108 protein-coding genes, 1 tRNA gene, 1 other RNA gene and 2 pseudogenes (1 of these 112 cut by a window edge) are annotated in these 114208 nt (G+C 70.8%); 83 read left to right on the forward strand and 29 right to left on the reverse strand.

What is annotated here, in order from left to right:
- Positions 1 to 82 precede the first annotated feature (82 nt).
- Positions 83 to 1429 carry an aspartate aminotransferase family protein gene (locus AB0C19_RS13340; protein ID WP_357183950.1) on the reverse strand — a complete coding sequence of 449 codons (1347 nt, stop codon included), beginning with the start codon at positions 1427 to 1429 and terminating at the stop codon, positions 83 to 85.
- Positions 1430 to 2206: 777 nt separating this feature from the next.
- Between AB0C19_RS13340 and AB0C19_RS13345 the strand changes: the two are divergent.
- Positions 2207 to 2947 (forward strand): annotated as a pseudogene (locus AB0C19_RS13345) (DUF5753 domain-containing protein); the annotation flags it as partial.
- On the forward strand, positions 2941 to 3162 hold the full coding sequence (locus AB0C19_RS13350) for a DUF397 domain-containing protein (protein WP_357183953.1): 222 nt from the start codon (positions 2941 to 2943) through the stop codon (positions 3160 to 3162). The pseudogene AB0C19_RS13345 and the gene AB0C19_RS13350, both read left to right, overlap by 7 nt.
- On the opposite strand, the gene AB0C19_RS13355 is transcribed toward AB0C19_RS13350, so the two are convergent.
- Complete coding sequence (locus AB0C19_RS13355) at positions 3141 to 3653, reverse strand: Lrp/AsnC family transcriptional regulator (protein ID WP_091394101.1); 513 nt, start codon at positions 3651 to 3653, stop codon at positions 3141 to 3143. The two genes, AB0C19_RS13350 and AB0C19_RS13355, sit on opposite strands and share 22 nt — an antisense overlap.
- A 214-nt stretch (positions 3654 to 3867) precedes the next feature.
- On the opposite strand from AB0C19_RS13355, the gene AB0C19_RS13360 reads away from it, so the two are divergent.
- The 14 genes from AB0C19_RS13360 (at position 3868) to AB0C19_RS13425 (ending at position 18489) form a co-directional block, all read left to right on the forward strand.
- Entirely contained in the window at positions 3868 to 5052 is a 1185-nt protein-coding gene (locus tag AB0C19_RS13360) for a spermidine/putrescine ABC transporter substrate-binding protein (RefSeq protein WP_357183958.1), read from the forward strand.
- Entirely contained in the window at positions 5052 to 6209 is a 1158-nt protein-coding gene (locus AB0C19_RS13365; protein WP_357183961.1) for an ABC transporter ATP-binding protein, read from the forward strand. Before AB0C19_RS13360 ends, AB0C19_RS13365 begins: the two co-directional genes overlap by 1 nt.
- Positions 6206 to 7114 carry an ABC transporter permease gene (locus AB0C19_RS13370; protein ID WP_357183964.1) on the forward strand — a complete coding sequence of 303 codons (909 nt, stop codon included), beginning with the start codon at positions 6206 to 6208 and terminating at the stop codon, positions 7112 to 7114. Before AB0C19_RS13365 ends, AB0C19_RS13370 begins: the two co-directional genes overlap by 4 nt.
- Entirely contained in the window at positions 7114 to 7950 is an 837-nt protein-coding gene (locus AB0C19_RS13375) for an ABC transporter permease (RefSeq protein ID WP_357183967.1), read from the forward strand. Before AB0C19_RS13370 ends, AB0C19_RS13375 begins: the two co-directional genes overlap by 1 nt.
- Positions 7951 to 7987: 37 nt before the next feature.
- A complete protein-coding gene (locus AB0C19_RS13380; protein ID WP_357183970.1) occupies positions 7988 to 9448 on the forward strand; it encodes an FAD-dependent oxidoreductase in 1461 nt (486 codons plus the stop codon).
- Complete coding sequence (locus AB0C19_RS13385; protein ID WP_357183973.1) at positions 9448 to 10629, forward strand: saccharopine dehydrogenase C-terminal domain-containing protein; 1182 nt, start codon at positions 9448 to 9450, stop codon at positions 10627 to 10629. Before AB0C19_RS13380 ends, AB0C19_RS13385 begins: the two co-directional genes overlap by 1 nt.
- 271 nt (positions 10630 to 10900) lie before the next feature.
- Positions 10901 to 11677, forward strand: coding sequence for a G5 domain-containing protein (locus AB0C19_RS13390; RefSeq protein WP_357184696.1), 777 nt, complete (start codon positions 10901 to 10903; stop codon positions 11675 to 11677).
- A gap of 257 nt (positions 11678 to 11934) precedes the next feature.
- Complete coding sequence (locus AB0C19_RS13395) at positions 11935 to 12780, forward strand: DUF559 domain-containing protein (protein ID WP_357183977.1); 846 nt, start codon at positions 11935 to 11937, stop codon at positions 12778 to 12780.
- Positions 12781 to 13145: 365 nt separating this feature from the next.
- Positions 13146 to 13811, forward strand: a complete 666-nt coding sequence (locus AB0C19_RS13400; RefSeq protein WP_357183983.1) for a response regulator transcription factor — start codon at positions 13146 to 13148, stop codon at positions 13809 to 13811.
- Positions 13808 to 14872 carry a HAMP domain-containing sensor histidine kinase gene (locus AB0C19_RS13405; protein WP_357183986.1) on the forward strand — a complete coding sequence of 355 codons (1065 nt, stop codon included), beginning with the start codon at positions 13808 to 13810 and terminating at the stop codon, positions 14870 to 14872. Before AB0C19_RS13400 ends, AB0C19_RS13405 begins: the two co-directional genes overlap by 4 nt.
- Positions 14873 to 14945: 73 nt before the next feature.
- Positions 14946 to 15956, forward strand: coding sequence for a pyridoxal-phosphate dependent enzyme (locus tag AB0C19_RS13410; RefSeq protein ID WP_357183989.1), 1011 nt, complete (start codon positions 14946 to 14948; stop codon positions 15954 to 15956).
- Positions 15953 to 17083, forward strand: coding sequence for a D-alanine--D-alanine ligase family protein (locus AB0C19_RS13415; protein ID WP_357183992.1), 1131 nt, complete (start codon positions 15953 to 15955; stop codon positions 17081 to 17083). The genes AB0C19_RS13410 and AB0C19_RS13415 overlap by 4 nt, the downstream gene beginning before the upstream one ends.
- Positions 17080 to 17757: a M15 family metallopeptidase gene (locus tag AB0C19_RS13420; RefSeq protein WP_357183995.1), complete on the forward strand. Its 678-nt coding sequence runs from the start codon at positions 17080 to 17082 to the stop codon at positions 17755 to 17757. The genes AB0C19_RS13415 and AB0C19_RS13420 overlap by 4 nt, the downstream gene beginning before the upstream one ends.
- Before the next feature lie 57 nt (positions 17758 to 17814).
- Complete coding sequence (locus AB0C19_RS13425) at positions 17815 to 18489, forward strand: hypothetical protein (RefSeq protein ID WP_266303627.1); 675 nt, start codon at positions 17815 to 17817, stop codon at positions 18487 to 18489.
- A gap of 125 nt (positions 18490 to 18614) precedes the next feature.
- On the opposite strand, the gene gabT is transcribed toward AB0C19_RS13425, so the two are convergent.
- Complete coding sequence (gene gabT, locus AB0C19_RS13430) at positions 18615 to 19886, reverse strand: 4-aminobutyrate--2-oxoglutarate transaminase (protein ID WP_357183999.1); 1272 nt, start codon at positions 19884 to 19886, stop codon at positions 18615 to 18617.
- Between the two features lie 64 nt (positions 19887 to 19950).
- Positions 19951 to 21387, reverse strand: a complete 1437-nt coding sequence (locus tag AB0C19_RS13435; RefSeq protein WP_357184002.1) for a gamma-aminobutyraldehyde dehydrogenase — start codon at positions 21385 to 21387, stop codon at positions 19951 to 19953.
- A gap of 142 nt (positions 21388 to 21529) precedes the next feature.
- Between AB0C19_RS13435 and AB0C19_RS13440 the strand changes: the two are divergent.
- A pseudogene (locus AB0C19_RS13440) lies at positions 21530 to 21709 on the forward strand (aldehyde dehydrogenase); the annotation flags it as partial.
- 54 nt (positions 21710 to 21763) lie between these two features.
- Here AB0C19_RS13440 and AB0C19_RS13445 read toward each other — a convergent pair.
- The gene (locus tag AB0C19_RS13445; protein WP_357184005.1) at positions 21764 to 22225 is read right to left on the reverse strand and encodes a MarR family transcriptional regulator; all 462 of its coding nucleotides are present in this window, start codon (positions 22223 to 22225) and stop codon (positions 21764 to 21766) included.
- Positions 22226 to 22268: 43 nt separating this feature from the next.
- On the opposite strand from AB0C19_RS13445, the gene AB0C19_RS13450 reads away from it, so the two are divergent.
- Positions 22269 to 23000 carry a hypothetical protein gene (locus AB0C19_RS13450; RefSeq protein WP_357184008.1) on the forward strand — a complete coding sequence of 244 codons (732 nt, stop codon included), beginning with the start codon at positions 22269 to 22271 and terminating at the stop codon, positions 22998 to 23000.
- Here the strand turns inward: AB0C19_RS13450 and AB0C19_RS13455 are convergent.
- Positions 22997 to 24238 carry an SUKH-3 domain-containing protein gene (locus tag AB0C19_RS13455; RefSeq protein WP_357184011.1) on the reverse strand — a complete coding sequence of 414 codons (1242 nt, stop codon included), beginning with the start codon at positions 24236 to 24238 and terminating at the stop codon, positions 22997 to 22999. The two genes, AB0C19_RS13450 and AB0C19_RS13455, sit on opposite strands and share 4 nt — an antisense overlap.
- Positions 24239 to 24316: 78 nt before the next feature.
- Between AB0C19_RS13455 and AB0C19_RS13460 the strand changes: the two genes are divergently transcribed.
- The 15 genes from AB0C19_RS13460 to ahcY all read left to right on the forward strand — a co-directional run bounded on the left by AB0C19_RS13460 (position 24317) and on the right by ahcY (position 39397).
- On the forward strand, positions 24317 to 24739 hold the full coding sequence (locus AB0C19_RS13460) for a YbaB/EbfC family nucleoid-associated protein (RefSeq protein ID WP_357184015.1): 423 nt from the start codon (positions 24317 to 24319) through the stop codon (positions 24737 to 24739).
- The gene (locus AB0C19_RS13465; protein ID WP_357184018.1) at positions 24736 to 25068 is read left to right on the forward strand and encodes a hypothetical protein; all 333 of its coding nucleotides are present in this window, start codon (positions 24736 to 24738) and stop codon (positions 25066 to 25068) included. Before AB0C19_RS13460 ends, AB0C19_RS13465 begins: the two co-directional genes overlap by 4 nt.
- A 15-nt stretch (positions 25069 to 25083) precedes the next feature.
- The gene (locus tag AB0C19_RS13470; RefSeq protein WP_357184021.1) at positions 25084 to 29190 is read left to right on the forward strand and encodes a toxin glutamine deamidase domain-containing protein; all 4107 of its coding nucleotides are present in this window, start codon (positions 25084 to 25086) and stop codon (positions 29188 to 29190) included.
- Positions 29159 to 29449, forward strand: a complete 291-nt coding sequence (locus AB0C19_RS13475; protein ID WP_357184024.1) for a hypothetical protein — start codon at positions 29159 to 29161, stop codon at positions 29447 to 29449. Before AB0C19_RS13470 ends, AB0C19_RS13475 begins: the two co-directional genes overlap by 32 nt.
- 64 nt (positions 29450 to 29513) lie before the next feature.
- The gene (locus AB0C19_RS13480) at positions 29514 to 29897 is read left to right on the forward strand and encodes a hypothetical protein (protein ID WP_357184027.1); all 384 of its coding nucleotides are present in this window, start codon (positions 29514 to 29516) and stop codon (positions 29895 to 29897) included.
- A 123-nt stretch (positions 29898 to 30020) separates the two neighbouring features.
- Positions 30021 to 30185, forward strand: a complete 165-nt coding sequence (locus tag AB0C19_RS13485) for a hypothetical protein (RefSeq protein WP_357184030.1) — start codon at positions 30021 to 30023, stop codon at positions 30183 to 30185.
- A 55-nt stretch (positions 30186 to 30240) separates the two neighbouring features.
- Entirely contained in the window at positions 30241 to 30489 is a 249-nt protein-coding gene (locus tag AB0C19_RS13490; protein ID WP_357184033.1) for a hypothetical protein, read from the forward strand.
- 134 nt (positions 30490 to 30623) lie between these two features.
- Positions 30624 to 31265 carry a deoxyribonuclease V gene (gene nfi / locus AB0C19_RS13495; RefSeq protein ID WP_357184036.1) on the forward strand — a complete coding sequence of 214 codons (642 nt, stop codon included), beginning with the start codon at positions 30624 to 30626 and terminating at the stop codon, positions 31263 to 31265.
- Between the two features lie 151 nt (positions 31266 to 31416).
- A complete protein-coding gene (locus AB0C19_RS13500; RefSeq protein WP_357184039.1) occupies positions 31417 to 32478 on the forward strand; it encodes a hypothetical protein in 1062 nt (353 codons plus the stop codon).
- 69 nt (positions 32479 to 32547) lie between these two features.
- On the forward strand, positions 32548 to 33933 hold the full coding sequence (locus tag AB0C19_RS13505) for a phosphomannomutase/phosphoglucomutase (protein ID WP_357184042.1): 1386 nt from the start codon (positions 32548 to 32550) through the stop codon (positions 33931 to 33933).
- 61 nt (positions 33934 to 33994) lie between these two features.
- Positions 33995 to 34180, forward strand: coding sequence for a Trm112 family protein (locus tag AB0C19_RS13510; protein WP_091394023.1), 186 nt, complete (start codon positions 33995 to 33997; stop codon positions 34178 to 34180).
- Positions 34177 to 35376, forward strand: a complete 1200-nt coding sequence (locus AB0C19_RS13515) for an SIS domain-containing protein (protein ID WP_210817862.1) — start codon at positions 34177 to 34179, stop codon at positions 35374 to 35376. The genes AB0C19_RS13510 and AB0C19_RS13515 overlap by 4 nt, the downstream gene beginning before the upstream one ends.
- A gap of 67 nt (positions 35377 to 35443) precedes the next feature.
- Positions 35444 to 36451, forward strand: coding sequence for a cation diffusion facilitator family transporter (locus AB0C19_RS13520; protein ID WP_357184046.1), 1008 nt, complete (start codon positions 35444 to 35446; stop codon positions 36449 to 36451).
- 3 nt (positions 36452 to 36454) lie between these two features.
- Positions 36455 to 37618, forward strand: a complete 1164-nt coding sequence (gene manA, locus AB0C19_RS13525) for a mannose-6-phosphate isomerase, class I (protein WP_357184049.1) — start codon at positions 36455 to 36457, stop codon at positions 37616 to 37618.
- Between the two features lie 279 nt (positions 37619 to 37897).
- The gene (ahcY, locus tag AB0C19_RS13530; RefSeq protein WP_328650867.1) at positions 37898 to 39397 is read left to right on the forward strand and encodes an adenosylhomocysteinase; all 1500 of its coding nucleotides are present in this window, start codon (positions 37898 to 37900) and stop codon (positions 39395 to 39397) included.
- A 94-nt stretch (positions 39398 to 39491) separates the two neighbouring features.
- Here ahcY and AB0C19_RS13535 read toward each other — a convergent pair whose 3' ends face one another.
- Complete coding sequence (locus AB0C19_RS13535) at positions 39492 to 39650, reverse strand: hypothetical protein (protein ID WP_328650866.1); 159 nt, start codon at positions 39648 to 39650, stop codon at positions 39492 to 39494.
- Positions 39651 to 39822: 172 nt separating this feature from the next.
- Between AB0C19_RS13535 and efeU the strand changes: the two genes are divergently transcribed.
- From efeU to raiA, 8 genes are all read left to right on the forward strand, one after another.
- Positions 39823 to 40728 carry an iron uptake transporter permease EfeU gene (efeU, locus tag AB0C19_RS13540; RefSeq protein WP_357184054.1) on the forward strand — a complete coding sequence of 302 codons (906 nt, stop codon included), beginning with the start codon at positions 39823 to 39825 and terminating at the stop codon, positions 40726 to 40728.
- 22 nt (positions 40729 to 40750) lie between these two features.
- Positions 40751 to 41884, forward strand: a complete 1134-nt coding sequence (efeO, locus tag AB0C19_RS13545) for an iron uptake system protein EfeO (protein ID WP_357184057.1) — start codon at positions 40751 to 40753, stop codon at positions 41882 to 41884.
- 25 nt (positions 41885 to 41909) lie between these two features.
- Positions 41910 to 43187 (forward strand): iron uptake transporter deferrochelatase/peroxidase subunit, encoded by a 1278-nt coding sequence (gene efeB / locus AB0C19_RS13550; RefSeq protein ID WP_357184060.1) that lies wholly within the window; start codon positions 41910 to 41912, stop codon positions 43185 to 43187.
- A 223-nt stretch (positions 43188 to 43410) separates the two neighbouring features.
- A complete protein-coding gene (gene mtrA, locus AB0C19_RS13555; RefSeq protein ID WP_030331519.1) occupies positions 43411 to 44100 on the forward strand; it encodes an MtrAB system response regulator MtrA in 690 nt (229 codons plus the stop codon).
- A 12-nt stretch (positions 44101 to 44112) separates the two neighbouring features.
- Positions 44113 to 45870 carry an MtrAB system histidine kinase MtrB gene (gene mtrB, locus AB0C19_RS13560; RefSeq protein ID WP_357184063.1) on the forward strand — a complete coding sequence of 586 codons (1758 nt, stop codon included), beginning with the start codon at positions 44113 to 44115 and terminating at the stop codon, positions 45868 to 45870.
- Entirely contained in the window at positions 45867 to 47678 is a 1812-nt protein-coding gene (locus AB0C19_RS13565; protein ID WP_357184066.1) for an LpqB family beta-propeller domain-containing protein, read from the forward strand. Before mtrB ends, AB0C19_RS13565 begins: the two co-directional genes overlap by 4 nt.
- Positions 47679 to 47682: 4 nt before the next feature.
- Complete coding sequence (locus AB0C19_RS13570) at positions 47683 to 48390, forward strand: ComF family protein (protein WP_357184069.1); 708 nt, start codon at positions 47683 to 47685, stop codon at positions 48388 to 48390.
- Between the two features lie 245 nt (positions 48391 to 48635).
- Entirely contained in the window at positions 48636 to 49277 is a 642-nt protein-coding gene (gene raiA / locus AB0C19_RS13575; protein ID WP_328650859.1) for a ribosome-associated translation inhibitor RaiA, read from the forward strand.
- Between the two features lie 59 nt (positions 49278 to 49336).
- Here the strand turns inward: raiA and AB0C19_RS13580 are convergent, their stop codons facing one another.
- Both AB0C19_RS13580 and AB0C19_RS13585 read right to left on the reverse strand, forming a co-directional pair.
- On the reverse strand, positions 49337 to 50449 hold the full coding sequence (locus AB0C19_RS13580) for a GNAT family N-acetyltransferase (RefSeq protein WP_357184072.1): 1113 nt from the start codon (positions 50447 to 50449) through the stop codon (positions 49337 to 49339).
- Positions 50446 to 51597, reverse strand: a complete 1152-nt coding sequence (locus AB0C19_RS13585) for a GNAT family N-acetyltransferase (protein ID WP_357184075.1) — start codon at positions 51595 to 51597, stop codon at positions 50446 to 50448. Before AB0C19_RS13585 ends, AB0C19_RS13580 begins: the two co-directional genes overlap by 4 nt.
- 168 nt (positions 51598 to 51765) lie before the next feature.
- Between AB0C19_RS13585 and secA the strand changes: the two genes are divergently transcribed.
- Positions 51766 to 54693 (forward strand): preprotein translocase subunit SecA, encoded by a 2928-nt coding sequence (secA, locus tag AB0C19_RS13590; protein WP_357184079.1) that lies wholly within the window; start codon positions 51766 to 51768, stop codon positions 54691 to 54693.
- Between the two features lie 104 nt (positions 54694 to 54797).
- On the opposite strand, the gene AB0C19_RS13595 is transcribed toward secA, so the two are convergent.
- Both AB0C19_RS13595 and AB0C19_RS13600 read right to left on the reverse strand, forming a co-directional pair.
- Positions 54798 to 55394, reverse strand: a complete 597-nt coding sequence (locus AB0C19_RS13595) for an Rv3235 family protein (protein ID WP_357184082.1) — start codon at positions 55392 to 55394, stop codon at positions 54798 to 54800.
- A 299-nt stretch (positions 55395 to 55693) separates the two neighbouring features.
- Entirely contained in the window at positions 55694 to 55921 is a 228-nt protein-coding gene (locus AB0C19_RS13600) for a helix-turn-helix domain-containing protein (RefSeq protein ID WP_030490852.1), read from the reverse strand.
- Between the two features lie 215 nt (positions 55922 to 56136).
- Here AB0C19_RS13600 and AB0C19_RS13605 point away from each other — a divergent pair, with 215 nt between their 5' ends.
- Positions 56137 to 56646, forward strand: coding sequence for a hypothetical protein (locus tag AB0C19_RS13605; RefSeq protein ID WP_357184086.1), 510 nt, complete (start codon positions 56137 to 56139; stop codon positions 56644 to 56646).
- A 54-nt stretch (positions 56647 to 56700) separates the two neighbouring features.
- On the opposite strand, the gene AB0C19_RS13610 is transcribed toward AB0C19_RS13605, so the two are convergent.
- A complete protein-coding gene (locus AB0C19_RS13610) occupies positions 56701 to 57834 on the reverse strand; it encodes a hypothetical protein (protein ID WP_357184089.1) in 1134 nt (377 codons plus the stop codon).
- 291 nt (positions 57835 to 58125) lie between these two features.
- Here AB0C19_RS13610 and pruA point away from each other — a divergent pair, with 291 nt between their 5' ends.
- From pruA to AB0C19_RS13660, 10 genes are all read left to right on the forward strand, one after another.
- A complete protein-coding gene (pruA, locus tag AB0C19_RS13615) occupies positions 58126 to 59754 on the forward strand; it encodes an L-glutamate gamma-semialdehyde dehydrogenase (RefSeq protein ID WP_357184092.1) in 1629 nt (542 codons plus the stop codon).
- A 177-nt stretch (positions 59755 to 59931) separates the two neighbouring features.
- Positions 59932 to 60447, forward strand: a complete 516-nt coding sequence (locus AB0C19_RS13620) for a PadR family transcriptional regulator (RefSeq protein WP_238677722.1) — start codon at positions 59932 to 59934, stop codon at positions 60445 to 60447.
- Between the two features lie 64 nt (positions 60448 to 60511).
- Positions 60512 to 61633 (forward strand): peptide chain release factor 2, encoded by a 1122-nt coding sequence (gene prfB, locus AB0C19_RS13625; RefSeq protein WP_357184096.1) that lies wholly within the window; start codon positions 60512 to 60514, stop codon positions 61631 to 61633.
- Positions 61634 to 61751: 118 nt separating this feature from the next.
- Positions 61752 to 62432 (forward strand): cell division ATP-binding protein FtsE, encoded by a 681-nt coding sequence (ftsE, locus tag AB0C19_RS13630; RefSeq protein ID WP_030331491.1) that lies wholly within the window; start codon positions 61752 to 61754, stop codon positions 62430 to 62432.
- 67 nt (positions 62433 to 62499) lie between these two features.
- Positions 62500 to 63375 carry a permease-like cell division protein FtsX gene (ftsX, locus tag AB0C19_RS13635; protein WP_357184099.1) on the forward strand — a complete coding sequence of 292 codons (876 nt, stop codon included), beginning with the start codon at positions 62500 to 62502 and terminating at the stop codon, positions 63373 to 63375.
- 149 nt (positions 63376 to 63524) lie between these two features.
- Entirely contained in the window at positions 63525 to 64004 is a 480-nt protein-coding gene (smpB, locus tag AB0C19_RS13640) for an SsrA-binding protein SmpB (RefSeq protein WP_357184102.1), read from the forward strand.
- Between the two features lie 104 nt (positions 64005 to 64108).
- Positions 64109 to 64484, forward strand: a transfer-messenger RNA (tmRNA) gene (ssrA, locus tag AB0C19_RS13645).
- Positions 64485 to 64553: 69 nt separating this feature from the next.
- Positions 64554 to 65228, forward strand: coding sequence for a hypothetical protein (locus tag AB0C19_RS13650; protein ID WP_357184105.1), 675 nt, complete (start codon positions 64554 to 64556; stop codon positions 65226 to 65228).
- 171 nt (positions 65229 to 65399) lie between these two features.
- The gene (locus tag AB0C19_RS13655; RefSeq protein ID WP_357184108.1) at positions 65400 to 65909 is read left to right on the forward strand and encodes a hypothetical protein; all 510 of its coding nucleotides are present in this window, start codon (positions 65400 to 65402) and stop codon (positions 65907 to 65909) included.
- Between the two features lie 45 nt (positions 65910 to 65954).
- The gene (locus tag AB0C19_RS13660) at positions 65955 to 66908 is read left to right on the forward strand and encodes a hypothetical protein (RefSeq protein WP_357184112.1); all 954 of its coding nucleotides are present in this window, start codon (positions 65955 to 65957) and stop codon (positions 66906 to 66908) included.
- A 6-nt stretch (positions 66909 to 66914) separates the two neighbouring features.
- Here AB0C19_RS13660 and mdlC read toward each other — a convergent pair whose 3' ends face one another.
- Positions 66915 to 68510: a benzoylformate decarboxylase gene (mdlC, locus tag AB0C19_RS13665; RefSeq protein WP_357184115.1), complete on the reverse strand. Its 1596-nt coding sequence runs from the start codon at positions 68508 to 68510 to the stop codon at positions 66915 to 66917.
- Between the two features lie 321 nt (positions 68511 to 68831).
- On the opposite strand from mdlC, the gene AB0C19_RS13670 reads away from it, so the two are divergent.
- The 3 genes from AB0C19_RS13670 to AB0C19_RS13680 all read left to right on the forward strand — a co-directional run bounded on the left by AB0C19_RS13670 (position 68832) and on the right by AB0C19_RS13680 (position 70047).
- Positions 68832 to 69422: a YqgE/AlgH family protein gene (locus AB0C19_RS13670; protein ID WP_112582369.1), complete on the forward strand. Its 591-nt coding sequence runs from the start codon at positions 68832 to 68834 to the stop codon at positions 69420 to 69422.
- Between the two features lie 89 nt (positions 69423 to 69511).
- Positions 69512 to 69584: transfer RNA gene (locus AB0C19_RS13675), tRNA-Ala, on the forward strand.
- 193 nt (positions 69585 to 69777) lie between these two features.
- Entirely contained in the window at positions 69778 to 70047 is a 270-nt protein-coding gene (locus AB0C19_RS13680) for an SdpI family protein (protein ID WP_357184699.1), read from the forward strand.
- A gap of 49 nt (positions 70048 to 70096) precedes the next feature.
- Here AB0C19_RS13680 and AB0C19_RS13685 read toward each other — a convergent pair whose 3' ends face one another.
- The 7 genes from AB0C19_RS13685 to AB0C19_RS13715 all read right to left on the reverse strand — a co-directional run bounded on the left by AB0C19_RS13685 (position 70097) and on the right by AB0C19_RS13715 (position 77924).
- Positions 70097 to 70357 carry a YciI family protein gene (locus tag AB0C19_RS13685; RefSeq protein ID WP_124854055.1) on the reverse strand — a complete coding sequence of 87 codons (261 nt, stop codon included), beginning with the start codon at positions 70355 to 70357 and terminating at the stop codon, positions 70097 to 70099.
- 90 nt (positions 70358 to 70447) lie between these two features.
- Entirely contained in the window at positions 70448 to 71752 is a 1305-nt protein-coding gene (locus AB0C19_RS13690) for an ATP-grasp domain-containing protein (RefSeq protein WP_357184120.1), read from the reverse strand.
- Positions 71745 to 72710, reverse strand: coding sequence for a hypothetical protein (locus AB0C19_RS13695; RefSeq protein ID WP_357184123.1), 966 nt, complete (start codon positions 72708 to 72710; stop codon positions 71745 to 71747). Before AB0C19_RS13695 ends, AB0C19_RS13690 begins: the two co-directional genes overlap by 8 nt.
- A 49-nt stretch (positions 72711 to 72759) precedes the next feature.
- Positions 72760 to 73980, reverse strand: a complete 1221-nt coding sequence (locus AB0C19_RS13700) for a hypothetical protein (RefSeq protein WP_357184126.1) — start codon at positions 73978 to 73980, stop codon at positions 72760 to 72762.
- Positions 73970 to 75295 (reverse strand): MFS transporter, encoded by a 1326-nt coding sequence (locus AB0C19_RS13705; protein WP_357184129.1) that lies wholly within the window; start codon positions 75293 to 75295, stop codon positions 73970 to 73972. The genes AB0C19_RS13700 and AB0C19_RS13705 overlap by 11 nt, the downstream gene beginning before the upstream one ends.
- Positions 75285 to 77033, reverse strand: coding sequence for a carbamoyltransferase N-terminal domain-containing protein (locus AB0C19_RS13710; protein ID WP_357184133.1), 1749 nt, complete (start codon positions 77031 to 77033; stop codon positions 75285 to 75287). Before AB0C19_RS13710 ends, AB0C19_RS13705 begins: the two co-directional genes overlap by 11 nt.
- Before the next feature lie 768 nt (positions 77034 to 77801).
- The gene (locus AB0C19_RS13715) at positions 77802 to 77924 is read right to left on the reverse strand and encodes a 50S ribosomal protein L36 (RefSeq protein ID WP_030490864.1); all 123 of its coding nucleotides are present in this window, start codon (positions 77922 to 77924) and stop codon (positions 77802 to 77804) included.
- 124 nt (positions 77925 to 78048) lie between these two features.
- On the opposite strand from AB0C19_RS13715, the gene AB0C19_RS13720 reads away from it, so the two are divergent.
- Positions 78049 to 78978, forward strand: a complete 930-nt coding sequence (locus AB0C19_RS13720) for a lytic polysaccharide monooxygenase (protein ID WP_357184136.1) — start codon at positions 78049 to 78051, stop codon at positions 78976 to 78978.
- Between the two features lie 27 nt (positions 78979 to 79005).
- Here AB0C19_RS13720 and mgrA read toward each other — a convergent pair whose 3' ends face one another.
- The gene (gene mgrA, locus AB0C19_RS13725; RefSeq protein ID WP_357184139.1) at positions 79006 to 80001 is read right to left on the reverse strand and encodes an L-glyceraldehyde 3-phosphate reductase; all 996 of its coding nucleotides are present in this window, start codon (positions 79999 to 80001) and stop codon (positions 79006 to 79008) included.
- A 70-nt stretch (positions 80002 to 80071) separates the two neighbouring features.
- Between mgrA and AB0C19_RS13730 the strand changes: the two genes are divergently transcribed.
- The 8 genes from AB0C19_RS13730 (at position 80072) to AB0C19_RS13765 (ending at position 88619) form a co-directional block, all read left to right on the forward strand.
- The gene (locus AB0C19_RS13730) at positions 80072 to 81052 is read left to right on the forward strand and encodes an aldo/keto reductase (protein WP_357184142.1); all 981 of its coding nucleotides are present in this window, start codon (positions 80072 to 80074) and stop codon (positions 81050 to 81052) included.
- Positions 81049 to 81555, forward strand: coding sequence for a hemerythrin domain-containing protein (locus AB0C19_RS13735; protein ID WP_124854064.1), 507 nt, complete (start codon positions 81049 to 81051; stop codon positions 81553 to 81555). Before AB0C19_RS13730 ends, AB0C19_RS13735 begins: the two co-directional genes overlap by 4 nt.
- Before the next feature lie 55 nt (positions 81556 to 81610).
- Positions 81611 to 82855: a histidine kinase gene (locus AB0C19_RS13740; protein WP_357184146.1), complete on the forward strand. Its 1245-nt coding sequence runs from the start codon at positions 81611 to 81613 to the stop codon at positions 82853 to 82855.
- Entirely contained in the window at positions 82852 to 83502 is a 651-nt protein-coding gene (locus tag AB0C19_RS13745; RefSeq protein ID WP_238683505.1) for a response regulator transcription factor, read from the forward strand. Before AB0C19_RS13740 ends, AB0C19_RS13745 begins: the two co-directional genes overlap by 4 nt.
- A gap of 76 nt (positions 83503 to 83578) precedes the next feature.
- Positions 83579 to 84655 carry a hypothetical protein gene (locus AB0C19_RS13750; protein ID WP_357184151.1) on the forward strand — a complete coding sequence of 359 codons (1077 nt, stop codon included), beginning with the start codon at positions 83579 to 83581 and terminating at the stop codon, positions 84653 to 84655.
- A 55-nt stretch (positions 84656 to 84710) separates the two neighbouring features.
- Positions 84711 to 86171, forward strand: coding sequence for a sigma 54-interacting transcriptional regulator (locus AB0C19_RS13755; protein ID WP_357184154.1), 1461 nt, complete (start codon positions 84711 to 84713; stop codon positions 86169 to 86171).
- A 2-nt stretch (positions 86172 to 86173) separates the two neighbouring features.
- Positions 86174 to 88126, forward strand: coding sequence for a VWA domain-containing protein (locus tag AB0C19_RS13760; protein WP_238683502.1), 1953 nt, complete (start codon positions 86174 to 86176; stop codon positions 88124 to 88126).
- A gap of 28 nt (positions 88127 to 88154) precedes the next feature.
- Positions 88155 to 88619, forward strand: coding sequence for a hypothetical protein (locus tag AB0C19_RS13765; protein ID WP_357184157.1), 465 nt, complete (start codon positions 88155 to 88157; stop codon positions 88617 to 88619).
- A 217-nt stretch (positions 88620 to 88836) separates the two neighbouring features.
- On the opposite strand, the gene AB0C19_RS13770 is transcribed toward AB0C19_RS13765, so the two are convergent.
- Complete coding sequence (locus tag AB0C19_RS13770; RefSeq protein ID WP_357184160.1) at positions 88837 to 89844, reverse strand: helix-turn-helix domain-containing protein; 1008 nt, start codon at positions 89842 to 89844, stop codon at positions 88837 to 88839.
- A gap of 52 nt (positions 89845 to 89896) precedes the next feature.
- Here AB0C19_RS13770 and AB0C19_RS13775 point away from each other — a divergent pair, with 52 nt between their 5' ends.
- Entirely contained in the window at positions 89897 to 91201 is a 1305-nt protein-coding gene (locus AB0C19_RS13775; protein WP_357184164.1) for an MFS transporter, read from the forward strand.
- Between the two features lie 19 nt (positions 91202 to 91220).
- Here the strand turns inward: AB0C19_RS13775 and AB0C19_RS13780 are convergent, their stop codons facing one another.
- A complete protein-coding gene (locus AB0C19_RS13780) occupies positions 91221 to 91934 on the reverse strand; it encodes an RICIN domain-containing protein (protein WP_357184167.1) in 714 nt (237 codons plus the stop codon).
- Positions 91935 to 91998: 64 nt separating this feature from the next.
- Positions 91999 to 92469, reverse strand: coding sequence for a YbaK/EbsC family protein (locus tag AB0C19_RS13785; protein ID WP_357184170.1), 471 nt, complete (start codon positions 92467 to 92469; stop codon positions 91999 to 92001).
- A gap of 93 nt (positions 92470 to 92562) precedes the next feature.
- On the opposite strand from AB0C19_RS13785, the gene AB0C19_RS13790 reads away from it, so the two are divergent.
- The 12 genes from AB0C19_RS13790 to AB0C19_RS13845 all read left to right on the forward strand — a co-directional run bounded on the left by AB0C19_RS13790 (position 92563) and on the right by AB0C19_RS13845 (position 103491).
- Positions 92563 to 93960, forward strand: coding sequence for an FAD-binding oxidoreductase (locus AB0C19_RS13790; protein WP_357184174.1), 1398 nt, complete (start codon positions 92563 to 92565; stop codon positions 93958 to 93960).
- Positions 93957 to 95300, forward strand: coding sequence for a class I SAM-dependent methyltransferase (locus AB0C19_RS13795; protein WP_357184177.1), 1344 nt, complete (start codon positions 93957 to 93959; stop codon positions 95298 to 95300). Before AB0C19_RS13790 ends, AB0C19_RS13795 begins: the two co-directional genes overlap by 4 nt.
- A 101-nt stretch (positions 95301 to 95401) precedes the next feature.
- Positions 95402 to 95959 (forward strand): helix-turn-helix domain-containing protein, encoded by a 558-nt coding sequence (locus AB0C19_RS13800; RefSeq protein WP_357184179.1) that lies wholly within the window; start codon positions 95402 to 95404, stop codon positions 95957 to 95959.
- The gene (locus AB0C19_RS13805; RefSeq protein WP_357184182.1) at positions 95952 to 96821 is read left to right on the forward strand and encodes an SRPBCC family protein; all 870 of its coding nucleotides are present in this window, start codon (positions 95952 to 95954) and stop codon (positions 96819 to 96821) included. Before AB0C19_RS13800 ends, AB0C19_RS13805 begins: the two co-directional genes overlap by 8 nt.
- Positions 96822 to 97086: 265 nt before the next feature.
- Positions 97087 to 97323, forward strand: coding sequence for a YbaB/EbfC family nucleoid-associated protein (locus tag AB0C19_RS13810; protein WP_357184185.1), 237 nt, complete (start codon positions 97087 to 97089; stop codon positions 97321 to 97323).
- Positions 97262 to 97594, forward strand: a complete 333-nt coding sequence (locus AB0C19_RS13815) for a hypothetical protein (RefSeq protein ID WP_357184188.1) — start codon at positions 97262 to 97264, stop codon at positions 97592 to 97594. The genes AB0C19_RS13810 and AB0C19_RS13815 overlap by 62 nt, the downstream gene beginning before the upstream one ends.
- Positions 97572 to 98669, forward strand: a complete 1098-nt coding sequence (locus tag AB0C19_RS13820; RefSeq protein WP_357184190.1) for a hypothetical protein — start codon at positions 97572 to 97574, stop codon at positions 98667 to 98669. The genes AB0C19_RS13815 and AB0C19_RS13820 overlap by 23 nt, the downstream gene beginning before the upstream one ends.
- Positions 98670 to 98690: 21 nt before the next feature.
- Entirely contained in the window at positions 98691 to 98972 is a 282-nt protein-coding gene (locus tag AB0C19_RS13825) for a hypothetical protein (protein ID WP_357184193.1), read from the forward strand.
- 57 nt (positions 98973 to 99029) lie between these two features.
- Positions 99030 to 99263 carry a zinc-ribbon domain-containing protein gene (locus AB0C19_RS13830; protein ID WP_274525086.1) on the forward strand — a complete coding sequence of 78 codons (234 nt, stop codon included), beginning with the start codon at positions 99030 to 99032 and terminating at the stop codon, positions 99261 to 99263.
- A gap of 331 nt (positions 99264 to 99594) precedes the next feature.
- Complete coding sequence (locus AB0C19_RS13835) at positions 99595 to 101850, forward strand: EAL domain-containing protein (RefSeq protein ID WP_357184197.1); 2256 nt, start codon at positions 99595 to 99597, stop codon at positions 101848 to 101850.
- Between the two features lie 50 nt (positions 101851 to 101900).
- Entirely contained in the window at positions 101901 to 102659 is a 759-nt protein-coding gene (locus AB0C19_RS13840) for a MerR family transcriptional regulator (protein WP_357184200.1), read from the forward strand.
- Between the two features lie 55 nt (positions 102660 to 102714).
- Positions 102715 to 103491 carry a hypothetical protein gene (locus tag AB0C19_RS13845; protein WP_357184203.1) on the forward strand — a complete coding sequence of 259 codons (777 nt, stop codon included), beginning with the start codon at positions 102715 to 102717 and terminating at the stop codon, positions 103489 to 103491.
- A gap of 7 nt (positions 103492 to 103498) precedes the next feature.
- On the opposite strand, the gene AB0C19_RS13850 is transcribed toward AB0C19_RS13845, so the two are convergent.
- On the reverse strand, positions 103499 to 104866 hold the full coding sequence (locus AB0C19_RS13850; RefSeq protein WP_357184206.1) for a serine hydrolase: 1368 nt from the start codon (positions 104864 to 104866) through the stop codon (positions 103499 to 103501).
- A gap of 153 nt (positions 104867 to 105019) precedes the next feature.
- On the opposite strand from AB0C19_RS13850, the gene AB0C19_RS13855 reads away from it, so the two are divergent.
- Positions 105020 to 105304, forward strand: coding sequence for an antibiotic biosynthesis monooxygenase (locus AB0C19_RS13855; protein WP_091393855.1), 285 nt, complete (start codon positions 105020 to 105022; stop codon positions 105302 to 105304).
- 11 nt (positions 105305 to 105315) lie between these two features.
- Here AB0C19_RS13855 and AB0C19_RS13860 read toward each other — a convergent pair whose 3' ends face one another.
- Positions 105316 to 106857: a gluconokinase gene (locus tag AB0C19_RS13860; protein WP_357184209.1), complete on the reverse strand. Its 1542-nt coding sequence runs from the start codon at positions 106855 to 106857 to the stop codon at positions 105316 to 105318.
- A gap of 170 nt (positions 106858 to 107027) precedes the next feature.
- Between AB0C19_RS13860 and AB0C19_RS13865 the strand changes: the two genes are divergently transcribed.
- Both AB0C19_RS13865 and AB0C19_RS13870 read left to right on the forward strand, forming a co-directional pair.
- Positions 107028 to 108170 (forward strand): hypothetical protein, encoded by a 1143-nt coding sequence (locus tag AB0C19_RS13865; protein ID WP_357184212.1) that lies wholly within the window; start codon positions 107028 to 107030, stop codon positions 108168 to 108170.
- Positions 108171 to 108215: 45 nt separating this feature from the next.
- Complete coding sequence (locus tag AB0C19_RS13870) at positions 108216 to 108749, forward strand: hypothetical protein (protein ID WP_357184215.1); 534 nt, start codon at positions 108216 to 108218, stop codon at positions 108747 to 108749.
- Positions 108750 to 108758: 9 nt separating this feature from the next.
- On the opposite strand, the gene AB0C19_RS13875 is transcribed toward AB0C19_RS13870, so the two are convergent.
- Entirely contained in the window at positions 108759 to 109451 is a 693-nt protein-coding gene (locus AB0C19_RS13875) for a hypothetical protein (protein WP_357184218.1), read from the reverse strand.
- A gap of 153 nt (positions 109452 to 109604) precedes the next feature.
- On the opposite strand from AB0C19_RS13875, the gene AB0C19_RS13880 reads away from it, so the two are divergent.
- A complete protein-coding gene (locus AB0C19_RS13880) occupies positions 109605 to 110822 on the forward strand; it encodes a hypothetical protein (protein ID WP_357184221.1) in 1218 nt (405 codons plus the stop codon).
- A gap of 22 nt (positions 110823 to 110844) precedes the next feature.
- On the opposite strand, the gene AB0C19_RS13885 is transcribed toward AB0C19_RS13880, so the two are convergent.
- Positions 110845 to 111282: a VOC family protein gene (locus tag AB0C19_RS13885; protein ID WP_266303585.1), complete on the reverse strand. Its 438-nt coding sequence runs from the start codon at positions 111280 to 111282 to the stop codon at positions 110845 to 110847.
- A 248-nt stretch (positions 111283 to 111530) separates the two neighbouring features.
- Between AB0C19_RS13885 and AB0C19_RS13890 the strand changes: the two genes are divergently transcribed.
- Complete coding sequence (locus AB0C19_RS13890) at positions 111531 to 113657, forward strand: MMPL family transporter (RefSeq protein ID WP_357184225.1); 2127 nt, start codon at positions 111531 to 111533, stop codon at positions 113655 to 113657.
- Between the two features lie 26 nt (positions 113658 to 113683).
- Here AB0C19_RS13890 and AB0C19_RS13895 read toward each other — a convergent pair whose 3' ends face one another.
- A protein-coding gene (locus AB0C19_RS13895) for a DUF3427 domain-containing protein (protein ID WP_357184228.1) crosses the window boundary here: on the reverse strand, positions 113684 to 114208 show its final stretch. It continues 2559 nt past the right edge of the window; only the last 525 of its 3084 coding nucleotides appear in the window; its start codon lies beyond the right edge, outside the window; its stop codon occupies positions 113684 to 113686.

Below are 114208 nucleotides of genomic sequence, written 5' to 3' on the forward strand. Positions count from 1 at the left end.
GGGGGGGGGGGGGGGGGGGGGGGGGGGGGGGGGGGGGGGGGGGGGGGGGGGGCGGGCCGGGGGGGGGGGGGGGGGCCGGGCGTTAGAGCTTGGTCCAGGCTTGGGTTAGGACTGTGCGGAGGATCTGCTCGATCTCGTCGAAGTGCTGCTGCTCGGCGATCAGGGGTGGGGCCAGCTGGATGACCGGGTCGCCCCGGTCGTCGGCCCGGCAGTAGAGGCCCGCCTGGAACAGGGCGGTCGAGAGGAAGCCGCGCAACAGGCGCTCCGACTCGGCCTCGGTGAAGGTCTCCCGGGTGGTCTTGTCCTTGACCAGTTCGATCCCGTAGAAGTAGCCGTCGCCGCGGACGTCGCCGACGATCGGCAGGTCGTACAGCTTCTCCAGGGTGGCCCGGAAGTCGTCCTCGTTGGCGCGTACGTGCCCGACCAGGTCCTCCCGGGCAAACACCTCCAGGTTGGCCAGGGCCACCGCGCAGGAGACCGGGTGCCCGCCGAAGGTCACCCCGTGGGCGAACATGCCGGTCTCGGTGAGGAACGGTTCCATCAGCCGGTCGCTGGCGATCATCGCGCCAAGCGGGGCGTAGCCGGAGGTGATGCCCTTGGCAGTGGTGATGATGTCCGGCTGGTAGCCGTAGCGCACCGCGCCGAAGTACTCGCCCAACCGCCCCCACGAGCAGATCACCTCGTCCGAGACGAGCAGCACGTCGTACGCGTCGCAGATCTCCCGTACCCGCTCGAAGTAGCCGGGTGGTGGTGGGAAGCACCCGCCGGAGTTCTGCACCGGCTCAAGGAAGACTGCGGCGACAGTGTCCGGCCCTTCCCGTTCGATGGCCCTACCGATCTCGTCGGCGGCCCAGCGGCCGAACGCCTCGGCGTCGTCGCCATGCTCGGGCGCCCGGTAGAAGTTCGTGTTCGGCACCTTGATCGCGCCCGGCACCAGTGGCTCGAAGTCGCTCTTGATGCCGGGCAGGCCGGTGATCGACAGGGCACCCATGGAGGTGCCGTGGTAGGCGATGTACCGACTGATCACCTTGTACTTGTTGGGTTTCCCGGTGCGCTTGAAATACGCGCGGGCCAGCTTCCACGCCGCCTCGACGGCCTCGGAGCCGCCGGTGGTGAAGAAGATCCGGTTGAGGTCGCCGGGGGTGAGCGCGGCGATCCTCTCGGCAAGCTCGATGGCCTTCGGGTGCGCGTACGACCAGAGCGGGAAGTAGGCCAGCTCGCCGGCCTGCTTGGCGGCGGCCTCGGCCAGCTCGGTGCGACCGTGGCCGGCGTTGACCACGAAGAGCCCGGCGAGCCCGTCCAGGTAGCGGCGACCCTGCGCGTCCCACACGTACGCTCCCTCGCCGCGCACGATGGTCGGCACCTCACCGGCGGAGTAGCTCGCCATCCGGGTGAAGTGCATCCAGAGGTGGTCGGTGGCGTTGGCCATGTCAGCCCCATCGGTCGTCGGGCCGGTCAAAGGGTGAGGCCGGCCGCTCTGCCAACGGTTATCGCACAGTCTTAACCACGGAAGCAAGTGTTATCGGCGGTATCACGGTCAGTTGGCGACGGATTTAGCGTAGGGGCGTCACAGATGCAACGGAATCCGCATCACTTGTGGGCCGGTTGGTCGGCGGTCGGCAGGAGTCGTCGGCGGGAGGCGGAGGTGTGCTGGTGGCTGCCTTTGGAGCTGAATCGTTTGTGGCATCACGGCCGTCCTGTGGGGGCCGCGCCACGTGCCCTCCCGGATTCGCGCCCGTCGGCCAGGCAGGCCGGCCCGTCACCGGGTGCTGCCGTCCGCGACTCGTTTGCGACATCAGCTCCAAAGGGCCCGGCCGGTGGTAGCGCCTCCCTCGGCCGCCGGATCGATCCACTCTGTTTCGCCGAGATCGCGGTGTCCGGACGTGGTTGATACCGCGACATTGCTGAAGTCGAGTGGATCAAGCGCGGGAGCGGGCGCGCGGGGCCGAAAGCCGCGGACCGTGGGCCTTGGGACGCTGGTGGGGCACTTCGGGGACGGTCGGGGGCGTTCTGGCTGCGCGCCAACACGTCCCACCGCAACACGCCGTAGGTCGCAGACACGGACACGCAGCGTGGCTATCGTCCGCCGCAACGTGCATCGAGCGGCGTCGCAGCGCGCCTGCTGGGCGAACGACCCGGAGTCGTCCGTCACGGCACGGAGGAGCGGCGGGAGGGTGCGGTGGCGAACGAGGCGTTGCGGGTGGCGATGGCCGAGGCGGGGGAGACCGTCGAGTCGTTGGCCGAGAAGGTCCGCGTCGACCCGAAGACGGCGGGGCGGTGGCTCGCTTCGGGGCGCATCCCGCATCCACGTACCCGGGTGGCGGTGGCCGAGGTCCTGCGCCGGGACGCGGCCGATCTCTGGCCGGAGCCGTTCCGCCGCCGTGACCTGCCGTGGTTCCGGCCGTGGGCCGACCTGGAACAGGACGCCACGTCACTCCGGTCCTACCAGCCGCTGCTCGTGCCGGGTCTGCTCCAGACCGAGGGGTACGCCCGCGCGATCCTCGGCACCGGTGGGCTGGTCTCACCGTCCGAGGTGGACCTGATTGTGGCGGGCCGCCTCGAACGGCAGGCGGTCCTGTGTCGCGATGCTCCACCGCAGCTCGTGGTGGTGATCGACGAGGTGGTGCTGCGCCGGCCGGTCGGCGACCGCGCGGTGATGGCCGGCCAGTTGGCCCACCTCGCGAGAGTGGCCGAGTGGCAGCACGTGCAGGTCCGGGTCATTCCGGCCGAGAGCCCGTGGCACACCGGGCTGGCCGGCCCCTTCGTGCTGGGCCGGCTGCCCGACGGGACGGAATTGGCGTATCTCGACAACCAGCTCCGCGGTCAGGTCGTGACCGATCCCCTCGACGTCGCTAGCCTGGGACGCAGGTGGGAGAGCGTCACCGGCGAGGCGTTCCCCCGACGACGGTCGATCGAGCTGATCGGGGAAGTGGCCACGACATGGACATGGCCGACGCCCGCTGGCGCACCGCGACCCGCAGCAGCAACAACGGTGGTGACTGCGTCGAGGTGGCCGACAACCTGCCCGGCCGGGTGCTGGTGCGCGACAGCAAGGATCGCGACGGCGCCGCCCTGACCTTCGCGCCGACCGCCTGGGCGTCGTTCATCGGCGCGGTCAGCGCGGCGAGCGGCGGGCAGCGTCAGGCCGTACCCCAGGTGTAGGTCTGCTTGCGCAGCTTGAGATAGACGAACGCCTCGGTGGAGAGCACCCCGGGCACCGCGCGCAGTCGTTGCAGGATCTCCAGCAGGTGGTCGTCGTTGCGGCAGACCACCTCGGTGAGCAGGTCGAACGACCCGGCGGTGATCACGACGTAGTCGACCTCGTCCAACTCGGCCAGCCGGTCCGCGACAGCTTCCAGGTCGCCGTCGGTTCGGAGGCCGATCATCGCCTGCCGGTTGAAGCCGAGCTGGAGCGGATCGGTCACCGCCACGATCTGCATCACGCCGGAGTCGAGCAGTCGCTGCACCCGCTGGCGGACCGCCGCCTCGGACAGCCCCACCGCCTTGCCGATCGTTGCGTACGGGCGACGGCCGTCCTCCTGGAGCTGCTCGATGATCTGCTTTGCCACGTCATCCAGCAGAGCGTGATTGGCGCCGTCACGGACAGCGACGCGTCGACCGCCGTTGCTGTTCTCGTGCTGCCGGTTTGTCATTGCCCGCTCCCCATGTCCCGAATCGTGATGTCGCGCGTGTATCCCCGCGTAGTCTGGCGTATTTCGTCGTGCATCGCTATTCCCGCAACGGAATCCCTTGTAAGGGAGGTCACCTCATGTCAGGATCAGTCGTCAATGGCACTTGACCCTCCCGACATTCCCGCCGGCGTGCCTCCCCGTCCCGCCCGCCGACGATGACCCCCTAGGAGTCGTCATGCGTACTCCCCTCCGGCCCCTCTCCCGGCGTGGACTGCTCACCGGCACTCTCGGCTCGGCCGCCCTGCTCACCATGGGTGGCAGCCTCGCGGGCTGCGGCACCAAGGGCGCGCAGCAGACCGAAGCTGGCTGCGTCAGCGAGGACCTCTCCGGCACCGAGAAGAAGCTCGCCTTCGCCAACTGGCCGCAGTACATGGACGTGGACGACACTGACGAGTCCAAGCGGCCGAGCCTCGACGAGTTCATCACGAAGACCGGCATTCAGGTGACCTACACCGAGGACATCAACGACAACAACGAATTCTTCGGCAAGGTGCAGAACCAGCTCGCCGCGTGCCAGAGCACCGACCGGGACATCATCGTGCTTACCGACTGGATGGCGGCCCGGATGATCCGGCTCGGCTGGATCCAGAAGCTGGACCCGGCGAAGATCCCGAACGTGCAGGCCAACCTGCTTCCGTCGCTGCTCAACCGCCCCTTCGACGCCGAGAACCGGATCTCCATTCCGTGGCAGTCCGGCCTTGCCGGCCTTGCCTACAACGGCAACGTCACGAAGGAGCTGCGGACTGTCGACGAACTGCTCACCCGCCCCGACCTCAAGGGCAAGGTGACAGCGCTCAGCGAGATGCGCGACACCATGGGTCTGCTGCTCGGGTCCAACGGGCACGACCCGGCGAACTTCACCGCCGCCCAGTTCGACGACGCCCTCAACAAGCTCAAGAAGGCAGTCGACTCCGGGCAGATCCGCAAGTTCACCGGCAACGACTACGCGCCCGACCTGGCCAAGGGCGACATCGCCGCGTGCATCGGCTGGTCCGGCGACGTCATCCAACTGTCCGGTGAGGACGAGAAGGTGCGGTTCGTCGCACCGGACTCCGGCGTGATGCTCTACAGCGACAACATGATGGTCCCCAACAAGGCCACCCACAAAGGCAACGCCGAAGCCCTGATCAACTACTACTACGAGCCGGCTGTCGCGGCGAAGCTCGCCGCGTACGTCAACTACATCTGCCCGGTAAAGGGCGCTCAGGCCGAGATGGGGAAGATCGACCCCGAGCTGGCCGCCAACCCGCTGATCTTCCCGGATGAGGCGCTGCTGTCGAAGTCCAAGGTTTTCATGGCGCTGGACGAGAAGCAGGAGAAGGAGTACGAGGGCAAGTTCCAACAGGTCATCGGGGCGTGATGAGGATGGCGCGCGAGACACCCGCCGGCGACCTGCGCCTGGCCAACCTCACCAAACGGTTCGGCGTCTTCACCGCTGTCGACGACCTGAGCCTGACCATCGAGCGGGGCTCGTTCTTCGCGTTGCTCGGCGCGTCCGGCTGCGGCAAGACCACCACGTTGCGGATGATCGCCGGCCTGGATGAGCCGACCAGCGGCCAGGTGCTGCTCGCTGACCGGGACATCGCCCGGCTGCGGCCGTACAAGCGACCGGTCAACACCGTCTTCCAGAGCTACGCGCTCTTTCCGCACCTCACTATCTTCGAGAACGTCGCCTTCGGGCTGCGCCGACGCGGCATCCGCTCGGTCGACGACGAGGTCACCCGGATGCTGTCACTGGTGCAACTCGACGGGTACGGCAACCGCCGCCCCGCCCAGCTCTCCGGCGGCCAGCAGCAGCGGGTCGCACTGGCCCGCGCCCTGATCAACCGGCCGCAGGTGCTGTTACTCGACGAGCCGCTGGGCGCACTCGACCTCAAGCTGCGCCGGCAGATGCAGATCGAGCTGAAGCGCATCCAGACCGAGGTCGGCATCACCTTCGTGCACGTCACCCACGACCAGGAGGAGGCCATGACCATGGCCGACACCGTCGCGGTGATGAACGCCGGCCGGATCGAGCAACTCGGTCCTCCCGCCGACCTCTACGAGTTTCCCGCCACCGCCTTCGTGGCGAATTTCCTCGGCCAGTCCAACCTGCTCGCCGCCGAGGCCACCGGCGCCGGTGGCGGCGACGTCGCGGTGACAGCTCACGGCACGCGCTTCTCGGTGCCCGCCGGCCGGTCGCGGGTCGACCACGGCCCGGTGCACCTGGGGGTACGCCCCGAGAAGCTGATTCTGGTCGGCTCCGCCGACCAGGTGCCCGCCGGCCATCAGCACGTCACCGGAGTGGTCACCGACGCCTCCTACGTGGGAGTCAGCACGCAGTACCTGCTGCGCACCGGCTGGGGCACCGAGTTGTCGGTCTTCGCCGCCAACAGCGGGACGTCGACGCCGGTGGCGGTCGGCAGCGAGGCCGTGGCGTACTGGGATCCGCGGCACGCGTTCCTGCTGCCCCGCGACGCCGCCGACACCGACCGGACATCGCCGGTGCTGGACGAGCCGGTGGGTGCGTCGTCGTGACCCTGCTGGCCCCCACCAGGGCGGGGCAGCCGCCACCCGTGCCACCGGCAGCCCGGTCCGGGCGGCGCCGGCTCCTGCCGTACCTCCTGTTGTTGCCCGGTGCGGCCTGGCTGCTCATCTTCTTCGGTGTGCCGTTGGTGCAGTTGGCGGCGGCCAGCCTGTACGACCCCGGCGGCTCGCTCTCCACCGGGTACGCGATGACCTGGGCGGTCAGCAACTACCCCGACGTGCTGCAGGCGTACTGGCCGCAGTTCCTGCGCTCGTTCGGCTACGCCGGGATGGCCCTGGTGCTGGCGTTGCTGCTGGGCTACCCACTGGCGTACGCCATCGCGCAGAAGGCCGGCCGCTGGAAGAACCTGCTGCTGGTGTGCGTCGTCGCGCCGATGTTCACCAGCTTCCTGGTCCGCACACTGGCCTGGAAGACGATCCTGTCGGACAACGGCGCGCTCGTCGGTCTGCTGCGCGGCGTGCACCTGCTCGCCCCGGACGGTCGGCTGTTGGCCACCCCGTTCGCTGTGGTGCTCGGCCTGACGTACAACTTCCTGCCGTTCCTGGTGCTGCCGCTGTACGCGAGCCTGGAGCGGCTGGACCCCCGGTTGCTGGAGGCGGCCACCGACCTGTACGCGAGCCCGGTACAGGCGTTCCGTCGGGTGACGCTGCCGTTGTCAATGCCCGGTCTGGTCGCCGGCACGCTGCTGTTCTTCATCCCGGCCAGCGGCGACTACATCAACGCCGAACTGCTCGGCACCCCGAACGAATACATGATCGGCAACGTCATCGACTCGGCGTTCCTGGTCCGCCTGGACTACCCGCAGGGCGCCGCGTTGTCGTTCCTGCTGATGGCGGCGATCCTCGCTGTGGTCTTCGGCTACCTCCGTCGAGCCGGCACGGAGGAGGTCCTCTAATGCGACTTTCCCGTTGGTTGGCGGACCGCTGGGTGATGATCGTGGCGTTGCTGGTGCTCGGCTACCTGGCGCTGCCGATCCTGGTGGTGGCCGCGTTGTCGTTCAACCGGCCATCGAGCCGGCTGTCCTACGACTTCAACGAGTTCACACTGGACAACTGGCGGCAGCCCTGCGCCACCTCGGACATGTGCGACGCGGTGGTCCGCAGCGTGCGGATCGGCTTTATCGCCACTGTGGTCGCCACTGTGCTCGGCACCCTGATGGCGTTCGCGCTGGTCCGGCACCGCTTCCGTGGCCGATCCGGGATCAACGTGCTGATCTTCCTGCCGATGGCCACCCCGGAGCTGGTGATGGGCACGTCGTTGCTGGCCCTGTTCGTTTCGGCGGGCGTACCGCAGGGTTTCTGGACCATCGTGATAGCGCACGTGATGTTCTGCGTGTCGTTCGTGGTGGTGACAGTGAAGGCGCGGCTCGCCGGGATGGACCGGCGACTGGAGGAGGCCGCCATGGACCTCTACGCAAACGAGTGGCAGACCTTCCGACGGATCACCCTGCCGCTGGTACTGCCCGGCATCGTGGCCGCCGCGTTGCTGGCCTTCTCGCTGAGCTTCGACGACTTCATCATCACGAACTTCAACGCCGGCACCACAGTCACGTTCCCGATGTACGTCTGGGGCGCTGCCCAGCGTGGCATCCCACCGCAGGTCAACGTGATCGGCACCGCGATGTTCGCTGTCGCGCTGCTGCTCGTGGGGCTCAGCTCGCTGCGCGGTCGACGGGCCCGCCGCGCCAACCTGCTGGCCGGGCCGTCAGGTCACCTGCGTCGGTCGTCATGACCCTCCGGCATGCGGGTCTTCCGACCAGTGAACCGTCATGACGCTCCCGCACACCGGCCGGGCGCTTGCCGACGCGGCACCCGTGCCGTACTGGCTCGACCGCCCGGACCGCCCGGACCCGCTACCGCCACTGAGCGGCCGGCACTCCGCCGACCTGCTGGTGATCGGCGGCGGCTACGGCGGACTGTGGGCCGCGCTGTTGGCGAAGCAGGCGGACCCGGACCGGGACGTGCTGCTCGTCGACGCCGGGACCTGCGGTTGGGCCGCGTCGGGGCGCAACGGCGGGTTCTGCGCCGCCTCGCTGACCCACGGCCTCGCCAACGGCGTCGACAGGTTTCCCGACGAGGTCGGCGAGTTGGAACGCCTCGGCCGGGACAACCTGGACGCCATCGCCGCCACAGTCGCGACGTTCGACATCGACTGCGACTTCGAGCGCACCGGTGAGCTGGCCGTCGCCGTCGAGCCGTACCAACTCGACGGGCTGGCCGCCGACGCGGACCTGGCCCGCCGGTACGGCCACCGGGTGCTGTTGCTCGACCGGGACGAGGTGCGCGCCGAGGTGCACTCACCGACGTACCTGGGTGGAATGTTCGACGCCGACCGGGTGGCATTGGTGGACCCGGCGAAGCTGGCCTGGGGGCTGCGCCGCGCCTGCCTCGACCTCGGCGTACGCGTGCACGAGCACACAAGGGTCACCGGCCTGCGCGCCGACAACGCCGCGCTGCACGCCAGCACAGTGGGCACCGATCCCACCGCCCACCCGGCCGACCCCGCCGACACCCGCGCCGCAGGTCAACCCGGCTCGATACGGGCGCGCCGGGTGGTGCTTGCCACCAACGCGTTCCCGCCGTTGCTGCGCCGGCTGCGGGCGTACCTGGTGCCGGTCTACGACCACGTGCTGATGACCGAGCCCCTCACCCCGGCTCAGCGTGACGCCATCGGTTGGCGCAACCGGCAGGGGCTCGCCGACACCGCCAACCAGTTCCACTACTACCGGATCAGCACCGACGGGCGGATCCTCTTCGGCGGCTACGACGCCGTCTACCACTACGGCAATCGGGTAGCGCCCGAGCTGGAGCAACGCCCGGCCACCTTCACCACCCTCGCCCGCCACTTCTTCACCACGTTCCCGCAGCTCGCCGACGTCCGGTTCAGCCACCGCTGGGGCGGGGTCATCGACACCTGCACCCGGTTCTGCCCGTTCTTCGGCACCGCCTACGGCGGTCGACTGGCGTACGCGGCCGGATACACCGGCCTCGGCGTTGGGGCCACCCGCTTCGGGGCCCGGGTGCTGCTCGACCTGCTCGACGGCGGGAACACCCCGCTGACCCGACTCGACCTGGTTCGCCGCAAGCCACTGCCGTTCCCGCCGGAACCCGTCCGCGCGATCGGCATCAATCTCACCCGCTGGTCACTGGCCCGCGCCGACGCGCGCGAGGGCCGGCGCGACCTCTGGCTCCGTACTCTCGATCGTTTCGGTTTGGGGTTTGATTCCTGATGCGTGTCCTCCTCGTCGGCGCCGGTGGCGTCGGCTCCGCCGCCGTAGCCATCGCCGCCCGACGGACCTTCTTCGAGACCATCGTGGTCGCCGACCACGACCCCGTTCGGGCCGAGCGTGCGGTCGCCGGGCACGGTGACCGGTTCGTCGCGGCCCAGGTGGACGCCTCCTCGGCCGACGCGGTCACCGCGCTGTGCCGGGAGCACCGGATCACGCACGTGCTGAACGCCGTCGACCCGCGGTTCGTCATGCCGATCTTCAACGGTGCGTTCGCTGCCGGCGCGGACTACCTGGACATGGCGATGTCGCTGTCGCACGTCGAGACCGGCGTGAAGCTCGGCGACGAACAGTTCGCGCTGGCCGACACCTGGTCGGCGGCCGGTCGGCTGGCGCTGTGCGGCATCGGGGTCGAGCCCGGCCTCTCCGACGTGTTCGCCCGCTACGCAGCCGACGACCTGTTCAGCGAGATCGACGAGATCGGTGTCCGGGACGGGGCGAACCTCACAGTCGACGGGTACGACTTCGCGCCCTCGTTCTCCATCTGGACCACCATCGAGGAGTGCCTCAACCCGCCGGTCATCTGGGAGCGGGACCGGGGCTGGTTCACCACCGAACCGTTCTCCGAGCCGGAGGTCTTCCACTTTCCGGAGGGGATCGGGCCGGTCGAGTGCGTCAACGTCGAGCACGAGGAGGTGCTGCTCATCCCGCGCTGGGTCAAGGCCCGGCGGGTCACCTTCAAGTACGGCCTCGGTGACGAGTTCATCGAGGTGCTCAAGACGCTGCACAAGCTCGGCCTGGACGCTGTCTCCCCGGTGCGGGTACGCGGCGTCGAGGTCTCCCCGCGTGACGTGGTAGCCGCGAGTCTGCCCGACCCGGCGACGCTCGGTGCCCGGATGCGCGGCAAGACCTGCGCCGGCACCTGGGTACGCGGCCTCGGCCCGGACGGGCAACCCCGCGAGGTCTACCTGTACCACGTGGTCGACAACGAGTGGTCGATGCGGGAGTACGGGCACCAGGCGGTCGTCTGGCAGACCGCCGTCAACCCGGTCGTCGCGTTGGAGTTGCTCGCCAGCGGCGCGTGGGCCGGTGTCGGGGTGCTCGGGCCGGAAGCGCTGCCCCCGATGCCCTTCCTCGACCTGCTGAACGATTACGGGTCACCATGGGCGATGGAGGAGCGGTGAGCCTGCCCCGCTGACGGCATCGCGACAGTTCCGTCGTCGCCGTTGGACCTCCGATCCCTTGTCGATGCGGTGCGTGGTGATCTGCGGCTTTTGATGGTGCTGACACCCGCACGATCGGCCCTGCCCTGCCAACCTGGAGGTTCGCCGCACCTGCCGACTCGTCGCCCGCGAGCGCGCCCACCGATCTTCCCGGCGAAGCGAAAGGCGCAGGTGACGAGCGCGACGGGGGATATTGCAGGCTGTGTTTGCGACGACACTCATCGCCGTGACGATGCAACCACCACAGAACCCGGGGCCGCCCTACCCGCCGTCGTTCGGCCAGACGCCCCGACCGAACTGGTTCCGCCGGGCCACCCCCGCCAGCCGGGTCGCCGTGATCCTCGGCTCGGTGACGCTGTCGCTCCTGCTGCTCTGCTGCGCCGGCACCGCCATCGTCGGCGCGTTGACCGGCGAGCCGGAACCCACAAAGACCGGCACGGCCGCCGAACAGCCGCAGCAGCCGATCCTGGCCGCGCCCGGCGAACCGACCGAGGAGGCCCCCGCCGCCGCGCCCTCCACGGTGCCCACGTCGGCGCCCTCCACGGTGCCCACGTCGGCGGCGCCCGCCACGGCGTCCTCGTCGGCGGCGCCCGCGCCAGTGGTGCAGGTGACAACCGTGACGGAGAAGGCCACCATCCGGTACGGCGAGCGGACCGTCAAGGACTCGTCACTGGCCGAGGGCAAGCGGGTAGTCCGGACCAAGGGCGTGAACGGCGTCCGGACCCTGACCTACGAGGTGACCACCACCGATGGCGTGCGGACGGCCAAGAAACTGGTCAAGTCCGCAGTGACGAAGCAGCCGGTGACCCAGGTCGTGGCCGTCGGCACCAAGAAGCCGCAGTCGTCCAAGTGCGACCCGAACTACAGCGGTTGCGTCCCGATCGCCAGCGACGTGGACTGCGCGGGTGGCAGCGGCAACGGCCCCGCCTATGTCAGCGGACCGATCAGGGTGATCGGCAACGACATCTACGACCTGGACCGAGACGGCGACGGCATAGCCTGCGACTAACCCCGCCGCGCCCCCCGCACCCCCGCCCGCGCCCCCGCGATCTTGCACTTTCTGCGCCGACCTTTCGCTGCATATAGGGCGTATCGACGACAGGAAGTGCAAGATCGCGGGAGTGATGATTCGGGGCCGGGGAGTCCGGGGGGTGAGGCGCTAGCACGGCAGGGGGTGGGGTTGGGGGTTGTCCACAGGGGGGACGGTTTTCCACAGGTGGTCGTCGCGGGACCTCTATGGGCTCCCGGGTTGGTCAGCCTGCTTCCATGGCTACTCAGTTGTGGCGTACCGACGCACTCATGCGGCAACTCACCGTTGGGCGAATCCGTAGTCGGCTCGACCGCGAGGAATTGCACCGCGTACGCAGAGGGGTCTACGCCGATCAACCCTGCGGCGACGACGACGCACTGCGCGCACTGATGCTCCGGCTGCCCGACGGGGCGATGTTGGCGAGGCAGAGTGCCGCCCGCCGACACGGCTTCGGGGTGCTGCGTGATGATCTGATCCACGTTCATCTGCCCGCCGAAGTGCCAAAGCCCCGTCTACCCGGGGTGGTCGTTCACCGGACGGTGCTGCCCGTTCGGCCGGTCTTCGTCGACGGTCTGCCCTGTGTGCCGGCGGCTCGCTGTGCGGTCGACCTGGCTCGCGCCGTCCGACGACTCGACGCACTCCCGGTACTCGATGACGCGCTGCGGTCGGGTTTGGTCACCCAGGATGACCTGCTTGCCGAGGTCGCAGCCCACAACGCGTTGCGTGGTGTCCGCCAAGCCCGGCAACTCGTACCGCTGGCCGACGGCAGGGCGGAGTGCCGACAGGAGAGCCAGTTGCGACTGATTTTGATCGATGGGGGGCTGCCTCCACCGGAGCCGCAACTATGGGTGGCCGACCGTCATGGCATAGCTCTCTACCGGCTGGATCTGGGTTACCGCGAACGCCGGATCGGCATCGAGTACGACGGACTGTCGCACCTGGACCGTGACCGGCTCAGACATGACCGGGAGCGGGTCAACTGGCTGGACGCTGCGGGCTGGCGGATGCGCTATTTCACCGACCGTGACCTCTACCGCCGCCCCCAGCACATCAAGGCCACCATCCGCGCCGCCCTCTCCTAACCACACCAGCACCCCCGTCACCCCGTCACCCCGTCACCCCGTCACCCCGTCACCCCCGTCGATCTTGCACTTTCTGTCCCGACAGATAACGCCTTAGGGATATTTGGGCAACACAAAGTGCAAGATCGACGGGGCGGGGCGGCCCAGAGTGACGCAGCTCACCCGCGCTCGCCAATCCGCCTCGGCCTTCGGGGGACGGATGGCTCAGAGGACGTGCGACGGGCACGAAGTCGACCAGGGCTGGCTTGCGGTGGTTTGCCCGCTGGACACCCGCGTGGAGGATGGCTGCGACGGGTCCTTACAGAACCCTTAACCCGGTCCTGCGACGGTATGCCGGGCAAGCCGAACTGGGGGAGCGGAAAAACGTGCGGGTGCTGGTGGCGGACGACGAGCGGTTGTTGGCGGACACGGTGGCCGAAGGGCTGCGCCGCCTCTCGATGGCCGTCGACGTCTGCTACGACGGTGACGGTGCGCTGGAGCGGGTCGGGGTGAACCGGTACGACGTCGCGGTGCTGGACCGGGACATGCCCGGACACACCGGCGACGAGGTGTGCCGCAGCATCACCGACTCACAGGTCGGCACCCGGGTGCTGCTGCTCACCGCGGCGGCCGGCATCCGGGACCGGGTAGAGGGCCTGGGCCTCGGCGCGGACGACTACCTGACGAAGCCGTTCGCCTTCGCCGAGTTGGTGGCCCGGGTGCAGGCCCTCGGGCGGCGGTCCACGCCGGCGCTGCCACCGGTGCTCGCCCAGGATGGCCTGGCCTTGGACGTGGGCCGGCACCTGGCCACCCGGGACGGCCGCCCCCTCGCGTTGAGCCCGAAGGAGTTCGCGGTGCTGCACGTGCTGCTGCGCGCTGACGGCCAGGTGGTCAGCGCCGAGGAGTTGCTGGAGCAGGCCTGGGACGAGTTCGCCGACCCGTTCACCAACGCCGTACGGGTCACAGTGATGACACTGCGCAAGAAGCTCGGCGATCCGGCGATCATCCACACCGTTCCGAAGGCCGGCTACCGCATCGGCGGCCCGGCGTGAGCTGGACGCCTCGACGTCGGGTGCTGCTGGTGGGGCTGCTGGCGCTGCTGGCCGGCCCGATACTGCCGACGACGGGCAAGTGGCTGTCGGGGGTGACCTGGACCTGGGGGCAGCAGTTCTGTGACGTGCCCATGCCCGGGTTGTCGACGGTGTGCAGCAACATGCGGCCGGGGGCGTTCATGCTGCCCCTGGTGGCCGTCCTGTTCGTGACAGTGGCAGTCCTGGTGGGGCTCTGGTTCGCCGCTGTGTGGTGTCTGCGCCCGGTCGCTGACCTGGCCGGGCCGATTGGGCACCTGGGCCCGCAGAACCTCGGTCACCGGATCCGGCCGCGGGGCCGCGACGAGTTGGCCCGGCTGTCCCGGGCGATCGACGAGATGATGGAACGCGTCTCCGCCGGGTACGAGGGGCAACGACGGTTCGCCGCGAACGCCTCGCACGAGCTGCGGACGCCCCTCGCCGTGCAGCGGACGCTCATCGAGGTCGGCATGGCCAGGGCGCTCAACGGTGAGCAGTTGGAGCTGCTGACCAGTCAGCTGCTGGAGACCAACGAGCGCAACGAACGACTGATCGAGGGCCTGCTCGCGCTCAGCGAGAGTGACCAGGGCCTCCGATCGCGGATACCGCAGCGGTTGGACACGATCGTCGAGGCGGTGCTGGCCGGTTACCTGGACCGGGCCCGGGAGGCCGGGGTCGCAGTGGAGACCCATCTCGAACCCCGCATCGTCGTCGGCGAGCGGGTGCTGCTGGAACGCCTGGTCACCAACCTGGTGGAGAACGGGATCAAGTACAACCGGCCGGGCGGCACACTGACCGTCGTGGTGAGTGGCGTGCCCGCGCTGTCCGTTGTCAACACCGGCCAGCCCGTGCCGGCCGAGGCGGTGGCCGGCCTGTTCGAGCCGTTCCGCCGACTCGCCCGGGACCGGACCTCGCAGGGCGGTGGGGCCGGCCTGGGCCTGGCCATCGCCCGCTCGATCACCCAGGCCCACGACGGCATTATCGCGGCCCGGCCCGCCGAGTACGGCGGCCTGCGGGTCGACGTCCAGCTACCCACAGTGAACTGACACGTCCACCCACCTTTCCCGGGGTCCACGTACCGCTGGACCCCGCCTGTGGTGTGCCCGAAAAGGAGAACCGATGACACGCACCGTTGGCCAGGTCCGGGCCGATGTCGAGGAGGCCAGCCACTGGCTTGCCGGCCGCGTCGTCCGTACCCCGGTGCTGCGCTCCCCGGTGATCGACGAGCTTGCCGGGGCGCGGGTCCTGCTCAAGGCCGAGAACCTCCAGAACGGTGGCTCGTACAAGATGCGGGGCGCGCTACGCGCGGTCGGCCGCCTCGCGATGGCCGGCCACACCGGGGTGATCGCGCAGAGCACCGGCAACCACGCGGTGGCGGTGGCGTTGGCGGCCCGGCAGCACGGGCTCGCGGCGACAGTGGTGCTGCCTGTCGACGCGGCATCGACGAAGGTCGACCGAGCGCGTGCGGCGGGAGCGCGGGTGGTGTTCGCCGGCACCAGCGTCGAGGAGCGGGTGGCGGTGGCCAACGGCCTAAGCGACGAGAGCGGTCACCCGGTCGTCGACGCGTACGACCACCCGGACGTGATCGCCGGGCAGGGCACCGCGAGCCTGGAGCTGATCGAGGACGCCGAGCGCGCGGGGACGCCGTTGGACGCGCTTGTCGTACCGGTGGGTGGTGGTGGCGGGGTGGCCGGCGCGTGCCTGGCCGCCGCCGGCTCCGGCATCGAGGTGTACGGCGTGGAGCCGGTGGGTTGCGACTCGCTGGCCCGCAGCCTGGCGGCCGGTGTACGTGTGCCGGTCGCGCCAGCGCCCACCATCGCTGACGGGCTGCGGCCGTCCTGCGTGGGTGAGCTGCCGTTCGCCATCGTGCGGAACACGCTGCGCGGGGTCGTCCGGGTCGACGACGACGAGATCGCCGCCGCGTTCCGGCTGATCCTGACGGAGCTGAAGGTGCTCGCCGAGCCGTCCGGGGCGGCGGGCCTGGCCGGCGCCCTCCGACTTCCACCGGACCGGGACCGGCAGCGGACGGTCGGCGTGGTGCTGACCGGCGGAAACGTGGAGGCGGCGCTGGTGGCCCGGTTGATGGCCCCGCGATCCGCCGACCTGGCTGAGGAAGGGGCGGCGGCGTGAGCGCGCCAGTTCGGATCGGAATCCTGTTCGGTGGACCGTCGGCGGAGCACGAGGTGTCTTGTGCCTCAGCGCTCGGGGTGGCCCGGGCGCTCGCCGGTGGCGGCTACCGCACTGTCGCCATCGGCGTCACCCGCAGCGGCGGCTTCCGGCTGATGCCCGACGCGCTGCTGGCCGAGTTGCGCGACCGACCGGCCGGCGAGCGGGCCATCGACGACCAGTTGGTGGTGACCGGGCCGGCCGTCGAGTTGCGGGCCGGTCCGCGTCCGGGCGTCGTGCAGGTGTCCGCCGGTAACGCTCCCGGCGCGGTGCACGCCGAACTGGACGTGGTCTTCCCGGTGCTGCACGGCCCGTACGGCGAGGACGGTGTGGTGCAGGGGCTGCTGGAGTCACTGAACGTGCCGTACGTCGGGTGCGGCATCCTCGCCTCCGCGGTCGGCATGAACAAGGTGGCGATGAAGCGGGCGCTGCGCGCCGAGGGCATCCCCGTCACCCCGTACGTGTCGTTCGACGCGCACGCCTACCGGGCGGTCGACGACCCGGAGAAGTTGGTGACCGGGCTGAGCCGGCCACTGTTCGTCAAGCCGGCCAGCATGGGTTCGTCGATCGGTATCTCCCGCGTCGGCGAGGGTGACGACCTGGCCGCCGCCGTGGAGGAGGCGCTTCGCCACGACCAACTCGTCATGGTCGAGCAGGGTGTCGCCGGCCGGGAGTTGGAGTGCGCGGTGCTCGGCGGCTGGCGTCCCGAGGCGTCGGCGGTGGGCGAGGTGCAGGTCAGCGGCGGCTGGTTCGACTACCAGCAGAAGTACTTCGGCGACGCCGACCCGATGATCGTCCCCGCCGTGCTGCCGGACGAGGTGACCGCGCGGGTCCGCGAGCTGTCGCTGCGCGCGTTCGCCGCGATCGGTGGTTGGGGTCTGGCCCGGGTCGACTTCTTCTACGACGAGACGTCCGGTGAGCTGTACGTCAACGAGCTGAACACCATGCCCGGCTTCACCGCGCACTCGATGTACCCGAAGGTGTGGGCAGCCGTCGGGGTCGGCTACCGGGAGGTGGTGGACCGACTCGTCGAGTTGGCACGGCTCCGGCACGCGGAACGGTTTACGAACACGGCGGGGAGCATCCGATGATCCTGCTCTCCGACCCTCGGGTGGCGGCGGTGCCCAGCGCCGACGACGGCGAGGAGTTCGTGGACCTGCGTGAGCTGCCGGAGTTGCGGCTCGACGGCCGCGCGGCCGACCCGGCCGGGGCGTACGCCCGGTTGCGCACCGGTGTCGTGGATCGCCTGCTGGCCGCGCAGCGTGCTCTGCCCGGTGGGCTGCGGTTGCTGGTGGTCGAGGGCTACCGGCCGTACCAGGCGCAGTTGGCCATTTTCACCGGCTACCGCGACGAGCTGCGCCGACGGCACCCGGACTGGTCGCCGCAGCGGCTGCACCGGGAGACCACGAAGTTCGTCTCACCGGTCGAGGTGGCCCCTCACAGCACGGGCGGAGCCGTGGACCTGACGCTCTGCACCGACGACGGTGTGGAGCTGGACCTGGGCACGGCCATCGACGCCACCCCGGAGGACAGCGCCGACGCCTGCTTCACCGACGCGCCGACGATCGGCGGCACCGCTCGCCGGCACCGGCAGATCATGGTGGACGTCCTCGGCGGCGCCGGGATGGTCAACTACCCGACCGAGTGGTGGCACTGGTCGTACGGCGACCGTTACTGGGCGCTGATCACCGGGGCCTCGCGCACCCGGTACGGGCCGGTGGACCTGGCCGTCGCACGATCGATACCCGTGCCGGCTGAACGGTAGGACGCTCCGGTCCGTACCGGTGAGTGAAGGACACCACCGAGGACGGGAGTGACGGCGATGAGGGTGCAGCGCAGGCACGTGCTGGCAGCGAGCGTGGCGGTGCTCGCCGCGGTGGGCGTGTCGGTGGGGACCAGCTTCGGGTTCGCCGACACGGCCCCGGCACGGTCGTCGGTCTGCTCCGGCTCGGTCACCTTCTCCGCGGAGGGCGGGGCGCCGGCGGCGACCAGCGACAGGTTCCCGGTGGGTACCCGGCTGCGGGTGACCAACCTGGACAACAACCGGGCTGCCACCGTGACGGTGACCGGCCCGTCGGGCAGTTGCGTGCTGCTCAACGCGGCGGCCATGGAGCTGGTCCGCGAGCCGGGGAAGAACGTGATCCGCCGCAACGTGGTGGAACGCGTCGACGGCGCGGCCCCGCCCGCCGGCGCTCCGGCCCCCGGCACCGTCCGCCCGGGCGCCGCGTCTCCCGGCGCACCCGGCCCGGCGCCCCAGTCGGCGTGCTCCGGGGCGATCACCTTCTTCGAGGAGGCGGCCGGACCGGCGGCGACCAGCGGGCAGTTCCCGGTGGGTACCCGGCTGCGGGTGACCAACCTGGACAACAACCGGGCGACCACTGTGACGGTGACCGGCCCGTCGGGCAGCTGCGTGCTGCTCAACTCCGCCGCCATGGAGCAGATCCGCGAGCCGGGCAAGAACCTGGTGCGCCGCAACACTGTCGAGGTGCTTCGCTGACCCTCGGCGGAGGGGCCCGTGCACCGGGCCCCTCCGCCGTTCAGCCTGCTCCGCCGTTCAGCCTGCTCCGCCGTTCAGCCTGCTCCGCCGTTCAGCCTGCTCCGCCGTTCAGCCTGCTCCGCCGCTCAGCCGAAGGCGGCGTCGAGGAGGTCGGCACCCCGACCGAGGTGCCCGTCGGAGATCACCAGCGGGGGCAGGAGGCGCAGCACGTTGCCGTACGTGCCGCAGGTCAGGGTGAGCAGGCCGGCGGCGTGACAGGCCGCCGAGATTGTCGCCGTGGCGACCGGGTCGGGGGTGAGCGTGCCCGGCAGCACCAGCTCCACGGCGAGCATCGCGCCCCGGCCGCGTACCTCGGCGACCCGGGGATCCCGCTCGGCGATGGCCAGTAGCCGGGGGACCAGCACCGATTCGATCCGTCGGGCAGCACCAGCCAGGTCCAGCTCGTGCATTGTCTCGATGGTGGCCAGCGCGGCGGCGCAGGCGATCGGGTTGCCGCCGTACGTGCCGCCGAGCCCACCGACGTGCACCGCGTCCATCAGCTCGGCCCTACCGGTCACCGCGGCCAGCGGCAGGCCACCGGCGATGCCCTTGGCGAGTGTCACCAGGTCGGGTTCGACGCCCTCGTGCTGACAGGCGAACCAGTCGCCGGTGCGGCAGAAGCCGGTCTGGATCTCGTCGGCGACGAAGACCACCCCGGCCGCCGTCGCCCAGGCCCGCAGCGCGGGCAGGAAACCCGGCGCGGGTACGACGAAGCCACCCTCGCCCTGGATCGGCTCGATGAGCAGCGCGGCGACGTTCTCCGCGCCGACCTGCTTCTCGATCATCTCGACGGCTCGCGCCGCCGCCTCCGCTCCGGAGAGCCCACCATCGCGCAGCGGGTACGACATCGGCACCCGGTAGATCTCCCCGGCGAACGGCCCGAACCGGTGCTTGTACGGCATGTTCTTCGCTGTCAACGCCATGGTCAGGTTGGTGCGGCCGTGGTACGCGTGGTCGAACACCACTACCGCCGGCCGCCCGGTGGCGTGTCGGGCGACCTTGACGGCGTTCTCCACCGCCTCGGCCCCGGAGTTGAACAACGCCGAGCGCTTCGCGAACCCGGCGGGCGTCAACGCGTTGAGCTGCTCGCACACCGCCACGTACGACTCGTACGGCGCGACCATGAAGCAGGTGTGGGTGAACCGCTCCACCTGCGCCCGGACCGCCTCGACCACCCTCGGGGCCGAGTTGCCCACGCTGGTCACGGCGATGCCGGCGGCGAAGTCGATCCACTCCCGGCCGTCGACGTCGGTGATCGTCCCGCCGGACGCGCGGTCCACGTAGGACGGGATCACACTGCCGACACCTCGGGCCACGGCATCGCCGCGCCGCTTGTGCAGCTCCTCGGAAGTGGTCATGGGGCTGTGCCTCCTTCGTTCGCGACTGCGGGGCTCGCAAACCCGGCTCACTCCTCGCGCTTCACTAGCCCCCCAGGTTGTGCATGACGTGCTTGATCCGGGTGTAGTCCTCCAGGCTGTAGACCGAGAGGTCCTTGCCGTGCCCGGAGTGCTTGAAGCCACCGTGCGGCATCTCGGAGACGAACGGGATGTGCGTGTTGACCCAGACGCAGCCGAAGTCCAGACGACGGGTCATCCGCATGGCCCGGCCGTGGTCCCGCGTCCAGACCGACGCGGACAGGCCGTAGTCGACGCCGTTGGCCCAGCGCACCGCCTCGTCCTCGTCGGAGAAGCGCTGCACGGTGATGACCGGCCCGAACACCTCGTCCTGGATGATCTCGTCGGCCTGACGCAGCCCGGAGACCACTGTCGGCGCGTAGAAGTAGCCGCGTTCGCCCTGCCGGGACCCGCCGGTCTGGATCGCCGCGTGGTCCGGCAGGCGGTCCACGAAACCGCTGACCCGGGTGAGCTGGTTGGCGTTGTTCAGCGGACCGTAGAGCACGTCGGCGTCGTCCGGGGCGCCGGTCTTCGTGTTGCGGGCCTGCTCGGCGAGCGCCGCCACGAAGTCGTCGTGGACGCCGGGGCCGGCGAGCACCCGGGTGGCCGCCGTGCAGTCCTGCCCGGCGTTGAAGTAGCCGCCCAGCGCGATGGCCTCGGCGGCCGCCGCCACGTCCGCGTCGTCGAAGATCACCACCGGGGCCTTGCCGCCCAACTCCAGGTGGGTGCGCTTGAGGTCGGGGGCCGCCGCGGCGGCGACCTCCATGCCCGCGCGGGTCGAGCCGGTGATCGACACCAGCTGCGGGGTCGGGTGCGACACGAGGGTACGACCGGTGTCCCGGTCGCCGCAGACCACGTTGAGCACCCCCGGTGGGAAGAACTCGGCGGCGATCTCGGCGAGCAGCAGCGTCGACACCGGTGTGGTGTCGGACGGCTTGAGCACCACTGTGTTGCCGGCGGCGAGCGCGGGCGCGATCTTCCAGACCGCCATCATCAGCGGGTAGTTCCAGGGGGTCACCTGCGCGCAGACGCCGATCGGCTCACGCCGCACGTACGAGGTGTGCCCGGCCAGGTACTCCCCGGCGGACCGCCCCTCCAGCATCCGGGCGGCGCCGGCGAAGAACCGGAACTGGTCCACCGCCGGGGGAAGCTCCTCCTCGGCGGTGAGCTGACGGGGCTTGCCGGTGTTGCGGACCTCGGCGTCGACCAGCTCGGTGGCGCGTGCCTCCACGGCGTCGGCGAGCTTGAGCAGCGCCCGCTGCCGCTCGGCAGGGGTGACCTCCCGCCAGCTCTCGAAGGCGGTGGCGGCGGCGCTCATCGCCGCGTCCACGTCGGCGGCGCCGGAGACCGGGGCCTGGGCGAACACCTCACCCGTGCAGGGGTCGACCAGGTCGGCGTAACCGCCATCGGACGGGTCGACGTAGGAGCCGTTGACGAAGTTGCGCAGCTGCTGCTGGTCACTCATGAGGGATCACTCCGAGGGGGCCGGGGGCGCGGTTCTGCGGCGGTTATCGCAATCTCTCTGCCATCTTCGCTACTGAATTCGCGGCAGACAAGGGTTATCGCGACTGTTTCCGTCGGCTGGTCGCTCGGCTACCCTGCTCGGCGTGGAGCCCGCAGCCTTCTTCGTCCCCTCCCGCCCCGCCACCGGCGAGGGTGGGTTGACAGTCCACCACCCGTACGACGGCCGCCCGGTGGGGCGTACCACATTCGCCACGCCCGACCAGGTCGACGCCGCCGTCGCCGCTGCGGCCGGGGTGGCCGCGCAGGCCGCGGCCCTGCCCGCGCGGCGGCTGCCGGGCTAGTCGCAACGCCGTTCAGCCAGGGCGGTGGCTGGTTGGTCAAGGGGGGCCTGGTCGCCGGGCGTGCCTACGGTGCAGTTGAGCCAACTCAAGGAGTGCGTCGGTCACCAGACGGCGCTGGTCGGGTGCCAGGCGGCTGGCCGCGCGGTCGATGTCCTCGGTCAATGACCGGAGTTCGCGTAACAGCGTCCCGCTCGCCTTCACCGTTGTCATGAGGGTCTGGCGCCGGCGGTCGTCTGTGCGCAGTTCGCGGCGGATCCACCCGGCTCGCTCCAGGCGGTTCACCAACCCGGTCGCAGCACCTGAGGAAAGGCCCAGCAGGCGGCCCAGTTCCACCGGGCCGAGTGGGTCGTCGGCGACGAACAGGTGCTTGAGCGCCAGGTAGTCGCCGGCGCTCAAGTTCATCCGGCGGGCTATCGAGGCGTCCACCTCGGCCGCGGCGGCTGCCAGGTGGTGCACTGCCCATGCCAGTTGGTGCGGTTGCTGGTCCACGCCGCCCATCGTAAGTTAGCTTAGAAACTAAGCTACCCGACTGGAGGCCCCGATGGACACCGAACGTTCAGTTGCCCTGGCCGCCACGTGCGCCGCCTTCGTCGCGGTGCCCACCCTGGGTGCGGTGATTGGCCAGGGCGAGCGGACCGATCGGTACGACACTGCGATCACCCCACCGCCCTACGCCTTCGTCATCTGGGCGCCGATCTTCGGAAGCTGTGTCGCCTCGACAATGGGCCAGTGCCTACCGGCTGGCCGCACCAACTCGCTGAGTCGCCGGACAGGCTGGCCTCTGGCAGGCGCGTACGCGGTGAACGCCGCATGGTCGCTGGCCGCCCAGACCGACCGGTTCGCGCTCACCCCGTACCTGTTGCCGGTCGCCGCGGGCCTCGCCGCGACCGCCCACGTCCAGCTCCAGCAGGCACCCCGGGCGACGGGCCTGAACGCTGTCACGCCGGTCAGCACCGGGCTACTGCTGGGGTGGACGGTCCTGGCAAGTGCCGTCAACGTCGTTGCCGCACGAGCGGATCGAAAGACGCCAAAGGTGGTGGGGCCCGCGACGGCAGGTCTGCTCGTGGTCTCCGCCGCGGTGGCCACCTCAGTCGTGCGGGCTCGCCGGGGTGGGCTACCGCTCGCGCTGGCGTCCGTCTGGGGCCTGGGAACCCTCGCGGGTATGCGAACCCGCCCGCGCGTCGTACGGCTGGCGGCAGCCGTGGGAGCCGCAGCGATCGGCTCAGCCGGGCTGGCGCGTGGCCGCCTGCGCGAGCACCCCGCGGTGAACTAGTCGGCCTGCCAGGTGCCGTCGTCGCGGACCCGGGCGGGCGCGCGGCCGAGCAGCAGTGTGGTCAGCGCGGCGTCGATGGTGTCGCCGAGGAACCACTCGCCGGCCTGGTCGAGCGCGAAGACCCGACCGCGTTCGTCCACCGCCAGGATGCTGTCCTGTTGCTCGGTGCCGATCGGAAAGAGGCGTACGCCGAGGACCGCGCCGAAGTCCGCGAGGGTGTCGGCGGTGTGCGCGATGGTGTGCGGGCGGATGTCGAAACGGGAGATCCACACCTGCTCGCCCCGGCCGCGCCGCGCGCCGACCAGGCTGGGGAACGCGGTGAGCGCTTCCACAGCGGCGGGAAAGACCTCGTGCCGATGGTTGCGCCCCGGCACCGATGTGACGTCACGTACGGCGGCGGCGGCCATGATCTGATCCCCGATGTGTGGCCGCCAACCGGCCGCGACCAGTGCGTTCGCGACCTCCGCCGGGAACCGCCCAGGATCGGGGTCGGATGCCGTCGGCGCGGTCCACGTCTCGGTGTACGCGCGAGCCGACTCCGGCAGGACGTTCGCCCGCACCAGGAAGGCGATGCACGAGTCGCAGGGCCGCTCGGCGGGCCCACCAGCGGGATCGCCCGGCTCACGGACCCGGAAGATCTCGAAGCGGGCGCCCTCCAGCAGCGCCGCTGCCTCGGCCCGGCCCATCGGCGCGATGCCCTCGGCGGCGCGGCGGTGGTCGTACTCGTGCAGGACGTCGGAGATCACGATCAGCTCGGCGTGCGCCGCCCCGCCGCGAACCAACTCGCCGGGGGGCAGCTGGTCGAGATAGTCGCGGACCAGCGGGTGATGGTTGAGTGGCACGTCGGCCTTCGTGCCCTGGGCCGTCCAGATCCGTCCGTCGATGGTCAGGTGCGCGGCGGTGTTCGGGGTGGCGCCCCGATGGATTTCCCGGAGCAGCAGGCTCGACGGGTCGAGGGTGCGGGGAGCCGTCGGCCCGACGGGCTGGCTACGCCGGTACAGCTCCGCCACCACAGTGCTCGGCACCCGGGGCCAGGTGGTGACAGTGCCGGTTTGCTTGTCGATGACTGTCGTCGGCAGGTCACCCGGCACCGTGCGCACCTCGGTGGGCACGACGGACGTGATGACCCACCCCAGGTCGAACTCGTCGACCATTGCGGTGCACTCGTGGCCGAGACGCTGCGAGTCACGGCGGGCCCAGGTGGCCGCGAGCTGCTCGGCCTGTTGACGGTCGATCACGCATTGAAACTACCGGACTACGCGGATCGATGGCGGCCGGTATTGTCTTGCTCTACCGACGGTGACGGGAGGGCGGCGGTGGACGAACAGGCGGACCGGGGCGTCAATCGCGAGCTAAGGGCCCGATTCGACGACGTTTACGGGCAATACCAGCAGCTCAGGTCCGGTTTGGACACGCTCCAGACACGACTCGCCGCGCTGCGGGTGACCCGTCGCTCGGCTGACGGCCAGGTGACGGCCACAGTGGGCGCGCAGGGCCAGTTGATCAAGGTTGAGCTGACGCCGGCCATCTACCGAGACCGCGACGCTGACGCGCTCGGCCGAAAGGTCACCGAAACGATCCGGGCCGCCGCGACCGCCGCCGCCGACGCCACCCGCGACCTCGTCGCGGAGAGCATGCCGGCCGGCTCCGGGGCGACCGACTTCCTCAAGACCGGCGACTACGCCACGCTGCTCGGTCGGGCCGACGCCGTCCTCGGCAACGGTGAGGCGAAGCCATGACCGACGGGCAGCTCTGGCTTGATCCGTCCCGGGCCCTCCGGGGTGGTGCCGACCTGGCGCTCGCCGGCGATGCGGTGACGGCCCGCCGTGCGGCGGAGGGTGGCGCGATCGAGGCCGCCAGCGGTGCCCGGCCCTGGGGCCGCGACGACATCGGCGCCGCCTTCGAGCGCAACTACCGCGGGTTCGAGCAGACAGTGCTGCGGGCCTGGGCCGGCGTCGGGCACCGGCTCACCGAGCTGGGCAGCGACGTGGTCGAGGCGGTCGACGCGAGCGTGCAGACCGACGGGGCCAACGCCGCCCGGGTCGGTCGGGCCGCCGACCGGCGTTGACGGTCGACGATCCCGATGAGCGTGCTGCCGAGCCCCATCCCGCACCCCCTGGACTACGCGCCCTGGGACGTGCCCGGCTGGATCTACGAGGCCCTCGACTGGGTGGTCGGCGTGCAGTGGCCGGAGGGCAACGAGCGGGCCGTCTGGGACGTCGCCGACCAGTGGTACGCGGTCGCCTCCGTGCTCGCCGGGCCGCACGCCGACGCCGCCGCGGCCGCCGTCGAGGTGCACAACGGGTACGGCGGCGTCGGGGCTGTCGACGCGGCGTTCGAGGCGGCCTGGCGGGGAATCGCCGAGGGCGCTGACGCCCCGCTTCCCGTGCTGCTCGCGGTCACGGCCGACCTGGGCCGCCTGGTCGAGGAGTGCGGCTGCGACATCGAGGGCGCCAAGCTGGAAGTCTGGATCGAGCTGGGCATCCTGGTCATCGAGCTTCTCACAGTGGCGGTGGCGGCGGTGTTGACCGCCGGTGCGGCAACCCCGGCCGCCGGCGCGGCGATCACCGCGACACGACTGCTGGTTCAACAGATCTTCAAGCGGCTGATGGGCCAACTGGCCAGCAAGTCCCTCAAGCACGGGCTCAAGGAGGCCGGCGAGCGGGCCGCCAAGGAGGTCGCCCGAGGTGGTGCACGCGGGCTCGCCAAGCGGGCCGTCCGTGGCGGGCTGGAGGAGGCCACCGAGGAGGCCGGGGTCACCCTGGCCACCCAGGCGTACCAGAACTCCACCGGGCGGGCGCACGGCCTGGACCTCACCGATCTCGGCGCCTCGGCGGTCGGCGGGCTGGCCGGCGGGGCGGTGGCACCGCTGGCCGGCCTGGGCCGGCACGCGACCGGGCGAGCGGCGAAAGTCGGGGAGCACCTCGGGCGGGAGATGACCGGCGAGGTGCTCGCCGACAGCGCGGCGAGCCTGGCCACCGGTCAGGGCCTGACCTCGATGGAGGACGTGGCGCGCGCCGCCGCGTCCGGGGCCACCGGTTCGGCGACCGGGCAGACCGACCACGCGCTACGCGCCCGGCTCGACGCACAGGCCAACGCCCTTGCCGGAGCATCATTCACGGGCCCCTCCCTCCCGGCTGTGCCGCCCGTCGCGGGGGACGCGGTCTCTGCGGGAGGGTCTCCCTCCGTCGGGGTCTCGTCTGCGGTGGCCTCGGCTGCGACGGGCGCTCCTTCTGCGGGGGCTGCCGGTGGTGTGGCCTCGGGTGGCGTGGCGACGGCTGCGAGCATTCCGATGCAGGCGACGGAGAGCGTTGCCACCACGCCGTCGAACCAGTCGGCTGCGCCGACGACACCGGCTGTCGAGCAGTCACGGGGAGCCGGGCTGGCGTCTCCGGTCGCGCCCGACGTGCAGACGTCGTCACCGATGCCGGTTGGCGCGGTGTCCGACGTGGACGCGGTGGATCGTTCGGTACGCGCGTCCGAGGTGACTCCGTCGACGGGCGGGTCGTTCGGCGACAGAGCGGGCGTCGCACACCCGTCCGACCCCGTGCCCTCGGCGACGACCACCACCCCGGCCACGTCGGCGGTGGATGTCGGTCCCGTCGCGTCGGCTTCGGCTGCCGATCCGGCCACCTCGGCGGTGGCCGACCCGAGTCGGCCTGTGGTGGGTGCTGATCCGAGGCTTTCGTCGGCGTCCGCGCCCGTGGTCGGTCCCCTCGAATCGAGCGGCGGGCCGGCTGCCAGCGGTGTGCCGCCAACCCACCCCGGCAGCTCACCGCACCCCACCACCTCCGGACCGACCGCATGGTCTCCGGCGACCGGCCCCTCCGCGCCGACGACCACCCCCGGGCTGGCGGCGCCGGTCACCTTCGGCGTCCCGACCACCACCCACGGGCCACTGCCGGTCGCCTCCACCCCACCGGCGGTGGGTCGGTTCGCCGTGCCCTCGCGTGTCCCCACCCGGGCGACGCCCGCACCGGTGCGAGCGCCCGACCATCCCGCCCGGGGAAGGGCGTCGATCCCCGTCGACGTGGCAGCGTTCGGCGCCCCGACGGTGCGCGAGCCGGAGACCAACGATTCGTACGCGGCGCAGTGGGCCGCTGCGGCGGAAGCCGCCGAGCGGCGGCGCTACCAGGACCACTACGAGTCGGTGCGGATCGGGTTCGAGAACAACCGCCGGCAGGCCGAGGCCTCCCGACTGCGCACCCGCGCCGTGGAGCACGATCGGCGAGCCGTCGAGTACGCCACCTACGCCCGGCAACTGCACCAGGCCGGCAACCGGCAGTGGGCCGACGGCTGGCAGCGCGCCGCGAACGAGGAAACTCGCGCGTACGCCGAATGGCGTGACCTGGCAGACGCGGTGCTGGCCGGCACCACGGCCCCGCCGGTAGTGGACATCAGCGCCACCTTCGAGCACGCCAACCGGGACGTGGGCGCCCTGGCGCTCGGCGCGGTGGAGACTGCCGGCCCGTCCATGCTCACCGGCGACGACGATCCGCCGCCGATCGACGACTCCCGGCCGTACGGGCAGCCCGGAGGACTCCGGCCACCGCTCGCCCTGCACCAGGTCGACGTCGAACGACAGATGCCCCGCGGACCGGACGGCACCGTCACCCGCACCGCCGACCCTCGACACGGCGGCTGGTTCGGGCTGCTCAACGACGGCGGTCCCGCGGCCGACGCCACCCGGGGCATCAACTGCTTGGACTGCACACTGTCGCTGTTCGAGACGTGGGTGCACGGGCGACCCCGCGTATCGGCGCCCCGAACGTTCGACGGCTACCTCGACGGTGACATCCGGCGCCCCATCCGTGGCGAGGCGGGCGGCCCCGGTCGGGTGGAGGACGTGACCGGCGGACGCTTCCAGCAACTCCTCGCCCCGGCGTCCGGTCAACGTACGGACGCAGCGCAGGCGCGGCAGGCCGCCGACCGGGGCTACGGCAACCTGCACGACCAACTGCTGCTGGGCGGCCACGGCAGCTACTCGTTCCTGGTCACCGAGTGGGCGCACGGTGGTTCGCACGCCTGGGTGGCGCTCAACCAGAACGGCACAGTGCTCTACGTCGACCCGCAGAACGGCGTGGTCCGGGACCGGCCGCTCTACCCTGACGTGGTCGGCATCGACGCGCTGGTGCTGAGCGGAGACGGCAGACCGATGCCGCTCGGCGGACTACCCCGGGGCCGGTTCAGCGAACGGCCCGACCTGCCGGATCACCCGCCGACGTACGACGACGGCGGCCACGGCGACCCGTACATCAACCGGATGTACCTGCTCCTCGACGGCCCGGGTTCTTCGGGTGCCGATTTCGGCCGGGCCGAACCCGATGATGTTGCTCGATCAATGCCCAACCTCGCCCAGCTCACGAGTGCCGAGCTGGCAGTGCTCACAGAGCTGCGTGGGCGCGCTCTGGGCGCTGCTGACCAGGTCGAGGATGCTTTGGCTCAGGTCGGGCAGGACGTGACCGACGCGCTTGGCCTAGACGAACCAGTCCGATTACGGGATCGCGAGTATCGCGTCAAGGGGCTGGAATCGCTGGCACGGAAGTACCTCGACGAGGCCCGCGTCGCCACGATCGGGGCAACGGACTTTGCAGCAGGCGTCAATGATGTCCTGAGGTTTTGCTTCGAGGTGCCAGCGGGCCAGCATTACAGTAACGCCGTCGACCTAGTCCTTGCCGGCCTGACCGAAGCTGGCTTCTCAGTGCCGACTTCAGCCTGCAAGAACTTCTGGCGCCAGGGAAACCGGTTCTACGGACTGAATTGCACACTTCGTTCGCCGGACGGGATGCTGATCGAGTTGCAGCTGCACACTTCGGTGTCGCGAGAAGTGTGGCTGGCCACCCATGAGGAGTACGAGATCGTAAGGCGTCCTTCGGACAGTCCCGAACGACGAGTCGACGCGCTATTGCGAATGATTAGTGTGAACCGCGCTAGCGGCCTGCCGGATGCGCTGCCGAGCGGGCTCGATCTCCGCTTCCCGGCCAAGGATGCCACCTTCGCCAAGTGGATCAGCCAGAACGTCGGCGTCTGGCGCGAATACCGCGCCTGGCTGACTAGCCAAGGAACAAGCCTTGCACAGGTGGTGCAAGGGCTGGGGTTAGGGTCTCGTGACTTCCCCATAGCGCCGCAGGTTGCCGAAGAGTTGGAGCAGGAGATTGTTGAGCTATTACGTGATCTACCGGATCGATGAGCAGAGCGACGCGGCCGGCCTCTTCGTCATGGATGCGGGCCTAGGTCAGGCTGTTCTCTGGGATCATCGTGCCCGAGCTTGGGCCTACGATCCGGGGCTTGTAGTGCGCTTCCTCGACGACTACCGGAATGCGGACCGTTACAAGAACGTGAGCCGCGCTGACGCTGAGGCAGTGGTTGGAGCAGTCACCGGTGGTGAGACGCTGCCTGACGAAGGTTCAATCCGCGCCATCTTCAAGCGCGGCGGCGGTGTTCACTGAGGGGAACATTCCGATGGTCAGGGGTCTTGTGCTTCCCTCCTGCTACCTCTACTACCAGTCGCCTGTGAAGATCGTCGAGACTCCCGACGGCGGCGCCAGAGTTTGGCGGGTTGCGATCGACACTGGTGCTTGGCAGGAAAAGAACGACCTGTTTAGCGAGATCGTTTTCGACATCGGGGGCGACGTATTTCGGCGCACTCCTGAGGACTTCGTGCAGGAGGTGGAGGCGTTCCGGGCGCACTATCTCGAGGGCGAAGGTCCAATCTTCGCGCTCTACGAGACGGTGCGGTCGATCCAGCTTATTGCGGACGCCGAAGCGCGTCACGAGACGCCGAAGGAGCAGGCGCTCATTCGTGGGATTCGGCAGCGGACGTTCGTCATGTTCGAGGAGCAGCTTCGCGCAGCCGGTGATCCTGGCGCGGACCCCGACATAGCGAGAGTGAAGTAGGCACGCGTCGCGGATGGACAGACGGAGAGCGGTTCGGTGAGACCGGAGGACTGGAGGCTCGGCTGGTACGGACGCAGGTGCGGTACGAGCAGGCAGTCTTCGGTGGCAACGCGAAGTCGTTGGATGAGGCGGAGCGGGATCTCCCAGCGCTGGACGCGGATGTGGCGTTGGCTCGGGGGGCGGCTCCTGCACGCCCGTTTCCTGGAGACCGGGCTGGCGGCGGACAGTGGCGCGCGCGGGGTTGGCCGCTGGGTCGAGGAGGCCCGCGAGGAGTTGGGGCTGGCCTGAGCGTGGAAGCGGTCGGTGGGGGTGAAGCCCTGGCGGGGCCGAATAAGATCGACGCATGGCGAAATCCGGTACGCAGAGCGTCAGGTCCACCGTCTGGACCTGGCCGGTCGGCATCCTGATCGGTCTGGCGATCGGCATTCCCGTGTTCGGTGCGAAGGGTGGCGTCGCCTTCGGTGTCGCCCTCGGCATTGCCTTCGCGCTCGGCCTGGGTGCGATCAGGGGCCGGGTCGACGGTGACCCCGCTCGGGGTGGACCGGACGGTAGGGCCGCCGGGGATGGCGCCGACGCCTCGGGCCGAGGGTGATCGACTCCGGTTCCTTGAAGTCGGGGCATCCAAGGCCGTGGGATAGCCCGACTTCCGTGAAGCCGAGTGGATCATGGCGCACGCCGGGCGCGGCGGCCGCGGGGACAACCGGGCCGGGCACGGTTGCCGAGGCGGTGGCCGTACAGGAGGAGTTGCGGCCGCTGGTGGACCTGGTCGGGCCGGGGCCGAGCGCGCCCGCGACGGTGGCCGGCCTGGACGTCGCGTACGCCGAGGGTGGTGACCTGCTGGCGGCGGCCGTGACGGTCCTGGACGCCCGGACCTTCGCGGTGGTGGACTCCGCTGTCGGTGTGGGGCGACCCGCGTTCGCCTATGTGCCGGGGCTGTTCGCCTTCCGTGAGTTGCCCGCGTTGCTCGCTGCGCTCGACCGGCTGACCACCGTTCCGGACTTGCTGGTCTGCGACGGGCACGGGCTGGCCCATCCGCGCCGGTTCGGGCTGGCCTGCCACCTGGGGGTGGTCACCGGGTTGCCCGCGATCGGGGTGGCGAAGACGCCACTGGTCGGGGTGTGGGATCCGCCGGCCGCCGAACGGGGTTCCTGGTCGTCGTTGCGCGACGGTGGTGAGGTCGTCGGTCGGGTGCTGCGCACCCGGGACGGCGTGAAGCCGGTCTTCGTCAGCGTCGGCCATCGGATGAGCCTGGAGAACGCGACAGCGCAGGTGCTCGCGTTGACTCCGCGCTACCGGCTACCGGAGACCACCCGCACCGCCGACCGGCTGTGCCGCGACGCCCTCGCCGAGGCGGAGCAGGCTAGCTGACTGGCTGGTCAGTCCGGTCACCAGGTGGTCGGCGGGTGGATCTGTAAACCGTAACGCCGCCCACATGCGGGGCGCTCTATGACCGGTGGGACAGGTGGGCCGGTAGTAGCCTGACCCGCGGACCCCACCCGGGGAGAACGGCGAGGTAATCATGACAGTGCGTCGACGCGTGGCACGGCTCGCGGCGGTCTGCGGTCTTGCGGGCGGCCTGGTGATGCTCGGTGCGTCACCGGCGCTGGCCGATCAGGACTCGGTCCGGGTGGGCGCGGCCAGTAGCTTCGCCGCCGGCGGTTCCGCGCAGGGGGTGAACGTCGCGGTGCGTAAGCGCACCGACGGGTGCGTCCTGCTGCGTACCGCGCTGGCCTTCAGCCTGCAGGGTCTCCAGCCGAACCAGGTGGCGGTCGAGGTCAACGCGGGCGGGCGCTGGTTCCCGGTGGCCGTCTCCGGCGGCGCCGGCTCGGTGTCGACAGCGCAGACGTCACCCTTGAAGCCGACGTTGTGCAAGGGCAAGGGCATCACGGTGCGCTACCGGGTGGCGTTCGCGGCGGGTTCGCCGGGGGGCCGTCTCGTGGTCACGGGCGCGGGCATCAGCGCCGCCGGCCAGACGCTGGGTCGCGCCACCGACGCGGCGCGGCTGACCGGAGGGCGGGTCACTCCGTCGCCGACTCCGTCGCGGTCGAAGAAGCCGACGCCGACCCCGACCCCGAGCGAGGTCGCGACCGTCGACGAGGCGGTGAACCCTGCGGCGCAGGGTGGCGTCTCCGCGGCGCCGAACACCACTGCGACCGCCGCCGAGTCGTCCGGAGGAGGGTCGCCGGTGATGTACTTCGGCATTGTGCTGGTGGCGGTCGGACTGCTGCTCATCGTGCTGCTGTTCCGTCGTTCGCGGCAGGACCGGAAGCCGTCCGACGACGCGCCCGGCACCCTGCCGGGCAACCCCGGCGGCACCACCTACCGCGCCGGCGGTGGGTTGCCGGCCGCGCCCCCTCGCCCCGGTCAGGTGTACGGCCAGCAGCCGCCGGCCGCCGGCTGGGGTGGTGCGGTGCCGTCGCCGCGTCCCGCCACCGGCGGGGTTTACGGTGCCCGACCGGACACCCCCGCCCCGGAGGCCACCCAGCCGATGCCGGGTCGGCCCGACGGTCGCCCGAAGCCCGGTGACCCGCCCACCGACGGTGACGGCCGAACCGCGTTCATACCCCGCCTCCCCGGCTGAGCGGAGGACGGCCTGGCCCTCCGTTAGGCTCAGGATCGGTGTCTAACCTGCGGCCAAGGAGTGGAACACGTGTCTGATCTGTCCCAGATTGTGAAGGCCTACGACGTCCGCGGGACGGTGCCGGACCAGTGGGACGAACGGGCCGCCGAGGCGCTGGGCGCCGCCTTCACCCAACTGCTCAACTCCACCGACGAGCCGGGCGACGCCGTCGTCGTCGGGTACGACATGCGAGCCACCTCACCCGGCCTTGCCGCCGCCTTCGCCACCGGCGTACGCGCCGAGGGCCGCTCGGTGATCGAGATCGGCCTCGCCTCCACCGACCTGCTCTACTACGCGTCCGGCTCGCTCGACCTGCCCGGCGCGATGTTCACCGCCAGTCACAACCCCGCGCAGTACAACGGCATCAAGATGTGCCGCTCCGGCGCGCGCCCGATCGGCCAGGAGAGCGGCCTGGCCGAGATCCGGGAGCGGGCACAGGCCCTCCTGGACTCGGGTGACGCTCGTCCCGCCGGTGCGCCGACCCGGCCCGCCGAGCGGCGCGACCTGCTCCCCGACTACGCCGGCTACCTGCGCAAGCTGGTCGACCTCTCGGGCATCCGGCCGTTGAAGGTGGTCGTCGACGCCGGCAACGGCATGGGTGGCTTCACCGTTCCGACGGTGCTGGGCGACGCGGCCCTGTCGCCGCTGCCGCTGGAGATCGTGCCGCTCTACTTCGAGTTGGACGGCAGCTTCCCCAACCACGAGGCCAACCCACTTGACCCGGCGAACCTGGTCGACCTCCAGCGCGCTGTGGTCGAGCACGGGGCCGACATCGGGTTGGCCTTCGACGGTGACGCCGACCGGTGCTTCGTGGTGGACGAACGCGGCGAGCCCGTCTCACCGTCGGCGATCACCGCACTCGTCGCCGCCCGTGAGTTGGCCAAGCACCCGGGTTCCACGGTGATCCACGGCCTGATCACCTCCAGCGCCGTCGCGGAGATCATTCGGGAGCACGGTGGGAAGCCTGTCGTCGCCCGGGTCGGGCACTCCTTCATCAAGGCGGAGATGGCCCGCACCAACGCCGTCTTCGGCGGCGAGCACTCCGCGCACTACTACTTCCGGGACTTCTGGTTCGCCGACACCGGGATGCTCGCGGCGATGCACACGTTGGCCGCGCTGGGCGAGCAGTCGCTGCCGCTGTCGGTGTTCGCCGGTGAGTACGAGCGCTACGTCGCCTCCGGCGAGATCAACTCGACGGTGGCCGACCAGGCGGCGGCGGTGGCAGAGGTGCGCGCCGCGTACCCCGACGCGGTGGCCGACGAGATGGACGGGCTCACCCTGCGTTTCCCCGACGGCGCCTGGTTCAACCTGCGCGCCTCCAACACCGAGCCGCTGCTACGACTCAACGTCGAGGCGCCCAACCGGGATCGGATGGTCTCGCTCCGGGACGACGTGCTCGACCGCGTTCGCCGATAAGATCGCCTGCGCCGGTCGGCACCGCCGTCGGTCAAGCCGTACACGTGGAAGGAGCCGCGCCATGGCCCTGGATCCGCAGTTGCTCGAGATCCTTGCCTGTCCGGACACGCACCACGCCCCGCTCACCTATGACGCCGAGGCGCAGACGTTGACCTGTACGGAGTGCGGCCGGATCTTCGAGGTCCGCGACGACGTGCCGGTGCTGCTGCTCGACGAGGCGCGCGGCGGCCCCGGGCAGTCCTCATGATCGACGGTACGGCCGGGGTCAGCGGGCGTCGCGACGCCGACGAGGCCCTGCTCGACAACCCCCAGGCGTTGGCCGAGGCCGACCCGGGCGGCATGCTCCGGCACACGGCGTCGGCCGGTGCGCAGGTTCGTGAGAGCGCCGCGCTGGCAGCCGAGGCGAACCTCGCGGTGCTCGCCGACGACGGGCGGCCCCGAGCTGTCGTGATCGCCGGCATCGGCACCGCCGGGCGTACCGGGGACGTGCTGGCCACTGTCGCCGGGCCGCGCTGCCCGGTCCCGATCATCGGGCACCGCTCCGCCGGCGTACCCGGTTGGGTGGGCGCGGCCGACGTGGTGATCGCGGTGAGCGCGTCCGGACGTAGCCCGGAGGCGCTCGGCGCCGCCGAGGCGGCCCACCGCCGTGGTGCCCGACTCGTCGCCGTGGGTGCCCCGGACTCGCAGTTGCAGTCGATCGCCGAGCAGGCCCGGGCGCCGTTCATCCCGGTGCCCCGGCGTGCCCCGGCCCGAGCCAGCCTCTGGGCGCTCACAGTGCCGGTCCTGCTCGCCGCCCGTTCCCTCGGGCTCGTGAAGGTCAACGAGGCGGACCTGGCGGAGACCGCGGCCCGGCTCGACGCGGACGCCGACCGCTGCCGGTCCGCCGCCGAGTCCTTCGTCAACCCGGCGAAGTCACTGGCGCTGGGCCTGGCCGGCTCGATCCCCATCGTCTGGGGTTCGTCCCCGCTGGCCACTGTGGCGGCCCGCCGGTTCGGCGACACCCTGTCGGCGAACGCCCGCTACCCGGTGGTCACCGGAGCGCTGGGTGAGGCCGGGCGGGGTCGCGTCGGGCTGCTCGACGGCGTCTTCGGCGGCCTGGCCGAGGGGGAGCGGGACATCTTCGCCGACCGGGCCGAGGACGACGACGGTGAGGGCACCCGGCTGCGGCTGGTGCTGCTGCGCGACGGCGGGCTCAACGCCGAGGACGACACCGACGAGCCGCTCGCCGTCGAGGAGCGCCGTGCGGACGCGGTGCAGACCCTCGCCGAGCGCCGTGGCGTGCGGTGCGACGTGGTGACCGCCGAGGGTGGCTCCGCCCTGGAGCGGCTGGCCTCGCTGATCGCGGTCCCGGATTTCGCCTCGATCTACCTTGCCCTGGCCCACGGGTTGGACCCGATGGCCGTGCCGGCCATCACCGAGATGAAGGAGCTGTCGAACCAGTGAACGAACGCAATGGGCGGCGCGTCATGCGCGGACCGGTCGGCTTCGTACGGCGAAGCGGAGCGGTGGCATGAGCGCCAACGGTGGGACGAAGGCGATTGTCGCCGCTCTGCTGGCCAACGTCGGCATCGCCATCACCAAGTTCGTCGCGTTCCTGCTGACCAGCTCCTCGTCGATGTTGGCTGAGTCGGTCCACTCGGTTGCCGACTCCGGCAACCAGGCGCTGTTGCTGCTCGGCGGCAAGCGTGCCAAGCGGGCGGCCACCCCGGAACACCCGTTCGGGTACGGCCGGGAGCGCTACATCTACGCGTTCATCGTGTCCATCGTGCTGTTCAGCATCGGTGGTTTGTTCGCCCTGTATGAGGCGTACCACAAGTGGCACGACCCGCACGGGATCACCGAGTGGCACTGGGTGCCGGTCGTCGTGCTGGTGGCGGCGATCGTCATGGAGTCGTTCTCGTTCCGGACCGCCATCAAGGAGTCCAACCACGTCCGGGGCAACCAGTCCTGGGTGCGTTTCATCCGTCGCGCCAAGGCACCGGAGCTGCCGGTGGTGCTCCTGGAGGACTTCGGCGCGCTTGTCGGTCTGGTGTTCGCCCTGTTCGGCGTCACCATGACGTTGATCACCGGCAACGGCGAGTGGGACGCCGCCGGCACCGCGATGATCGGCATCCTGCTTGTCGTCATCGCCGTCGTGCTGGCCATCGAGACGAAGAGCCTGCTGCTCGGTGAGGGCGCCGAGGCGTCCGAGTTGGCCGCCATCGAGCGGGCCGTCACCGACGGCCCCGAGGTGGAGCGGATCATCCACATGAAGACGCTCTACCTGGGCCCGGAAGAGCTCATGGTGGCCGCCAAGATCGCCGTTCCGGAGTGGGAGAGCGCCCACGACCTGGCCCGTGGCATCAACGCCGTCGAGGCGCGGATCCGCGCCGCGGTGCCGATCGCCCGGGTGATCTACCTGGAGCCGGACGTCTACAGCGCCGCCGCCGCAGAGGCCGGCACCGGTGCCGCGGCCGACACCGCAGTTCCGCAGCCGCAGGACACGTCGGGCGACCCGGCCGGGCGGCCCGGGGGCTGACAGGTGGAGCCACTGTACGGGCCGATCCGGGACTACGCCTGGGGCTCGCGTTCGGCCATCGCCGTCCTTCAGGGGCGATCGGTGCCGAGCGCGGGCCCGGAGGCGGAGCTGTGGTTGGGGGCCCACCCGGGCGCTCCGGCCCACGTGGATCGTGCCGGTCTGCGGGTGAGCCTCTGTGACCTGGTGCGGGACGAGCCAGGGCAGTGGCTCGGCCAGCGGGTGTCCGAGCGGTTCGGCAGCCGGCTGCCGTTCCTGCTCAAGGTGCTCGCGGCCGACGCTCCGCTGAGCCTGCAGGCCCACCCGGACGCCGAGCAGGCGCAGGCCGGCTATGCGGCGGAGGTGGGGCGCCCCGAGGGGCAGCGCAACTACTCCGACCCGCACCACAAGCCGGAGTTGCTGGTCGCGCTCACCCCGTTCGAGGCGCTGTGCGGTTTCCGGGATCCGGCGGAGTCGGCCGAGGCGCTCGCCGCGTTCGGCGTACCGGCGTTGGCGCCTGTTGTCGCCGCGTTGCGGGCCGGGCCGGCGGGGTTGCGGACGGCGGTGCGGACGCTGCTGGGCTGGCCGGTCGCCAGGCGTCACGACCTACTGGCCGCTGTGGTGGCGGCGCCGACCGACGGCCCGGACGCGGAGCTGACCCGCCGGCTGGCCAAGGCGTACCCGGGGGATCCGGGTGCGCTTGTCGCGCTGCTGTTGCACCACCTGCGGCTGGAGGCGGGGGAGGCGATCTGGATGCCCGCCGGCAATCTGCACGCCTACCTGAGCGGCTGCGGCGTGGAGATCATGGCGGCCAGCGACAACGTGCTACGCGGCGGCCTGACCCCGAAGCGGGTGGACATCGACGAGTTGTTGCGGGTGCTGCGCTTCGAGGTGCTCGACGATCCGGTGCGGGCCGCGCAGCCGCTCGGGCCGGGAGTGGACTGGTGGCCCGTGCCGGTGGACGATTTCGCGCTGCACCGGGTGCGGGTCGACGCGGCGGTGCCCTCGGTGACGCTGCCGCTGCCCGGCCCTCGGGTGGTGCTCTGCGCCGGCGGTTCGATCACCGTCGACGACGGTGCCGGCGCGCTGACGCTGGCCTCCGGCGAGGCGGCGATCGGTACGGCGTTGGGAGCGCCGCTGCGGATCGACGGCGCCGGTGTGGCTTTCGTGGCGACGTCCGGGCTGCGCTGACTTCGGCTCGGGCGAAAGACGCAAGTCCGACTTTCCCGGAATAGCTTGACGTCGCCGTGCCTGAGTGTGACTCTATGAGTACGCAGCGTTATCGCGACGACGGTCCGAGAACGTGCGGGGGAACCAAACCGGGGGGATGCACGGGGCGGGCGGGACGTGGGCGGGAAGGTCCGTCCATCACCGACCGCCCCGTGCGCTGTCCGCGGACCGTGCCTGATGCCCGTCGCCGACGCGCGTAAGGTGGAGGGTCGGCGCAGACATCGTTCGACAGGAGCTTTCATGACCAGCACCCTCCCGGCGTCCGCCAGCGGCACGCCGTCCGAGGCCCGGCCGAGCACGCTCGCCGACGGCGACTTCAAGGTGGCGGATCTGTCGCTCGCCGAGTTCGGGCGTAAAGAGATCCAGCTCGCCGAGCACGAGATGCCCGGCCTGATGGCGATCCGTCGCGAGTTCGCCGAGGCGCAGCCGCTCGCCGGCGCGCGGATCACCGGCTCCCTGCACATGACCATCCAGACCGCCGTACTTATCGAGACGTTGGTCGCGCTCGGCGCGCAGGTGCGCTGGGCGTCCTGCAACATCTTCTCCACCCAGGACCACGCCGCCGCGGCGATCGTCGTCGGCCCGGACGGCACCCCCGAGGCTCCGGCCGGGGTTCCGGTGTACGCCTGGAAGGGCGAGACCCTGCCGGAGTACTGGTGGTGCACCGAGCAGGTGCTCGCCTGGCCGGACGGGCAGGGCCCCAACATGATCCTCGACGACGGCGGCGACGCCACACTGCTCGTGCACAAGGGCACCGAGTTCGAGCGGGCCGGGGCGGTCCCGCCGGTCGAGTCCGCCGACTCCGAGGAGTACGCGGTCATCCTCGAGCTGCTGCACCGCTCGCTCGGCGAGGACGGCCAGCGCTGGACCCGGATCTCCGCCGGCATCAAGGGCGTGACGGAGGAGACCACCACCGGCGTGCACCGGCTCTACGAGATGCACCGGGCCGGCACCCTGCTCTTCCCGGCCATCAACGTCAACGACTCGGTGACCAAGAGCAAGTTCGACAACAAGTACGGCTGCCGGCACTCGCTCATCGACGGCATCAACCGCGCCACCGACGTGCTGATCGGCGGCAAGATGGCGGTCGTCATGGGCTACGGCGACGTGGGCAAGGGCTGCGCCGAGTCGCTGCGCGGCCAGGGCGCCCGGGTCGTGGTGACCGAGGTCGACCCGATCTGCGCGTTGCAGGCCGCGATGGACGGCTACCAGGTCGCCACCCTGGACGACGTTGTCGAGCAGGCCGACATCTTCATCACCGCCACCGGCTGCTTCGACGTCATCACCAACGAGCACATGGCCCGGATGAAGCACCAGGCCATCGTCGGCAACATCGGCCACTTCGACAACGAGATCGACATGGCCGGGCTGGCCAAGCGGTCCGACGTCGAGCGGATCAACATCAAGCCGCAGGTCGACCTGTGGCGCTTCGCCGACGGGCACGCCATCATCGTGCTCTCCGAGGGCCGCCTGCTGAACCTGGGCAACGCGACCGGGCACCCGAGCTTCGTCATGTCGAACTCGTTCGCCAACCAGACGATCGCCCAGATCGAGCTCTTCACCAAGACCGAGGAGTACCCGATCGGCGTCTACGTGCTGCCCAAGCACCTGGACGAGAAGGTGGCCCGGCTGCACCTCGGCGCGCTCGGCGCCAAGCTGAGCACGCTGACCAAGGAGCAGGCCGCCTACCTTGGCGTCTCCACTGAGGGTCCGTTCAAGCCGGATCACTACCGCTACTGATCGACATCTCCGGACCGGGTCGGCTGTTCGCAGCCGGCCCGGTTCGTCGTCTCCGCCCCCGGCTGGACGGGTTCAGCGTCTGGCCGCCGCCGGTTCAGCCCGAACGGGGGCCGCGCCGGGTGGGCCGGAACCACGTCCAGACGCACCAGATCAGCCAGCCGACCGACACGACGGTGGCCAGCGCCCGCAGGCGTAGCGCGCTGAGCAGCAGCACCACGGCCAGCACCGCCAACCACGGCAGGAATCCCCTCACGGCGGGGATCCTTCCACAGTCGGCCGGCGCCAGGCCGGCTGCCGGGCGGTCGTCGGTTCTCGTCTTGGGCCCAGTGAGCTTGTCGTGAACGACTTGACGAGGGCCCTGAGCAGGGAGGAAGGTATGCCTGCCCTAAGTCAGCTAAGGCGTGCCTAACCTATTCGGAGCCCGGATGTTCGCCACCTACCTGATCGGTCTGCGGGAAGGGCTGGAAGCCACACTCGTGGTCAGCATCCTCGTCGCCTTCCTGGTGAAGTCGCAGCGCCGGGACCGGCTGCCGCAGGTCTGGGCGGGCGTCGGCCTGGCCGTGGCACTGTCGGTGCTCTTCGGCTGGCTGATCGAGTACACGTCCACCTCGCTGCTGGCGAGCTACGACGACCGGGAGTTGTTCGAGGCGATCACCTCGGTCGCCGCCGTGGTCTTCGTGACCTGGATGATCTTCTGGATGCGCCGGGCCGCCCGGACCATCGCCGGCGAACTGCGGGGCAAGCTGACCGAGGCGCTGGCCGTCGGGTCCCTCGCCGTCGCCGGCATGGCCTTCCTCGCGGTGATCCGCGAGGGCCTGGAGACCGCGCTGATCTTCTACTCGGCCGCCCAGGGCGCGGCCGGCGACAGCGGCCCGCTGCTCGCGTTGATCGGCGGGATCGTCACCGCCGTGGTCCTCGGCGTGCTGCTCTACGCCAGCGCCCTGCGGATCAACCTCAGCAAGTTCTTCACCTGGACCGGCGCGCTGCTGATCCTGGTCGCCGCCGGCATCCTCAAGTACGGCGTGCACGACTTCCAGGAGGCCGGCGTCCTGCCCGGTCTGAACGACCTGGCCTTCGACATCACCGGCGCGCTCGACCCGAGCACCTGGTACGCGGCCCTGCTCGCCGGCATGTTCAACGTGACTCCCGCGCCCACGGTGCTGGAGACGATCGCCTGGGTCGCGTACGCCGTACCGGTGCTCCTGCTCTTCCTGCGACCGGCCCGGCGCAAGCCGGCGCCCACCGCGACCACCACCACCGTCAGCGAGCGCGGGGCCGACACCGGCACCGAGGCCGAGGCCGAGGCGGCGTCCTCGCCGCAGCGTGCCTGACCAACGAGGAGAGACAGTCCAGATGCGTACCACCCAGTTCTTCGCGCTGGCCGCCGCCGGCGTGCTGGCTACGGCCGGTGTGGCCGCCTGCTCCGACTCCGACAAGGGTGACTCGGCCGCGTCCGGCGGGCCGATCGTGGTCAAGGCCAGCGACACCGCCTGCGAGGTCGGCTCGACCGACCTGGGCGCCGGCACCGCCACCTTCAAGATCACCAACTCGGGCGCGAAGGTGACCGAGTTCTACGTGTACGCCGACGGCGACCGGGTGATGGGCGAGGTGGAGAACATCGCCCCCGGGCTGAGCCGCGAGCTGCACGTGGAGTTGCCGGCCGGCACCTACCAGACGGCCTGCAAGCCGGGGATGAGTGGCAAGGGCATCCGGGGCGCGCTCAAGGTCAGCGGGTCGGCGCAGCCGCTCACCGCTGACGCCGCGCTGGGTGACGCCACCGACAACTACCAGCGCTACGTCAAGAGCCAGACCGCCGCGCTGTTGGACAAGACCGAGGAGTTCGTCGGCGCGGTCAAGGCAGGCGACGTGGCGAAGTCCAAGGCGCTCTACCCGGTCGCCCGCACCTACTGGGAGCGGATCGAGCCGGTCGCCGAGATCTTCGGCGACCTCGACCCCAAGATCGACGGCCGCGAGGAGGTCATCGAGGAGGGGATGGAGTTCACCGGCTTCCACCGGATCGAGAAGGACCTCTGGCAGTCCGGCGACATCAGCAAGGACGGCCCGATCGCCGACCGCCTGCTGGTCGACGTCAAGGAGATCGTGGCCAAGGCGAACGCCGAGAAGCTCTCCCCGCTCCAGCTCGCCAACGGTGCCAAGGAACTGCTCGACGAGGTGGCCAGCGGCAAGATCACCGGCGAGGAGGACCGCTACTCGCACACCGACCTGTGGGACTTCGCCGCCAACCTCGAAGGTTCCAAGGCCGCCGTGTCCGCCCTGCGTCCCGCGTTGCAGCAGCGCTCGCCGGAGCTGGTCACCCAGCTGGACACCGAGTTCACCAACGTCGAGGGGCTGCTCGGCAAGCACCGCGACGGCGACGGGTGGAAGCTGCACACCGCGCTGAGCAAGGCCGAGCTCAAGGAGCTCTCCGACGGGATCAACGCGCTCGCCGAGCCGATCAGCAAGGTCGCCGCGGCCGTCGCGAAGTGACCACCTGGCAGAGAGAGTCGAGTCGATGAGCGGGAGCAGGTTCACCCGGCGCCGGGCGATCACCCTGGCCGGCGCCGGAGTGGCGGGGGTCGCCGGAGTGGCGGCCGGTGCGGGGGCGCTGCTGAATGGCTCCCATGGTCCGGCCGCGGCGAGTGACCACCCGGCCGGGGCGGTGACGTTCCACGGAGAGCACCAGGCCGGCATCGTCACCCCGGCGCAGGACCGGCTGCACTTCGTGGCCTTCGACGTGATCACCAAGGACCGGGCCCGACTCGTCGAACTGCTCCAGGAGTGGACGGCCGCCGCAGCCCGGATGACCGCGGGGCGCGACGCCGGGGTGCTGGGTGCGGTCGGTGGGATGCCGGAGGCCCCACCGGACGACACCGGCGAAGCGCTCGGCCTGCCTCCCTCGCAGCTCACCCTCACCATCGGGTTCGGGCCGACGCTGTTCCGCGACGCCGACGGGCGGGACCGCTTCGGCCTCGCCGACCGCCGGCCCGCCGCCCTCGCCGAGCTGCCGAAGTTCCCCGGTGACGCGTTGCAGCCGCAGCTCTCCGGCGGCGACCTCTGCGTCCAGGCCTGCGCCAACGACCCGCAGGTGGCGGTGCACGCGATCCGCAACCTGGCCCGGCTCGGCATGGGCGTGGTGAGCGTCCGCTGGTCGCAGCTCGGCTTCGGCCGCACCTCGTCGACCTCTCGGGAGCAGGCCACCGCGCGCAACCTCTTCGGGTTCAAGGACGGCACTGCCAACCTCAAGGCCGAGGACACCGAGCTGCTGCGCGACCAGTTGTGGGTGCAGCCGGGCGACGGGCCGGACTGGATGGCCGGAGGCTCGTACCTGGTGACCCGCAAGATCCGGATGCTCGTGGAGACCTGGGACCGGACCTCCCTCGCCGAGCAGGAGGAGATCGTCGGCCGGACCAAGGGCAGCGGCGCGCCGCTGGGTCGCAGCGACGAGTTCGACGAGCCCGACTTCGCCGCCCGTGGCGCGGACGGGAAGCCGGTGATCGCCGAGCACGCCCATGTCACGCTGGCCCACCCGAGCCGGAACGGCGGCGCCCAGCTGCTGCGCCGGGGTTACAACTTCGTCGACGGATCGGACGGCCTCGGCCGACTCGACGCGGGCCTCTTCTTCATCGCCTACCAGCGCGATCCACGCCGTCAGTTCGTGCCGATCCAGACCCAGTTGGCGCGGCACGACGTGATGAACGAGTACCTGCGACACGTCTCCAGCGGGGTGTTCGCCTGTCCTCCCGGGGTACGCGACGGCGGGGATCACTGGGGGCGTGGGCTGTTCGGCTGACAGTCGTCCGGATGGCGACAACCGAATCGGCCCGGCCTGCGGTGGCGCCAGGCGGCGCCGAAGGGGGATCATGGTGGCAGCCTGGCGACGGCCCGTCCGCGCGCCACGCACCGCAGCCGTGGCGCCGCCGCCGCGGACCGCGAGCACCGTTTTGACGGCGGCGCGAAGCGTTACCGGCGGACGCCGGTCCCACCGAACTGAATGAGGATGCAATATTAATCCCATGAGAGCCCGCGTACTGGTGGTCGACGATGACCCCGCGCTCGCCGAGATGCTCGGCATCGTGCTGCGCAGTGAGGGTTTCCTGCCCTCTTTTGTGGCGGACGGCGAGCGGGCGTTGGCCGCCTTTCGCGACAGCCGTCCCGATATCGTGCTGCTCGACCTGATGCTTCCCGGTATGAGTGGTATCGACGTGGCCCGGTCGATCCGGGCGGAGTCCGGCGTGCCCATCGTCATGCTGACCGCCAAGAGCGACACCGTGGACGTCGTGCTCGGCCTGGAGTCCGGCGCCGACGACTACGTGGTCAAGCCGTTCAAGCCCAAGGAGCTGGTGGCCCGGATGCGGGCCCGACTGCGCCGAGGCGAGGACGTGGCCCCGGAGATGCTCACCATCGGGCCGCCGGACAACCAGATCACCATCGACGTGCCCGCGCACACGGTGAGCCGCAACGACGAGGAGGTGAAGCTGACGCCGCTCGAGTTCGACCTGCTGGTCGCGCTCGCCCGCAAGCCGCGTCAGGTCTTCACCCGCGAGGTGTTGCTCGAACAGGTCTGGGGCTACCGGCACGCTGCCGACACCCGTCTGGTCAACGTGCACGTCCAGCGGTTGCGAGCCAAGATCGAGCCGGACCCGGAGCGACCGGAAATCATCCTCACCGTGCGGGGCGTGGGTTACAAGGCAGGGACCGGATAGCCTGGTCGCACTGTGTCGACCACGCCGCCCCCACCCTCCCCGAGTACGGCTGCCCGCCGGCCCAGCGCCGGCGGGGAGCTCTGGCGTGCGGTGAGCGGTCGGGTCGCTCGTGCTGTGGGTCGGGCACACCAGACCTGGCGTCGCTCGCTCCAGGTCCGGGTCGTGACCATCACCCTTGTCGCGTCCAGTCTGCTGGTCGGCGGGTTCGCGTTCCTGATCGCTGACAAGATCACCACCATCCTGCTCGACAGCGCTCGCAGCGACGTCCGGCAGCGGGTGACCAGCGGTGCCAGCTACGCGGCCAAGCAGGTCTCCTTCTACGGGCAGCCGCAGGAGGCGCAGCTCCAGGAGACCATCGACGGCACTGTCAACTACCTGGCCGGCGGCGACCCCCAGCAGACCAGCGGGGTGGTGGTGGCGATCACCGCCGACGACTATCCCAACGACATCCAGACGCGCACCTCCCCGTCGGCGAACGTGCAGTCGCTGATCAGCCCCGAGCTTCGGGCCGCGATCGCCGACGGCAAGGTGGCCAGTCAGATCCGCACCGGGCGACTCACCGGCGGGACCACCAAATACCTGGTCTACGGCTCGCCGGTGCCCACCCGCTTCGGCCAGATCGAGCTCTACTACCTGGTCCCGCTGGGTCGGCAGGACGTCACCGCCGGCGACGCCCGCGCGACAGTGGTGGCCACCGGGGTCGCGCTGGTGATCCTGCTCGGGTTGCTCGCGGCGCTGGTCACCCGGCTGGTGGTCAACCCGGTCCGGGTCGCCGCACGAACCGCCCAGCGGCTCTCCGCCGGCCTGCTCGACCAGCGGATGGTGGTCAATGGCGAGGACGACCTGGCTCTGCTCGCCGCGTCGTTCAACCAGATGGCCACCAACCTGCAACGGCAGATCCTGCGCCTGGAAGAGATGTCCCGGTTGCAGCGCCGCTTCACCTCGGACGTCTCCCACGAGCTGCGTACCCCGCTGACCACGGTCCGGATGGCCGCCGACCTGATCTTCGCCGAGCGCGACGAGTTCGACCCGGCGGTCGCCCGCAGCGCCGAGCTGCTCCAGGCCGAGTTGGACCGATTCGAGGAGCTGCTCACCGACCTGCTGGAGATCAGCCGGTTCGACGCGGGCTTCGCCATGCTGGACTCCGAGCCGACCGACCTGGTCCCCGTGGTGCACCGGGTGGTCGACCGGCTGGCTGGCCTGGCCGAGCGGGTGGGCGTACCGATCGAACTCGACCTGCCGGGCACGCCGGTGATCGCCGAGGTCGACCCGCGCCGGGTCGAGCGGGTGTTGCGCAACCTGGTCGGCAACGCCGTCGAGCACGGTGAGGCGCGCCCGGTGCTGATCACCCTCGGCATCGACGAGACCGCCGTGGCGATCACCGTCCGCGACCACGGTGTGGGGCTGAAGGTGGGCGAGGAGAAGCTGGTGTTCAACCGGTTCTGGCGGGCGGACCCGTCCCGGGCGCGGCAGACCGGGGGCACCGGGCTGGGCCTGTCGATCAGCCTGGAGGACGCCCGGCTGCACGGCGGTTGGCTGGAGGCGTGGGGTGCTCCCGGGCAGGGCGCGCAGTTCCGGCTCACCCTGCCGGCCCGTGCGGGCGATCGGCTGACCACCTCACCGCTGCGGCTGGTGCCGGCCGACGCCGCCCTGCCGTTCGGCGGCCCCCGCGACGGTGGGCCACTGGCCATCGGTCCCGGCACCGGCGGGGCACTGGCGATCGGCCCGGCTCCGGCCGGAGACGGACAGCGGACGGAGGTGCGCTCGTGAGACGGCCGACTCTGCTCGGGACCCTCGGCGTGATGGTGCTGCTGGGCGCCGGCTGCGGCATCCCGGCGGCATCCGACGTGCGGGTGGACGGCAAGGGCGGCGCCGCGACCGGGGCCGGTGTGATCAGTCGGGGCAGCGAACCACCGACGCGGACGGCCAGCGGCAGCGTCAACGAGACGTTCGTCCGCAACTTCCTGTCCGCCGCCGCCGGCGAGCCGGATCGGGCGTACGAGCGGGTCAAGGCGTTCATCGCCCCGGAGGACAAGACCCGCCTACAGGACAAGAAGGGCAGCGAGGTCGCGCTGAACGTGGTTCGGCTGCGCGAGGCGGTCTACACCCTCAACAGCGACTCGACCACGACCGTGAAGATCACCGTGCAGCAGATCGGGGTGCTGCGGACCAACGGCACCCTGGCTCCACCGGTGGCGACCGAGACGGAGTACGAGTTCGGCCTGCGCAGCGCGTCCTTCAACGGCGGCGTCAACGATGACCGGGCCGGCCTCTACATCATCAACCCGCCCAACGTGCTGCTGCTCAGCGACACCGCACTCAGGGAGTATTACCAGGACGAGACGATCTACTTCTGGAGTTCGGACCGGAGCCGCCTGGTGCCCGACCAGCGCTACCGGCCGCAGGCGGTGCCGGTCGAGCGGCAGGTCAACGAGGTGGTGAAGTGGCTGGTCGGCGGCCCCTCCGACTGGTTGCGGCCGGGAGTCGTCGGGCTGCCGGACCGCACCGAGCTGATCAACAACGCCACCGGCGGCAACGGCCGGTGGGAGGTCAACCTGGACATGTCCGGTGACGACCAGAGCGGGATCGACCAGCTGATCACGCAGATCGCCTGGTCGTTGGGTGACCTCCCCGGTCAGCTGGAGTTGAAGATCCGCAACAACGCGCAGCCAGTGGTGGACCTGAGCGAGCGACGAGACTCCCGGGAGCTCTACCCGTACGCCGCCAGCCCGCAGCGGTTCGGCGTGTACGACGGCGTGATCCACCCACTCGACTTCGACGGCGAGCCCAGCGGCACTGTGCCGTTGACACCCGAGGCCAACCGTAACGTCGTCTCCGCCAGCCTCGGGCTGGCCAAGGACCGCCGGATCCTCGCCGCGATGGTGGTCGCCGACGGCAAGAACCGGTACCGACTCGCAGTGGGCACAGGTGCCGACCCGGTCCCCGTCGTCAGCCGCAGCGCCACCGAATACTCCTCGATCGGCCGACCGGTCTGGCTGCGTACCGTCGACAACCGCCCCAGCCGCGGCCTGGTGGTGGCCGACGGGCAGCTCTACCGGTTCGACGAGGCGGCCCGGATGTATCCGGTGCCGCTCAACCTGCCCTCCGCCGCGGTCACCGCTGTGGCCGCCGCGTTGGACGGCCAGCGGGTGGCGCTGATCGCCGGCGGCCGTCTCTACGTCGCCGCTGTCAACCTCGACGGCGGCGGGGCCTCCCTCGGCCCGCCCCGAGAGTTGGTCACCTCGCTGACCAACCCGACGGCTGTCGACTGGGGCAGGGAGGACCAGCTGGTGGTGGCGGGGTCGGTCGGCCAGCCGGCGATCTACGAGATCAGTGTCGACGGCGCCCTGGAGACGCCGTTGCGGACCGACCTCGGCGCCAAGGTCACCCACCTGACCGCGTACCCGACCAACCGCGGTGTGCGGGCGCCCAGCGGGGCGTACATGTACGAGGCGAACGGGGTGGCCTACCGCAGCAGCCCGTTCGAACGGATCGAGCCCGGCCGGGTACGCGACATCGCCCCGGTGCCGACCGGTGTCCGGCCGAGCAACCCGTCGGCACCGTTCTTCCTCTACTGACACTGTGAGCGGGCTCTGGGCGGACCTCGCCGACCTGGTGCTGCCCGCCGACTGCGCTGGTTGTCGGGAGCGCCGCCCCGGCCTGCGGCACGGGGTCTGCCCAGGCTGTGTCGCGGCGCTCGGTGCATTGCGGCCACGGACGGTCCGCCCCACCCCCGCCCCGCCGGGTCTGCCGCCCTGCGTCGCCCTCGGCCCGTACGAGGGTCCGCTGCGCGAGGCCCTGCTGGCGTACAAGGAACACGGTCGACACGGGCTGGCTCGCCCGCTCGGCGCGCTGCTCGCCGAGGTCGTCGGGGCGGCCGTCGGTGGGGCCCGTCCGCTGGCGCTGGTTCCGGTCCCGGACACCGCGGCGGCGGCCCGGTCCCGCTACGGAGACCATCTCGACCGGCTGGCCCGGCACTGCGCGGCCCGGCTCAACCGGAGCGGTTGGGCGGTGCGGGTGCACCGTCCGCTGCGGGCGTCGCCCCGGCCCGACTCGCTCACCCTGGACAGCGCCGGGCGCGCGGCGGCGGCCGAGGCGGCCTTCCAGCCCCGTTCGACCGGGCCGGTCCGGGGTCGTGCCGCGGGTGCGTCGCCGGTCGTGGTGCTGCTCGACGACATTGTCACCACCGGCGTTACCCTCGCCGCCGCGAGCCGGGTGCTGACCGCGACAGGATGGGCACCGAGTGTCGCGGCGGTGCTCGCGGCGACCGAGAAAAGACACCAGTCGTAACCGATTGTGTTTCCGTTTCACCCGTTGGTGTATGAGCTGCGAAAAATCCTGGGCCGTCTCGGCAACATGGGGTGACTGCCGGGCAAACAAGAGTTAGCGTTTCGCTGTCGGGGGTAGGAGGTCGTTCCAACCACCCCTGGCGGTGAGAGGAGGCGTAGCCGTACCAACCGGTCGACGCCAGCGGGTCTCCCCACGGCGCGCGGCCGGGTAACCGGATCGAAGACCGTCCGAACAAGGGAGGTCACGTGGACATCGTGGTCAAGGGCCGAAACGTCGAAGTGCCGGACCATTACCGGGTACACGTAGCCGAGAAACTCGCGAAGATCGAACGCTACGACCACAAACTTATTCGCGTTGATGTCGAGCTGTTTCACGAGCGCAATCCGCGCCAAGCCGACCACTGCCAGCGGGTGGAGATCACCTGCGTTTCCCGAGGTCCGGTGATTCGGGCCGAAGCCTGCACTAACGACTTCTACAGCGCGCTCGACGCGGCCATCGCGAAGCTCGACACCCGGCTGCGCCGCGCTGCCGACCGCCGCCGCGTACACCGGGGTCGGCACGCGCCGATCTCCGTCGCCGAGGCCACAGCGGGCCTGCCGGTCGCGGACCTGGTGCCCAGCGCGCTGAGCGCGCCGAGCGATGGCGCCCGCGCCGGCACCGCTGTCGCGGAGCGGGTCGAAGAGGAGCAGGACGACCAGCCGTGGCACATCGCCCGGGAGAAGGTGCACCCGGCCGAGCCGATGACCATCGACGACGCGTTGTTCGAGATGGAGTTGGTCGGCCACGACTTCTACCTTTTCCAGGACAAGGAGTCCGGCCGCCCGAGCGTCGTCTACCGGCGCCACGCGTACGACTACGGCATCATCTCCCTCGCCACTGACAGGTAGCCGATCCGCGTCGATCATGGAGTTGTGGTGGGGAACGCCCACCACAACTCCATGGTCCGTCAGCGGAGGTCGGCGGGGAGCAATGCGAAGGTCAGGTCGTCCAGGCGGGCGCCGGCCAACCCGGGCAGCCGGCCGCCCTGAAGGGCCTCGCGCCGGAAACCGACCCGCTCCAGCACCCGGTGCGACGCGGTGTTGTCCGGCACCGTGCCGGCCGACAGCCGGGCGACACCGGCCGCTCCGAACGCCCAGCCCGCGAGCAACCTGACCGCCCGCGTCGCGTACCCCCGGCCGCGCCAGTCCGGCAGCAACGCGTAGCCGACCGACGCCTCGCCGGCGGCCACATCGGTGTACGACAAGCCGCAACTGCCCACCGGTTCGCCGCTGGCCACGTCCGTGATCATCAGCCGGGCGATCTCGCCGGTCAGCCAGCCGCTCTGCGCGAGACGACAACGCCGCTCCATCGCCTCACGGGTCGGCGGCACCGGCGGCGCCTGGTTCGCCACCACCTCGGGTCGGCTGTGTAGTCGGTAGATCAGCGCCGCGTCGTCCGGCCCGAGTGGGCGCAACGCCACCACCTCGTCGGTGAGCACCCCGCCGGGCAGGTCGGGCAGCAGGCGGGCGACCGGGCCGGGCGGATCACCGACGACGCGTACCCAGGCCAGCAGGTCGTGCCGACCCGCGTCGCGGGACGCACCGGCCGACCGGCGCAGACCCTCGTAGCGGAAGCCGGCGGCCAGCGCGACCCGCTGGCTCGGGCCGTTCTCCGGATCGGTGAGCAACTCCAGTCGGGCTGCCCCGGCGGCGAACGCGTGCTCGCTCAGCGCGCGGGTCGCCGCGGCGGCCAGCCCGCGACCACGCGCCGCCGGTCGCATCCAGTAACCGATCTCCAGCTGACCCCGGGCGGGCACCGGGTTGTTCAACCCCACAGCGCCGAGCAGCCGGTCGGTAGCGGGGTCCGCGACGGCGTACGCCGTGCCGCCGCCGGCCCAGGCCGCCGGCGCGCCGACGTCGATCCACCAGCGGGCGTCGGTAGCGGTGTACGGCGTCGGCAGGCTCGACACGAACCGTTGAGTCAGCGGGTCCGCGCAGCCGTCCACCACGTCGGCGTTGTCCTCAGCGCGAAACGGGCGCAGCCGCACCCCGTGCGCCTCGACGACCGGCCGCAGACTCATCCCAGATCCTTCGCGAGAAGCGCCCCGACCCACACGTCCACCCGCTCGCCCCGGTGCTGCACGCCGCCCCGGGCGATCCCCTCGACCAGGAAGCCCGCCTTCTCCGCCGCCCGGCGGGAGGCGGTGTTGCCCACGTTCGCCTTCCACTCGATCCGCGCCAGGCCCAACGTGCTGAAGCCCCAGGCGCTGAGCGCGACCAGCGCGGCTGGCAGATAACCCCGCCCCCGGGCCGTCGGCGCGGTCACGAAGCCGACGTCGGCCACCAGCGGGTCGGCGGGGGAGAGCCGCAGGTCGAGCGTGCCCGCGTACCGGTCGTCGGGGTCGGCGATCACGAAGCAGGCGGCGTCCCCCCGAGCCCAGGCGTCCCGGCCGTAAGCCTGGTAGCCCTGCGCGTCGGCGCGCTCGTACGGGTCCGGCACTGTCGTCCAGCGGATGGTTTCCGGGTCCTGGGAGGTCTGCACCACGGCGTCCAGATCCTTCTCCTCCATGGGCCGCAGCCGCAGCTCGCCGTCCCCGGTCTCGGCGAACAGAACGGGCTGTGGGCGGCCGAAGACGGCGGCCCGCCGGGCGGCGAGGGTGCCCGGACCGGCCGGACCGGTCGACCCGGCGGCCGGTACCTCGCCGGGCAGCAGTGAGCCGATCCAGCCGTCCGTGCTGCCGGGCAGCGCCGGGTTGGCCAGCCGCAACCGGCCTTCGATCCGGAAACCGGCCCGGAGGGCCACCAGCCGGGAGGCGTGGTTGCCCACCTCGGCCTGCCAGATGAGCCGGCGAAGCCCGATGGTGTCGAACGACCAGCGGGCCACCGCCCGGGTGGCCCGGACCATCACGCCCCGACCACGCGCCCAGGGAGCCGTCCAGTAGCCGATCTCACCGGTGCCGTCCTTGTGGATCGAGATGAGCCCGCTGGAACCCAGCAGCTCCCCGGTGTTCGGATCGCAGACCGCGAACGGTGCCCCGGTGCCCTCGGCCCAGGCCTTCCGGCTCATCTCGGTGACAAATCCGTGGGCGTGTTCCGGCCGGTACGGGCGCGGTACGGTGGTCCAACGCTGAATGTCCCGGTCCTGGCAGGCTCGGTGCACGGCCTCGGCGTCCGCCTCCCGCCAGGGCCGCAGCAGCACGCCGTCCTCGATGATCTCCACGGGTTCCACTCGTGCATCCTGCCGTAGCGTTCGCCGACGGCGTAACCGGATAACGTTTGGAGCGTGTGCCGGACGCGAGTTATGTCGGGTTCGGCGGGGTCGAGCACCGCCACCAGTGACCATCGGGCCGATGGAGCGCCTACGATGGTTCGAGACTGTCTAGGGGAGCGTTGATCCGTGTCGATTCTGGAAAAGGTCCTTAACGCGGGCGAGGGCCGCATGGTGCGACGGCTCAAGGCCATCGCCGCCGCCGTCAGCTCAATCGAGGACGACTACGTCAACCTCACCGACGAGGAACTGGCCGGCATGACCGAACAGTTCCGGGAGCGGCTCGACGAGGGTGAGACCCTCGACGACCTGCTGCCGGAGGCGTTCGCGGTGGCCCGCGAGGCGGCCGCCAGGGTGCTCGGCCAGCGCCCGTACGACGTCCAGGTGATGGGCGGCGCGGCGCTGCACTTCGGCAACATCGCCGAGATGAAGACCGGTGAGGGTAAGACGCTGACCTCGGTCATGGCTGTCTACCTCAACGCGCTCTCCGGCAAGGGCGTCCACGTGATCACGGTCAACGACTACCTCGCCCAGCGTGACGCGGCGTGGATGGGCCGGGTGCACGAGTTCCTCGGGCTGACCGTCGGCGTGGTGCTGCCCAACCGGCCGGCCACTGAGCACAAGGCCGCCTACGAGTGCGACATCACCTACGGCACCAACAACGAGTTCGGCTTCGACTACCTGCGCGACAACATGGCGTGGTCGAAGGAAGAGCTGGTGCAGCGCGGGCACAACTTCGCGGTGGTCGACGAGGTCGACTCCATCCTGATCGACGAGGCCCGCACCCCGCTGATCATCTCCGGCCCGGCCGAGCACTCCGCCCGCTGGTACGGCGAGTTCGCCGGTGTGGTGGCCCGGCTCCAGCCCGGCACCGACGGCGAGGGCGACTACGAGGTCGACCACTCCAAGCGCACCATCGCGGTGACCGAGCGGGGTGTCGCCAAGGTCGAGGACCGGCTCGGCATCGACAACCTGTACGAGTCGGTGAACACGCCTCTGGTCGGCTACCTCAACAACGCCATCAAGGCCAAGGAGCTCTACAAGCGCGACAAGGACTACATCGTCAGCGACGGTGAGGTCCTGATCGTCGACGAGTTCACCGGTCGCATCCTGCACGGCCGTCGCTACAACGAGGGCATGCACCAGGCGATCGAGGCCAAGGAGGGGGTGGAGATCAAGCAGGAGAACCAGACCCTGGCCACCATCACCCTCCAGAACTACTTCCGCCTCTACGAGAAGCTGTCCGGGATGACCGGTACGGCGCAGACCGAGGCGAGCGAGTTCAACAAGGTCTACAAGGTCGGCGTCGTGACCATCCCGACCCACCGCCCGATGGTTCGCGAGGACCGGCCCGACGTCATCTACAAGACGGAGAAGGCCAAGTTCAACGCCGTCATCGAGGACATCGCCGAGCGGCACCAGATGGGTCAGCCGGTGCTGGTCGGCACCGTCTCGGTGGAAAACTCCGAGATCCTCTCCCAGTTGCTGCGCCGCCGTGGCATCCCGCACAACGTGCTGAACGCCAAGTTCCACGCCCGGGAGGCCGAGATCGTCGCCCAGGCCGGGCGTAAGGGCGCAGTCACCGTGGCGACCAACATGGCCGGCCGCGGCACCGACATCCTGCTCGGTGGCAACGCCGAGTTCCTCGCCGCGAACGAGCTGCGCCAACGCGGCCTCGACCCGCTGGAGAACGAGGAAGAGTACGCCAAGGCGATGGAGGAGGTCCTTCCCACCTGGAAGCAGGCCTGCGACGCCGAGGCGGAAGAGGTCTCGGCCGCCGGCGGCCTCTACGTGCTGGGCACCGAGCGGCACGAGTCCCGGCGGATCGACAACCAGCTGCGTGGTCGCGCCGGCCGGCAGGGCGACCCGGGCGAGTCCCGCTTCTACCTGTCCCTTCAGGACGAGCTGATGCGGCGCTTCCGGGCCGGAGCGGTCGAGGCGGTGATGGAGCGCTTCAACATCCCGGAGGACGTGCCCATCGAGTCGAAGATGGTCACCCGGCAGATCAAGAGCGCCCAGGCCCAGATCGAGGGCCAGAACGCCGAGATCCGCAAGAACGTGCTCAAGTACGACGAGGTGCTCAACAAGCAGCGCCAGGTCGTCTACGCCGAGCGGCTCCGTGTGCTCAACGGTGAAGACCTCTCCGACCAGGTCCGCAACATGATCGACGACACCGTCGAGGCGTACGTGCGGGGCGCCACCTCCGACGGCTACGGCGAAGACTGGGACCTTGAGCAGCTCTGGTCCAGCCTCAAGCAGCTCTACCCGGTCGGCGTGACGATCGAGGAGTTGGAAGAGGAGGCCGGTGGCTCCCGGGCCGGCATGGACGCCGACTTCCTGGTCGCCCGCCTCAAGGACGACGCCAACGCCGCGTACGACAGGCGTGAGGAGCAGCTCGGCACCGAGGGGGTGCGCCAGCTCGAGCGGATGGTGCTGCTCCAGGTCATCGACCGCAAGTGGCGCGAGCACCTCTACGAGATGGACTACCTCCAGGAGGGCATCAACCTCCGGGCGTACGCCCAGCGCGACCCGGTGGTGGAATACCAGCGCGAGGGCTTCGACATGTTCGCCACCATGATGGACGGCATCAAGGAGGAGACCGTCGGTTTCCTCTACAACGTCGACGTCCAGGTGACCGAACCGGAGCCGGAGGAGGGGGCCGACGAGGTCACCCTGCTCGACAAGCCGGTGGAGATCCGGGCCAAGGGCCTCAACCAGGCACCGCGGCGGCAGGGCCTGCAATACTCCGCCCCCACCATCGACGGTGAGGCCAGCCCGGGTGCTGTCGCCGTGGAGCAGGCCGAGCAGCAGGCTCCGGCGCTCGGTGTGGGCCGACCGGCTCCGGGTGCTCCTGCGGCACCGGGGCAGAGTGCGCCGTCCGCTCCGCAGCGGCCGGCATCCGGGCTGCGTGGCCCGGCAGTTCCGTCGGCCGCCGCCCGTCGGCCGGCACCGAACCAGGCGGAGGCGAGCAACGGCCCGTCCCGCAACGCGCCGTGCCCGTGTGGCTCGGGCCGCAAGTACAAGCGCTGCCACGGCGCGCCCAACGGTGGCAACTGACAAACAGCACCTGCACCGACAGCGTCTGACCGACGGGTCCCGGCCGACCAGGCCGGGGCCCGTCGGTGTCTTCTCAGCCTCGCCGGCGACCGGGGCAGGTGGGGTCAGAGCACGTGCAGGGCAACGCAGAGCCAGCGGCCCCGGCGATGTTCGAGGCGCAGGGCCATCGCCCAACTTCGGCCGCCCGCGCCGGTGAGGACGGCTGCCGCCTCCACCGTGGCCTCCCGGGGCGCACAGACGCGTAGGCGTTGCAGCCGGACCAGTGGTCGGCCGCTACGGCGGCGGGATGCCCCGGCCCGGCCGGATGCGCGGCCGAGTTCGGTCAGCAGGTCGCCCGCTCGGGCCGGGTCGAGCAGTGCTCGCACCTGGGCCGGCGAGCGGTAGCCGTTGACCACCTCCAGGCAGGTGCCGACGAAGCGGTGCGCTGCCCGGGTGGTTTCCGGTGCGGTCGACGGCGGCAACGACGCGACCGGGTGGGTGCTGGTGGACCGGCTGGGCACCGGGCGCAGCGCTGCTCGCCGCTCCGGCGGGAGGACCGGGCTGGGCCGGGTGGAGGCGAACAGGTCGAGGGCGAGTTGGCCGTCGGTCGGCGCCGGCCAGTACGACCCGTCGGTCTCGTCGACGTACGGCGGGTCGAAGGGTGGGACGGGGCGCAGCCGCACGGGTGGTCGTGAAGGACCGGGTCGCGCTCCGCTCATCATGGCCCCCTTTGATCTTGCGTTTACCTTCGTTTACCTCCGACAGGCTCGATTCTGGGCGACGGAACGGTCTCGGTCAATGGCCTCGTGGTGGCCTCCGCCCGACAAGGCGCGTGATCCACTCGGGTTTCTTGATGTCGCGCGGTCCCAGCGGCCCCAACACCCCGACTTCTGCAAAGCCGAGTGGATCATGCCCCGCGAGGACCGATGGGCCTGGTCGGGCGGGCCGGGGTGGGCGGACCAGATCGGGCGGGGCTGGCTGAGTGGCGCAGGCCAGGCCGGGAGAGCGGGCCGGGCGTCCGCTACTCGGGGTCGCGGTCGACCAGCGGGTTGCTCTGCACCCAATCTGCCGTCTCGTCGTACTTACGCGCTATGTACTCCTCCAGCCGAGCGCGCTCGACGCGCCACTGGCCGCGTCCGCCGATCTTGATCGCCGGCAGTTCGCCGCTGCGCACCATGTGGTAGACCTGCGAGTCCGACACGTTGAGCTCGGCGGCCACGTCGGAGAGCAGCAGGAACCTCGGCTCCACAGAAACTCCCGGGGTTGATGTCGTTTGGCTCAGTTTGCCACCGACAGCCCCCGCCGCCCAGCACCGGACCGGGTCGGTCGCGGACCAACCGCACGGGACACACCGGTTGGGAACTTCCTCCGGCCGGAGGCGGGGTGTATGACGGTCACGGCGTGCGGCATGATCTGCGCCCGTGCCGGCGGCCGCCGGTGGAGGACGACGCGGGGAGACGACCGGTGACCGACGAGCTTGTCCGGGTGTACGTGCCGGCGACCGTACCGATGCTGGCCCGGCTGCGTGCGGAGGGGCTGTCCGCCGACCAGGCGCACGCAGTGACTCCGGCGCTGCGCGAGTGGTACGCCGAGGGTGACGAGGAGGAGTTGGAGTACGTCGCCTTCACCCGGGCTGCCCAGGACGCCCTGCACCTGCTCCGGGCCGATCCGACCGCTCCCCGCCGTCGCGTCGTCATCTCGGTCGACCTGCCGTCGGCGGCGATCGGGCGTGGCGACGGTGAGCTGGGCTCCAGCACTGTGACGTTGACCGACGCCGTGCCGGTGGGTGCCGTCGCGGCCATCCACGTGGACGGCACCGACGCGGCCGAGGAGGTCGGCGCGGCGGCCGACGTGGTGGCCGAGGCGGCGGCTGGTGACCCGGATGCCCAGTTCACAGTCGACGGCGCCGAGGACCACGAGCTTGAGTGGTACGACGTGACGGAGCTGGACCAGCTGCTGAGCGCGACCGACTGAGCCGGGCACACCCACCGGCGGCAGCCGGAGGCGAACCCCGGCTCCGGTGGGGCGTCAGCGAGCCGGGTCCGCCTTCGCCGGGTCCGCGTCGGGCGTCTCGGCCGCGTCGCCCTCGAACGTCTCGGCCGGGTCCGCGTCGAACGCCTTCGCGTAGCCCGGCTTGTCGTCCGCCGGGTCGACCTGGTCGGCGGCGGGATTCGGGACGTGGGCCGGTTCGTCGTCGTCGCTGTGGGCCGGGCTGAGCGTGCGGCCGAACGCGATGAGCGCGGTCAGCGCCCCCACGAAGAGCACCCAGATGCCGTTGTCCACCCGCGAGGTGCCCAGTGAGGTCTGCGCCACAGCGTCCGCCTCACTGAGCGCGCTGGCGAGGTCGAGCAGCGACCGGCCACCAACCCTGATGATCACTTCGGCGAGCAGCAGGAGAAGCCCCGGCCCGGCGCCGGCGAGCAGGTAGGCCGGCCAGCGCAGTGCCGAGGCCTCGGGATCGCGGCGGACGGCTCGACGCCGTGCCCAGGTCAGGTAGCCGAAGGCCAGGAGCCCGGCGAGCAGCCCGGCGACGAGCGACTCGGTACGGGACACCCACTTGGCTGCGTTGATCAACGATTCCTGGCTGTCGCCGGAGCCGAAGAGGTCGAACAGTGGGTCCCTGGCGCGGCTGAACGCGACAACGAAGATCAGCGTGCCCAGCGCGGCGGTGACCACGGCACCGATCGCCGGGGCGGTCCGCGCGGCGGCCAGCGCGCCTCCGATGATCGCCGCGGCCGCCGTGGTGCCGGCGATCACGTTGGTGGTGGACGTGTCGAAGTAGGTGAGGTTGATGGCCACCGCGGCAGCGAGCCCGACCAGCATTCCGCCGCCGATCGCCCCGGCGAAGCGCAGGGTGGCCCAGTCGCCGTACCGGCGGGCCAGCAGGTTGCCAGCGGCCAGTGCGACGGCCGCCCCGGCCACCAGTGCGGCCGAGATCACGCCGGGCAGAGCGAACGCGGAGAGGCTGATCGCGGTGACCCCGGCCGCCGCCGAGGTGATTGCCTCCCGGGTGGACCAGAGCATGGCGGCCAGCCAACCGAGCGCCAGTAGCGCCAGGACTGCGGCGCCGGGGGCGGGCAGCGGCCGACTGCCGGCGCTGGCCGGGTCGACAGCCGGCTCGTCCGACTCAGCGGCCGGGACGCGGCCGGGCTGCTTGGTCATCGTCTCCCCTTCGAGGCGGCAGGTCACCGACCATTCAGGGTACGCGGGTCCGCTGGGCTGCCTGCCGCCCCGGGACGGCGGGACGGATCGAGGCCGGTCGGTAAGGAGAGAAGGGGTGGGGCGGTCCTTGGCGCAGGGCGGTGGCGGAAGTGGGTCGCGCGGCCCGTCGTGGGAGAATCAGGGGAGGTCCCGCCGCTGCTCGGCCTCCCGTGCGGCGTCCGGTGTCCGGCCATCCGGTCGGTGCCCGCGGGTCCGGTTTCGCCACTGCTGTCGAGATCGCCAGGAGCCTTGATGGATGCCGTGTTCTCCGTTCCCGAGCCGCGCAACGAGCCGGTTCGCAACTACGAGCCGGGCAGCCCCGACCGGGACCGGCTCCAGCGGCGGCTGACCGAGCTCGCCGCCGAGCGCATCGACCTGCCGATGACCATCGGCGGTGAGCAGCGGATGGCCGGCGGTGACCCGATCAACGTGGTGCAGCCGCACAAGCACGCCCACGTGCTGGGGGTGACCGCGCACGCCACCCACGACGACGCGCGTGCCGCGACCAGGGCGGCCAAGGACGCCGCGCCGATGTGGCGGGCGCTGCCCTTCGAGGAGCGCGCCGCGATCTTCCTGCGCGCCGCCGAGCTGCTCGCCGGTCCCTGGCGGGACACGCTCAACGCCGCCACCATGCTCGGCCAGTCGAAGACCGCGATCCAGGCGGAGATCGACGCGGCGTGCGAGTTCATCGACTTCCTGCGGTTCAACGTGCACTTCGCGCGTCGCCTGCTCGAGGAGCAGCCGGCGTCCTCGCCCGGCGTCTGGAACCGCTTCGACCACCGCCCGCTGGAGGGCTTCGTCTACGCGGTCACCCCGTTCAACTTCACCGCCATCGCCGGCAACCTGCCGTCGGCGCCGGCCCTGCTGGGCAACACCGTGGTCTGGAAGCCGGGCCCGACCCAGCAGTTCGCCGCGCACTTCACCATGCGGCTGTTCGAGGCCGCAGGCCTGCCGCCGGGCGTGATCAACATGGTCACCGGCCGGGGCGAGGAGGTCTCCGATGTCGTGCTCGCCGACCCTGACCTGGCCGGCATCCACTTCACCGGTTCGACAAAGGTCTTCCAGCAGTTGTGGCGGACAGTGGGCGACAACATCTCCCGTTACCGGGGCTACCCGCGCCTGGTCGGCGAGACCGGCGGCAAGGACTTCGTCGTCGCGCACACCAGCGCCGACGTGGACGCGCTGCACACCGCGCTGATCCGTGGCGCGTACGAGTACCAGGGCCAGAAGTGCTCGGCGGCCTCGCGGGCGTACGTGCCGCGCTCGATCTGGGAGGGTGGGCTGCGGGACCGGCTGGCCGCCACCGCCGACTCGCTGACCTACGGTGACGTGGCCGACTTCGGCAACTTCGGCGGCGCGGTGATCGACGACAAGGCGTTCGCCCGGCACACCGCCGCGCTGGAGCTGATCGCCGGCGACGACAGCTGCCGGGTGCTGGCCGGTGGCACCGCCGACGACTCGGTCGGCTACTTCGTGCGACCGACGCTCTTCGAGTGCGGCGACGCCGCCCACGAGACCTTCACCACCGAGTACTTCGGGCCGATCCTGGGCGTGCACGTGTTCGACGACGCCCGCTTCGACGAGGTCGTCGCGCAGGCGGAGTCGATTGCCCCGTACGCGCTGACCGGCTCGGTGTTCGCCACCGACCGCCGGGTCGTCGAGTCGGTCGGCGAGCGTATGCGGTACGCGGCCGGCAACTTCTACATCAACGACAAGCCGACCGGCGCTGTGGTCGGGCAGCAGCCCTTCGGTGGCGCCCGCGCGAGCGGCACCAACGACAAGGCCGGCTCCTGGCTGAACCTGGTCCGCTGGGTCTCCCCGCGGACGATCAAGGAGACCTTCGTGCCGCCGACCGACCACACCTACCCCCACATGGGCTGACCGGCGACGACCCGCCGGCGGCGCGTGTGGGCGTCGCCGGCGGACGCCCGGAATGTGGCGATCCATCGATAGTCCTCAACGGACAGTCTGCCGCCGACAGTGCACTTAGGAAGTCCTGTCGGGTGGCAAACCGGCAAATCCTGGACGCCGGGTGCGCAAAGTGGCAGCGTAGTGGCCATGGCGGATTCCGGAGTCAACCCTACGGCGGCGGCCCTGCTCGGCCTCCTCCACGAGGGCCCGATGACAGGCGGTCAGTTGATGGCCGCCGCTGAGCGCCGTCTGGCGCCGTACTGGTCGATGACCCGCAGTCAGGTGTACCGCGAATTGCCGGTGCTGGCTGAGCGGGGTTTCGTGCGGCTCGGTAAGCCGGGCCCGCGGATGAGCCAGCCGTACTCACTCACCGCCAGCGGAAAACGGACGTTTTCCCGCTGGCTCGCGGAGAACCCGGGGCGGGACACCATCCGCAACCCGATAGCGCTCCGGATGGCTTTCGGCAACCTGCACTCCGCCAGCCAGCTGAAGGGCCTGTACGCCTCGGCCAACGAATACCACACCGAGGCCCTCGCCCAGGTCCGGGAGCAGGTGAAGAACGCCAAACGGGACGGCGAGACGTACGACGCCAGCGCCCTGGAGTTCGCCGTCGCCTACCACCGGGCGGCCCTGTCGTGGTTGAAGTCCGCCCCCGTCGGGTGACGGTCAGCGGGTTCGCGCATAGGGAACGAGCTGCTCCGCTCCCGGCACAGTACGCTTGTGTGTCGTGACCGCTGCCGATTACGCCGAACAGCTCAAGGAACTCGACGCGACCCTGCGAAACATCGAGGCCGTCCTCAACCTCGACCGTCTCCACGAGGACAAGGCCCGCCTGGAGCAGGAGGCCTCCGCCCCTGACCTGTGGGACGACCAGGCCAAGGCCCAGCAGGTGACCTCGCAGCTGTCGTACGTCAACGGCGAGATCAGCAAGCTGGGCAGTCTGCGTTCCGGCCTCGACGACGCCCAGGTGCTGCTGGAGCTGGCCGAGGCCGAGGCCGACCCGGGTGTGCTCACCGAGGTCGAGTCGGAGATCACCGGGCTGACCAAGGCCATCCAGGAGATGGAGGTCCGCACCCTGCTCTCCGGCGAGTACGACTCCCGGGAGGCGCTGGTCGCCATCCGGGCCGGCGCGGGTGGCGTGGACGCCGCGGACTTCGCCGAGATGCTGCTGCGGATGTACCTGCGCTGGGCGGAGCGGCACGGCTACCCGACCGAGGTCTACGAGACCTCGTACGCCGAGGAGGCGGGCCTGAAGTCGGCCACCTTCGCGGTCAAGGTGCCGTACGCGTACGGCACGCTCAGTGTGGAGTCGGGCACGCACCGGCTGGTCCGGATCAGCCCGTTCGACAACCAGGGTCGTCGGCAGACCAGCTTCGCGGGCGTCGAGGTTCTGCCGGTCACCGAGCAGACCGACCACATCGACATCCCGGAGAACGAGGTCCGGGTCGATGTCTACCGCTCCTCCGGGCCCGGTGGGCAGAGCGTCAACACCACCGACTCGGCGGTGCGCCTGACGCACATCCCGACCGGCATCGTGGTGACCTGCCAGAACGAGAAGTCCCAGTTGCAGAACAAGGCCTCCGCGTTGCGGGTGCTCCAGGCCCGCCTGCTGGAGCGCAAGCGCCAGGAGGAGCAGGCCAAGCTCGAGGGGCTCAAGGAGAACGCGGCGGGCTCGTGGGGCGACCAGATGCGCTCCTATGTCCTGCACCCGTATCAGATGGTGAAGGATCTCAGAACCGAGCAGGAGACCGGCAATCCGAGCGGGGTCTTCGATGGCGACCTGGACAGCTTCATCGAGGCGGGCATCCGTTGGCGCAAGCGTCGGCAGCTCGCCGGCGACGGTGCGTGACGGTGCGCGGGCGGAGCGCGTCGTCGATCTCCAGGTAGGAGCCTGATTCGACGACTCGTGCCGGATCGGCGGGGCGTGGGGCTTGGCTCAGTTGTTACACCGCGTAGACTCACCACCCGTGATTCAGCTTGAGCAAGTGACGAAGACGTACCCGAAGGCGTCCCGGCCTTCGCTCGACAACGTGTCCGTCTCGATCGAGAAGGGCGAGTTCGTCTTCTTCATCGGTCCATCCGGCTCCGGCAAGTCCACGATCATCAAAATGCTGCTGCACGAGGTGGCCCCCAACAAGGGGCGCGTCGTCGTCAACGGCAAGGACGTCACGTCGATGCGCTCCTGGAAGCGACCCCACTTCCGGCGTTCGATCGGCTGTGTCTTCCAGGACTTCCGGCTGCTGCCCAACCGCACCGCCTACGAGAACGTGGCGTTCGCCCTCGAGGTGATCGGCAAGACGAAGGCGGTTGCCCGCCGGGTCGTGCCGGAGGTGCTGGAGTTGGTCGGGCTCGGTGGCAAGGAGCACCGCTACCCGCACGAGCTCTCCGGTGGTGAGCAGCAGCGGGTCGCCGTCGCCCGGGCGTTCGTGAACCGTCCGCTGATCCTGCTGGCGGACGAGCCCACCGGAAACCTGGACCCGGACACCTCGATTGAGATCATGCGCCTGCTGGACCGGATCAATCGCACCGGCACGACCGTCGTGATGGTCACCCACGACTCCAACATCGTGAACCAGATGCGCCGCCGCGTCGTTGAGATTGAGAGCGGTCGCATCGTGCGTGACCAGGCCCGCGGCGTCTACGGGTGAGCCGGCGCTCCACCCCTGCGCAGCCTGACGACGAACACCTCATGCCGGAGACCCGGAGGAAATCCCGATGCGCGTGAAATACGTCCTGTCCGAGGTACTGGTCGGACTGTGGCGCAACGTGACCATGTCCATCGCGATGATCATCACGATGGCGGTCTCGCTGACCATGCTCGGCGCCAGCGGTCTCATGTACCGCCAGGTCGACGACATGAAGGACCTCTACTACAAGAACATCGAAGTCTCGATCTTCTTGACCCAGGAGGTGACCGAGCAGGAGCGCACCGACCTCCAGACCAAGCTCGACAGCGACCCCCTGGTCAAGGACGTCCTCTACGTCAACAAGGACGAGGCGTACAAGCGCTTCAAGGAGATGTACCAGGACGCGCCGGACCTGGTGAACGCGGTCAAGCCGGACCAACTGCCCGAGGCGTTCCGGCTCAAGCTGAACAACCCGGAGCAGTACAAGAACGTCTACGACCAGTACAAGGACACCGCGGGCGTCGAGGAGATCATCGACCAGAGTCGACTGCTCGACAAGATCTTCAACATCCTCACCTCGATCCAGAACATCGCCCTTGCTGCCGCCATCGTGATGGCGGTCGCCGCCCTGCTGCTGGTCGCGAACACCATTCAGGTCGCCGCGTACAGCAAGCGGCGTGAGGTGGCGGTCATGAAGCTGGTCGGCGCGTCCAACTGGTTCATCCAGGCGCCGTTCGTGCTGGAGGCCGTGGTGGCCGGCCTGATCGGTTCACTGCTCGGTCTGGTGGCCCTGGTCGCGGCGAAGTATCTGCTCTTCGACGGGTCGTTGAGCGCGTTGCAGGGTCTGCTCTCGCCGATCACCTGGGGCGACATCCTGTTCATCTTCCCGCTGATGGCTGGCGTCGGTGGTCTGGTCAGCGCGGGTACCGCCTGGATCACCCTGCGCTTCTACCTGCGGGTCTAGGCACCGTACGGGTCGTCCCGTGGTCTCCCGAGGACCCTCCCGCAGCCGGAAATAAACGGCGCGGGAGGGTCCTTGTGATTCGGGTAGCATGATCGGTTGTCCGGCCGGGGTGAGCCCGGCCGCAGACGCCAGGAGAGGGGGTGGCACCGATGCCACGGGAAAAGGGGCGCAAGGTGGTCGCCTCCAACAAGAAGGCGCGTCACGACTACGCCATCTTCGACACGTACGAGGCGGGCATGGCGCTGACCGGCACCGAGGTCAAGTCGCTTCGGGCCGGCCGGGCGTCACTCGTCGACGCGTTCGCGCAGGAACGTGACGGCGAGTTGTTCCTGCACGCGATGCACATCCCGGAGTACACCCAGGGCACCTGGACCAACCATGAGCCCCGGCGTACCCGCAAACTGCTGCTCAACCGGGGCGAGATCGACAAGCTCCTCGGCAAGACCCGCGAGGGCGGTTTCACCATCGTCCCGTTGCAGATCTACTTCTCGGACGGCTGGGCCAAGGTCGAGATCGCCCTGGCCAAGGGCAAGAAGTCGTACGACAAGCGTCAGGACCTCGCCAAGCGGGACGCGGACCGGGAGATCGCCCGGGTGTCCGGTCGACGCGGCAAGGGCATGGACGACTAGTTCATCCTGTTTGTCCGGGTCGGCGTGCCGGCCCGGGGCTCGGGATGAAAGCTGTTGCGGCAGGCGTTAGTCTTGTCAGTGCCGCCACATCGGCGGCCTGTCGAGGGGGTGACTGGTTTCGACTTCGTACGCAGCGACAGGGGAAGCGAGCCGAGGAAGCCGACGTCGTCTCGAGAATCGGTCGTCGGAAACTTATAAGCGCCAAGCAAAATCGCGCTGACTTCGCTCTCGCCGCCTGAGGCGAGTAGCTAAGTCTGTCGGCCTGGGAACGCCTTCGTCCCAGTAGCCGGCATCAGCTAGGAGGCTGGCCAATCGGACCCGGTCGCGGGGTCCGTGCGGCGAGATTAATCAGCGACTGGGCCCGTCACACCAACTTGCTCGCGTGAGCGGTGGGGCCGAGTAGAGGCACAGCGAGCTGCGCTCGGAGAAGCCCTGACAAACCGGCGAAGGACCCGGGTTCGATTCCCGGCACCTCCACCACCTCGAACGAAGCGCCCCGGCCCACCAGCCGGGGCGCTTCGTTGTTCGCGGGGTCTTACGCTGCCTGCTGTGACCAACCAGGAGCTGCGCCTGTCGGTCGGCGCGTCGCCCGGCCAGCGCGTCGTGGCGGTGGTGTTCGGCGTCCTGCTCACGGCCGTCGGCGCGGCGTTCGTGGCGCTGCCCCTCGTCGCCGACGGGCTGTTGCGCCGACTGACCGGCCCGGGTGACGCGTTCGCCTCCTATGAGGAGGCTCGCGACCTGCCACCGGGGCTGCTGCCACCCGGGCTACGCGACTCCGCCGACCCGAACCAGTCCGGTCCCAGCCCGTTCATCGGCCTGTGTGGCCTGCCGTTCGTCCTGCTCGGCCTCTATCTGGTGCTGCGGGTGCTCCGCACGGCCGCCTGGCTGGACGGCAGCCGGGCGCGGGTACGCGGTGCGCTGCGCACCCGCACCGTCGACCTCGCCACCGCCCGGATCGAGTCCGGCGCTGTGTCGTACCGCGAGGCGGACGACGGTCCGGCCGGCCAACCGCAGGTGCGGGCCGTCCGCGCGACCGACCCGGAGAGTGCCCGGGGGGTCACGATCCCGCTGCGCGGCATGGGGCTGCCGGTCCTGCCGCCGTCCGAGCTGCGGGCGCTGGCCGAGGCGATCACGACGGGTCGACCGAGCGACGAGCGGGCCGGCGACGCGCGTGCCGTGGCCGAGCACCTGCGGCGGCTGGCAGAGCGCCCGTCGACCGACTGAAGCAGTCGGCAGTCCCAGGAGGCCTCTGCGGCTCTGGGGCCGCACCTGCGTGGCTGGTGGGGTCAATGGGGTCAACGGGGCAGATGAGACCGCTCAGGGCCCTGGACAGGCCGGGCCCGGCAGCCTCACCATCGCGGTATGGGGTAGCAGCGCCGCCGCGCGGGAGGTGCCATGGTCACCGGTCCGGTCCAGCAGCCGTCAGTCGTCGCCCGACCGCGCGTCGCGCATCCGGCGGGGCTCCCCGCCGATCCACATTCCATCGGTCTACCCGGCGCGCCGCGCCCGGCCGGCCTCGCCGGTGACGTGCACGCGCTCGGCCGGGCCGTCGCCGTCGCCAGCACCGAGCCGCGCTGGCGCGAAGAGGTTCTGCTTCGGCTGCGTCCGGTGCGCCAGGGCTTCGCCGAACATGTTCGGGTCACCGAAGGTCCCACCGGCCTCTACCGGGAGTTGCTCACCCAGTCGCCGCGACTGGACAACGGGGTGCGGCTGCTGACCCGGGAGCACGTGGCGATCGTCGCCGCGATCCTGGCGGTCCAGCAGATCGCCGAGCGGGCCGAGGCGCACCCCGATGAGCTGCGACACCGGGCCGGGCACCTGCTGCGGCGGTTGGCCCGGCATCGGCGGCGCGGCGCCGACCTGCTCTGGGAGGCGTACCAGATGGATCTGGGTGGTGAGACCTGAGCCCAGGTCGGGAACCGGCAGGTCGGCGGAGGCGTCGAACCGTACATGAAACGGCCCGCCCTGCTGCTCGTACTCCCGTTGCTGCTGATGGCTGGCTGCGCCGCTACCGGCGCCGGTCCGGCCGACGGCCCGCGCACCCCGACGCGCGGCGTGGAGGCGTTCGACCAGCGGGCCGCTCAGGTCGCCGAGGCGTGGCAACCCGGCCCCGACTGGCGTACGGGCTACGTGCCGTTGGAGGGGCCGACACTGCTCACCGGTGACCCGGGCTTCACCCCCGAGACCGAGGCGGCCTTCCGGGCCGGGTGGTACCGCGAGCAGGTCGGAATACCGCCCACCCGGGTCGGTGCCGAGATCCAGTTCCCGGACGGACGGTTGAGGCTGCCGTTGGTCAGCGCCGCCGAGGCGTACCGGCAGCTCGACCAGGGTGACCCACTGCCCTGCCCGGGGCGGCCGAAGCGACCTGGTCTGCCCACCCCCGGCGGCCCGACAGTCGAACCGGGGCCCGACGGGTGGGCCACGAGCAGCACGCAGACCGCCTGTCTCCCGCTCACCGTCACCGCTGTCACGTTCGGCGCCGCGCCGGTGCGCACGAGCCGGGGCGTGGCGCAGGTCCCGGCCTGGCTGTTCACCATCAAGGAGCTGGACAGCCCGGTGGTCCGGCTCGCCGTCGCGCCGACGGCGGTCACCCCCGTCCCCGAGCCCACCGCGCCGGCCCGGCCGCTGCCGGAGGGGTTGGTGGCGGCCCAGGACCTGGCCGCCGCCGACGGCGCCCGGCTGACAGTGCGCCTCGGCGTCGGCGCGTGCGACACCGGGATCACGCCGTTGGTGTGGGAACGGCCGGACGTCGTGGTGGTCGGTGGCGGCGTCACCCGGGCCACCGGCGAATGTATCGCCCTGCTGAAAGTGGAGCCGGTCACCGTCACTCTCGCGGCGCCCCTGGGCAGCCGGCCGGTGCTGGACGTCTTCACCGGTGCCCCGCTGTCGATCGCAGCGCGCTGACCGGGCTCAGAGGATGCTGGGCACGTCGGTGCTGATCGGCACCGGCAACACGGTGGGCCGGTCGGCGCGCAGCCCGGCGGAGAGCGCCGCGCCGAGCTGATCGGGGGTCTCCACCACCTGCGTGGCACAGCCGTAGCCGGCCGCGATCGCGATGACGTCCAACCCCGGCAGGTCCAGGCCGGGCACCCCGGGAGTGTGCTTCAGCTCGGCGAACGCCTTGAGGATCGCGTACTGCTGGTTGACCGGGACGACGACCACCACCGGCAGTGCCAGGCGCGCGGCCGTCCAGAGCGCCTGCACCGAGTAGTGGAAGGAACCGTCGCCGATCACCGCCACCACCGGGCGACCGCGCCCGGTGTCCCGCTCGGCCAATGCGATGCCGATCGCCGCCGGCAGGCCGTACCCGAGGCCGCCGCTGGCCATCGTGAAGTACGACGCCGGGCGGGTGATCCGTAGCTGACGACGCAGCGCGGACAGATTGGATGGTGACTCCTGGACCAGCACGCCGTCGGTCGGCCAGTGCGCGGCCAGCGCGGCGAACAGGGCGTCGGCGCTCAGTGGGGTGCCTACCTCCGGCGGTGGCAGTGCGTCCCGTCGCGTGGGTGTCGGCCGGTCGCTCGGCGGCACCCCTTCGAGCAGCGCGGCCAGGGCCAGCCCCGGGTCGCTGAGCAGGCTGTCACCGACCGGGGCTCGCGCGGCCTCGTCGGGGTCGTCAGTGATGTGCAGCAGTCGGGCGCCGTCGGGCAGGTGCCCGCCTGGCACGTACGGGTAGTAGCGGAACACCGGGGCGCCGACGACCAGCACCGTGTCGTGCCCGCGCAGCGCCTCGGCGAGCGGACCGATCGCGTACGGCAGCACGCCGCGGAAGTGCGGGTGGTCCTCGGGGAACACCGCCCGCTCGGTGGCGGGCGCCGACCAGACCGGCGCGGCGAGCCGCTCCGCCAGCGCGACGGCGGCCGACCAGCTCGCGGAGCGGTCCACCCCCGGCCCGTACACGAGCACCGGGTTGCGGCTGCCGGCCAGCACCCGGACGAACTCCTCCAACCGCTGGGGGTCCGGCGCGAACCGGGTGGCCACTGTCCGCGGTGCCGGCGGCGGGTCGGCTGGCTGGGCCCAGTCGTCCATCGGCAGGGAGAGGAAGACCGGCCCGGCCGGTGGCTGCACCGCCGTCGCGTACGCCCGCAGCATCGCCGCGGGGATGTCCTGCGCCCGGGCCGGCTCGTAGGCCCACTTCACGTAGGGCTGCGGAAGCTCGGTGGGTCGGCGGCTGGCCAGCCGGGGTTCCAGGAGCAGCATCTCCCGGGTCTGCTGGCCGGCGGTGACGATCAGCGGGGTCTTGTTGTGCCAGGCGGTGACCAGGTTGCCCATGCCGTTGCCGGTGCCCGGGGCGGTGTGCAGGTTGACGTGGGCGGGCACTCCGCTGGCCTGGGCGTAGCCGTCGGCCATCGCGACGGCCGTCGCCTCGTGCAGCGCGTGGACGTAGTGGAAGTCGGCGGGGAAGTCCTGGAGGAACGGCTCTTCGGTGGAGCCGGGGTTGCCGAAGACAGTGGTCATACCGAGGGTGCGGAGCACGTCGTACGTCGCGTCCCGGACAGTTGCCATCGCACCCGCCTCCGTGTCGCGGGCAGGGGCAACCGCGGTCGCCCTCCCGATCAGCCGAATCTATCGGGATGTGACGGACCTTTCGGGCGTTTCTCGGCCGTCGGTGGCCCCGATCGGTCGATCACCGGGAGCTCCGCCGTCGGGTGCGTCGGCCCTTCGTCTTAACTGTCCGATCACCCGCCGGTCAGACCTTAGCCAGCACCCAGCACGCAGGCTATGGTGCCAGGCATGGCGTTGACAGCGCGGCTGAACCCGATGCGGCGGGCGGATCCGGTCGATGACCGGTGCCCGGCGCGGGCTCACGGTTGACGGGTGTGTGGCATGCAGGGAGAGGGCCAGGCGATCGGCGGACGAGCGATGGAGTCGATGACCGGGCGGCTGCTGGTCGCGACTCCGGCGCTCAAGGACCCGAACTTCGACCGTACCGTGGTGCTGCTGGTAGCCCACGAGCCGGGCGGCGCGCTCGGTGTGGTGCTGAACCGGGCCACCGAGGTGCCGGTGGCCGAGGTGCTCGGTGACTGGAGCGACCTGGCCCGCCACCCGGCGGTGCTCTTCGAGGGTGGCCCGGTGCAGCCCGACTCGGCCATCTGCCTCGCCCGGATGCGGCACCCGATGCGCCGGGTGAAGGGCTTCCACCAGGTTTCCGGGGCGGTCGGCACCATCGACCTCTCGGTCGACCCGGAGCGCCTGCGGGAGAGCATCGGCGGCATCCGGGTCTTCGCCGGCTACTCCGGCTGGGGCAGCGGCCAGTTGGAGCAGGAAATCGCCGACGGGTCCTGGTTCGTGCTGGACGGGCTCCCCGGGGACGCCTTCGTCGACCGGCCCGACGACCTGTGGCCGATGGTGCTGCGCCGGCAGGGCGGGATGATGGCCGCCGTCGCGCACTTCCCGCCGGACGTGGCGCTCAACTGACCCGGCCCGGCGGGGGACCCCGCGAGATGACCATGCGGGCCGGTCTGTGTATAGTTTCCCAGTGCCCCGGGCGACCGGGACGACAGCAAGGGGCCGTGGCGCAGCTGGTAGCGCACCACACTGGCAGTGTGGGGGTCAGGGGTTCGAGTCCCCTCGGCTCCACCCTTGAGAAACGCCCTGGTCGGGATAATCCGACCAGGGCGTTTTGCTGATGTCGACGGGGACCTACGCTGACAGCAACTGATGCGTCAGGAGGTGGCCTTTGCTGGCTGGAGCGTTCATCTCGGTGGTCTACGCATTCCTCGGATGGCTTGTCGCATTCACCGCCAGAGCGTCAGTGCGGCCGTCGGTCGACATGTACCGCAGCCCCGGGGTGCGGACCACAGCGACCATGAGATCGACCGAGCACTGGTACGCGGCACACCGTCGGGTCGAGCGCCCCTTCCATCGAACCGGGATGCTGTTGGCCGTCGTTTCCCCGCTGCCGGTCATCCTCGGCGCCGCATTCGGTGATCCGCCGGTGATCGCGGCGGTCCTGGTGCTCGCCGTGCTGGTCGTGCCCTACCTGCTCTACCTGGGCTATGTCGGCAACCGTGCTGCGCTCGCCGTGGACGACGAGTCGTGAATCGGTCGGCAACCCGGCAGTGGTAGGCAGGGCATCGTCGAAGCCCTCGCTACCGGACGATCGGTGACCACTCCCGCTGACTGACGATCGTCACCCCGGGGGTGCGGTAGTAGGGGTCCTCGGCGACGACAGCGGCGAACGCCTCGGCGTCCGGGACGTCGAAGATCAGCAGTGCTCCGGAGTCGTCGGCGAACGGCCCGGCCATGACCAGCCGGCCCTCCTGGTGCAGGGCCTGGAGCCGCTCCCGGTGCGCCGGTCGGGCGGCGAGTCGGTCGGGTTCGTCGCCGAAGGACAGCTCCAAGATGAACACCGGTTCCTCCTCATCGGGGCGATCTTTCGAAGCACCCTAGTCGATCCGGCGCGCCACCACCGTCTAGTCGTGGACGTCCGTCGGTGGTGGTCAGGGATCGACGATGATGTCGATTGCCGCGCTCACCTGCCGCTCCAGCTCGTCGAGGTCGTCGAGGGTCGGGGCGTCGATCAGGAACGTCACCCCACGGTCACCGGATTCGCGCAGCTCACCGAGGCGTGCCCCGCGTTCCTTGAGGACGATGACGTGTCGCAGGGCGGGCGGGTCGTCGGCTTCGCCCGGTGTGATGACCGGCCACGGTTGCCCCTCCGGCACCCACTGCGGCTCCACGTCCGGCCAGCGCAGCTTCACGTCCTGCAACGTGCCGGTCGGCTGGGGCAGGTAGACCTGGCGGGCGTACCGTCGGGGTGGAGGGTGCGCCGCCGGCTCGTCGAGCGCCACCTCCATGATCGTCTGCTCCAGCGCCCGACCGGTCGCCAGGTGGTAGAGCGGCATGATGCCGTCGCCGGGAGTACGGGCGGCCACCTCCATCAGGACCGGCCGGCCGTCCCCGTCGAGGCGGAGTTCGGTGTGCACGATGCCGGCGACCAGACCGAGCCGGCCCACGATGTCGCGGTTGGCCGCGAGCAGCCTGTCGTGCTCCGCGCCGGGAGGTGCGGGCACTGTGTGGGCCATCTCGACGAACCAGTCCGAGCCGTCCTCGGTGGTCCGTTTCTCAGTCGCCGACTCGAAGACGATCCGACCGTGTTGGACGACCGCCTCCACCGAGTACTCGGCGCCGGTGACGTACTCCTCGACCAGCAGGGTCTCCGCCGCCGGGTACTCGGTGAGCAGCGCGGGCAGGGCCTCGGGGTCGCGAACCGCCTGGACCCCGGAACTCGACCGCCGGCCCGAGGGCTTCAGCACCGCAGGGAACCGCACCGAGCCCACGTCGAGTCCGGCGCGCCCCTGCGGTGGGACGACGACCAGCCGGGGGCTCCACTGCGGCAGGTAGAACCGTTGCAGGTACTTGTTGCGACACACCCGGGCCGCGCGGACGCCCGGCCCGGGCAGGCCGAGCGCGTCCGCCACGATCCCGGTCTGCTCGACGAGCATCTCGCCAGCGGCGTAGACCCCGACGATGTCGTACTCCTGCTGCCAGCGCTGGACGTGGGCGACCACACCGGAGGTGAAACTGCCCTCGATGCCGACCTCGCCGGTGACGAAGGCCGCGTCGGTGAGGTACGTCCCGGGGCCCTCGCCCCGGGCCATGGCGGCCGTCGTGTCGGCCCGCCACTGTTCCGAGGTGATCAGCAGGATGCGCAGCCCTCGACCGGCGAGGTCGGCGAGGAAGCCCCAGTTGCGGGCGATGACCCGGTAACCGCCGAGCAGCAGGAAGGCGCGGGCCTCACTCATAGCCGTACTGCTCCAGGATGTCGCCGAACAGTTCGGTGAAACGGGCCTCGTTGCGCTTGGTGAACCGCTCCCGCCAGGTGCCGGTGGTGCCCCGGAAGAAACTCCAGGAACTCTGGTCGTAGACCTTGCCGGCGACCTCCTCGGCGTCCGCCGTGGACCCGACGTGCTTCAGCAGCCGGTCCACGGCCTCGAGTTGGCGTTGCCGGGAGCCGCCGCCGCGCTCACCTACCAGATCCTCGTAGCTGACCTTGCACACGTCGGGGTGGCGCAGCAGCCACAACCCCCTCTCGAACTGGTCACGGCCGAGGAAGGACGTGTCCCGCATCGCGTAGTCGAGCTTCTCCTCCCAGGTCGGCAGGGAGGTCAGGATGCGGTGGAAGATGTCGAACTCGTAGAAGTTGCCGTACCCCTCGCGGGTCCGCCCCTCCAGAAAGTTGACCATGGACACCAGGGCGTCGCGCGGATCGCGGTAGTTGTAGACCAGCGGCGGCGTGGCGGTCTCCACCCACTCGGCGAAGAAGGACCCGTCCACCTTGCTGATGTCCAGCTCATGGAAGATCCAGCAGAGCCCGGCCGGGGTGTCCGCGAACCGGGAGTACGGCAGGTGCGGGTTGGTGATCACCGAGTCGGCGAAGTCGAAGCGGGTCTGCCCGTACCGGTTGACGACGTGCTGGCCCAGTCGGCGTTGCCAGTGCCAGCCCAGGGCGGACCAGGCATCCTGGGTGCGGAGCAGGTACTCCTCAGTGCCCTCCAGCTCCAACAGCTCGTCGTAGTCGGACTTCGACAGGGTGAGCGCGGCGATCTGACGTCGCTGCGCGGCGGTGAACTCCGGGGTGTTGCGGGGGGTCGGTCGGGGCACCCCGGCCATCTTGTACCCCAGGTTGGTCATCAGACCCTGCATGAGGTGGGTGCCGGTCTTCTGCAGCGAGATCACCATGGCACGAGGGGCCAGCGGCATGTCGGTCTCCCGATGGTCGTGCGTCGGATGCGACGCGGGATGAAGGGGATCAGCGGACGTAGGCAGCCAGGTGGCCGGTGGTGCGCTCGTCGAGGAAGCGGAGGAGTCGGGAGAACGACTCCCGCCGTCGCTCGTCGGGTGTCCACAGCCACAGCTCCCGTTTGGCGACCCGGGCGCCTCGGCGGAACTTCGGAGCGAACGCCTCGAACCCGAGGCGGTAGCGGGGCACGCCGGCCCGGATGCACGACTCGACAGGCTGCCCGAACACCAGGTGGTGGTAGGCGACGCTGGTACCGGTGACGTCGTAGTCGCTGCCGTAGCCGAGGGTGCAGCAGCCGTGCCGGCCGTACATCTGCACCGTGCAGGCGAGAACTTCGGCGTCGGACCGGCCCGCCACGGCGACCCGGATCGCCCCGGGGAGCACCGCCGCCAGGTACGCGCGGGCCGCCCGCAACTGCTGTCGGTTCGGTGCCGCGCCGTTGCGCTCGCCGGTGCGTGCCTCAAGGTCCACGATCCGGTCGACGTGCTCGGCCAGCGGCACCTCGCGGACCTGGAGCCCGGCCCGGGTCACCTCGCGCTCGGCCAGTCGGTAGTTGCGGCGCGTCTCGGCGTTCTGCCCGTCCAGGAACGCCTGGTAGGTGGGGTAGCCGCCCAGGTGCAGCGCGGACGCGGCGGTGACCGAGCCCCGGACGAAGCCGGCGGCCTCCAGCAGGTCACGCAGCAACTCGTCGTCGGTGGCCACGTACGGCAGGACCACCGCTCCCGCGCGGCCCTGCCGGACCAGGTCCTGGAGGGCCGCCACCACCTCCCGGCCGGCCTGCCGCCGCCGGGTGATGTCGACGTCGGGGGCGGTGAACAGCGGACTGCTGTCGTACGTGCGGACGACGAGCGGCTCTCCGACGGTGGTGGTGAGCCAGTCCGCGAGATCGCCCGACTCCGGTGCGTCCGGGCCGAGCGCGCCGAGCAGGGCCCGGTGCTCGGCGCGGATCCGGGTCGCGTCGTCAGCCGCTGTGAGCCGGAGGAACTGTTCCTCGGTGAGGAGTTTCCACGGGTGGCTGAACAGGCCCGTCCCGGCCACGGCGGTGACCGCGTGGATCGCGGCAACCGGCCCCCGCTCGTCGTCGGCGGTGACCAGCAGCGCGGTGCCCGGCTCCAACCGTTCGCGGAACCGCAGGTAGCCGTGGGCCGCGTCGGGTTCGGCGTCGGCGGCCAGCCGGGCCCAGGTCTCCTCGTCGACGGCGTCGATGCCGTCGGTCACGTCAGTCGCCATGCCGGATGGACCGTTCCTTCCGAATCGTCGTGTCCGCGAGGGCCCGCACCTCGGAAATCTGGGCCGCCCTGCGCAGCGGAGAGGCGTACAGCAGCAGCGAGGAGACGGTGAGCGAGACGGCCACCACCCAGACCGCCGCGGTCGCCCCGGCCAGGTCGGCCAACACCCCGCCGAGCAGCGCCCCGACCGGCAGCGAGCCGAAGGCCGCGATGCGGTAGCTCGCGGTCACCGCGCCGAGCAGGACGGGTGGGGGGACCTGCTGCCGCACTGTGACCGCCAGGACGTTGTAGATCGCCAGAGCCGCCCCGTTGATCACGAAGCCCGCCCCGAGCAGGACTGTCGCCGTGCCGGCCGCGGCGAGCCCGGGCACCAGCAGCAACCCGAGCGCGGCGACCGTGATCGAGACGGTCAGCGCCCAGCCGAGGTGCAGTCGGGCTCCGACCCGCCCGGCGACGAGGGAACCAACCAGCGCCCCGACGCTGCCGAGCCCGATGACCAGGCCGATCAGGCCACCGGAGAGCCCGAGGGTGCGTACGCCGTACACCAGGAAGACGGTCGCGAAGGCCTGCTCGTGCAGGTTGAAGAGGGCCGACTGCACGCACAGGTCCCGGATCGGTCGGCTCCGCCAGACGTAGGCCAGCCCGGCCCGGATCGTCGGCGCGTCGCCCCGGTCGGTCGCCGGCCGCAGCGCCCGAGCGGGGAGGGCCGCCATCGCCATCGCCGCCGCGCAGAACAGTGCCCCGGTGACCACGGCGGCCCAGGAGGCGCCGGCGGACTGCACGAGAAATCCCGCCGCCGCCGGCCCTGCCATCTGGGTCACCGACGTGGTGGCCTGCAACAGACCGTTGCCGGCGACCAGCCGGTCGCCGTCCAGCAACCGCGGCGCGGTGACCTGGGACCCGATGTCGTGCAGCACCGCCGCCGAGCCGATGAGGAAAGCGCCCACCAACAGCGCCGTGAAGACCAGACGGTCGGTGGCGGCCAGGGCCCCGATGCCGAACAGCACGACGCCGCGGGCCGCGTTGCCGGTGACCAGGATCCAGCGCAGCGAGGTACGGGCGGTCCAGGTGCCCACCAGCAGGGAGAACGCCAGCACCGGCACGAACTGGGCCGCGCCGACCAGACCCACCTGGGTGCCACTGCCGGCAAGCACCGTCACGACCAGCAGGGGCAACCCGAAGGCGGTGATCTGGTGTGCCGACCGAGCGGCCAGGTCGCCCAGCCAGAGGGTACGGAAGGCCGGCTCCCGCAGCGGGGGGCGCGGAGGCGCGCCGACGCCCCCACCCTCCGGCAGGCGCCGAATGTCAGCTGACACCGGTACCGGTGACGCCCGCTGCCGCGTCCGACGAGGTGACTCTGCGGTACAGCGCGTTCTCGCTCCAGATGAGGTCGACCTGGCCCCACTGCATCGCCGACACCACGTCGGGGAAGAAGCTGCGGCCGTTGTAGTTCGCGCTGGTGTTGCAGAGCACCGGGATCCCGCTCCACTTGTGGTATTCGCGCAGGACGGCCGCGAGCATCGGGTTGTCCTCTGCGCTGACCGTCTGCAACCGGGCGGTCCCGTCGAGGTGGATCGCCGCCGGGATCCGGTCCACCCAGTCGGGGCGCACCCGGTGGTCGAAGAGCATGTACGGGTCCGGGGTGCCAGGGTCGAAGACCTCCGGAGCCTGATCGGTCAGGCAGATCGGTGCGACCGGCCGGAAGCTCTCCCGCCGCTTCATCCGGTTGAGCTCGTCCTTCATCGCCGGGTCCACGGCCGGGGCGAGGATGCTGCGCGCCCCTAGTGCGCGAGGGCCCAGCTCGGCGCGGCCGTGCAGGACCACCACCGGCTTACCGGTGCGGTGCAGCAGCCGGGCCAGCTCCTCAGGTCGGCACGGCGCCACCGTCCAGCCCGCCGGAACGTGCGAGTTGTGCACGAGGTCCGGGCCGGCGAAGACGTTCCACGAGATCGGCGCCAGCCGTTGCTCTCCGCTGACCAGGATGGCGCCGGTGCCGACGGCCGAACCCGAGTCGTCCGGGAAGGGCGGCACCCACATCTCGCGGATGGCCCGGTGTGCCCGCATGGCGCTGTTCCATTTGATGTTCAGGGCGCAGCCGCCGGCGAAGCAGAGGTTCCAGGGACCGTCGCCCTTCCAGGACTCGGCCTTGGCCACCAGTCGCTCGACGAGCAGCTCCTCGATGAACTCGTGCACGCTGGCGAGCACGTCATCGTCGGAGACGCCCAGTTGGTCGGTGCGCCGACGGACGTCCTCCAGATAGGCGTGGACGTAGGCGTGGGAGGGCTCGCCGGTGCTACCGCAGCCGATGATCTCCTCGCGGTACTTGCGGACGGCCGGGCTGTTGGCCTCGAAGTGCTCGTGGAACAACTCCCCGAGGACCTGCTTGATCGGCTCCCGGGCGGTGCCGAAGGCGATGTAGGCCATCAGCTTCCCGGCCACCGAGAGGTCGTCTACGTTGCGGGACAGCTTGTCGCGGCTGTACGGCCCGAAGTGCTGCGAGGCCATCGAGTAGAAGTGCCCGATCAGCGGGAAGACCTCGCCGCCGGGCTCGACGTGGCCGTCCTTGTCCACCGCGTAGAGCCGGGGGAAGCAACCGCCGTCCCAGACCAGGACGAGGCTCGGCTCGCCCCGTCGGGCGAAGGGGCTCGTGCTGTACGCGGCGGCGAGGTGGCTCGCCACGTGCACGTGGCTGACGTACGGCACTGTGGCGTCGCCGATGGGCAACTCGCCACTGTGGCCCGGCTGTGCCGGATTCGGCACCCGCTCGGTCTCCCGGTAGGGCGCCAGGCCGACGTCGACCGGACTGCCGTTGTTGAGCCGGTGGGCCTGCCCGTGGACGGCACCGTCCCAGCCGTCCAGTGCCCACTGGTCGACGTCGGAGACCTTGTACCCGAAGTCGCCCAGGATCCGGGCGATCAACGTGAGATCGTCCACGTCGCTGTATCGACGGTTGTTCTCCAGCTTCTGCGCCTCGACGTTGAACTCCAACACGTCGTCCTGGAACAGAGCAACGCCCCCGCTCTGTGTGAGCTTTACTCCGCACGTAATACGCATAGCTGCTTCCCCCCATTTTCGGCGACTTAAAAGTCCTATCGATGTTCCGCCGCCAAGTCAACCCCTAGGTCATTGCCGACCATCGATCGGGTGCCCTTGATACGTGGATAGGGGAGTGTCGTTCCTCGATGCGCTTCGTGGGCGGCGTCGGACCAGGAAGGGGTTGCTGGAAGCCCTCTTCAAGATACCGCAATGCCTATGGGCATAATGGGATATGGAATTTCCGCCATCTGAAATTCGCGCGTTACGAGTTGGTAACTTAGCGCTGTCGGCTGTCAGGGTTGGGGTTGAGCCCGATCGCCGCCGATGGCGCCCAGGGCGGCATATCAGCAGCTCAGCATGGCTGTGACGTGCATGGGGGATTAATGAGTGGCAATGAGGCCAGTTGGCGTCTATCTTCGACCGGGGGTGCCGCGCGGTCCGGGAGCCCTCCGGTGGACGAAGCGGATCTTGAGCGATGGATACGCGATATCCTGCAATCGACGCATCCACTCCGGCTCGGCTCGGAACTGCGCCGCGCCGAGCGCGTCGCGAGAGCCAGATTCTCCGACCCGACAATTGCCCAAGCGGTCCATCGAGCCGTTGCGGCAACAATGAACGGGCGTGATTGAGCGACGGCCACCAAGCCCGCGCAACCTGCGGGCCCGGGTCAAAAAAATCGCTCTCGAAAATTGTCCCAGGCCGGTTGGTCACACCCGAGCACGCAAAACGCCCCGACCGGATGACCCGGTCAGGGCGTTGGCGACTAGATGTCCGCTAAGGGCTAGATCAGCCCTGACGGCTCTTCCACTGCGGGTTGGCGCGGTTCACCACGACCACCCGGCCGCGACGGCGGACCACCACCGAACCCGGCTTCTGCTTCAGTGCACGCAACGAGCTACGTACCTTCATCTCTGCCTCCTCGGTGCTAGCGGTTCCGAGTATCGAAACGCCACACCCACCCGCAGGATTCCCGGCCGGTCAGCGTCGAACCTTTGGCATCCCACAGCCGTACCACTGGGCGGAGGTCACCCTCATGCCCGTACGCCGGCTCCTCGCCACGGTGCTGGTCGCTGCCGCGACAGTGCCCCTGGCCGCCACACCCGCAGCCGCCCACGGTGCCCCAACCGACCCGATCAGCCGGGCAGCGGCCTGCGGCCCCGAGGGCCGGTACGCGGCCACCAGCGCCTGCCGGGCGGCGGTCAAGGCCGGCGCGGCGGTCCGCGAATGGGACAACGTGCGCGTTTCCACTGTCAACGGGCGAGATCGGGAACGGATCCCGGATGGTGAGCTGTGCAGCGGCGGACTGTCCGCGTACCGGGGACTCGACCTTCCCCGCACCGACTGGCCCAGCACCACGTTGACCACCGGCGCGACGTTCACCTTCCGGTACCGGACCACCATCGAGCACCGGGGCACCTTCCGGCTCTACGTCACCACGCCCGACTACGACCCCCGCAAGAAGCTGACCTGGGCGAATCTGGAATCGCGCCCGTTTCTGACGCTGACCGACCCGCCGGTGCGGGCCGGGGCGTACCAGTTGGCGGGCCGGTTGCCGGCGGGCCGCAGCGGCCGACACCTGATCTACACGATCTGGCAGAACTCCAACACGCCGGACACCTACTACTCCTGCTCGGACGTGGTGTTCCGCAGCGCCAAGGCCACCGGTGCCACGGCCACCGCCACCCCGGCGAAGGTCGCCGCGACGACGAGCGCGCCGCGTACCGCGGCGAGTGGGCCGGCCGCCACCGAGACGGCGGTGGCGGCGGCGGTCGACCCGGGCGTGCCGGTGGCGTCGGTGACCAACCTCGGCGGTCGGTGGCCGGTGCTGGCCGGTGCCGCCGCCGTGCTGCTCCTGGCGCTGCTGCTGATCGGTGCCGGACGGCGACGCCGAAGCGCCGCCGCACCTGTGGGCCGGCAATGCGAGGTGCGCAACCACCGGGCCGGGCGACGCCGGATCTGGTGATCCGACCCGCCCGGGACCCGGCGGCGTTCAGCCCAGGTGGCGCTCGATCTCGGCCAACTCGTCGGCAGTGAAGTCGAGGTTGTCCAGCGCGGCGATGTTCGTCTCCAACTGCTCGACGCTGCTCGCCCCGATGATCAGGCTGGTCATCCGCGGGTCACGCAGCGCCCAGGCCAACGCGAGCTGGGCGAGGGACTGGCCGCGCCGGTCGGCGACCGCGCCGAGACCACGGATGGTGGCCATCTTCTCCTCGCTGAGGTCGCTCTCGTTGAGGAAGACGCTGGTGCGAACCCGCGAGTCGGCCGGGATGCCGCCCAGGTAACGGTCGGTCAGCAGGCCCTGGGCCAACGGGCTGTACGCGATGCAGCCCGCACCCACCTGCTCCAGCGTGTCGAGCAGGTCGTCGGACTCGGTCCAGCGGTTGAGCATCGAGTACGACGGCTGGTTGATCAGCAGCGGTGTACCCAGCTCGCGCAGGATCGCGGCGGCCCGCGTGGTCTGCTCCGAGTTGTAGTTCGAGATGCCGACGTAGAGCGCCTTGCCGGAGCGGACGATGGCGTCGAGCGCCCCCATCGTCTCCTCGAGTGGGGTGTCCGGGTCGAACCGGTGCGAGTAGAAGATGTCGACGTAGTCCAAGCCCATCCGGCCCAACGACTGGTCCAGCGACGAGATCAGGTTCTTGCGCGAGCCCCACTCGCCGTACGGGCCGGGCCACATCAGGTACCCGGCCTTGCTGGAGATGACCAACTCGTCCCGGTACGGCTTCAGGTCGGTGGCGAGCATCCGGCCGAAGTTCTCCTCCGCCGAACCGGGCGGCGGGCCGTAGTTGTTGGCCAGGTCGAAGTGGGTGACACCCAGGTCGAAGGCGCGGCGGACGATGTCGCGCTGCCGTTCGAACGGGCGGTCCGGACCGAAGTTGTGCCACAGACCGAGCGAGACGGCAGGCAGCCGCAGGCCACTGCGTCCGCTGCGCCGGTAGGTCATGGTGTCGTAGCGGTCATCCGCAGCGAGGTAAGTCACGATCATGAGCCTAGCTCCGGCCCAGCGTGGCGCGGATCGGGCGTGGAAACCGGGACATCGGGGTAGTTTCGATGCCATGCGTTTCATTGCGCTCGACACCCCCAAACCGCTGTCCAAGATCGGCTTGGGCACGTGGCAGTTCGGCTCCCGGGAATGGGGGTACGGCCCGGACTTCGAGCGGCAGGCGGCGCAGATCGTCCGGCGGGCCGTCGAGCTGGGCGTGACGGTCTTCGACAGCGCGGAGATCTACGGCTTCGGGCGCAGCGAACGCATCCTCGGCGCGGCCCTCGGCGACGACCGGCCGAAGGTCGTCATCGCCAGCAAGATCCTGCCGGTGCTGCCGGTGGCCGCAGTGGTGCAGCAGCGGGCGGTCGCCTCGGCGGCCCGGCTCGGCGTCACCAGCATCGACCTCTACCAGGTGCACCAGCCCAACCCGCTTGTCGCCGACCACACCACGATGCGCGGCATGCGGACCCTGCAGGACGTCGGGCTGGTCGGCGAGGTCGGCGTGAGCAACTACGGGCTGCGCCGCTGGCAGGTCGCCGAAGCGGCACTCGGCCGGCGGGTGCTCAGCAACCAGGTCCGCTACAGCATGCTGGACCGCGCACCCGAGCAGGACCTGCTGCCGTACGCGCGGCAGGCCGGTCGGGTGGTAATCGCGTACAGCCCGCTGGCGCAGGGCTTCCTCTCCGGCCGATACGACGCCAAGAACCCGCCGACCGGCGCGGTCCGGCGCGCCAACCCGTACTTCCTTCCGGAGAACCTGGAGCGCGGCGCGGCCCTGATCGACACAGTGCGCCAGGTCGCCGACGCCCACGACGCCACCCCCAGTCAGATCGCGCTGGCCTACCTGCTGCGCCACCCGAACGTGCTCGCCATCCCCGGGGCGTCCGGGGTCGAGCAGATGGAACGCAACGCCGCCGCCGCCGACATCGACCTCGCCGACGACGAGTACACGGCGCTGGCCGAGGCCGCGAAACGCTTCCGCCCGATCACCGGACTCGCCGCGATGCCGGCGATGCTGCGTGCCCGGTTCGGCAGACCAACCGGAAAGTGAGCACAGTGGACGACATCACCGCGCTGATCCTGGACGACCACGCCGCCTTCCGGCGTGGCTTCGCCCGCCTCGACGACGCCCGCGACGAGCAGGAGATGCTCGCCATCTGGGACGCCCTCGCCCTGCACCTGGACATCCACGCCGAGGCGGAGGAGGCGATCCTCTACCCGCACCTGGTCAAGCACGGCGACGACGGCGAGGACGAGACCGCCGACGCGATCGGTGACCACAACAAGATCCGCGACGCCGTCGCCGAGGCGAAGCTGCACCCGGTCGGCTCGGATCAGTGGTGGGAGGCGGTCGGCACCGCCCGCCGGGAGAACAGCGAACACCTGGCCGAGGAGGAGGACGAGGCGCTGCCCGACTTCCGCCGGCACGCCAGCACCGAACTCCGCGCCGAGCTGGGCCAACGCTGGCTCACCTTCTACGGCGAGCACAAGAACGGCCGCAACCTGCCGTTCCGCGACAAGGACCCGCAGCAGTACGTCGCCGACCACCGCTGAGATCTCCCCGGCACGGGGGAGTCGGCGGGACCCCTGCGGGCAGCAGAATGACGAGGTGACCCTCCGAGCGGCGCTGGCCCCGCTGGTCGCCGGCACCACCTGGCGACGCGGCGTGTTCCTGCTGCTCGGCGGCGTGCTGGCCCTGCCGTACGGGCTGCTCGCGGTGACCTTCGCCCAACTGCTCGCCGACTCGGAGATCCCGCGCCCACTGGTCTACGTCCTGCTGGTCATCGCCGTACTGATCGCCGTCGTCCCGTTGCTTGTGGACGGCAGCCGGGCCTTGGAGATCGCCGCCGTGCGGGCCCTGCTCGGCGTCGACCTGCCCGAACCCGCGCCCGGACACCACGGCGACCGGGAGACCCGACTGCGCAGCGCGCTCTGGATCGCCACCCACCTCATCGTCGGCGCCGTGGTGATGATCGCGCTGTTCAGCGCCCTGCCGATGGCGCTGGCGTTCATCGCCCAACAGTTCGGCATCGGCACCGAGCTGACCAGCAGGGAACAGTTCGGGCCACTGGACGGGCAGGACAGCGGCTGGCTGACAGTGACCGGGGTGCTCCTGCTGGTCGGCCTCGGCTACGCCGTCGCCGGGCTCGGCGCGCTCGCCGGATCCATGGCACCGGTGCTGCTCGGCCCGGCTCAGGCGGAACGGATCGCCGCCCTCGAAGCACGGGCCGCCCGGCTCGCCGAACGCAACCGGCTGGCCCGGGAGCTGCACGACTCGGTCGGTCACGCGCTGACAGTGGCCACCCTCCAGGCCGGAGCCGCCCGCGAGGTCCTCGACACCGACCCCGAGTTCGTCCGGCGGGCGCTCACCGCCATCGAGGACGTCGGACGGACCGCGATGGACGACCTCGACCACGTACTCGGGCTGCTCCGGGAGAACGGACGCGACAGGCCCGTGGTGGCGCCGCAGCGTACCCTCGCCGACCTGGACCGGTTGGTCACCGACGCCCGCGCGGCCGGCCTTGCCGTGCACGCGCAACGCGCCGGCGACCCGGCCCGGGTGCCCGCTGTGGTCTCCCGGGAGGGCTACCGGATCGTCCAGGAAGGACTGACGAACGCGGCCCGGCACGGCCACGGGCCGGTGACGGTACGCCTGGACCTGCACAGCGACGCGCTGGAGTTGGAGCTGGTCAACGCGGTGCGCCACCCCGACCGAGCCCAGCGGGGGCGGGGCGGTCGAGGCCTGGACGGTATGCGGGAGCGGGTGCTGCTGCTCGGCGGCCGGCTCACTGTGGGCCCGGACGGCGACCGGTGGCTGATCCGGGCCCGCCTGCCGTACGAGGAGACGACATGACCACCGGAGTGCTGATCGTCGACGACGACGAGCTGATCCGGGTAGGGCTGCGGGCCATCATCGACGCCCAACCCGACCTGCACGTGCTCGCCGAGGCCGCCGACGGCGCCGAGGTGCCGCCGCTGGTCGCCCGGCACCGGCCCGACGTGGTGCTGATGGACGTGCGGATGCCCGGCATCGACGGCATCCAGGCCACCCGGCACCTGCTGGCCACCTCCGCCGACCCACCCCGGGTGCTTGTGGTCACCACCTTCGCCAACGACGAGTACGTCTACGAGGCGCTACGCGCCGGCGCCTCGGGTTTCCTGCTCAAACGGGCCCGGCCCGCCGAGGTGGTGGAGGCGGTCCGGGTCGTCGCTGCCGGCGAGTCACTGCTCTTCCCGGCCGCGATCCGCCAACTCGTCGGGGCGTACGGGCCGGCGGGCGGCGACCGGTTGACCGCCGCCCGGCTCACCGAACGCGAGGCCGAGGTGCTGCGGTTGATGACCACCGGCCGGTCCAACCCGGAGATCGCCGCGCACCTGGTGGTGGGGGTGGAGACGGTCAAGACGCACGTCGGCAACGTGCTGGCCAAGCTGGGCGTCCGCGACCGTACGCAGGCAGTCATCGCCGCCTACGAGTCCGGCTTCGTCACCCCGTCCGGCTGATCTGTCCCTCCACCGGGGGAGCGGGTTCACCGCTTGCCGGGAGGGAATCCGGCGGCTGTCCGTCGAGGCTGAGAGCATGACAACGATCACTGCTTCCCCATCTCGTACCGACTCCCGCTGGCCGGACCGGCTCGCCCCACTGGCCGCCGGTTGGCTCGGCCTGTGGGGCGTCCTCGCCCTGGTCGGCATGCTCACCGGCGCCGGCTACCCGTTCGGTCCGAACGACCCTCACGGCGGCGACGTCAGCCTGCTGCGCCTCGTGCCGGTGGAGGTGGCCACCCCGCTCTTCGCCGGCGTACTGCTCACCGCAGCCGTGGCTGCCCTGGCCATGAGCCGCCCGGCGGCGCGCCCACCCGGCCCGCTGCGGGCGCTGCTCGCCGGCTACGGCTGGGCGGTCGCGTTCGTGCTCGTCCTGGTCGTGCCGGACGTCCGGGTGCTGGTCGTCCTCGGCTACCTGCCGATACTGATCGTCGGTGCGCCGTTCGGGTGGCCGCCGGTCGACTACGCCGACATCTTCAACTGGGCGCTGTTCGGCCGGTTCGCGGCGCTGGCCGGCGGGCTGCTGCTGGCCGGTGCGGTGCTCGCCTGGCAGCGCCGTACCGCCGCGGCTTGCGTGGGCTGCGGCCGCAACCACACCGACCGAGGGTGGACCACCCCGACCGCCGCCATCCGCTGGGGCCGGTGGGCCGCCGGCATCGCCGCCGTCATCCCGTTCACGTACGCGCTGACCCGGTTCGCCTGGGCGGCCGGTATCCCGCTCGGCATCTCCCGCGAGTTCCTGACCGAGATGCAGGACACCGGGCTGGTCTGGGCCGGGTTCGGGTTGGCCGCGTTCGCCACCGTCGGCGCGATCCTCACCCTCGGCCTGGTGCAGCGCTGGGGCGAGCGGTTCCCACGCTGGATGCTCGGGCTCGCGGGCCGGCGGGTGCCGGTGAAGCTGGCTGTGGTGCCCGCCACAGTGGTCGCTATCTCCGTTACCGCGGCCTCGCTGGGGCTGCTCAGCAACCCGAAGTTCTGGGAACTCACCGGCGGACTCAGCATTACCGGGGCGCCGATGCTGCTCTGGCCGGTGTGGGGCGTTGCGCTCGGCGCGGCCACCTACGCGTACCACCTGCGCCGCCGCGGGACCTGCCGGCGTTGCGACCGGGGTTGAGCGGGAGTGGGGGTGCTCCCTGATGCCCGGGGCACCCCTGCGGATGTGAGCTAGCGTGGGTCGGGTGACTGCGCCTACCTCGGTAATCCCGGTTCCACCGGCCGACCTGCCCGGCACGCTCGGCGCGCTACGGGCGGCCGGTCACCAGTACCGCACCGTCAAGCAGGAACTCCGCGACAACCTCCTCGCCCGGATGCGCTCCGGCGAGACCCGTTTCCCCGGCATCGTCGGCTACGACGACACGGTGCTGCCCGAGGTCGAGCGGGCAGTGCTCGCCGGGCACGACATGGTGCTGCTCGGCGAGCGCGGCCAGGGCAAGACCCGGCTGATCCGCTCGCTGGGCGCGTTGCTCGACGAGTGGACCCCTGTTCTGCCCGGCTCGGTGCTCAACGAGCACCCGCTGCACCCGCTCACCCCGGCGTCCCGCGCCCAGGTCGCCGAGGCCGGCGACGATCTGCCGATCGGCTGGCTGCACCGCTCGATGCGGTACGGGGAGAAGTTGGCCACCCCGGACACCAGCGTCGGGGACCTGATCGGTGACGTCGACCCGATCCGCATCGCCCAGGGCCGCACCCTCGGCGACCCGGAGACCATCCACTTCGGGTTGGTGCCGCGCACCAACCGGGGCATCTTCGCCGTCAACGAGCTGCCCGACCTGGCCGAGCGGATCCAAGTGGCGCTGCTCAACGTTCTGGAGGAGCGGGACATCCAGGTTCGCGGCTACCAGCTGCGTCTGCCACTGGACCTGCTCCTGGTGGCCAGCGCCAACCCGGAGGACTACACCAACCGGGGCCGGATCATCACCCCCCTCAAGGACCGGTTCGGCGCGGAGATCCGCACCCACTACCCGGTCGACCTGGAGTTGGAGCTGGCGCTGATCCGCCAGGAGGCCGACCTGGTCGCCGAGGTGCCGGAGCACGTGCTGGAGGTGCTGGCCCGTTTCGCCCGCGCCGTGCGGGAGTCGCCGTCGGTGGACCCGCGCTCCGGTGTCTCCGCTCGATTCGCCATCGCCGCCGCCGAGACGGTCGCCGGTGCCGCGCTGCGTCGTGCCGGTCTGCTCGCCGCCTCCGACACCCCGGACGGACGCCCCGAGGCCGCCGTTGCCCGCGTCGGTGACGCGGTGTCGGTGACCAGCACGCTGCGCGGCAAGGTCGAGTTCGAGAGCGGCGAGGAGGGCCGGGAGATCGAGATCCTGGCGCACCTGCTGCGTACCGCGACCGCCGAGACGTTCCGGGCCCACCTGGCCGGGCTGGACCTGTCCGGGTTCACCGCACTGGTCGAGGACGGCGCCGCGATCGAGACCGGCGAGTTGGTCAGCGCCGCCGAGCTGCTGCGCCAGGTCGGCACCGTACCCGGGTTGGCGAAGGTTCTGGACCGGCTCGACCTGGGCGACGCTCCCACCTCCGAGGAGGCTGCTGCGGCCGTCGAGTTCGTGCTGGAGGGGCTGCACCTGACCCGCCGGCTCGGCAAGGACGTCACCGACTCGGGGCGCACCGTCTACGGCGGCCGGGGCTGACCATGGCCGGCAACCGGTTCCGTTACGGGCAGTGGAACGGCGGGCCCGACCCGCTCGCACCCCCGTACGACGTGCGCGAGGCGGTGGACGCGGTCGGTGCCGAGGTGCTGGCCGGCGGCAGCCTGCGGGAGGCGCTGCGTGACCTGCTGCGCCGTGGGCCGCAGGGTAGGGGTGGCCTGGACGACCTGGCCGCCCGGGCTCGGCGGCTGCGCCGGGAGGCGTTGCGCAGGGGCGATCTGGACGGGGCGGTGACCCGCGCCCAGGCTCTCCTCGACCAGGCTCTCGCCGCCGAACGGGACGAGCTGCGGGGTCGCGACGACGACGCCGCGCGGTTCGCCGAGGCGGTGCTGGACAATCTGCCCCGATCGACCGCGCGGGCGGTGGAGGAGCTGTCCGGCTACCAGTGGGCCAGCGACGACGCGCGCCGCTCGTACCAGCAGATCCTCGACCAGCTCCGCGACGACGTGCTCGGCCAGCGCTTCGCCGGGCTGCGCGACGCGGTGCGCGCCTCCGCCGACCCGGCCGCCCAGCAGCGGCTCGCCGAGATGATGGGCGACCTGAACGACCTGCTCGCCCGGCACGGTCGCGCGGAGGACACCACCGACGCGTTCGCCGAGTTCATGCGCCGACACGGCGACTTCTTCCCGGAGAAGCCGGAGAACGTCGACGAGTTGATCGACGTGCTGGCCCGCCGGGCGGCGGCCGGTGAGCGGCTGATGAACTCGCTCTCCGAGCGGCAGCGCGCCGAGCTGGCCGGCCTCATGCAGCAGTCGCTCGGCGACCGCCTCGCGGGGGAGTTGTCAGCGCTCGACGCGAACCTGCGGGCGCTGCGACCCGATCTGCGCTGGGGTCGGGGTGAGCGGGTCCGCGGCGACCAGCCGTTGGATTACGCCGACGCGGCCGGCGCGCTGGGTGAGATCGGTGACCTGGACGACCTGCTGGACCAGCTCGACCAGGAACACCCGGGGGCGACCCTCGACGACGTGGACGTCGACGCGGTGGCGCGCACGCTGGGCCGGGACGCTGCCGACGACGTTCGCCGGCTGCGCGATCTGGAGCGGGAACTGCGCCGCCAGGGTTGGGTGAGCCGGGACGCGGAGGGGCTCACACTGAGCCCGAAGGCGCTGCGCCGGCTCGGCGGGACCGCGCTGCGGCAGGTCTTCGCGGAGCTGACCGCCGGACCGCGCGGCCAGCACGACCTGCGCTCGGCCGGTGCGGCGGGCGAGGTCAGCGGCGCGTCCAGGCCCTGGCAGTACGGCGATGAGCAACCGTTGGACGTGGTCCGGACGTTGACTCGGGCGGTCAGTCGCGCCGGGCCGACGGTCCCGGTGCAGCTCTCTGTGGACGACTTCGAGGTGGTGGAGACCGAGAGGCGTGCTTCGGCCGCTGTGGTGCTCTGCGTCGACCTGTCGTACTCGATGATCTCTCAGGGTCGTTGGGGGCCGATGAAGCAGACGGCGCTGGCGCTGGCACACCTGATGGAGACACGTTTCCCGCAGGACGCCCTGCAGATCGTGGGCTTCGGCCGGGAGGCGATGACGCTCACCCAGCAGGAGTTGGCGGCAGTGGAGCCGGACATGGAGCAGGGCACCAACCTCCAGCACGCGCTGCGGTTGGCGGGCCGGCACCTGCGCCGGCATCCGGACGCCGAGCCGATCGTGCTGGTGGTCACCGACGGCGAGCCGACCGCGCACCTGGACCCGGACGACGGGGAGGCGCTGTTCCACTGGCCGCCGCTGCCGGAGACGATCGAGGCGACGGTCCGCGAGGTGGACCGGTTGAGCCGCTACGGCGCCACGCTCAACCTGTTCATGCTCGGCGACGACCCGGGTTTGCGGCGCTTCGTCGACGCGGTGGCCCGCCGCAGCCGGGGCCGCATGTTCACCCCGGACACCGACGACCTGGGCGAGTACGTGGTCAGCGACTACCTCCGCTCCCGCCAATCGCGCCGCTAACTCCCGCCGCGGCGGGTTGACTGGGGGGATGGAGAGCGGGGGATTGCGGCGGGCTTACGGTGCCCTGTTCGCTGAGGTCGACGCTGGCGGGTTCGGTCCGGCTCCGGAGGGGCAGCTCAGTGCCGAGCAGATCGTCGCGCATCTGGTCGCCAACGACGAGCTGATGATCCAGGCCACCGAGGCGTTGCTGGCCGGGTCGCCGTTCGCCTACTACGAGTTGGCGGAGGACATGCACCGCCCGCAGCTCGACGCGCTCGCCGCCGAGCACTGTGGTCTGCGTGGCCTGACCGCGCTGCTGCACGGCACCAGCGACAGGCTGTGCGGGCTGGTCGACCAGCTCGGCCTGGCAGCGGAGACCCCGGTCGAGACGCACCTGCGCGAGGGCTTCGACCTCGTCGTCGACGAGCCACTGCCCTGGTCCCGCACCCTGGACCTGCACACCCGGGTGCACCTGCCCAAGCACCAGGCCCAACTGCACGAGCTCCGGTCCTGAGCGACGCCGATCGGCCGGTCGGCGTCGCAGGTCTTGCCCAATTGAGCGTGATGTCTGTGAGTCATCACGATGACCCACAGACATCACGCTCGCACTAGTGCCGCCCACCCCACCCCAATCCCTCCGCCGACAAAAGTGGCATAAGAGGGCAAGTAAACAACAGTAAATGCAAGATCGCGGGGGCGGGGGCGGGGGCGGGCTCGGGGTCGGGGCGGGGTCAGGTTTGGGTTAGGGCTGGGCGGGGGTGGAAGGTGCGGCGGTAGGTGGACGGGGCCACGCCGATGCGTTGGTGGAGTTGCTGGCGTAGGGCGGCGGTGGTGCCGAACCCGCAGTGGTGGGCGATCTGGTCGACGGTGAGGTCGGTCGTCTCCAGCAGCAGTCTCGCGTGGTCGGTGCGCTGTTGCAGCAGCCACTGCGCCGGGCTCAGGCCGGTCTCCGACCGGAAGCGTCGGGTGAAGGTGCGCACGCTCATCCGTGCCTGCTCGGCCAGGTCGCGCAGCGCGATCGGCTCGTGCAGCCGCTGCCGCGCCCACTCCCGGGCGCCAGCCGTGCTGGTGTCGGTTGCCTTCGGCACCGGCTGCTCGATGTACTGCGCCTGACCGCCGTCGCGCCACGGTGGCATCACGCAGCGGCGGGCCGCCCGGTTGGCCACCTCGCTGCCGTGGTCGAGGCGGATGACGTGCAGGCAGAGGTCGATGCCGGCGGCGACTCCGGCCGAGGTGAGCACCCGGTCGTCGGCGATGAAGAGCACGCCCGGATCAAGGTCCACCCGGTCGTGCAGGCGGCGGAACCGCTCGGCGTACGCCCAGTGGGTGGTCGCCCGCCGCCCGTCGAGGAGCCCGGCGGCGGCGAGCACGAACGCTCCGGTGCAGATCGACATGATCCGGGCGCCCCTCTCGTAGGCCGCGCCCAGCGCCTCGGTCACCTCCGGCTCGACGGTGCCCGCTGTCAACGCGGTGCCGTCGTGGATGCCCGGGACGATCACCGTTTCCGCTGTGTCGAGCAGCTCCAGCCCGTGGTCGGGGACCACCTGAAAGCCGGCGGTGCTGCGCACCGGCCGTCCGCCCGGAGTGCACACCCGGACGTCGTAGAAGGGTGTGCCGTCGGCCGCCCGGGCCGTGCTGAAGACCTGGGACGGGGTGCCGAGGTCCAGGCCAACCACCTGGTGCAGGGCGAGTACGGCGATCCGGTGCGGGCCAGCGCTCATGGCCCGATTATTGCGCATGATGGCTTTCCGGCCACTCGTCGAGGTAGGTGGCCCGGCTCAGACTTGTTCCGTGACCAAGAACCGCCGTCTGCATCCCGCCTGGCTGGTCGCCGCCGTCGCCTTCGTGGCGCTGGTCGGCGCGGCCGGCTTCCGCGCCACGCCGTCGGTGCTGCTGCACCCGCTGCACGAGGAGTTCGGCTGGCCCCTGGCCACGATCTCCGCGGCCGTATCGGTCAACCTGCTGCTCTACGGGCTCACCGCGCCGTTCGCGGCCGCCCTGATGGACCGGTTCGGCATCCGCCGGGTGGTCTCGGTGGCGCTTCTGCTGGTCGCCGCGGGCAGCGGTTTGACGGTCTTCATGACCGCCAGCTGGCAGCTCCTGCTCTGCTGGGGTGTGCTGGTGGGGCTGGGCACCGGCTCGATGGCGCTGGCGTTCGTGGCCACCGTCACCGGCCGTTGGTTCGTGCACCGACGGGGCCTGGTCACCGGAGTGTTGACCGCCGGCGGGGCGGCCGGGCAACTGGTGTTCCTGCCACTGATCGCCATCCTGGTACGCGACCACGGCTGGCGTAGCGCCGCACTCGTGGTGGCCGCGGCGGCGCTGGCGGTCGTACCCCTGGTGGTGTGGTTGCTGCGCGAACACCCGGCGGATCTCGGCCTGCCCGCCTACGGGGCGACCGAGGTCGTCGCGGCGCCGCCGGCGACCGGCGGCGCGGCGACCAGGGCGCTCGGCGCGCTGGCCGCAGCGGCCCGGACCCGACCGTTCTGGCTGCTGGCCGGAGGCTTCGCGATCTGCGGGGCGACCACGAACGGCCTGGTCGGTACGCACTTCGTGCCGGCCGCGCACGACCACGGGATGGCCCAGACCACAGCGGCCGGGTTGCTCGCCCTGGTGGGGCTCTTCGACATCGTCGGCACTATCGCCTCCGGCTGGCTCACCGACCGGGTGGACAGCCGGTTGCTGCTCGGCATGTACTACGCGCTGCGCGGGTTGTCCCTGCTGGTGCTGCCGAGCCTCTTCTCCGGCACCGCCGAGCCGAGCATGCTGGTGTTCATCGTCTTCTACGGCCTGGACTGGGTGGCCACCGTGCCGCCGACGGTGGCGCTGTGCCGGGAGTACTTCGGTGGCGCCGGAGCTGTGGTGTTCGGCTGGGTGTTCGCCGCGCACCAGCTCGGCGCGGCGATCGCCGCGACCGGCGCGGGCCTGGTCCGGGATCGGCTTGGCGACTACGCGATGGCCTGGTACGTGGCGGGCGCACTGTCGATCGGTGCCGCCGGGCTCTCGTTGCTGCTGCGCCGCCGACCGGCCCGTCCGGTGCCGGAGGCCGTGCTGGTCGCCGCGACCGCGCCCAGGGCGTGGAGCTTCCGGGGCTGAACCGCGACGCGTCGGCCGGTCAGCTCACCGTCCACTGCTGGGCCGGCCTGCCGTCGCACTGTCGCTGCCGGATGTCGTCGCCGGCCTCGACGGCGTCGTCGTCGGCCTGCGCGCACTTGTTGCTGTGCGCGGCGATCAGCAGCACCGCGCTGGTGCCGGTGCCGCCGAACCGCCACTGCTGGTTGGCCCCACCGTGGCAGGGGAACTGGAGCAGCCGCGCGCCGTCGTCCCCACTGCCACCCTCGACGTCGAGGCACTGCCCGTACGCGGCATTGGTCAACGTCAGCACGCCCGTGCCGGCCGGGCTGATCACCCACTGCTGCTCCGGGGCGCCGGTGCACACTGCCAATTCGGCCTCGGCCTCCTTGCCGTCACCGTTGAGCCCCAGGCAGAGGCCCGAGGCGGCGCGCAGCACCCGGGGCCCGGTGGGCGGGGCGGCCGGCGTGCTGGCCGACGGGGTCGGTGACGGCTCTGCCGGTGCGGTCGGGCTCGGCTCTCCGGCCGGCTCGCTGGGCTGCGCCGCGCTGGACTGCGTACCGACCGACGCCGGTACCGACGGCTCGTCGTCACCGTCGAGCAGCCCGGTGGCGAAGACGACCCCCAGGAGTGCGCCGACGGCCCCGACCGCCACCGCGACCCGCAGCAGCGGATCGGCCAGCGGCCCGGAGCGCGGTGCCCGGTGACCGCCGTAGACGGTGCCGGCGGGGTCGGGACGTTCCTCGGGCGCGGACATACGCGCCATCCTCACCCACGACGTCGCGCCGGAGCCAGCCCGGCGGTGCGGGGGTCGGCGAGGCTCAGCGGGTGGGCTGCGGGTCGGTGACGTCGGCCACCGTGGCGTCGAGGGCGGCGATCGCGGCGTCGGCGGCGATCGCGATGGCGAGACCGCGCTCGCCCGCACCCAGGGTGATCTCCCGCCCGCGCAGTCGCTCGTCGGCGACCACCGGCCAGGCAGTGCTCGCGCCGAACGGCGTGATGGTGCCGCGTTCGTAGCCGGTGGCGGCCAAAGCGCCCGCCGCGTCCGGCATGGAGAGCCGGTGCACCCCGAGCAGGGTACGCAGCTTGGGCCAGGAGATGACCCGGTCGCCGGGGGTGAGCACGAACAGGTGATCGTCTTCACCACGGCGAACCACTATCGTCTTGACCACGTCGGGGACGGCCACACCGCGGACGGCGGCCGCCTCCGCGAGACTGCCGACCGCACCGTGGCTGACCAGCCGATACGGCAGTTTGGCGTCGTCCAGGGCGATGATCGCTGGCGATGGCATGCCCGCCACGGTATCCGTCGGGCCTGCCACCGGACGGGAAACTGCCACCGCCGACATCCCACGGTTTCCAAACGGCGAGCGTAAGGTGATCACATGCGCGCTGAGCGTGTGGATCAACCGATTGACCATGATCAAGCGGTGGACACGCTGCGGCGGTCGTACGCCGCGGTGCCCACTGGCGAGCCTGTCCGGCTGGCCAAACGCACCTCCAACCTGTTCCGTCCCCGGTCCGCTCCCCGGACCCCGGGGCTCGACGTGAGTGGCCTGAACGGTGTGCTGTCGGTCGACCCGGCCGGCCGTACGGCCGACGTGCAGGGCATGTGCACCTACGAGGACCTGGTCGACGCGACGCTGCCGCACGGCCTGATGCCGCTGGTGGTGCCGCAGTTGCGCACCATCACGCTGGGCGGCGCGGTGACCGGCCTCGGGATCGAGTCGACCTCGTTCCGCAACGGCCTGCCGCACGAGTCCGTCCAGGAGTTGGACGTGCTCACCGGCTCCGGCGAGATCATCACCGCCCGACCCGACGGCGAGCACGCCGACCTGTTCACCGCGTTCCCCAACTCGCTGGGCAGCCTCGGCTACGCCACCCGACTGCGCATCGAGCTGCAACCGGTCGGCCGGTACGTGGCGTTGCGCAACGTCCGGTTCACCCAACTGGAGGCGCTGACCGACGCGATAGCTGAGGTGACCGCCACCCGGTCCTGGGCCGGCGAGCCGGTGGACGCGATGGACGGGGTGATGTTCAGCCCCGGCGAGGCGTACCTGGTCTTGGCCACGTTCACCGACGCGGCCGACCCGCCCAGCGACTACACCGGTCAGGCGATCTACTACCGGTCGCTGCGCCAGCGCACCCGTGACGTGCTCACCGCGTACGACTACCTGTGGCGCTGGGACACCGACTGGTTCTGGTGCTCGTCGGCGTTCGGCGCGCAGCACCCGGTCGTGCGCAGGCTCTGGCCGGCGCGTTACCGGCGCAGCGACTTCTACCACCGACTGGTCCGGTTGGAGCACCGCCACCAGGTGGCGGCCCGGATCGACCGGCTGCGCGGGCAACCGGCCCGGGAGCGGGTCGTGCAGGACGTGGAGATTCCGCTGGACCGTACTGCCGACTTCCTGCGCTGGTTCGCCGGCGCTGTGGGAATGAACCCGGTGTGGCTGTGTCCGTTGCGACTGCGTGAGCCGGCGGGGCCCGGTTCGGCGCGGTCCTGGCCGCTGTATCCGCTGCGGCCCGGGCAGGACTACGTCAACATCGGGTTCTGGGGGAGCGTGCCGATCGCGCCGGGCGCCGCCGACGGCGACGTCAACCGCACGATCGAACGCAGGGTGTCGGAGTCGGGCGGGCACAAGTCGCTCTACTCCGACGCGTACTACGACCGGGACGCCTTCGATCGCCTCTACGGCGGCGACACGTGGCGCGCGGTGAAAGACCGCTACGACCCGGACCACCGGCTGACGGGACTGTACGAAAAGGCGGTAGCACGAGCATGAGCCTGACCGACAGAGATCAGGGGGCGGCGAGCGTCCCCGCCACCCCGCCGGCGGGGGGCCGGCACACGGGTCCGACCGTCGCGGATGTCATCCGCGCGGTCACCACGGGGCCGTTGCCGGTGCGGATCACCGGGTACGACGGCAGCGCCGTCGGCCCGTCCGACGCCGGCATCACCCTGGCGATCCATTCCGAGCGCGGGCTGTCGTACCTGCTCACCGCACCCGGCGACCTGGGCATGGCCCGGGCGTACGTCAGTGGTGACCTGGCGTTGCAGGGCGTGCACCCGGGCGACCCGTACGAGGCGTTGCGGGTGCTCAAGGACGAGCTGCGGTTACGCCCACCGTCGCTGGCCGAGGGGCTGGCGCTGGTCCGTGGGCTGGGCTGGGAGCGGCTGATGCCGCCGCCGGCACCGCCGCAGGAGGCACAGCCCCGGTGGAAGCGGGTGATGAACGGGCTGCGGCACTCGCGGGTGCGTGACAGCACTGCCATCTCGCACCACTACGACGTGTCCAACGCCTTCTACGAGAAGGTGCTCGGTCCGTCGATGACGTACACCTGCGCGGTTTTCCGGTCTCCGGACGACACGCTGGAGCAGGCCCAGGCGGCGAAGTACGACCTGGTCGCCGGCAAGCTGGCGCTGAAGAAGGGGATGCGGCTGCTGGATGTCGGGTGCGGCTGGGGTGGCATGGTGCGCCACGCCGCGCGCGAGTACGGCGTCAAGGCGCTCGGTGTGACCCTTTCGCAGGCGCAGGCGCAGTGGGCGCAGGCCGCTATCGAGCGGGAGGGGCTGACCGAGTTGGCGGAGGTGCGATACCTCGACTACCGGGACGCGCCGGCCGAGCAGTTCGACGCCATCTCCTCGATCGGGTTGACCGAGCACATCGGGGTGCGCAACTACCCGGCCTACTTCGGGTCGCTGCGCAGTCGGCTGCGGCAGGGCGGGCGACTGCTCAACCACTGCATCACCCGCGCTGACAACCGGGCGCCGCACCGCTCGGGCGCCTTCATCGACAGGTACGTCTTCCCGGACGGTGAGCTGGCCGGTCCGGGCCGGTTGATCAGCGAGGTGCACGACGCCGGGTTCGAGGTGCACCACGAGGAGAACCTGCGCCAGCACTACGCGCTGACGTTGGCCGCCTGGTGTCGCAACCTGGTCGAGCACTGGGACTTCTGCGTCTCGGAGGTGGGCGCGGGCACCGCCCGGGTGTGGGGGCTCTACATGGCCGGGTCGCGGATGGCGTTCGAACGCAACGGCATCCAGCTGCACCAGGTGTTGGCCACCCACAACGGCCCGAACGGCGTGAACGGCTACCCGCTGCGACCGGACTGGTTGCCCTGATCACCTGCTGACCGCCGCCTGAAGCCGCGTCGGAGAAAGTCGGCGCGGCTTCTCGCGAAGCGATTGACAAAGAAGTTTTGTACGTACAAACTGATTTTGCCATGAGAGATGTCCTGTACCTGGAGCAGATCGAGCAGGCCGAAGTCCTGCTCAAGCCGCAGCGCGTCGAGGTGCTGCGGCAACTTGCCGAGCCACGCACCTGCACCGAGGTCGCGGCCCGACTCGACCAGACGCCACAGCGCGTCTACTACCACGTCAAGCAACTCGTCGCGGCTGGCCTCGTCGAGCTGGTAAACGAACGCAAGGTCCGCGGCATCACCGAAGGCATCTACCAGGCCGCCGCCCGCTCCTACTGGCTCTCCCCACGACTCGTCGGCCGGATCGGCCTGCGCCGGGCCCGCGACGAACTGAGCCTGGGTTACCTGCTCGACCTGATGGAGGAGGTCCAGGCCGACATCGCCGGCCTGGACCGGGCGGCGCCCGAGCTGCCCTCGATCGGGGTCTCCGGCGAGATCCGGGTGCCGGCCGAGCAGCGCCAGCAGTTCCTGCACGACCTGCAAACCGCACTTCAGGACCTGTTCACCCGCTACGGCGGCAGCGAAGGAGATTCCTTCAAGCTGGCCGTCGCCTGCTATCCGAAAGGGAACGACAATGAGTGAGCCGATGAAGGTCAAGGCCCGTCTCTCCGCGCCCGTCGGGCGCGTCCGCCAGGCCCTGACCGACCCGGCCGAGCTGCGTGTCTGGCTGGCCGAGCACGCCGAGGTCGAGCTGCCCCAGCGGTACGAGTTCTGGGGTCGCTACACGCCCGAGGGCGACGCCCCGCATCAGCGGCTGCTGCACGCCGACGACGACACGCTGCGCTTCGGCTGGCTGCTCGACGGGGTGGAGACCACCACCGAGTTCCAGTTGACAGCCGAGGGCACCGACAGCACAGTGCTGACGCTGATCCAGAGCCACTTCGACTTCGCCGAGGCGATGAGCGGCTCCACCATCCGGGGCGTGCTCCAGACGTTCTGGGCGCTGTCCATCGCCAACCTGGCCGCCCAGGTGGAGGGCAAGCCACTGCTGCCCCGCACCGACTTCACCTCCGCCGACCTGCGCGGTGAGCTGGTCATCGCCGCCCCCGCCGACAAGGTGTGGGAGTCGCTGACCGACTCCGAGCAGGCCAGCGCCTGGTTCGGCTACCCGATCGGCATCGAGCCCTGGGTCGGCGGCCGGTACGCCATGGGCGGCTTCGAGACCGGTTACGCGGCCAAGGTCGTCGACCTGGAGCCCGGCCACCGGATGTCCGTCGACTGGGGGCCGACCGGCGTGACGAGCTGGGAGCTGGCCGAGTCCGGTGGACGCACCACGCTGACCTTCGTGCAGAGCGGCTTCGACGAGGCCAACCCGCCGTACGGGGCCTGGAGCGGGTCGGTTGCCGGGCTGTTCGAGCTGCGCCGCTTCCACGAGGTGTCGAACTGGCAGCCGATCTGGATCTCCGAGGAGATCCCCGGCCTGGAGCCCGCGCCGGCCAACTGATCTCGACATTCCCGACCGGCCTCCACCTTGGACACCACGCCATCGGTGACCAAGGTGGAGGGACCGGGAAACGGGTCCGTCAAACGGCCGGCTGATCGGTAAGGTCGGCCGAATCAGTGTCGAGTCGGCGGCCGGGGCGGTGCGGGTGGCAGATCCAGAGCGTGCAGATCACACAGCCGTCGGGCGTTCGCTGGAAGCGGCAATGCGTCTGTTGGGCCAGGCCGCCGGTCCGTCAACACTGACGGAGTCGACGTCATCACCCGCTGTGCCAACCGGCGAGGGCGAGCTGCGCGGGCGCGGCACCGCCGCCGACGGGCTGGTCGAGGCCGTGGTGGCTGGCTATGGCCGGCTGGAGTCCCTGGAGATCGACCCCCGCCTGCTGCGGCGCGGCACCGGTGCCATCGCCGGCCACGTGATCGAGGCAGTGCGCGCCGCCCAGGATGACGAGCTGCGACAGCGCCAGGAGCTGCTCGGCGGCGCGGACCATCGAGGCCAGCGGTGAGCGGCTCGGCGCGGAGGTGCAGCGGTTGCAGGGCACCGTCACCGGTTCGGCCAGTCCCTGGGGTGGCGACGAGGCCGGGACAGTCTTCGGAGCGGCCTACACCGAGGTGCTCCAACACGCTCTCGACGTCTACGCCTCGATGGCCGACCAACTCCTGAGCGTGGCCGACAGGCTTGACGCCGCCGCCGACGCCCACGAGCGCAGCGACCTCGACAGCGCGGCCCTCTTCACGAGACTGGGACTGCCCGGTGGGCCTACAACTGCCAGCTGAGCTCGCCGAGGCCCTCAACTGGGTGGGCTTCACCTGGCCAGAGGCCGACGAGGAGCTGCTGTACGAGGCCGCCCAGGCGTGGATGTCCTTCGCCGGCACGCTGCGCACGGCGGCCAACGAGGCGAACGCCGGCGCGAGTGTCGTGAGCGCTACCAACCGGGGGCGGGACGTCACCGCCTTCGAGGCGATGTGGCGCGGCGAGGAGGGCCCGACCAGCCGTATCGAGGACGGCGCCGAGGCCGCAGAACTCATCGCCGCCGCGCTGCTCGTGATGGCCGTGATCACGTTGACCCAGAAGGTCCTCACGATCGTCCAGCTCACGATCCTGGTGATCCAGGTTGCCATGGCGCTGGCGGCAGCGGCCCCCACCCTCGGTGGCTCGCTGGCACAGATCCCGATCGCGATCGGCGTGGCCCGGGTCGCGATCCGCCGGATCATCAAGGAAATCGTGCAACGGGTCGTCAACGACATCATTCCGCGACTGCTTCGCCGCGCCAAGACGTTGCTGCGCAGGTTCAACCGCAAGGGCCCGGATCGGCCCCCGGGGCGGCCCGGCGTGCCCGGACCGCTGCGGGAGGTCCGTTACCAGGGCCGGCCGATGCTGGACAAGTACCGGTACGAGACCGCCGGTGACCATCCGGGAAATCCCTTTCGGCCCAGCTCGGTGCGTCGGCTCAGCGAGGCGGAACGGGAGGCGCACCGCGTGTACGTCGACTCGGACGGCATCCTGCGCCAGGCAAGCAACGGCCAGCCCTTCGACACCCGCGCCGCGTCCACCCACTGGACGAGGGACGGCGGCCGGGCCATCTTCGTGATGGATGAGCGAGGCAACATGTACGCCTCGAACTACCAACAGGTTGGCGACTTCCACCACTCCACCCTGGGCAACGGTCAGCCGGTCGCGGCGGCCGGTGAGATCGCGGTCGTCGACGGTAGGGTCCAGTACGTGACTTCCGCCAGCGGGCACTATCAACCCGGCCCCGAGCACATGCGGCAGGTCACCGACGAGCTGAGCCGCAACGGCGTCAAGGACATCCCGCTCTTCGGCTTCGACGGCCGTACCCGGTTGAACTGACCCGTCGGAAAGGTGCATGGAATGGACAGCCGCAACTGGAAGGGCGTCATCAACCAGATCCTGTACGGGTTGATGTTCACCCCTCAGCTCGACGACGATTCCGCCAGCCAGATGGCTGAGGCGATGGTCGAGCGACGCTACTTCGGGGACGGCCCGGCTGTTTATGCGGACGCGATCGTCCAGGCGCAGCAGTACGACGGCCCGCTCATCGACGAGATCGAGACGTCGCACAGCGAGCAGGGGTTCCGCGATTTCCTCCGCCGGCTGGCGGGCGAACTGGACCAGCGCCGGCCCTGGCAATGATCTGATCCGATCGCGGGATGTGGTGACTTTTCGCTGTCGAGTGGGTACTGGCTGGCGATGTTCTTCATCTTTGGTCTGCGTACCAAGGTCGACCGGTCCGGTGTCGTGCAGCAGGTCTGCCGCCACTGCGGCAACCAGGCCGCGCAGGTGATCACCCGCCGCTCGACGAAATTCACGCTCTTCTTCATCCCCCTCATTCCGATCCGCACCCGGTACGCGCAGCAGTGCACGTTCTGCGGGGCGGAGTACGAGATCGCCAAGTCCGACGTCGAGCGCCTCCCGGTCGGCTGATCCGACGATGGAACGCTTCCTCTGCTGGCTGATCGGCCGACCGACGCCCTCGGCCGACGTGGCCGTGCACACCGTTGCCCGCCCGCCCTGCACCCCTGGCCGGCGCAGACGCCGCCGCGCACGCCGTCCGTTGGCCGGCACCGCACTGCCCCGTTCACCGTGGAACCGATCCGCGGGCCGCTGACCAGAGGCGTGAGGATGCTCAGCGCGACAGAGGCCCGGGGTGCACGTTCGGCTCTGGCGGCGTTTCTGGGCGCTGGTTAGGCTTTCGGGGTTTGCCGTGGACCGGCGCCGCCGAGGGTGCACGCACGACGAAAGAGCCGGAGCGACCGTGTCCCGACAGGACGGAAAGCAGGCTGCGGGGACGCTCAACCCCGCCGGCGCGTTCGTCGCGGCTGCGGTCATCCTGCTGGAGGCGGGTTGGCTGTTCGCCGCGTTGCCCGGCGCCGCGCTGGTCAGCGACATCGGCGCGATGCTGGTAGCCGGTTGGGCGACGCTCGCGTGCGTCGGGGTGGCCCGTCGCCATCCGGCGCCGCTGCGCCGGTTCTGGACGCTGCTCGCCCTCACCATGGCGCTGGCCGCGATCGGCCGGGCGATCTGGACGGTGCAGCGGCTCGTCGGCGGCGACCTGCCGCACACGCCGGTGGTCGGGGTGGTCTTCACCGCCGGCATCCTCACCGGCACGGCCGCGCTGCTCAGCTCGCCGTCCGCACCGAGGACGGCGGTCGGGCGGGCCCGTACGTTGCTGGACGGGGTGATCGTCGCCCTGGCGCTGGTGCCGATCGGTTGGGTGCTGGTCTTCCGGGGGGTCGCCGCGGCCGAGCTGGCCGACCCGGCGCGCACGCTGGGGCTGCTCTTCCCGATGTTCGACCTGATGCAGCTCACCATCCTGGTCGCGGTCTCCGGGCCAGCCCGGCCGATGTGGCGGCCGATGACAGTCCTGGCGGCGAGCCTCACCCTGCGGGTCGTCGCCGACGTCGTCTACGTGTCGCTGGTCGCCCGCGCCGACTACACCGCCGGTCACCCGATCGACCTGTGCTGGCCGTTGAGCTACCTGCTGATCGGCCTGGCCGCCCGTAACCCGCCGCCACCGGACTGCGACGGCACCGACGACACCGCCGAGTCGCCGCTGCCGCCCTGGTGGCGGGTGGCGCTGCCGTACCTGCCGGTGGGCGGGGCGATCATCGCTGTGGTGCTGGCCCGCCGGCCCACCGGGCAGACCCCGCAGCTCGTGTTCGTGACCATGATGGTGTTGCTGGCCGCCCTCGCCGTCCGGCAGGGGCTGGCGGCCAACGAGAACCTCAGGTTGGTGGCCCGGCTGCGCCGGCTCGCGTACGGCGACCAGCTCACCGGGCTGCCCAACCGGCTGCTGTTCAACAGGCGGCTGCGCCTGGCCCTGCGCGACGGGCGACCGGTGGCGGTGCTGCTGCTCGACCTGGACGGGTTCAAGCAGGTGAACGACCGGTTCGGGCACGCCACCGGCGACACCCTGCTGACCGGGCTCGCGGCCCGGATGCACACTGCCGTGAACGGCGACGGCACCATCGCCCGGCTCGGCGGTGACGAGTTCGCCGTCCTTGTCGACGGCGAACGGCCGGTGTCACCCGAACGGCTCGCCGAGCGGCTGCTGGACGCGTTGCGGCCCTCCGACGACGAGGAGGACGTCGGGGTGCACCCGTCGGCGAGCATCGGCATCGCCGAGTACGGCCCGCAGCACGCCTCCCACACCGACCTGCTGCGCGACGCCGACATCGCCATGTACGCGGCCAAGGCGGCCGGGAAGTCCGCGTACCGCACGTGCACTGCGGCGTTGCGCGAGTCGGCCGTCTCCCGCGCCGAGTTGATCGCCGACCTGCGCCGCGCTGTCGACGAGGACCAGCTGCACCTGGAGTTCCAACCCATCGTCGACCTGACCACCGGCGCGGTGCGCAGCGCCGAGGCGCTGGTGCGCTGGCGGCACCCCCGGCTGGGGATGTTGCCACCGGCGAAGTTCCTGCCGCTGGCCGAGGAGACCGGGCTGATCCTGCCGATCGACCGCTGGGTGATCCACGAGGCGTGCCGGGCCGCCGCGACCTGGCGGGGCCGGGCGCCGGATGCCACGGTCGCTGTGAACATCGCCGCCGCGCACCTGCGTCGGCCGGACCTGATCGCCACTGTCACAGCGGCGACCAGCGCCGCCGGGTTGGCACCACGGGCGTTGACACTGGAGTTGACCGAGTCGGCGTTGATCGAAGGCACCGAGGCGGTGCTGGAGCGGCTGCACCAGCTCCGGGAGCTGGGCATCCGGATCGCCATCGACGACTTCGGCACCGGCTACTCGTCGCTGAGCTACCTGCACCGCATCCCGGCCACCGAGTTGAAGATCGACAGGTCGTTCGTGGCCCGGCTGGGCACCGACGACCGGGCGTACGCCACGGTGGAGATGGTCACCCGCCTGGCCGGCGCGTTCGACCTGGCTGTGGTCGCCGAGGGGGTGGAGACCGAGCGTCAACACGAGGCGGTCACCGCGATCGGCTGCCCACGAGGTCAGGGCTATCTGTACGGGCGGCCGGACGTCCCCGCGATGGTGGGCCAGAATCGGAGTTGACTCTCACGTAACGGCAGGCAGGAGCCTGGTTCCCGGAAGGGAGGGGGACCATGGCGTACACGGTGGGTCAGGTCGCGAAGGTGGCCGGCGTGACGGTGCGGACGCTGCACCACTACGACGAGATCGGGTTGCTCTCGCCCAGCGGGCGCACCTCGGCCGGTTACCGCCGCTACGACGACGCGGACCTGCAACGGCTGCAACTCGTCCTGTACTACCGGGAGCTTGGTTTCCCGCTTGAGGAGATCACCGCGATCATCGACGACCCGGCGGCCGATCCGGCCGCGCACCTGCGCCGGCAGCACGAACTGCTGACGGTACGGCTCAAGCGGTTGCAGGAGATGGTCACGGCGATCGAGTTCGCGATGGAGGCGAGCAAGATGAACATCCAACTCACGCCGGAGGAGCGGTTCGAGGTCTTCGGTGACGTCGATCCGGAGGAGCACCAGGCCGAGGCCGAGCAGCGGTGGGGTGACACCGACGCGTACCGGGAGTCGAACCGGCGGGTCTCCCGCTACACCAAGGAAGACTGGCTGCGGAACAAGGCGGAGAACGAGGACTGGGGTCGGCGGATCGTCGCGCTGATGGCCTCGGGCGCGCCGGCGGACAGCCCGGAGGTGATGGAGTTGGCCGAGGAGCACCGGCAGCTCATCAGCCGCTGGTTCTACGAGTGCTCGTACGAGATGCAGACCGGGTTGGCTGACATGTACCTGGCCGACGAGCGGTTCACCGCGTACTACGAGAAGATCGCCCCGGGGCTGGCCACGTATCTGCACGAGGCGATCCACGCCAACGCGATCAGCCGGGCGTAACACGGGGTGCGGTCCGGCTAGTCTGGCCGGACCGCACCGCCCGGGGGAGATGACAGTGCAGAAACCGAAGCTGATCGCCGCTGTCGCCGTGCTCGTGGTGGCGGTCGGCGCCGGGGCGTGGGCGCTGGTCGCCACCAGCGACGACGACGAACCGGACGCTGGTCGCCCGGCGGCGTCGGCGGGCCCGGCCGACCCGGTCGGTGTGCTGAAGGCCGCCGCGGCGAAGGCCGACGAGCAGCCGTACAAGCTGACAGTTGGCACCGGCGGCGCGGACGGCGACGCCACTGTGCTGCTCTGGGACCCGAAGGCGAAGCGTGGTCTGGAGACCACCTCGCTGAAGGTGCCCTCCGGTGTGGTGAAGATCGAACGGTTGACCACCGGGCCGGACGTGTACGTGCGGGTCACCGCCCCGGACCGCCGCGTCCCGGTCTGGGACGGCAAGACCTGGTGGCACGTCGGCGCCCCGGGTGACCCGGCGGCCAAGCAGGGCCTGGACAACACCCGGCTGGCCAGCACGTTGGGCGCGCCGGCGGGGGTCCGGCTGACCGCCGAGCGGGAGTACGCGGGCACGCTGGACCTGCGCCAGAGCGGCGCGGTGCTGGGCAGCGGCGTCGGCAACGTGCTCGGCGACCGGGCGGCGGCGGTGCCGTTCACCGCTGCCGTGGACGAGCAGGGCCGGCTGGTCCGCTACCGCATCGAGTTGGCCAGCGAGCAGTCGCAGACCGCCCAGCTCGACCTGACGTACTCGGATTTCGGGCTGCCGGTGTCGGCGGACCCGCCGGCGGCCGACCTGGTGGGCGAGGACCCGCCGGCGAACATTCCCGGCGCCTGAGGTCGGGTCACTCCTCGACCGCCCCGTCGACCGGGGTGACCAGGAAGTCGTAGACGGTGCGGGCCATCCGCCGGACCGTCTCGTCGCCGGTGGCCATGGGGCCGGCGGTGAGGAACGCGACGGCGGTCTCGGTGCCGGGGATCAGGTAGTAGCCGACGTCGTGTGAGGCGTCCGGCAGGTCACCGGTCTTGTGGGCCACCGGCACGCCCTGTGGCAACGCCGCCGGGATCTTCGTGTTCAGGGTCTGCTCCCGCATGAACCCGATCATCAGGTCCCGGGAGGTGGGGGTGAGGATCTCGCCGTCCCAGACCGCGCCGAGCAGCGACACCACGTCGTCCGGGCTTGTGTAGTTCTCCTCGCCGCGTTGCGCTGCCGCGCTGTCGAGCATCCGGCGGGCCAGGATGGTGGAGCGTTGGTTCATCGAGTCGATCAACGCGTTGACCGGAGCGAACCCACCCAGGTAGGTGATCAGCACGTTCGCTGCCACGTTGTCGCTGTACTTGATCAGGTACTGGGCGAGCCGGTGCACCGTGACCACCTGCGGGAACGTCTCGAACTGCAGTTGACCGGTGCCGCCGATCACGTCCTCCGGCGTGACCAGCACCCCGTCGTCGAGGAAGATCTGTCCACAGTCGACCCGGCGCAGCAGCTCGACGAGGATCCACAGCTTGATCACGCTGGCCGCCTTGGGGCGCAACGAACCGTTGACGGCGATCTGCTGGTCGCCGTAGCGGCCGGACAGGTCGCGGACGGTGACCCCGGCCGGGTTGAGGCTCGCGTCGGCGACCACCCGGGCGAGTTGCCCGCTGAGCGGGAACAGCCGGGCCCCGGCCACCGGGTCGGTGGGTGGCTGCGGGCTGGTGACCACCACGCCGGTTAGCTTCGTCGGCGGGCGGTGCCGCTTGATCACCTCCAGCGTGCCCTCGCTGCGCCCGACCAGCGGCACCCGGTAGCGGTAGGCAGTCCCTCCGACCACTACCGCGCCGCTGGCCACCCCGGCGGCGACCCGCATCGTCGGGTCGGCGACCCGACCGGTGTCGCCGTCGCAGGCGCGGTAGCGCACAGTGCGCCCGAGCGAGTCCACAGCGAACACCCCGCCGGGAAACGACAGCCAGGACACCTCGCTGGTCGGCGGGCGCTCCGGCGTCGGGTCCACACCGGGCTCGTGGCTCTGACCGTCGCCGGGCTCAACCCCGTACCCCGGATCGGTCGTCTGCGCCGGGTCCGCGACGGGCGCGCGGCCGGGGCCGTCCGCGGTGGCCGGCCCGGTCGTCGCGAGGACCGCGAGCGCGACCGCCGCCGTCAGCACCTTCAGGGGTACGCGGGCAGAGTTCCCGAGCAGGGAAGATGAGCGCCTCTTGTCGCTTTTTCTCACGTTTGCACGATATGAAGCGCCGGAGGCTGGTGAGACCGGCGGGACCGGCGTCACCCGTCCGGGCGGCGATGTCCCCGCGAGCACGATGACCCACGGGTATAAATATGACCCACAGGCATCACGCTTCTCAGCCAACTCACCACCGGGGGACCCATGCTGATCATCGCCGGCAGTCTGCAGGTCGAACCGGCCACCCGCGAGGCGTACCTGTCCGACTGCGAGCAGGTCATCGCGCGGGCGCGTGCCACCGCCGGCTGCCTCGACTTCCTGCTGGCGGCCGACCCGTTGGAGCCCGGCAGGATCCACGTCTACGAACGCTGGGAGTCACCGGAGCAGTTGGCCGCGTTCCGTGGCTCCGGGCCGGACGACGCGCAGGAAGTGGCAATCCTCGACGCCGACGTGCAGCGCTACCTGATCGCCGGCGTCGAAGCGCCCTGACCCGGCACCGCTCACGCCTGCGGTTCGGGGCCGGTGGGCAGGCCGGGTGCCATCCGGCGGATCGAGGCGAAGGTGGGCGTGAGGGCCTCGTACAGCTCGGCGAAGAGCGGCAGCAGCGCCGCGTAGGTGGCGGCGGCGGCCGGGTCCGGGCGGACCGTCTCCTCGATCCGCACCAGGTCGGCGGCGACGTCGATGCTGGGGATCAGCCCGAGCGCCTCCATGCCGAGCAACGCCGCCCCGAAGCTCGACCCCTCGTGCGCGGCCGGGAAACTCACCGGCAGACCGAGTGCATCGGCGAGCATCTGTCGCCACAGGCCGCTGCGGGCGAAGCCGCCACCGGCCCGGACCTCCCGGACCTCGTTGCCGGCCGCGCGCACCGAGCTGAGCACCAGCGCGAGCTGCTGGCAGACGCCCTCCAACGCGGCCCGCACCAGATGCTCGCGGCGGTGTGCGTGGGTCAACCCCACGTACGCGCCGCGCGGCAGGGCGCTCCAATGTGGTGCCCGTTCGCTGTGCAGGTAGGGCAGCATGATGAGCCCGCCCGAGCCGACCGGCGCGCGGGCCGCCAGGGCGACAAGGTCCTCCTCGGAGTGCTCGCCCAGGTCCGGGGCGAGCGCCGCGCCGGCCCACTTGAGCACGATGCCGCCGTTGTTGATCGCGCCACCGACCGCCCAGCGATGCTCGGTCAGCGCGTAGCAGAACACCCCGCCGAGCGGGTCCACGCCGGGCCGCTCGACCATCACCCGCATCGCGCCGCTGGTGCCGATCGAGCAGGCCACCATGCCGGGGTGCACAGCGCCCAGGCCCAGGTTCGCCAGCGGCCCGTCGCCTGCGCCGACCACCACCGGGGTGCGCTCCGGCAGGCCGGTCTCGGCTGCGGTCTGCGGAGTGAGGCTGGGCAGCACGGCGGTGGTGGCGACGAGCTGCGGGAGTTGTTCCTCAGTGATGCCGGCTATGGTCAGCGCCTCGCGGTCCCATTTCAGCTCGTGGATGTCGAGCAGGCCGGTGGCCGAGGCGATCGAGTGGTCGGTGACCAGCGCGCCGCAGAGCCGCAGCAGCACCCAGTCCTTGATACCCACCCAGTGCGCCACCCGCTCGAAGAGCTTCGGCTCCTGCTCGGCGAACCAGAGCAACTTGGGCAGCGGCGACATCGGATGCATCGGCGTGCCGGTGCGCCGATGCAGGGCCAGCCCGGACGGCACCGCCCGCAACCGCTCGGCCTGCCGGGTGGACCGCGAGTCGGCCCAGGTCACCGACGGGGTGAGCGGGTTACCGTCCCGGTCCAACCCGATCAGGCTGTGCATGGCCGAGCCGAACGACAGCCCGGCCACCGGCTGGACCAGCTCGGCCACGACCATGCTGATCGACTTGAGCACCGCTTCGAGGATGAGCTGCGGATCCTGTTCGGCGTAGCCGGGTTGCGGGTTGTTCAGCGGGTAGCCGACCAGGTGACTGCCGAGCTGCCGCCCGTCGGTGTCGTACGCGACGGCCTTGGTGCTGGTGGTGCCGATGTCGACACCGATCACGACCCCGGGCAGCGTGACTGCCGGCACGACCGTCACCCCCTCAGGAAACGTGAATCGACGCAAGAGTATCGCCCTATCGTGTGGGTTGCTACGCCGATCGGGTAGTTCGCCCGTTTCGGCGTGTCCGGGCGCCGCGCCGGACCTGTTAAACCTCGTGACACCCCCAGATTGGTGGCCTACGCGGCGAAGGAGTCGGCGTGGCGAGGACTGATTCGACGGGTTCCACATGGCGGTACCGGTGGGCGCACCGGCAGAACGTGCGGCGGGTCAGCACGTACCGCGGCGCTGAGGCGGCGTGGCAGCGACGCGACGACGAGTTGCGGCGGCTGCGCGCCCTGGCCGCCGACTTCCAGGGCTCGGCGGCCGCCGGCGCCGGGCTGGCGTTGGAGTTGGCCGCCGACGAGGTGGTGCTCTGGGCGCTACCCGCCGCGCAACTGGTCGAGGTACGGCACACCACGGTGCTGCCCGCGCCCGACCTCGCTGTCGCCCCGCGAACCGGGTCGCTGCGCCCGCGCCGCCCGGACGGCGTACGCGTCACCGACGCCGGCATGGCCGTGATCACCAGCCGCCGACTCGTGCTGCTCGGCGGGCGGGGCCGGCGCGACTGGGCGTACGGCCGGATCACCGGCCTGGCCCACGACCCGGCGGCGCCGGTCACCCTGCTCCAGGTGCTGGACCGGCGGCGTACCTCCGGGTTGCTGCTGCCCACCGCCGCCGCGCCGGACTTCCGGTTCAAGCTCACGCTGGCCTTCGCCGACGCGATCGAACAGCGCGCCGCGGTGATCGCCCAACTCGACGAGCTGATCGCCGAACACGCCCAGCTCAAGCCGTTCCGGCCGGCCGTGAACACCCCGGCGCAGGCCCGGTTCTCCGCGCGGGTACCGGGTGGCCGTAGGACCCTCGCGGTGGCGGCGGCCATCGCGCTGCTGGTGCCGGCGGCACTGATCGAGTCGGACCCGTCCGACCCGACCGGTGGCGCGGAGGTCGCCGCAGCCGCCACCCCGGCGCCCACCACCAGCGTGGCGCCCGCGCGGATTGGTCCGGCTCTCGCCCTGAAACCCCCGCCGCCGAAGCCGGCGAAGTCGCCGCGCCCGTCGCCCAGCGCCACCCAGGGCCCGCTCTGCGGAGCGACGGAGAACCCGCTGGGGTACGGCTTCTGTGGCGGCACGCGGATCCGCAAGCCGGCAGCCGAGGTGTGCGACTGGTTCGACTGCGTACCGCAGTTCTGGGCCGGACGCGGCTACCTCGTGCAGTGCCGCGACGGCTCGGTCAGCCTGGCCGGCGGCCGGTCCAACGCCTGCGCCGAGCACCAGGGCATACGGCGGACCATCACGAAGTGACCGATTCCGGGCCTGAAGTCCGCTTCGCTCGGCCAGAATGATCGAGTGGAGATCCGGTCTGACGATGGCGCTCGGGTGCGGGTACGCCCCGTCGGCTACCAGCCCGGCATCGACCCGCCCGACGACCCCGACGGGGCCACGCCCGGCTGGCACGACTGGCTGCTCATCGAGGTGGACGCCCGCACCGCCGACGGTCAGACCTGGTCGCACCACTACCCGAGCCTCATGGTCGAGGAGGCCCGCGCGCTCGGCGGCTGGCTGCACGGGCAGGCCACCGCCGCCCTCGGGCTGAGCGCACCACCGGCGATGGTCCGCTTCACCGAACCCAACCTGGCCCTCCGTAGCCGGGTGCTGCGCCGCCGCCGGCTGGAGCTGATCGTGGAGTTCTCCGCCGAGTCACTGCCACCGTGGATGCGCCGCCCGTCCACAGCGATCTACCCGCTGATCCTCACCGTCTCCGCGGACGCCCTCGCCACCGCCGCCGAACACTGGTCTGAGCACTGCGAGGCGTACCCGCCGCGTACCCAGTCGCGGTTCCCGACCCACGGCCCGCAGCCGTACCGGCGACGAGCCGGCTGATCACCTGCGTCACCGACGTAGCGATGCCTTGACGGCGTCGATGGCGTCGGACAGTTCCTCGGTGTACGGGAAGCCGTCCTCGACGATGGCCATGTCGACCCCGCATTCACGCTGCCGCGCCCGCAGCAGCGTCTCCTCCACCGGGGCCACCGGGAAGGCCAGCGGGTCCAGACCTTGCGCGGAGCCCAAGTCTTCGACCAGGAGCCACTTGCTCTGCTCGTCGTAGACGACCACCCCGGCGGCGATTCCCCTGGTCCACTGATCGAAGAGCGTGGCCAGGCTGGTGGCGGCACGGACCGAGTCCCACGCGTCGGGTGAGATCTCGTAGCGCCAGATCTCACCCTCGTGGTCGCCGGCCAGCACGAACGTGTAGAGGGTGACATCGAAGAAGAACAGGGGCAGTTGGTGCCGCCAGGGAAACGGCGTGCCGATCGCCAACCCCAGATAGTCCAGCGCGTCCCCGCCCTCCGGCCATGGCATCCGCCATCCGACGTTGGGCAACACCTGCCGGACGGGCCAGCGCTGCGACTGCAACCAGGTCAGCTGCTCGGCGACACGCTCCACGCCGAAGATCCGGTGGACCACCTCCGGCGGCTGCCCGGCCGGCGACTCGCCGTAGTCCGGCCAGTCGAGGCCGGCGGACGTCGCCGCCAGGCGATAGTCGCGTACCGCGTCACGCAGCACACCCATGTCGTCAAGCATCAGGAAGCTCCTCGGCCGCCGGGGTCCTGGGCAGGCTAGCGTCGCCGCACCAACTCTGGTGTCCGTCAATACTCTCCTTTCGGGCGCAACGGGATGCATCGATCCTGGTCGCGTTGCCTGTCACGTACGTGAGCGGTTGTACCGCGTGTGACAGTGACCTCTGTGTCCTGCGCCCCCTGGCGGATCGCCTGGGCCGAGCGCGAGAACGAGCGCCGGCAGCGCGCGTACCGCGACGCCACCGACGCGTGGCGGCGCCGCGACGACCACCTGGCCCGGCTCCGCATCGAAGCCGCCAGCTTCCTCGGGTGTACGCAGCCCCGCACCGGCCTACCGGTGGACCTCGACGACGACGAACTCGTCTTCCGCGTCCTGCCCGTCGCCCAGCTCGTCGAGGCCGAGGCGCGGCACATCCCCGGCCTGCCCAGGCCGGGCGGCTTCTGTTCCTTCGCTGAGACTTCTTCGGAGGCGCTGCCGGCGAGCCTGCGTGTCGTCGACACCGGCATGGCCGTCGTGACCAGCCACCGGGTGGCCTTTGGCGGCCGTGAGCACCGGCGCGAGTGGCGGTACGACGACCTGGTCGGGCCCGCCCACCACCCCGACACCCCGTTCACCCTGCTGCCCGACCACAGTCGACTCTCCGGACTGCTCGTCCCCACGAACGCCGTGGCGAACTTCCGCTTCTACCTCACCCTCGCTGTCGCTACGGATCGCGCTGCCGTCCTGGCGCAGGTCGACGCGCTGCTGGCCGCACACCGGGGCGCCCGACCCGCGCCTATCGTGCTGGCGGAACCCGACGACGCGCCCCTGACCGCGGTACGCCCCGACCGGCGGGCGCTCGGTGCTGCCGCCATCGCAGCTGTGGTGTTCGCGACGGTCGGCCCCGGCGCTCTCGGCCCGAACCCGCACCTCTTGGCATCCGAGCCCGTGCCGCTGGCGGAGACCATCGCCCTGGACGTGCCGAGGGCTGGGGCGACCCTCGTGCCGATCGGTGCCGTCGGGCCGGTGGCACCCCGGTCGAGGGTCGGTTCGGCCGACAGTGCCGTCTGGAGCCCGCCGCACGCCCCGGCTGTCCGGCCGTCGACTGCGGCAGCCGTCTCCAGAGTGGTGTCACCGGCCGTGGCGGTGGCTGTAGCGCCGGCCGTCACCCCGTCGGCCCTTCCTGCGCCGTCGCCCACCTCGGTGCCGACCCCTGAGCCGGTCCCCACCACGGAACCGTCCACCTCAGCCGTCCCGACGCCGCCCGTCGCGTCGGCCTCCCCGACTCCGACGCCCACTGCGACGCCTTCGCCGAATTCGCTGCTGGCGGTCTGCCTGGATCCTCTGCAACTGCCGTTGCTGGACCCGCTGCTCTGCCCGCCTCCGACGCCCTGATCCGTGTTCGTGGGTGCGCGGCTCAGCCCATGGCGCTGAAGTCAGGGACAGTGAGGGTGCCGTCGTCCGCAAGGGCGAAGCCGGGATTCCACGCGATCTCCCAGACGTGGCCGTCCAGGTCGGTGAAGTAGCCCGCGTAGCCGCCGTAGAAGGTCTCCCGGGCCGGCTTGGTCACCGTGGCACCCGCCTCGGTGGCCGTGGTGATCACCTCGTCCACCTCCTCGCGGGATCGGACGTTCTGGGCGAGGGTCACCCCGCCGAAGCCGTCGGTGCCCGGGTCGGCGATGCCGGCGTCGTCGGCGAGCTTGTCGCGGCCCCAAAGAACGACCGCCAGGCCACCGGCCTGGATGAAGACCGTCTCCTCAACCTCCTGGCCACGCCAGCCAAGGTGCTCGTAGAACGCCTTGGCGCGCGCCAGGTCGCTGACGCCGAGGGTGATCAGGCTGATCCGCTGCTCCATGCCCCCAACCTAGTGCGTGATTAGTCGACGGCTGTGGTACCCGGACGGCTGCCTGGTCATCGGCGGCGAGGCTGAAAAGCACGCGCCTGGCACTCCCGTGCGTCCGAAAAGGATTAGGGCGTGACGGTACGCTGCATATCGGTAGCGCAGGGTGGTGATCGGGGCGTCTGTGGGCGCCTCGGCCACCAGACGTCGGTTGTGCCGGAAACACGGGGGGAACCATGTTCGAGCGGCTGGGCAGATTCGTCGTGGGCAGAGCGTGGTGGGTGATCGCCGGGTGGGTGGTCGCGGCAGCCGCCATCATCCTCACCACACCGTCCCTGAGCGACATCACCTCCGCCGACCAGGAAAGCTTCCTGCCTCGCTCGTACGAGTCGGTGCAGGCCACCGAGCTGGGGCAGAAGGCGTTCCCGCAGCAGGCCACCGCGACGGCGACCATCGTGGTCAAGCGCGCCGACGGGCAGAAACTCACGTCGGCGGACGAGGCGAAGGTGGGCCAGCTCGCCCAGTCGCTCAAGGCCAAGAACATCCCGCGCACGTCCGGCTACCTGACCGGCCCGCCTGCTGTCGCACCGGACAAGTCGGTGCAGATCATCAACGTCGGGCTCGACGCCCCCACCCCCGACGACCCGGCACTGCTCGACGCCGTGCGCGACCTGCGCGCGGACATCGGCCCGGAGCTGGCGAACAGTGGGCTGACCGCAGGCGTGGCCGGTGACGTGGCGAGCTTCGTCGACAACGAGGACACCTTCAACAACGCGTTCGCCGTGGTCGGCGTCGCGACGATCATCCTGATCATCGGACTGATCCTCGTCATCTTCCGCAGCCCCATCGCGGCGCTGCTGCCCGTGGTGGTCGTCGGCGTCGTCCTGAGCATCACGACGGGTCTCGTCGCCGCCGCAGGCAAGGCATTCGACCTCAGTGTCAGCCAGGATCTGCAGACGATCCTGCTGATCGTGCTGTTCGGCATCGGCACCGACTACATCCTGTTCCTGCTCTTCCGCTACCGGGAGCGGCTGCGCGCCGGCGACGACAAGCGCACCGCGATGATCGTCACCGTCCAGCGGGTCGGCGAGGTCATCACCTCGGCCGCCGGAGCGGTCATTGTCGCGTTCCTCGTGCTGCTCCTCGCCTCGCTGGGCTTCTTCGGCTCCCTCGGTCCGGCGCTCGCGATCGCGGTCGGCGTCATGCTGGTCACCTCGCTCACCCTCATCCCGGCGGTCGTCTCCCTGCTCGGTCGGTACGTCTTCTGGCCCTCGAAGGCGTGGCAGCGTGCGCCCAAGGCCACCATCTGGCACCGGCTCGGCAACACCGTCGGGCGCCGGCCGGCGCTTGTCGCGGCGGCCTCCGGCGTTCTCCTGGTCGCGCTCGCTGCAGGCGTGCTTGGCTACAAGGCTGACTACGACTTCAGCGCCGGCTTCCCGCAGGACACCGAGTCGGCGAAGGCCGCACAGGACCTACAGCGCGGGTTCGCCGCCGGTGCGCTCGCCCCTACCGAGGTCTACCTGACCACCAGCAACGGGTCGCCGCTGAACGAGCAGCAGGTCAACGACTTCGCGGTGGCCGTGGCGAAAGCCCCGGGTGTGGGCCAGGCGCAGCCCCCGGAGCGCAGCACCGACCCGAGTGTGGCCCGGGTCAACCTGCTGCTCAACGAGAACCCGGTCTCCAACGAGGCGATCACCCTCGTCCGCGACGACTTGCGCGGTGCCGTGCACGCGGCGGCCCCGCCGGGCACCCGGGCGCTGGTCGGCGGGACCACCGCGATCTTCGCGGACATCAACTCGGCCAACAACCGCGACCTGTCGGTGATCCTGCCGGTCGCGGCCGGCCTGATCGCGCTTATCCTCGGGCTGCTGCTGCGCAGTCTGGTCGCGCCGATCTACCTCGTGATAGCGGTGCTGCTCAACTTCGCCGCCACGCTGGGCGCCACTGTCTACCTCTTCCAAGGGCTGCAGGGCGAGCCCGGTGTCACCTTCCAGCTGCCGATCATCCTCTACCTTTTCGTGGTGGCGATCGGGACTGACTACAACATCCTGATGATCGCCCGACTACGCGAGGAGGCGCGGGAGGGCAACGAGCCGCACCAGGCCGCCGCCATCGGGGTCGAACACGCCGGTCCGACGGTCGCGGCAGCAGGCTTGATCCTTGCCGGGACGTTCGCGGTGCTGCTGCTTGCTCCGATCTCGTTCCTGCAGCAGATGGGCTTCGCGGTGGCGATCGGCATCGTGCTGTCGGCGTTCGTCATGTCGATGTTCTTCGTGCCAGCGCTGACCGCGCTGATCGGGCACAAGGCGTGGTGGCCGGGCCACGGCGACGAGGGACCGGCCGGCGGGCCGCACGTCCCGCCGGAGCCGGAGGCCGTGGCGAAGGGGTAGCCGGGCGAGCGGACGGACGGCCGATATCAGGCGGCGATGGCACGAGCTGCGGCGTACGTGTCGGCGGGCAGCGCGTGGTGCAGCTTCCAGAGGATGCGCATGGGTCGGTCGCCGGTGTGCTCCTGGTACGTCATCGGCCCGGCGTAGAGGTACGGCGGCGCGCCCAGGTCACGGTCGGCGATGCGGGTTTCCCGAACGAAGAGGAGCACGGTCGAGCCGCCCGAGGTGTAGCGCTGCCCGGTCGCCGACGCCGCAGACGTGGTGCTCTGCGACTCCCACTGGAACAGGGTGTCGGTGATGGCGCGGTCGGCGTACATGGTGGTGGGGGAGTAGTGCGCCTCCGACTTGACAAGGGTGACGAAGAACAGGTCGGCCTGGGCGTCGGGCAGCCACTTCACCCCCTCGCGCAGCGATCCCGGGTTCGTCATCCCGAAGGCGGCGCATGCCTCGTTGCGGCTGTACCGGGCGTGCACCCGCAGCGGCACCACTCCTGGAGCGGCTGTCGGCGTGACCCGGTGGATGCGGTCCCGCAGCACCTCGGCGACCTGCCG

This window comes from Micromonospora sp. NPDC048842, assembly GCF_040649935.1.
Classification (GTDB): Bacteria; Actinomycetota; Actinomycetes; order Mycobacteriales; family Micromonosporaceae; genus Micromonospora; species Micromonospora hortensis.

Bases quoted from the DNA above. Each gene is read 5' to 3' on its own strand.
- AB0C19_RS13340 (WP_357183950.1), bottom strand. From the start codon at position 1,429: ATGGCCAACGCCACCGACCACCTCTGGATGCACTTCACCCGGATGGCG.
- AB0C19_RS13350 (WP_357183953.1), top strand. From the start codon at position 2,941: ATGGACATGGCCGACGCCCGCTGGCGCACCGCGACCCGCAGCAGCAAC.
- AB0C19_RS13355 (WP_091394101.1), bottom strand. From the start codon at position 3,653: ATGACAAACCGGCAGCACGAGAACAGCAACGGCGGTCGACGCGTCGCT.
- AB0C19_RS13360 (WP_357183958.1), top strand. From the start codon at position 3,868: ATGCGTACTCCCCTCCGGCCCCTCTCCCGGCGTGGACTGCTCACCGGC.
- AB0C19_RS13365 (WP_357183961.1), top strand. From the start codon at position 5,052: ATGAGGATGGCGCGCGAGACACCCGCCGGCGACCTGCGCCTGGCCAAC.
- AB0C19_RS13375 (WP_357183967.1), top strand. From the start codon at position 7,114: ATGCGACTTTCCCGTTGGTTGGCGGACCGCTGGGTGATGATCGTGGCG.
- AB0C19_RS13380 (WP_357183970.1), top strand. From the start codon at position 7,988: ATGACGCTCCCGCACACCGGCCGGGCGCTTGCCGACGCGGCACCCGTG.
- AB0C19_RS13385 (WP_357183973.1), top strand. From the start codon at position 9,448: ATGCGTGTCCTCCTCGTCGGCGCCGGTGGCGTCGGCTCCGCCGCCGTA.
- AB0C19_RS13390 (WP_357184696.1), top strand. From the start codon at position 10,901: ATGCAACCACCACAGAACCCGGGGCCGCCCTACCCGCCGTCGTTCGGC.
- AB0C19_RS13395 (WP_357183977.1), top strand. From the start codon at position 11,935: ATGGCTACTCAGTTGTGGCGTACCGACGCACTCATGCGGCAACTCACC.
- AB0C19_RS13410 (WP_357183989.1), top strand. From the start codon at position 14,946: ATGACACGCACCGTTGGCCAGGTCCGGGCCGATGTCGAGGAGGCCAGC.
- AB0C19_RS13420 (WP_357183995.1), top strand. From the start codon at position 17,080: ATGATCCTGCTCTCCGACCCTCGGGTGGCGGCGGTGCCCAGCGCCGAC.
- AB0C19_RS13425 (WP_266303627.1), top strand. From the start codon at position 17,815: ATGAGGGTGCAGCGCAGGCACGTGCTGGCAGCGAGCGTGGCGGTGCTC.
- gabT (WP_357183999.1), bottom strand. From the start codon at position 19,886: ATGACCACTTCCGAGGAGCTGCACAAGCGGCGCGGCGATGCCGTGGCC.
- AB0C19_RS13435 (WP_357184002.1), bottom strand. From the start codon at position 21,387: ATGAGTGACCAGCAGCAGCTGCGCAACTTCGTCAACGGCTCCTACGTC.
- AB0C19_RS13445 (WP_357184005.1), bottom strand. From the start codon at position 22,225: ATGGGCGGCGTGGACCAGCAACCGCACCAACTGGCATGGGCAGTGCAC.
- AB0C19_RS13450 (WP_357184008.1), top strand. From the start codon at position 22,269: ATGGACACCGAACGTTCAGTTGCCCTGGCCGCCACGTGCGCCGCCTTC.
- AB0C19_RS13465 (WP_357184018.1), top strand. From the start codon at position 24,736: ATGACCGACGGGCAGCTCTGGCTTGATCCGTCCCGGGCCCTCCGGGGT.
- AB0C19_RS13470 (WP_357184021.1), top strand. From the start codon at position 25,084: ATGAGCGTGCTGCCGAGCCCCATCCCGCACCCCCTGGACTACGCGCCC.
- AB0C19_RS13485 (WP_357184030.1), top strand. From the start codon at position 30,021: ATGAGGCGGAGCGGGATCTCCCAGCGCTGGACGCGGATGTGGCGTTGG.
- AB0C19_RS13490 (WP_357184033.1), top strand. From the start codon at position 30,241: ATGGCGAAATCCGGTACGCAGAGCGTCAGGTCCACCGTCTGGACCTGG.
- AB0C19_RS13500 (WP_357184039.1), top strand. From the start codon at position 31,417: ATGACAGTGCGTCGACGCGTGGCACGGCTCGCGGCGGTCTGCGGTCTT.
- AB0C19_RS13510 (WP_091394023.1), top strand. From the start codon at position 33,995: ATGGCCCTGGATCCGCAGTTGCTCGAGATCCTTGCCTGTCCGGACACG.
- AB0C19_RS13515 (WP_210817862.1), top strand. From the start codon at position 34,177: ATGATCGACGGTACGGCCGGGGTCAGCGGGCGTCGCGACGCCGACGAG.
- AB0C19_RS13520 (WP_357184046.1), top strand. From the start codon at position 35,444: ATGAGCGCCAACGGTGGGACGAAGGCGATTGTCGCCGCTCTGCTGGCC.
- ahcY (WP_328650867.1), top strand. From the start codon at position 37,898: ATGACCAGCACCCTCCCGGCGTCCGCCAGCGGCACGCCGTCCGAGGCC.
- efeU (WP_357184054.1), top strand. From the start codon at position 39,823: ATGTTCGCCACCTACCTGATCGGTCTGCGGGAAGGGCTGGAAGCCACA.
- efeO (WP_357184057.1), top strand. From the start codon at position 40,751: ATGCGTACCACCCAGTTCTTCGCGCTGGCCGCCGCCGGCGTGCTGGCT.
- efeB (WP_357184060.1), top strand. From the start codon at position 41,910: ATGAGCGGGAGCAGGTTCACCCGGCGCCGGGCGATCACCCTGGCCGGC.
- mtrA (WP_030331519.1), top strand. From the start codon at position 43,411: ATGAGAGCCCGCGTACTGGTGGTCGACGATGACCCCGCGCTCGCCGAG.
- AB0C19_RS13580 (WP_357184072.1), bottom strand. From the start codon at position 50,449: ATGAGTCTGCGGCCGGTCGTCGAGGCGCACGGGGTGCGGCTGCGCCCG.
- AB0C19_RS13595 (WP_357184082.1), bottom strand. From the start codon at position 55,394: ATGATGAGCGGAGCGCGACCCGGTCCTTCACGACCACCCGTGCGGCTG.
- AB0C19_RS13610 (WP_357184089.1), bottom strand. From the start codon at position 57,834: ATGACCAAGCAGCCCGGCCGCGTCCCGGCCGCTGAGTCGGACGAGCCG.
- pruA (WP_357184092.1), top strand. From the start codon at position 58,126: ATGGATGCCGTGTTCTCCGTTCCCGAGCCGCGCAACGAGCCGGTTCGC.
- AB0C19_RS13620 (WP_238677722.1), top strand. From the start codon at position 59,932: ATGGCGGATTCCGGAGTCAACCCTACGGCGGCGGCCCTGCTCGGCCTC.
- ftsX (WP_357184099.1), top strand. From the start codon at position 62,500: ATGCGCGTGAAATACGTCCTGTCCGAGGTACTGGTCGGACTGTGGCGC.
- smpB (WP_357184102.1), top strand. From the start codon at position 63,525: ATGCCACGGGAAAAGGGGCGCAAGGTGGTCGCCTCCAACAAGAAGGCG.
- AB0C19_RS13655 (WP_357184108.1), top strand. From the start codon at position 65,400: ATGGTCACCGGTCCGGTCCAGCAGCCGTCAGTCGTCGCCCGACCGCGC.
- AB0C19_RS13660 (WP_357184112.1), top strand. From the start codon at position 65,955: ATGAAACGGCCCGCCCTGCTGCTCGTACTCCCGTTGCTGCTGATGGCT.
- mdlC (WP_357184115.1), bottom strand. From the start codon at position 68,510: ATGGCAACTGTCCGGGACGCGACGTACGACGTGCTCCGCACCCTCGGT.
- AB0C19_RS13670 (WP_112582369.1), top strand. From the start codon at position 68,832: ATGCAGGGAGAGGGCCAGGCGATCGGCGGACGAGCGATGGAGTCGATG.
- AB0C19_RS13680 (WP_357184699.1), top strand. From the start codon at position 69,778: ATGTACCGCAGCCCCGGGGTGCGGACCACAGCGACCATGAGATCGACC.
- AB0C19_RS13690 (WP_357184120.1), bottom strand. From the start codon at position 71,752: ATGAGTGAGGCCCGCGCCTTCCTGCTGCTCGGCGGTTACCGGGTCATC.
- AB0C19_RS13695 (WP_357184123.1), bottom strand. From the start codon at position 72,710: ATGCCGCTGGCCCCTCGTGCCATGGTGATCTCGCTGCAGAAGACCGGC.
- AB0C19_RS13700 (WP_357184126.1), bottom strand. From the start codon at position 73,980: ATGGCGACTGACGTGACCGACGGCATCGACGCCGTCGACGAGGAGACC.
- AB0C19_RS13710 (WP_357184133.1), bottom strand. From the start codon at position 77,033: ATGCGTATTACGTGCGGAGTAAAGCTCACACAGAGCGGGGGCGTTGCT.
- AB0C19_RS13715 (WP_030490864.1), bottom strand. From the start codon at position 77,924: ATGAAGGTACGTAGCTCGTTGCGTGCACTGAAGCAGAAGCCGGGTTCG.
- AB0C19_RS13720 (WP_357184136.1), top strand. From the start codon at position 78,049: ATGCCCGTACGCCGGCTCCTCGCCACGGTGCTGGTCGCTGCCGCGACA.
- mgrA (WP_357184139.1), bottom strand. From the start codon at position 80,001: ATGATCGTGACTTACCTCGCTGCGGATGACCGCTACGACACCATGACC.
- AB0C19_RS13730 (WP_357184142.1), top strand. From the start codon at position 80,072: ATGCGTTTCATTGCGCTCGACACCCCCAAACCGCTGTCCAAGATCGGC.
- AB0C19_RS13745 (WP_238683505.1), top strand. From the start codon at position 82,852: ATGACCACCGGAGTGCTGATCGTCGACGACGACGAGCTGATCCGGGTA.
- AB0C19_RS13750 (WP_357184151.1), top strand. From the start codon at position 83,579: ATGACAACGATCACTGCTTCCCCATCTCGTACCGACTCCCGCTGGCCG.
- AB0C19_RS13760 (WP_238683502.1), top strand. From the start codon at position 86,174: ATGGCCGGCAACCGGTTCCGTTACGGGCAGTGGAACGGCGGGCCCGAC.
- AB0C19_RS13765 (WP_357184157.1), top strand. From the start codon at position 88,155: ATGGAGAGCGGGGGATTGCGGCGGGCTTACGGTGCCCTGTTCGCTGAG.
- AB0C19_RS13770 (WP_357184160.1), bottom strand. From the start codon at position 89,844: ATGCGCAATAATCGGGCCATGAGCGCTGGCCCGCACCGGATCGCCGTA.
- AB0C19_RS13780 (WP_357184167.1), bottom strand. From the start codon at position 91,934: ATGTCCGCGCCCGAGGAACGTCCCGACCCCGCCGGCACCGTCTACGGC.
- AB0C19_RS13785 (WP_357184170.1), bottom strand. From the start codon at position 92,469: ATGCCATCGCCAGCGATCATCGCCCTGGACGACGCCAAACTGCCGTAT.
- AB0C19_RS13790 (WP_357184174.1), top strand. From the start codon at position 92,563: ATGCGCGCTGAGCGTGTGGATCAACCGATTGACCATGATCAAGCGGTG.
- AB0C19_RS13795 (WP_357184177.1), top strand. From the start codon at position 93,957: ATGAGCCTGACCGACAGAGATCAGGGGGCGGCGAGCGTCCCCGCCACC.
- AB0C19_RS13800 (WP_357184179.1), top strand. From the start codon at position 95,402: ATGAGAGATGTCCTGTACCTGGAGCAGATCGAGCAGGCCGAAGTCCTG.
- AB0C19_RS13805 (WP_357184182.1), top strand. From the start codon at position 95,952: ATGAGTGAGCCGATGAAGGTCAAGGCCCGTCTCTCCGCGCCCGTCGGG.
- AB0C19_RS13815 (WP_357184188.1), top strand. From the start codon at position 97,262: ATGACGAGCTGCGACAGCGCCAGGAGCTGCTCGGCGGCGCGGACCATC.
- AB0C19_RS13825 (WP_357184193.1), top strand. From the start codon at position 98,691: ATGGACAGCCGCAACTGGAAGGGCGTCATCAACCAGATCCTGTACGGG.
- AB0C19_RS13830 (WP_274525086.1), top strand. From the start codon at position 99,030: ATGTTCTTCATCTTTGGTCTGCGTACCAAGGTCGACCGGTCCGGTGTC.
- AB0C19_RS13840 (WP_357184200.1), top strand. From the start codon at position 101,901: ATGGCGTACACGGTGGGTCAGGTCGCGAAGGTGGCCGGCGTGACGGTG.
- AB0C19_RS13855 (WP_091393855.1), top strand. From the start codon at position 105,020: ATGCTGATCATCGCCGGCAGTCTGCAGGTCGAACCGGCCACCCGCGAG.
- AB0C19_RS13875 (WP_357184218.1), bottom strand. From the start codon at position 109,451: ATGCTTGACGACATGGGTGTGCTGCGTGACGCGGTACGCGACTATCGC.
- AB0C19_RS13885 (WP_266303585.1), bottom strand. From the start codon at position 111,282: ATGGAGCAGCGGATCAGCCTGATCACCCTCGGCGTCAGCGACCTGGCG.